Raw genomic sequence first — 115,343 nt, forward strand, 5'->3', positions numbered from 1 at the left:
GACCTGAAGAGGGTTGTGGCTTAAGTCCAAGCGACGCAGCGTAACCATCCCGGCCAGTTTGAGACGCGTGTACTCGCTAAGCTGCAGCTGGTTATGAGGCAGCGACAGGCTTTCCAGATCGGGCATCAGCGAGAAGACTTCCGGCAGCCGGGTGAGATTATTACGACCCAGTTCCAGGCGGCGCAGGCCCTTGAAGAGCTTCAGGTAATAAGCGACATCATCACCCAGGCGCATATTATTAAGTGACAGCTGGCGGACATGGTCGAAGCGTATATGAGCCGGCACTATCGGCAAGGTGCCGATACGCATGCCGTCCAGGGTCAGTCCGGCGACCGACGCTTGGCGCTCATCCAGCACGAAGCTTTGGCGCCGCCAACAGGCTTCGATGCGCCTGGCAACCTCCTGGCGGCTTTGACGAATATCACGCAGGTCGCCCGGCAGTTTGGTCATATCCTGAGTGTGGCTGCGCCAGCGCTTGAGAATCCCGCGCAGTTGAGCCCACTGTTCCTCCAGTCGTTTGACGGTCTTGGCACGCGCTAGATAATCAACGCCCGACTCGGTCAGAAAGACCGACGCTTGTGCATCGGTGAACGACGGGTAAATCCGCTTCAGCTTGCGCACCAAGGCCGCCGGATGAACCTCCAGCCCCACCGGTGAGTCTCCCATCACACACGCTTGTTCCACCACCAGCGGTTCGTGGGCAGTTGGGGCGAAAGCCTCGGCAGCCACCGCCCGCTCACCCTCGGCCAGGTCGGCCACCTTGCGACGCAACCGCCACTCGTTATCGGTCCTCAGCAGCAGTAAACCCAGGTCCGCTCGCTGCTTGTCATGCAACGCCCTTTCAATCGCACTGAAGAGTCCGTCGGGGCCAGACTGAACATCCGCCATGCTCAAGCCATTGGTATCAAATGGCTGGAAACCTGCCGCTGTTTTGACCACCACACGGCGTTGACTGGCGCCCTCAAGCGCACCCAGGGCCAGTAAGTCACCGGTGAGCGAATCCTGGCGCAGTTCCAGGTGCAGCGCCTTATCCCATCCGGGCAGACGAGGCAGTAGCCGCACAGCGACAGATTGGCTGTCGACGCCCGCAAGCTCCGGTAATTGGAAGCCCGCCAGAGCACGGTCCAAGCGCAGCTCCTCCAAGGCATTGCGCACAGACTCGGCCAAGGCCATAGGGATGCGCTGATGCGTACGCAAGATCTCAAGCTCCACCGTCGAGAGCTCGGCCACCAACTCTCGCATCAGCGTGCGCGGCAACTGCGGCCACGCCTTGGCAAGCGGCTCCGACACCTGCGGGATCGACCGGTCATAGGCCAGATAAGCTCGTTCGAACAGCGGCCTGCGATCCGCTTTCAGGTGTGCCAGTAATCGGCTCACCAGGACGGCATGTTCCTGATCGTGGGCCACACCGTCTCCCAGCAGTGCACGCTTTTGCGTGTCATCCATGGCTGACAACACCACATCAAATACCTGGCCCGCTTTAAGGTTATGCTCAGTCACCGTCAAGCGTTGAACCGCGTCAACGGACGTTGCTTCAGGATAGCGCGCCGTGACGTTACCCTCAGCATCCAGGCACTCGAAAAAACGTGCCCTGGGCCACTCGGGCAGCAACGGTAGTGCCTGCATTTGCAACGTGGCGGTTTCAGCATTCAGGTAGACACCCCGCTCCAACTGCCAGATCAAGTCTCGAATGGACTGATCCAGTTTGAAGCATTCGAACAAGTCGCGAAAACGCGCAGGCAATGGCAGGCACTCCTGAGCCAGGTAACTGCCCCAACCGTAAGGCTTGTCCATGATCGCGCTGACCATTTGCAACTTCCTGCTGTCCAGTACCGGTTGGTGGCTGCGCGGTTCCAGACGTGAGAACACATGTTGCGGATCTTCCCACTCTTCAGGGTGCTCAAGCGTAAAACGCCAGGCCCCCTCGCCATTGTGCAGCAGGGTTGGACGATAGGCCGCCTGGCGCGTTGGATGGACGGCGCGCCACTGGCCCAGTTTTGCGTCGTAAACGACGCGATGGACGAAACCGTTGATCTTGATGCAAGCGCCATCATTCACCGGATAGAACCCTTGGGCATCAGGCTCCACCCCCTCGACCAGCGTTTGATCATGACCATAGGAGGAAAAGTTCGGGCGCCACAAACGCGGGCTGCCATCACTTGACTCCACAGGTTCCAGTGCCCCGAAAAACTGGTCAAAACTCAACCGTGCTCGCCGCCACATCGGGCTGACGACCTTGACGCCTGCCGCAAACAGCGCCATTGAAGTGAGGCTTTGCGCAACCGCGCCTAACTGCATGAGGGCTTCCTCCCGATCATTGCGGCGCCAATCCTCAATGCCTTCGAATACTTGCGAGACGATCTGCCCTACGGCCACTCCAGTCATCAGTATGCCCAGCGCCGGCACGACAAAAGCGGCCAGGTTGAGTACCGTCAACCCGGCGTCCAGATACGCCAGCCTGCGCTGCGTTCGTTCTTGCTCATCAACATCCACCGTCGGTACTGCCAGGGTGCGTGCATCGATTTGCAGCTTGCCGACGCAGGTACTGAAAAAATGGCTGGCCAGACTCCCCCTAATGGGCATGCCTTCAATCGCACCCAGCGTGCGGTGCTGATCAAATGCACGGAAGAAGCTCAACCGGTCAACCTCCCCCAGGTAGCGCGTAAAAAACGTTCGGTACGTTGCTACTTCCAACTTCAAATCCAGGTACGTCACATAGTCTTTGAACGTCGGGTACTCGAAAAACGGTCGCACCGGCTCGTTCGGCATGTAGACCAGGCACGGTTCCATTGGATAGTCAGCAACCGGCCTGCCCGAAAACACCACTATCCCCCACAGACAACTGTCCCTGGCATTCAGGCCTTGCCACATCACCGGGCGCCCCTTGAACAGCACATCTCGGGCGTTGTCCGGCGCAAGGTTTCTGTCCAGCAGCGTACACACCACCCCATGGGCATCTGGCGTGATATCCGCGCGTATGAGCGCAATATGCGCGTCGATTTTCATGTCCAGTGTTTTCATCCGGCCGATATCGACTGCAGCCGTGTTGACACGAAACGTGTCATCGGTGCCCGGCGGCGGCAGGTTGAATACATCACTGATGTGCTGTTGATACAAACGGCCCAGGTCGAGGCTGCGGCAACCTTCGACGAACGTCTGGGGTGTGATCGCCAAGCGCCCCGTTACGGTCGAATGCAGCATCGACTCCGGCGAAAAATTGCCAACACGTGCCTCACTGAGGGAAAAGTTCTGCATGGCCCTCTGCAACAGGCTCTGGTGTTCCAGCGTGAAGGTTTTCACGTAACCCAACGGCATTTGCTCGGTGTGATAGTTAGGTATCGCCACGATGAAAGTGTCTTTTTTAGGACGCACGGTGATGTTCCAGTTCGTTTTGCAATACGCCGTCAAATGCGCCTCACAAAACGCGTCCAGAGGCTGCAAGCGCGCCAACAACCGCGCAAACTCGGCCTTGGGCACCTCCACTAGTGCCGCGTCGCGCTCCAGGGCTGCCAATACGCTGTCTGGCGCATTGATCATCCACCCAGGCATTTTCTTTTGCAGTACCTGAGCTTTGTCGAGATCTGCAGTCATCTCTAGGAGCGCGCTTTGCAATTGCTGCTGAGTCAATTGGGTAAATACGTGAGTCAAGTCATCCTGTGCCGACATCGGCGAAGTCCTTTGCTTACTGATTCAGTACGCAGTATTTGCGCCATCGCGGCCAGGTTGGCGTTACCGGGCTAACACCGTGACTTGGCCCGCCAACGCCCGGTGCGGCGACAGGTCCACACCGCCGGGTATGTGATCAGCTAGAATGGCCGCCCTGCCTTTGCCTGCTGTTAATTTTATGAGCCACCCATGACCCCCTTCATCCACGCCCAGCTTGACTGGGACGACCAAGGCCGCCCGCACTCGCGGGTGTTCGACGACGTGTACTTCTCCGATAAGTCCGGCCTTGAAGAAACCCGCTATGTGTTCCTGGAACAGAACCGCTTGCAGGAGCGTTTTGCCGCCTTGCCGGTGGGTGGTCGGTTGGTGATTGGCGAGACCGGCTTCGGTACGGGCCTGAATTTCCTTTGCGCCTGGCAGCTGTTCGAGCAACACGCCGTGGCCGGTGCACGGCTGCATTTTGTCAGTGTGGAAAAGTACCCGCTGAGCCACGCCGACCTGCAACGCGCCCTCGCCCTTTGGCCTGAACTACAACCCTTTGCCGAACAATTACTCAAGCAATACATCGCGATCCACCAAGGCTTCCAACGCCTGATCCTGGATAACGGCCGCGTGACCCTTACCCTGTTGATCGGCGATGCCCTGGAGCAACTGCCGCAACTGGATGCGCAAATCGACGCGTGGTTTCTCGACGGTTTTGCCCCGGCGAAAAACCCGGACATGTGGACCGCCGAACTGTTCGCCGAACTGGCGCGATTGGCAGCACCGGGCGCAACGATCAGCACGTTCACCAGCACTGGCTGGGTGCGCCGGCTGATCAATGCCGCTGGTTTCAAGATGAAACGTACACCGGGTATTGGGCACAAGTGGGAGATCCTGCGCGGAGAATTCCTTGGTTGGCCAACCGATGCGCCTGTGCCGCCTGCCGCCAAGCCGTGGTTCGCACGGCCGCCTGCCATTGATGGCGAACGCCACGCCCTGGTAATCGGCGGCGGCCTGGCCGGCTGCACCACGGCGGCCAGCCTGGCGGCGCGCGGCTGGCAGGTCAGCCTGCTGGAGCGCCATACGGCTCTGGCGCAGGAAGCCTCGGGAAACCCGCAAGGCGTGCTCTACCTCAAGCTGTCCGCCCACGGCACAGCCCTGTCGCAGTTGATACTCAGTGGTTTCGGCCACACCCGACGCCTGCTGGAGCACCTGCACCGAAGCGTCGACTGGGACGGTTGCGGCGTGCTGCAACTGGCCTTCAACGCCAAGGAGGCCGAGCGCCAGGCGCAGTTGGCCGCCGCCTTTTCGCCCGGCTTGCTGCACCTGCTGGACCCGGCCCAGGCCCAAGCGCGCGCAGGCGTGGCGCTGGAGCACGGCGGGTTGTTCTTTCCCGAGGGGGGTTGGGTGCATCCACCGGCGTTGTGCGAGTGGCAGGCACGCCATCCGCTGATCACGGTGCTGACACATCACGAAGCCCTTGAGCTGCAACGCGTTGACGGCCGGTGGCACGCCCTGGCCGGTGACACCCGGCTGGCCAGCGCGCCGGTGGTGGTGTTAGCCGGTGCGGCCGAGATCAAGCGTTTTCCGTTCAGCGCCGACCTGCCCCTCAAGCGTATTCGCGGGCAGATCACACGCCTGGCGCAAACCCCGCAGAGCGAAGCCTTGGCCACCGTGGTCTGCGCCGAAGGCTACGTGGCCCCGGCGCGCCTGGGCGAGCACACCCTGGGCGCCAGCTTCGACTTCAAGAGCGACGACCTGACGCCCACCGTCGCCGAACACGCCGGCAACCTGGAGATGCTGCGGGAGATTTCCGTCGACCTGGCGCAACGGTTGGGTGCCGACGCATTGGCCCCCGAACAGCTGGAAGGCCGTGCCGCCTTCCGCTGCACCAGCCCCGACTACCTGCCGATTGTGGGGCCGCTGGCCGAACGCACAGCCTTCGACCAGACCTACGCAGCGCTGCGCAAGGATGCCCGCCAGATCCCACAGACCGCCTGCCCGTGGCTTGACGGCCTGTACATCAACAGCGGCCACGGCTCGCGCGGCCTGATCACTGCGCCACTGTGCGCCGAACTGCTGGCGGCCTGGCTCAACGACGAGCCGTTGCCGGTGCCCGCCAGCGTGGCAGAGGCGTGCCACCCCAATCGGTTCGCCCTGCGGGCGTTGATTCGCGGCACGGGTGGGTGAAAGCTCGGCCACCCAGACCTTGTCAGCGGCAGCGACCAAATCCTTATTCGTCACCTCGGCCAATTGCCCAAAGCGCATATGCCTGGGTTGGCCGGGCAGGTCAACCGTTTCCAGGTAGGGCGGGCGTCGAAACCCCGCTGGCAACTCCTTCAGAGAACAACTGTTCAGGAACAAGCCGCGCAAGTCGAACATCCGATCGATCAGCGGCGCGTTTAGCAGCGGGTTGTGGTTGAGGTTCAACACCCGCAGTTCGGCGACGCACATGGCCAAAATCCACCTCGGCGGGCAACTGGGGCAAAGCACCGACGTTCAGGCCCTCCAGCTCCAGTCCGAACATCTCGATACCGTGCTCGTTGCGCAGCAGTGTTTTACGCGTCCAACTGCGCTCAATCGCCTTGGCACTGCTTTGCGTCCGTCACCCGACTCCCTCACTTTTTGCATACATCCCAGCGTTGTTTACCGCCATTGGATCCAACGTCACGGCACACGCAGACTGGTATTCAACCGATCAAGGCTCTTTGCCTTATAACCGATTGTTCTAAAACTCCCACGATAGGCGTGTGTCAGTTTCTGGGTACGCGCCCTTCTGGGCGTATTGAGTGTTTCCCCTCCCCAACGGAAAAACCGGTAAGGAATTTATGTGCGGATTAGCTGGAGAATTACGTTTCGATGCCCAACCTGCCGACCTGGCTGCGATTGAGCGCATCACCCATCATCTGGCCCCCCGTGGCCCCGACGCCTGGGGCTTCCACGCCCAAGGGCCGATTGCCCTGGGCCATCGACGCCTGAAAATCATGGACCTGTCGGACGGCTCGGCCCAACCGATGGTCGATGCGCACCTGGGCCTGTCCCTGGCCTTCAACGGCGCGATCTATAACTTCCCGGAACTGCGTGAAGAGCTGGAAGCCCTGGGCTACGCCTTCTATTCCGGCGGCGACACCGAAGTGCTGCTCAAGGGCTATCACGCCTGGGGCGAAGCGCTGCTGCCCAAGCTCAACGGCATGTTTGCCTTTGCGATCTGGGAGCGTGACGCCCAGCGCCTGTTTATTGCCCGTGACCGCCTGGGCGTGAAGCCGTTGTACCTATCGCGTACCGGCCAGCGCTTGCGCTTTGCTTCGGCACTGCCGGCGCTGCTTAAAGGCGGCGACATCAATCCGATCCTGGATCCGGTTGCGCTTAACCATTACCTGAACTTCCACGCCGTGGTGCCTGCACCGCGCACCTTGCTCGCCGGCATCGAAAAAATGCCGCCGGCCAGTTGGATGCGCATCGACGCCAGCGGCAAGACCGAGCAGAAAGTATGGTGGACCCTGCCCTACGGCCCACACGAGGATGAAAAAAACCTCACTCTCGAAGACTGGACCGACCGCGTGCTCGCCAGCACCCGCGAAGCCGTGGCCATTCGCCAACGTGCGGCTGTTGATGTGGGCGTGCTGCTTTCCGGTGGCGTCGATTCAAGCATGCTCGTCGGCCTGCTGCGCGAAGTGGGCGTACAGGATCTGTCGACGTTTTCCATCGGTTTTGAAGATGCCGGTGGCGAAGCGGGCAACGAGTTCCAGTACTCGGACCTGATCGCCAAGCACTACGGCACCCGTCACCACCAACTGCGCATCGCCGAAAGTGAGATCATCGAGCAACTGCCGGCCGCCTTCCGTGCCATGAGCGAGCCGATGGTCAGCCATGACTGCATCGCCTTCTACCTGCTGTCGCGGGAAGTGGCCAAGCATTGCAAGGTGGTGCAGAGCGGCCAGGGCGCCGACGAGTTGTTCGCCGGTTACCACTGGTATCCGCAGGTGGACGGCGCGAGCGATCCCTACGCGGCTTATCGCGAGGCTTTTTTCGACCGTAGCTACGACGACTACGCGGCCACTGTCGCGCCGAAATGGCTGACCGCCAACGACGCCGCCGGCGACTTTGTGCGCGAACATTTCGCCATGCCAGGCGCCGACGCCGCCGTGGACAAGGCCCTGCGCCTGGACAGCACGGTGATGCTGGTGGACGACCCGGTCAAACGTGTCGACAACATGACCATGGCCTGGGGCCTGGAAGCGCGTACGCCGTTTCTGGACTATCGCCTGGTGGAACTCTCGGCCCGTGTGCCTGGCAAGTTCAAGCTGCCTGACGGCGGCAAGCAGGTGTTGAAAGAAGCTGCGCGTCGCGTGATCCCGAGCGAAGTCATCGACCGCAAAAAAGGCTATTTCCCGGTGCCGGGCCTCAAGCACTTGCAGGGCGATACCCTGAACTGGGTACGCGAACTGCTACTCGACCCGAGCCAGGATCGTGGCCTGTTCAATCCCGCGATGCTCGACCGCTTGCTCACTGACCCGCAAGGCCAATTGACCCCGCTGCGCGGCTCCAAGTTGTGGCAGCTGGCGGCGCTGAACCTATGGCTCAGCGAACAAGGAATCTGATCGATGAAACCCCATGCAGCGGCTTACAGCCAACGCTTGCTCAAAGGCCAGGCGCCCACTTATGAGCGCCTGCAAGCGCGCCTGGCGGAAGATGGCAGCCCCTTGGCAGCCGAACCAATTGCCGTGCATTGCGGTTGGGGCCGGCTGTTGATCGGTCATACATTCCCAGACCCTGCCAGCCTCGCCCAAGAGTTGCTCAACGAGCAGCCGGGCGAACGGGATATCGCACTGTATGTGGCGGCGCCCCAGCAGATTCTGGGGATTGATCCGCAGCAGTTGTTCCTTGACCCCTCCGATACCTTGCGCCTGTGGTTCAGCGACTATCGCCCGGCCACTCGGGTGTTTCGCGGTTTCCGCATTCGTCGGGTCCAGACCGAGGCGGATTGGTTGGCGGTGAATCAGTTGTATCAAGGCCGCGGCATGTTGCCGGTCGACGCCGAACGTCTCACACCGCGCCATCAAGGTGGCCCGGTGTATTGGCTGGCGGAAGACGAAGACAGCGGCGCGGTGATCGGCAGCGTCATGGGCCTCAATCACCAAAAGGCCTTTCACGACCCGGAAAACGGTTGCAGCCTGTGGTGCCTGGCAGTCGACCCGCAATGCACGCGGCCCGGCGTGGGCGAAGTATTGGTGCGCCATTTGGTGGAGCACTTCATGAGCCGTGGCCTGAGCTATCTGGACTTGTCGGTGTTGCACGATAACCGCCAGGCCAAGAACCTTTACGCCAAGCTTGGCTTTCGCGCGCTGACCACTTTTGCGATCAAGCGCAAGAACGGCATCAACCAGCCGCTGTTTCTCGGCCCGGGCCCACAGGCGGGGTTCAATCCCTATGCGCGGATCATTGTCGAGGAAGCCCATCGGCGTGGCATCGACGTGCAAGTGGATGACGCCGATGCGGGCTTGTTCACCCTGAGCCATGGCGGGCGTCGCGTGCGTTGCCGTGAATCCTTGAGCGATTTGACCAGCGCCATCAGCATGACCCTGTGCCAGGACAAAAGCCTGACCCACAAAGTGCTGAAAGCCGCCGGTTTGAAACTGCCTTCACAGCAACTCGCGGGCAGCGCGGATGACAACCTGGAGTTTCTCGACGAACACCTGCGCATCGTGGTCAAGCCGTTGGATGGCGAACAAGGCCAGGGTGTGGCAGTGGATCTGCAAAGCATCGAAGAGGTGCAGCAGGCGATTGAAGCCGCGCGGCAGTTCGACAGCCGTGTGTTGCTGGAGAGCTTTCACGAAGGGTTGGACCTGCGCATCCTGGTGATTGGTTTCGAGGTGGTCGCCGCTGCGATCCGTCGCCCTGCCGAAGTGACCGGCGATGGCCACCATTCCATCGGCGCGTTGATCGAAGCCCAAAGCCGGCGCCGCCAGGCCGCCACCGACGGTGAAAGCAAAATCCCGTTGGATGCCGAAACCGAACGCACCTTGAAAGCCGCCGGCTTCGACTACAGCAGCATCCTGCCCCCTGGCCAGACGCTGGCCGTGCGCCGCACCGCCAACCTGCACACCGGCGGGTGCCTGGAAGATGTCACCGCAATCCTGCACCCAACACTGGTGGACGCCGCCGTGCGCGCCGCCCGCGCCTTGGACATCCCCATGGTGGGCCTGGACCTGATGGTGCCCGCCGCCGATCAACCCGAATACGTGTTTATCGAAGCCAATGAACGGGCCGGCCTGGCCAATCATGAACCGCAGCCTACCGCGGAGAAATTTGTGGATTTGCTGTTTCCCCATAGCTGAACGATCCGAACCCCAGGAGTCTTTATGAGCCGAACCATCCCCGAACCGGATCTGAATTACCTGCAAAAAGTCCTGCTGGAAATGCTCGCTATTCCCAGCCCCACCGGATTTACCGACACCATCGTGCGTTACGTCGCCGAGCGCCTGGAAGAACTGGGCATTCCCTTCGAAATGACCCGGCGCGGCACCATCCGCGCAACATTGAAAGGCCAAAAAAACAGCCCAGACCGCGCCGTGTCCGCGCACCTGGACACCATCGGCGCTGCCGTGCGTGCAATCAAGGACAATGGCCGCCTGAGCCTGGCACCGGTGGGCTGCTGGTCGAGCAGGTTCGCCGAGGGCAGCCGCGTCAGCCTGTTCACCGATAACGGTGTGATCCGTGGCAGCGTGTTGCCGCTGATGGCCTCCGGGCATGCGTTCAACACCGCCGTGGATGAAATGCCGGTGAGTTGGGACCACGTGGAATTGCGCCTCGACGCCTACTGCGCGACCCGCGCCGATTGCGATTCCTTGGGGATTGGCATCGGTGACTATGTGGCCTTCGACCCGTTGCCGGAATTCACCGAGAGCGGCCACATCAGCGCCCGTCACCTGGATGACAAGGCCGGTGTCGCCGCCCTGCTCGCCGCGCTCAAGGCCATCGTCGACAGTGGCGAACCCCTGCTGATCGACTGCCATCCGCTGTTCACCATCACCGAGGAAACCGGCAGCGGTGCGGCCGCTGCCTTGCCGTGGGACGTCAGTGAGTTTGTCGGCATCGATATCGCCCCGGTCGCCCCCGGCCAGCATTCAAGCGAGCACGCGGTGAGCGTGGCGATGCAGGATTCCGGCGGGCCGTATGACTATCACCTGTCGCGGCATTTGCTGCGCCTGGCGTCGGAGAATGAACTACCCGTGCGCCGCGACCTCTTCCGCTATTACTTCAGCGATGCACATTCAGCGGTCACCGCCGGCCACGATATCCGCACGGCCTTGCTGGCGTTCGGTTGCGATGCGACCCATGGCTACGAGCGTACCCACATCGATAGCCTCGCGGCCCTGAGTCGTTTGCTGGGTGCTTACATTCTCAGCCCGCCGGTGTTCGCCAGTGATGCGCAACCGGCCCAGGGCTCCCTTGATCGATTCAGCCATCAGATCGAGCACGAGACGCAGATGGAGAGCGACACCCGTGTGCCATCGGTGGACAGCCTGGTGGGCAACAAGTCCTGAGGCTGGCAACTATGATCCCGGCGCAGTAGCATCGCCGGGATCCATCACCCGAGGCTTGTATGCTGATTCCCTACGACGCACTTGAAGTCGACACCCTCACCCGCCTCATCGAAGACTTTGTCACCCGTGACGGCACCGACAATGGCGACGACACGCCCCTGGAAACCCGCGTGCTGCGCGTGCGCCAGGCATTGACCAAGGGCCAGGCACTGATCGTGTTCGACCCGGAGAGCGAGCAGTGCCAGTTGATGCTCAAGCACGACGTGCCCAAGCATCTGTTCGACTGACCGGGTTTCAAGGGTTGGGCACAGGCACCGGATACGTTCTGGCGTCTTGGCGTTCGAGGATTTTCTGGTACACCTCCGCTCGATGAACCGGCACCCCGGCCGGCGCGCCAACGCCGAATTTCACCTGGTTACCGTTCAACTCAAGGATGTGCACGGCGATGTCATCGCCGATGGAAATGACTTCGCCTACAGCGCGGCTTAGGACCAGCATGGCGGTTGTCCTTTTAACAATGAAAGGACCTCGACCATGCGCGCACGGGGTGGGCCGCAGCAATGGCTCGCGGCGAAAACAGGCACTGCCTACAAGAGCAGGTAAATTGCCTGACAGAGCACTGCCTGATCAGCCCTTGGCCGCCTGCGCTTTGGCGCGCATTTTGTCGGCCATGGTGGTCATCTCGTCATAGAGCAACTGCGGGTTCTCTTGCTTCAAGGCCCAGGCCATCCGCCCTTGTTCATGGGGCAGGATCATGAACTCGCCCTCTGCCACGCGCTGGTAGATGTAATCGGCAATCTGCGCCGCCGAAATCGGCGAGCTTTCCAGCAATTTGCCCACCTGGGCCTTCATCGCCGGGGTTGGCCCACGAAACGAATCGAGCAGGTTGGTCTGGAAGAACGATGGGCACACCACGTGCACGCCGACTTCCTGCTGCTTGAGTTCCACCAGCAGGCTTTCCGACAGCGCGACCACGCCGGCCTTGGCTACGTTGTAGTTGCTCATCGCCGGCCCCTGCATCAATGCCGCCATGGACGCGATGTTGATGATGCGACCCTTGCTCTTTTCCAGCAGCGGCAGGAACGCTTTGCAGCCCTTGACCACGCCCATCAGGTTGATTGCGATCTGCCAATCCCAGTCCTCCAGGGACAGTTCGGCAAAGAACCCACCGGAGGCCACGCCGGCATTGTTGACGATCACATCGATGCCACCCAACTTGACCTCGCAAGCCTGGGCAAACGCGGTGAGCTGGCTGTAGTCACGCACATCGCAACGCTGGATAAACCCGTCGCCGCCTGCCTCGCGTACCAGTTTAAGGGTTTCCTGCAGGCCCGGCTCGCTGACGTCCGACAAAGCCAGCTGCCACCCTTCACGGGCCCAACGCAAAGCGATTTCGCGGCCCAGGCCCGACCCGGCGCCAGTGATCATCATGCGATTTTGCATAAGAAGTAGCCTTGTGGTTCACGGAAGAAGTGACCGGCAGTGTAGCGAAGGTCTTTCCTGCCCCCATCCACCATCAGAATGATGAATGCCCCTGGCAAACCGGCAGCTGGGTCGGAGGCTCGCGTATAGCCTAAGTTCAATATTTTTCAACTAACCACGCGCATTCGCGAACGCACTAAAAGAAATAAGCAAGTTTGCGAAATGCTTTAAAAAAATACTGAATTTTCCGCAGTTGTCGACAGTCGGAGTTGTTAAGGCGTTCGTGAATCAACTAGCGGGCCTATCGTTAATAACCGGTCTTTGCAGAAGGCCAATAAGGAAAAAAACCATGAGCCTCATTCTGATCATTATCCTGATCCTCCTGCTGGTCGGTGGTCTGCCAGTATTCCCTCACTCGCGCAACTGGGGTTATGGCCCGTCGGGTATTCTGGGGGTCGTACTGGTGGTCCTGCTGGTACTGTTGTTGCTCGGCCGGATATAAAAGCCAGGCAAAAAAAGAGGCCTTTGAAGGCCTCTTTTTTATTGCCGGTTAATTAGTCCGGCTTACCGTCAACTACGCCAGCGGTGTTATCCAACAGGCTCTTGGTTGCCGTCTGCAGGAATGACTCCAGCTTCTGCCGTAATGCAGCTTCGTCCGGCGATTCAGCAATCACTTTGCCGGTCGGGTTGGCGCCCAGCTCATATTCCCACAGCTTGGGCGGCATTTCCTTCGGCAGTACCAGCACCCGGTCGCCGGTGAGCAACGCGACCGTCTGGTCGCTACCCGAAGGCTTGATCACGCCAAAGCCCTTGTCGCCTTCCGGCAGGTTCAGCAGGTCGCGACCCCAGCACTGGTGCAGGGTTTCGCCACCCAGGCGGCCCATGATGGTCGGCACGATGTCGATCTGGGTGCCGACGGTGTGGTCACGCTCGCCGAACTTCTCTTGGATGCCTGGTGCAATCATCAGCATCGGCACGTTGAAGCGGCCCAGATCCATTTCGGTGATTTGCTGCTCGTTACCGAAGCCGTGGTCGCCCACGATGACGAACAGGGTTTCCTTGAAGTACGGCTCCTTGCGGGCCTTTTCAAAGAACTGGCCCAAGGCCCAGTCGGAGTAGCGCATCGCCGTCAAATGCTCGTCGAGGCTGCCACGACCCGTGACCTTCTCCACCGGCAATGGCGTCGGCAAGGCATACGGCGTGTGGTTGGACAGGGTTTGCAGCAAGGCATAGAACGGCTTGCCGCCTTCGCGGGCTTTCAATTCTTCCAGGCCACGGTTGAACATATCCTGGTCGGACACGCCCCACGTCGGGTCGGAGAACACCGGGTCAACGAAGTCGTTACGACCGATGAAGTTGGTCATGCCCTGGTTGCTGAAGAAGCCCGACTGGTTGTCCCAGGCGAAATCGCCGTTGTAGACATACACATCGTCAAACTTGCGCGCACTGAGCAACTGCGGCAGGCCCGACAGCTTGTGGCTGCCTTCGGGGGTCTGCATCAGGTATTCGAACGCCGGCAGGTTCGGGAAGCACGCCATGGTGGCGAACATCCCCTGGTGGGTATGCGTGCCGTTGGAGAAGAATCGGTCGAACAGCAAGCCTTCCTTGGACAGTTTGTCGAAGTACGGCGTGATATTGCCCGGACGCCCCAGCGCGCCTACCGAGTGACCGGCGAAGCTTTCCATCAGGATCACGACGACGTTCTTGATCGGCAGGGTTTTCTCGGCCGGCGGAGTGAACTCACGGCGCACGGCGGCGGTGTCGGTATCCACCAGTTTTTCGGTCGGCAGCACCAGCATGTCACGCACGGTCTGGGTCGCCAGCGGCTGCTCCAGTGTGGCTTTCCAGGTGTTGTCACGGTGTTCGGAGAAACGTGCCTTGGCCGCACCGATCAACGACAGCGTGCCATTGAGGCCCAGCTGGTTGGCGAAGTTCGAGTCGGTGGTGTACACGTCCCCCCAACGCAGCGGCGGGCCCTGGCGCAGGGTGCCACGAATGGCGACCACGGCGATCAGCAGGCAGACCACAAACACGGCGATACGGGTGTACCACGGTGCCACTTGACGGGTGCCGATACTGCCACCGCTGAACGGGCCGCGTGGGCGCGTTGCGCGGTCGGCGCCTTTAAAGGCCATGCTCAGGATCAGCGTACCCAAGGCCCAGGCCAGCAGGTAGCGCACCACCGGGAAACCGTACCAGAGCATGCTCATCACGGTTTTCGGGTCTTCCTTAACGTACTGGAAGACCAGGCCGTTGAGGCGCTGGTGGAATTCACGGTAGAAGTCCATTTCCATCAGGCCCAGGAACAGGGCAATGCTGGACGCGACGGTCAGCCACAGACGGAAGAACCCACGCGCGGCCATGGCGCGGACGCTGAACAGCGCCAGCAGCAGCGGGACCAACGCGTACATCACAAAGCGGATGTCGAAGCGCGTGCCATTGACAAACGCTTCCAGGAAGGTCGAGGCCGGCGTGTCGAGGATCATTTCGCGGTTGTACACCAGAAGCGCCAGGCGCAGCAGGGAGAACATCACCATCATGACCAGTGCGCAGAGCAGCGTGTACGCCAGATGGGATTTGACGGTCGGTTGCAGCAAGCGATTTGAAGCTCGCTGCTGATTCAGGGCGTCCGGGTTTGCCATGTCGTTTTAGGACCCATTGGAAGTTTAAGTGACGAAGTAGTGCAGTGGCGCGAATGGTGCCCGATCAATGCGAGCAAGGCTATTAATTACTGAACGCGCACCGCAGCCCCGCCTTTAGTGGCGCTTGGAATAGAGCCCTGGCAGGGAAATAAAGCCGGCGAATTGTCTTGGATGGGATGTGAAAATTCTGTGCAGCGAATATTTCGATACACAAAATGAAATGAAGTGATAAGCCGTGGCCTGGCAGCTGTCGAGACAAGGCTCGAAGTTGCCAGGCTTGGCGTAAGCTCAGATGCGCACGTTGCCCCGCGGTCCGGCGATTGCCCAGATGATCAGCCCCAGCACCGGCAGCAGCAGGATCAACAGGATCCACAGCACCTTGGCGCCCGTGCTCGCGCCGCTTTTGAACACGTTGATGATCGCCCAGATATCCAGCGCCAGGATGATCAGCCCGATCAAGCCATTAAAAGTGGAACCCATGGTGTCGCTCCTAAGTGAGGGCATGCACTTGTAGGATAGTCAGCGCTGGCGGGGGTTCCGTTTTATTTCAGACGTGAACGGCGATCTTTAGCGCTTCCAGGGACGGCTCAGCCTTGATGCCGACTTCAGCGCACAGCGCCAGCACGCGTGGCAGATCGTTACCGTACACCAGCACGGCCTGAATCTCGTCATCCAACAGTTGACTGAAATTGAGCAGCACATAGCCACCGTCTTCCGGGCTCAGTGCACTCATCTGGATCTGGATGCGGTTCAGCGCGGTGAGGTCTTCGGTCTTCGCAAGCTGCTTAGGCTTGAGGTTGAATGCCACGCCCGGACCGAACGAGGCGACGATCTGCGCGAACAGGTCGCCGTAGGTGTCGGCCTGGAACAACACGGTTTCCGGCAGGCTGCCGACGACGACCCACTCCCCCAACGGAATCGGGAAGCTGTCGTCGTAGTTGATATCGGGGTTGGCCGCCAGAAACGCCACAGGGTCCGCGTAGGCCTGGGCCGCCTCATCGGCAATGCGCGCCACTTCGTCCTCGCTCATGACACCGGCGCTGATTTTGCTGATGAGTTCGACGAGGGCGGTTTTCATGGGTGTTGTCCTGTGGCGGGCGGGTTTTCGAGGGCGCGTAGCCTACACCAGTTTTTGCAACTTCGCCGCCGTATCCACTGCGCCCATGGTGTGTGCTGCCGCTAAAGCCGTTGCGCCTTGGGCATCAGTAGCCTTGGGGTTGGCGCCCTGGCCAAGCAGGTAGTCGAGCATTTCCACGCGGTTGAACATCGCCGCCATCATCAATGCGGTACGGCCATCGGTGGACGAGGCATCCACTGGCGCACCGCCTTCGATCAGTGCCTTGACCACCTCCAGGTTGCCCTTGAACGCCGCGCCAGCCATCGGCAACTGGTTCTTGTCGTTGGCAATCAGAGGGTCAGCCTTGAATTCCAGCAGCACTTTTACCGCATCGGCATGGCCGTGGTAGGCCGCCAACATCAACAGCGTGTCGCCATTGTGATTACGGAAGTTTGCCGGCAAGCCCTTGGCCAGTAGCGCGGCAAGCATAGCGGCGTCGCCTTTGCGGGCGACGTCGAATACCTGCTCGGCAAATTCTGCAGCTTCGTCATCGGTCATTTGTTTGGCTTGGTCTGACATGTGGGGCTCCTTGTCTGGTCCTTTATATGGCGCCCAGTGTCGCGAGGGAGTTCCCGCCTGTCATGGCTTTTTTGTCAAAAGGCGCCATAGCCAGAATCAATAACGCTGCTTTTAATAACGGAACTGGCCACCTTGGATCTGCGCCAACAATTGTCCCGTCACCGGCACATAGCAGTCCGAACCTGGCAACCAGGCGTAGACCGGGTCATTGCCCGCTTTTTCAGGGTCGAACGCCTCCTCCTTGAGCTTTACCTTCTGGTATTTGAACGTACCGGTGGTTTCCATCTTGACCTTGATACGCAGGAACAACGGCACCGCGTAGTGCGGCAACTGGCCGTGGGCGAATTGCAGCAACTCACGCATATCCAACGAGGCCAGGGATTCGCTCGGGGTGATGGCAACCATGCCGGCGCGGCCGTTGGTGTTTTCGATTTCCACACCGTAGGCCACCACTTCAGCGATCTGCGGGTGCTGCAGCAGCACGTTCTCGACTTCGGTCGTCGAGACGTTTTCGCCCTTCCAGCGATAGGTGTCGCCCAAGCGGTCGACAAATTGCGCATGACCGAAGCCGATGCTGCGCACCAGATCGCCGGTATTGAAGTAGCGGTCGCCCTTCTCGAATACGTCGGTGAGGATCACCTTGCGGTTCTTTTCCGGGTCGGTGTAACCGTCATAGGGCGACTTTTCATCGATCCTGGCCAGCAGCAGGCCTTGTCCACCCGTCTTCACTTTATGCATGAAGCCATCGCTGCCACGAATCGGCTCACCGCTGTCGTGGGCGTAGTCCACCAGCGCCCAGTGCTGAAGGCAAAAGCCGACGGTGTTATCGAAATTCAGAATGTTGGTGAACCCGATATTGCCGTCGCTGGCGGCATACAACTCGCAGACATGTTCAACACCGTACCGCGCCTTGAACTGCGCCCACACGCCAGGACGCAGGCCATTGCCGACCATCTTGGTCACACCGTGATCACGGTCGTTGAGGTTGGCGGGTTGGTCGAGCAGGTAACGGCACAATTCACCGACATAACCCAAGGTGGTCGCCTTGAACCGGCGGGCGTCATCCCAGAACTGGCTGGCGCTGAACTTGCGCCGGATGGCGAACCCTGAGGCCCCGACAATCGCCGAGCCCCAACACACGCAGAGGCCGGTGGCGTGGTACAGCGGCAAGGTGCAATAGAGGACATCGTCCGGGCCCATGTCCAAGGCGATGCTACCGAAGCTGACAGCGGTCTTGGTCCAGCGGCCATGTTTCATGATGCCGGCCTTGGGCAGGCCCGTGGTGCCGGAGGTGTAGATATAGAAGCAGGGATCGTTGAAGAAGATCTGCGCGGTGCTGGCCGGGTTGTCCACCGGGGCGTCGGCGCTGGTGGCCATCAGATCGCAGTACCCGTCAGGCAGCGAGCTGACCTGTTGGTCAGCGACAAACCAGGTGCGCTCGGCGGGAATTTCCACTTGATTGCGTACGGCCTCGTATGAAGCCACCAATTCCGCGCCCACCACAATCGCCGCCGGGCTCACCAGGTTCAGACTGTGCACCAGCGCCGCTTGGGTCTGCGCCGTATTGAGCATGGCGCAGATGCCGCCCAACTTGGCTACAGCCAGCACATTCAGCAGCAACTCGGGACGGTTTTCGATAAACATCGCTACCACATCGCCCTTGCGAATGCCCTGGGCCTGCAAGTGGTGGGCGATACGGTTGGCGGACTGGTTGGCTTGCGTGTAGGTGAGCACGCGGTCGGCGTACAACAAAGCGGCGCCCTGTGGATTGCGCAGGGTAGCTTGCTCGAAGTGCCAGCCCAGGCCGCAGGGCTGCTGAGGGTCGGTGACGTTGGCGGCACGCATGCCGCGCACCACCCGTGGCAGGGCGCGAACAATGGCAGGCACCTTACGCAGCATCATGCTCCAGGTGATCATGTCGTTTTGCGAATGGCTCATGGGAACGTCCTTTTTCTTATTCTTCGTAAACCTTGCAGGAAAGTACGTCAGCCTCTCTTCGGCTGTACACGCAGGATTTGAAAAGTTTTGTATCCCGATGAACGCCCGCTGAAAAAAGGAATTCAGCGACGCCGATGCAGTCTTTAGGAATAAGGGCGGGCCCGTTCGGCGCCGTCGAGCCACGCAAAATGCAGGATGCATGATGGCCATTCATGCAAATTGCACGAAACCGAAAATTTGTAATTTTTATATCTTATTGATTTATAACGATATTTTACAAAACCAATAGCTGGCACAATCACTGCACCTATCTCTCCATGCTTGCCAACTTGAGCCAATGGAGCTGATAGACATGAGCCTGATCCAAGATAAATTCGCTTCAGTATTCTCCAACTACGACGTCACCACCCAGCCACGTCCCGACGGCGGCATCCTCTTGACCCTGCGCAACAGCGAAGGCAAGCAGGTCAAGCGCTCCATCTCCTACCAGCAGCTGCACACGGCCGACCAATTGACCTGGGTGATCAGCGCCATCCGCCGCGACCTGGCTGAACAAGCCAGCGACCTGCCACAGATTTCGATGCTGCAAAGCCAGAACCGCTTTGCCCTGCCGACCTACCACTCGGCCTAAGCAGCAGATAAAGCAAAGGGCCGCGACACCCTAGGGTGTCGCGGCCCTTTTTCCATGTATTCAGCAAAGCCCCTTGCGCGCCGCTTCGTTCATTGCCTGGACACGGTTATTGACCTCCAACTTGCCGTAGATATTGCGCAAATGGAATTTCACCGTGGCTTCAGACGTGGCGCGTATCTGGCTGATCTCCCACACCGTCTTGCCTCCCGAGGCCCAGCGCAGTATTTCCAGTTCCGTGGGCGTCAGGCTCTTGCCCGCCAGATTAATGCGTCGCCTGACAGCGTTGGGCACCGAATACGGCGCCTGGAACGATTCCCGTGGGCCTCTCATTGGTTTCTCTCCATTTTTATTGACTGACGCCCTATCACCCTTCGGATTCCTCCTATTGACGGATGATATAAACGTTATTGCCGCAGAGAGTTACATAAGGCGTGGGATTAAAGCGTGCCCCCCACAATAAACAGCAAGACCCTACAGGAGCTTAAGCTTATTCCCACAACAACTTCCAACATGCAGGGGTTGAAGTTTCTGGTAGCTAGCGATTAATCATCCAAAGCGGGAAAACTGTGGGCAATATCGTCACCGGTGAATTCAGGAATCCACCCTTTCGCGGTATTGAATAAACGCAACGCCACGAAGTGCGGGTTATCACCCATGTCAAACCAGTGCGCCATACCGGCCGGGATCACCAGCAAGTCGTTTTTCTCGCAGCGTACGGCGTATACGTAATCGCCAATGTGCAGCGCGAACAGGCCCTGGCCGGCGAGGAAAAAACGCGCATCGTCTTCGCTGTAGCGGCGCTCATCAAGAAACTGCCCACGTAACTCGGCGTTCTGCGCGGGGTCTGCGGCATTCCTCAGCACCTCGGCGGCGCTGTAGCCGAGCTTATCGATCTGCGCCTGGCAGGCGGCGATCAGCTCGGCATCGCTGGCGCCCCGCTCGACCGAACCAGGCTGCCAGCGCTCAAAACGCACGCCCTGCTCGGCCAAGGTGGCGGCGATGTCCTCGAAATGGGTCAGGACCTTGTTCGGCGTATCCGGTGTAGCGACGGAGTAGACAGCGACATAGCTCATTGAAGGGTTCCTTGGTTCTGCTCTTGCAATCGAAAACCGATGATAACGGCGGCCACCAGGGCAGCGACGCTGGCGATGCTGAAGGTCAGGGCCGGCCCCAACAGGTTCCAACTGTAGCCTGAATACAGAGCGCCCAATGCGCCGCCAGTGCCGGCCAGCGCTGCATACAGCGCTTGGCCCTGGCCTTGTTGCCTGTCACCGAAACTGCGCTGCACAAAGGCAATCGCCGCCGCATGAAAACTGCCGAAGGTAGCGGCGTGCATCACCTGCGCCAGCAACAGCACCCAGAAAAATTCGGCAAACGAGCCCAGCAGCAGCCAGCGCAGTGCCGCCAGCAGGAAACTCGCCAGCAACACCCGGCGTACCGAAAAGCGCGAAAGGATGCGGCTCATGGCCAGGAACATCAGCACTTCCGCCACCACCCCCAGCGCCCATAACATCCCGATCACACCACGGCTGTAGCCCAAGTGTTCGAGGTGCAAAGTGAGAAAGGTGTAATACGGGCCATGGCTCATCTGCATCAGCGCCACGCAGGCATAAAACGCCAGGACGCCGGGGCTGCGCAGTTGCTTGAGAAAACCATCACCTGCCAGACGATTGCCGTGGCTGGCAGGCTGCGCATTCGGCACCCACAGGCTGGCACTGATGATGCCGGCCATGATCACCACGACCACCACCGGGTAGATGTCCAGGCTCAGCCAGTCGAACAGGCGGCCCATGATCACCACGGTGAGAATGAAGCCGATGGAGCCCCACAGGCGGATCTGGCTGTAGCGCGAGGTCTGTTTTTGCAGGTGCGCAAGGGTGATCACTTCAAACTGCGGCAGTACCGCATGCCAGAAGAACGCATGCAGCGCCATGACCAGCGCCAGCCAGGCGTAAGTGTGGCTGATAAATATCAGCGAAAAACTCGCCAGGGTGCACACCGCGCCGAACCGCACGATGGCCAGGCGGCGGCCGGTGTAGTCGCCCAGCCAGCCCCACAGGTTGGGCGCCAAGCAGCGCATCAGCATGGGGATGGCAACCAGCTCGCCGATGCGCGCGCTGGAGAACCCCAGGTGGTCGAAGTACAGCGCCAGGAACGGCGCCGTCGCCCCCAGGAGGGCGAAGTAGAAGAGGTAGAAGCTGGAGAGGCGCCAGTACGGAAGGGCTGTCACAGCCGAACCGTCACAGCTGGCCCAGCACCGGCGTACTAACGCGAACATCGGCATTCTGCCCACGGTTGCGCAGCAGGTGATCCATCAACACGATGGCCATCATTGCTTCAGCGATCGGTGTTGCACGGATGCCGACGCACGGATCGTGGCGCCCCTTGGTGATCACGTCCACCGGGTTGCCGTGCACATCAATCGAACGGCCCGGCGTGGTGATGCTCGACGTCGCCTTGAGCGCCAGGTGCGCCACAATCGGCTGACCGGAAGAAATGCCACCGAGGATGCCGCCCGCGTTGTTGCTGAGGAAACCTTCCGGGGTCAGCTCGTCGCGGTGCTCGGTGCCGCGCTGGGACACACAAGCGAAGCCGGCGCCGATTTCCACGCCTTTCACCGCGTTGATGCTCATCAGCGCATGGGCCAGCTCCGCGTCGAGGCGGTCGAAGATCGGTTCGCCCAGGCCGGGTTTCACGCCTTCGGCAACCACAGTGATCTTGGCACCGACGGAGTCCTGATCACGGCGCAACTGGTCCATATAGGCTTCCAGTTCCGGCACCTTGTCCGGGTCGGGGCTGAAGAAGGCGTTGTCTTCCACGCTGTCCCAGGTCTTGAACGGGATTTCAATCGGGCCCAACTGGCTCATGTAGCCACGGATCACAATGCCCTGGGTCGCCAGGTATTTCTTGGCGATGGCACCGGCCGCCACGCGCATCGCGGTTTCGCGCGCCGAGCTGCGGCCGCCGCCACGGTAGTCGCGCTCGCCATATTTGTGGTGGTACGTGTAGTCGGCGTGGGCCGGGCGGAACAGGTCCTTGATCGCCGAGTAGTCCTTGGACTTCTGGTCGGTATTGCGGATCAACAGGCCGATGGCGCAACCGGTAGTGCGGCCTTCGAACACGCCGGACAGGATCTCGACTTCGTCGGGCTCCTGGCGCTGGGTGGTGTGGCGGCTGGTGCCGGGCTTGCGGCGGTCGAGGTCACGCTGCAGGTCTTCCAGGGACAGCTCGAGGCCGGGCGGGCAGCCGTCGACAATGGCGACCAACGCCGGGCCATGGCTTTCGCCCGCGGTGGTGACAGTGAACAGCTTGCCGAAGGTATTGCCGGACATGCAGGGCGCTCCGTGAAATCAGTTGAATCAAGTCAACCGTAATAACTTAAGGCGGCCAGTATACGCAGGCTAACCGAGTAGTTCATCCTCGAAACCTTAGCGGTAGACCTTGGTCCAACCGGCACCTCTCTCTTGATGGCGCGATGATGCTGCGAGTTCTGCTTTTGACCCTCACCCTGTTTTCCAGCCTAGGCTTCGCCGCCTCCCCTGTGGTGCTGCAACGGCCTATCAGCCTGGACACCGGTAGCGGCGAGCTGTTTGGTTCGCTCTTGCTGCCCAAATCCGACAAGCCAGTACCGGTGGTGCTGATCATCGCCGGTTCCGGCCCGACCGACCGCAACGGCAACAGTGCCGACGGCGCGCGCAACGACAGCCTCAAACGCCTGGCCTGGGTGCTGGCGCGGCATAACATTGCCAGCGTGCGCTACGACAAGCGCGGCGTGGCGGCCAGCCTGGCGGCGACACCCGACGAGCGCAACCTGACCCTGGACGCCTACGTCGCCGACGCCGTGGCCTGGGGCAAATTGCTCAAGTCTGACAAGCGCCTGGGCCCGCTGATTGTGCTGGGCCACAGCGAAGGAGCGTTGGTGGCGGCCCTCGCCGCGCCGCAATTGGACCCGGCGGGCGTGGTCTCGCTGTCCGGCAGCGCGCGCCCGGTGGATCAAGTCATCCGCCAACAGTTGGCCGATCACCTGCCCCCTGCCCTGCTGCTGCGCAGCAACCAAATCCTCGATCATCTCAAGGCCGGCCAAGTGGATGCGGATGTGCCTGGCCCGCTGGAAGGCATTTTCCGACCCAGTGTGCAGCCGTATCTGATCAGCCTGTTCCGTGCCGATCCTTCGGCAGCCTTTGCCAAATTGAACATGCCGGCACTGATCATCCAGGGCACCAACGATATCCAGGTCGGTGTGGGCGATGCCCAGCAACTGAAAAAGGCCAAGCCCGACGCGCAGCTTGTGCTGATCGAGGGTATGAACCACGTGATGCGCATCGTGCCCAACGATGTGAAACAGCAATTGGCCTCCTACAACGACCCACAACTGCCCCTCGCCGCCGAGCTGGGCAACCGCCTGGTGCGCTTTATCGGCGGACTTCAACCCCGTTAAGCGACAATTTGCCTCCAGTCCTGGGGAAAACGGCCGATAAGCCCAAAGTCGACAGTAAAAAGACTGTCGACTCGCTGGGCTTGGACAGGATCGCGCCGCATGACAACCACAGAAGCAACACCGGAATCCACCGCCGACACCCCGGCTGACAAAACCGAGGCCGTCGACGCGGCGCCCCTGCCGTGGGCGGATGTCCAGGCTGAGCATTTCAAAATGCTGCGCCTGGCGCCCCTGGCCACCGACCGTGCCACCGGCGTGCGGCCGTTGCGCTTCGTGCAGTTCGGCTATGCCGAGCGCAACGACAAACACCACAGCCTGTTGCGCATGGTCATCCAGTTGCCCGGCCAGCGCGTGCGCCGTGAACAGAATCACCTGGATATCTGGGTTGATCACGATAAACATCGCGTGCACTTCGGGCCCGGTAATAGCCTGGAAATCGAACCAGCCAACCGTGGCATCGGTCGTTTCCTGGTGGCCCAGGGGGCCGCATGGGCGAAAAAGAAATGGTCGCACTATCGCCTCGACGGCGTTGACCTGGCCAACAAGGACGCACTGAACGAAGCCACCCGCCTGCGTCGCGATCACTTCTTGCGCATCCAGGGCTTTGATGTGGCTTATGCCGATGTGCAGCACCTCAAGGGTAATGTGCAGCCGGGCAAGGTCAGTGATGTGCTGGACAGTTGGAACACTGAAAAAGTGCAGTTCGTCGAGATTCTGGAAGCGGCGCAGATGCTGCAACAGGCCGAGCAGAACCTGTTGGAGCAGGAAGTGAAGCTGCGCAAGGAAGAGGAAAAGGTCACCAAGTTCAAGCGTGAGGACAGCGGGCTGCGCTTTACCATCACGTGCCTGGTGGCGTTTACAGTGTTTCAGGCGGGGTTGTTGATCTGGATTGCTACACACCGCTAATCCAAATGCATGATTAATTCTCCTGTAGGAGCCCGGCTTGCCGGCGATGGCGCCTGTAAGATCGCAATCGCCGGCAAGCCGGGCTCCTACAAGGTGTGCGTCACACTCGGGCAGCGAAGACAGCCTGATGCTGACGGCACTGCTCGGCCGTCAACATGAACACCCCGTGACCGCCGCGCTGGAAGTCCAGCCAGGCAAAGTCCACTTCCGGGTACAACGCCTCGACGTGCACCTGACTGTTACCCACTTCAACAATCAGCAAACCCTTCTCGGTGAGGTGGTCCGCCGCCTCGGCCAGCATGCGCCGCACCAGGTTCAGGCCATCATCGCCACACGCCAGGCCCAGTTCCGGTTCGTGCTGGTATTCGTCAGGCATATCGGCGAAGTCTTCGGCATCCACATACGGCGGGTTGGACACGATCAGGTCAAAGCGCTGGCCCGGCAGGCCGTCGAATCCGTCACCCTGCACGGTGTAGACACGTTCATCGACGCCATGGCGTTCGATGTTCTGGTTGGCCACTTCCAGGGCTTCGAAGGACAAGTCCCCCAGCACCACTTCGGCGTCCTGGAACTCATAGGCGCACGCGATACCGATGCAACCGGAACCGGTGCACAGGTCGAGGATGCGTGCCGGTGGCTGCGCCAACCAGGGTTCGAAGCGGTTTTCGATCAGTTCGCCGATCGGTGAACGCGGGATCAGCACGCGTTCATCGACAATAAACGACATGCCACAGAACCAGGCCTCGCCGATCAGGTAAGGTGTCGGCACGCGTTCGTGGATGCGGCGATGCAACAAGCGTTGCAGGTGGGCGACTTCCTCTTCTTCCAGGTTGCAATCAAGGTAGCTGTCGGCAATTTCCCACGGCAAGTGCAAGGCACCGAGCACCAGTTGCCGGGCATCGTCCCAGGCATTGTCGGTGCCATGGCCAAAAAACAGGTCTTCCCCATGGAAACGGCTGACAGCCCAACGGATATGGTCGCGCAAGGTGCGCAGGCGGGAAGTGGTCACGGGGGCAAGCTCCTGGAAAAAACGACTGGCGATTCTAACAGCCTTCACCTGTACCGACGATGTACGAAAACCCGTCGCCATCCGTCGGATTTCATCCAAATTGCCATCATTGTGTTAAACAGGCCCACCTCTTGACATGGCTGCACGTCAACAACGGCGTACCTTACGATGGTAGCGATTCACAGAACCGCTCAGCCAGTGGACAATGTCGCAAAAGCCCCCCTCACAGGAGCCCCAGAATGTCCGTTCCAAAGACGATGTTTCAACTCAGCGGTCGTGGTTACGCAGCAGCGAACCTCAGCCATGCGACCCTCGTGATCATCGACGCCCAGAAGGAATACCTCAACGGCCCGCTCGCCCTCTCGGGCATGGACGCGGCCGTCGGCAACATCAAGCAACTTGTGTCAGCCGCCCGCAACGCCGGGCGCCCGATCGTGCATGTACGTCACCTGGGCACCGTGGGTGGTCTGTTCGATCCACAGGGCGAGCGCGGCGAATTCATTCCGGGCCTTGAGCCTGAAGGCGACGAAACCATCATCGGCAAGCTGCTGCCCAGCGCCTTTCATGGCACCGGCCTGGAAAAACACTTGCAGGACCTCGGTTCCCTGGACCTGATCGTCTGCGGCTTCATGAGCCACTCCAGCGTCAGCACCACCGTGCGCGCCGCCAAGAACCTAGGCTTTCGCTGCACCCTCGTGGAAGACGCCTGCGCCACCCGCGACCTGCCTTACAAAGGTGGCATCCTCAGCGCCGAGCACGTGCAGCAAACCGAAATGGCCATCATGGCCGACAACTTCGCCACCCTGGCGTTGACCAAAGATCTGATCTGATCGACCTTCAGATGAGCGGCGCGGCCTGTTTACGGCCCCGCTCATCCGCAAAGCCCTTTCATTTGGCGCATTTAGCCCTCGCCCCGGAACAACCTGTGTATTGTCCGGTCGAAGGGCCGATACCCTGGAGGAAAGGTCGGAATGAAGATATCCGATGGTTTTGACGCTCGTCGCTTGCGCCCCAAGGGCCCGAGCAACTGGCGTCTGCGCCTGGTGGCCGGCATTGCCGCGTTGCTGGCGATAGTTGGTTTACTGTTGGCCGGCGCTGGTGGCGCCGGTTTGTTTGGTCACTCGCCGGCCCTTGGTGAATTGAATGCCAGCCCTGGCGGCTCGGCGATTCTGTTGGTGATCGGGCTGCTGGTGCTGTGGTTGGGCGTATGGTTATGGCGGCGCAGCCGTCGGAAAATGCGTCAGCCGTTGTCGCTGAACATCGCTTCACACCTGATGAAAAAGCACGACTGATGGCGCTTGGATAGCGTTTCCTGCGCCCTGGCCGCCGCGATTTAGGTAAACTGCCCGCCCTTCGCGGAGGCCAACATGCAAGACGACGACTTTTCCCTGTTCAAAAACGAGCTGCGCGGCGTCAAGCCGATCAAGCACGACCGCGCCGACACCGGCAAACCCAAGGCCGACCGGGCGCAGATCGCCAAGCTGCGTCAGGCCGCGACCGTGCGCACCGATGCCGCCACCGTGGATGGCCTGTCGGACCAGTTCGTGATCGACGTCGGCCCCGAAGACGAGCTGATGTGGGCCCGCGATGGCGTGCAGGAAAGCCAGATGCGCAAGCTCAAGGCCGGCCAGATCCCGTTCGAAGGCAGCCTTGACCTACATGGCATGAACGTCGAAAAAGCCCGGGAAACCCTGTGGGCCTTCCTGGCTGAAGCCACCAAGTTCGAAATCCGCTGCGTACGCGTCACCCACGGCAAGGCTGTGCGGCTGGACGGCAAGCGCCCGATGATCAAAAGCCACGTCAACACCTGGCTGCGCCAGCATGCCCAGGTGCTCGGCTTTACCTCATGCCAGGCCCGCCACGGCGGCGCGGGGGCGGTGTATGTGATGCTCAAGCGTACGATGATGGAAGGGCGCGATGAGTAGACATGAAAAAGCCCAGCGCTAAGGCTGGGCTCTTTGTTCGGGGAGCTGGATTTCTAGTTACTACTAAACTCCCTTGATTTTTTTTCTTTCGCTAAAGAAATCAAGGCTTTTTGCATCGTAATCGCCGTATTGGCGGCGCTCCGATACACCGCCCGTTTTTCCTCTACCGAACAGTTCCGGAAAAAATCTGACATAGTCGTCGCTGGATAGCTTTCTACTGCGTCCGTGATTTCGCCTTTCATAAGGCTGCTCCAGTCAAAATTTTCTCAAGTTGATCTGGATGGTGGGGCTGCCTGACCAACTCGTCAATTTCCTCGGCTGAAAGGTCAATGCCGATTTCTGCATCGCCACCGTCTGTGTCCTTGATCAACACGTCGACTTGAAGACGCCCCTGAAACTCGCGCTTTAACTGGCAAACCGTCGCCTTCGATGCTTAGAACTGACGAGCGAACTCATTGCAAGGGATATTCCGCCCTTCGATAGCCTCCCGTGCCAACACAAACTCCCATGCCAGCTCGGGCTTTTGATAAACGTAAATGACTTGAGCCGTTCGATTGCCTTTATCGAGCGCGCGTTGAATATTCTTTCTGGCCACATCAAGATTCGCGAGTGTCCCATCCAGAAGAAACGACTGGCGCTGTTGATAAACCAGATCGAGGGTCCGTTCAACGATAACGGTTACACCCCGCTGAAAAAGACTCGAGTTCCCACCTGTGTATTCCGGGAAATACGCCCTAAAGTCGTCAGGGTCGATCCGAAGAGCTGTGGCGCCACTCGCTTCCATCAAGCGAATAAAGGACTTCGAAACCTCTGTCTTACCTGCGCCTGGGGAGCCAGCCATGAATACTGATACCGGAAATTCGTCAGCCGGATACCTTTTCAAGCAGGCCAATTGCCGGGCTATTCGTGTCCGATTTTCCTTGGCAAAGAGCACTGCACGCTCAGAAATGCTTCGTTCCAATGGTGTCATCACGTCCCCCTCAACGGAGGCCGACTCTAACATCGGCATCGCCCAGGAATACAACTGTCGGCGCACCTACGCTACTATATGCGCCAATCACCGGCGCTCAATGCGGTATCCGCGCTGAAAAACGCTTCACATTGGTACAGGCATACACCGTACCGTTCTGAAACCCATACGGAAACAGTCCTGTGACATTGGAACAAAACTACACCGCGATCCTCGGCCAACTCGGCGAGGACGTTTCCCGCGAGGGCCTGCTCGACACGCCAAAGCGTGCCGCCAAGGCGATGCAGTACCTCTGCCGCGGCTATGAGCAGACTCTGGAAGAGGTCACCAACGGTGCCTTGTTCAGCTCCGACAACAGCGAAATGGTGCTGGTCAAGGACATCGAGTTGTACTCGCTGTGCGAACACCACCTGCTGCCGTTCATCGGCAAGGCGCACGTAGCCTATATCCCGAGCGGCAAAGTGCTGGGCCTGTCCAAGGTTGCGCGGATTGTCGACATGTACGCGCGCCGCCTGCAGATCCAGGAAAACCTCAGCCGCCAGATCGCCGATGCGGTGATGCAGGTGACGGGTGCCCTGGGCGTGGCCGTGGTGATCGAAGCCAAGCACATGTGCATGATGATGCGCGGTGTGGAGAAACAGAATTCGTCGATGATCACTTCGGTGATGCTGGGTGAGTTCCGCGAAAACGCGGCCACACGCAGCGAATTCCTCAGCCTGATCAAGTAACAGGCTGTGTACAAAAAAACCGGCGTTCATCGCCGGTTTTTTTTCGCCTGCAAAATTGAGGTAAGCTGCGGCCCCTTCTTCATGGGCAAGAGGTTTCAGCCATGTTCGTCAAAGCACTTCGAGTGGGCCTCGGCCACGTCATCATCGCGGGCGACTTTCTTACCCGCCCACGCAAAAAGCAGCGTTCCGCCGAGCAACAGGCACAGGTGAATGCAGCGGCCAAAGAGCTGACGCTGTATCAGTTCCACGCCTGCCCGTTCTGCGTGAAGACCCGCCGCACCCTGCACCGCCTGAATGTGCCCGTCGCGCTGAAAGATGCGAAGAATAACGACCAGGACCGCCAGACCCTGCTGGAGCAAGGCGGCAAGATCAAGGTGCCGTGCCTGCGTATCGAAGAGAATGGCCAGACCACCTGGATGTATGACTCCAAGGTGATCATTGATTACCTCGATAAGCGTTTCGCAGCAGTCTGACAGCCCCCCACCTGTAGGAGCCCGGCTTGCCGGCGATGGCGTCCGTAAAATCGCCGTCTGGCGTTGGGGCCTCATCGCCGGCAAGCCGGGCTCCTACAGGTCGTTGATATCCAGATCCAGCAGCGCCGACCCTAGGCATTTGCCATGCGCATCCAGCGCCAGCGAGCGGGTGACGCCGCCGCGCAGGATGCCCGGCAACACGAAGTTCAGCGCCTGCACATTCGGCAATTCATAGCGCCGTACAGGCGCCGCGCCCGGCTCACGCAACCCCGCGAAAAACTCGGCCACGCGCTCGGCCGTCAATTGTTCGCAGAGCAGTGGGTAGTCCTCGACACGATAAGCAATGATCGAAATGTTCGACGTGTCGCCCTTATCCCCTGTGCGGGAATGGGCCAGCATCTGCAGCTTCATGCTTCGATCCTCGGGTTGACCTTATCGCGCGGCAGCAACAACGACGCTACCGCCACCACCTGACGCACGCTTTTGCTGGCGCCGCCGCCGCCCGACGGGCCGTTGGTGTAGAGGGTTTCCACTTCATTGCCCACCCGAACCGCCTCACCGCGCTCCTCACAGCGAGCCGCCACGCGCAGGCGCACTTCCCAAGGCTCGACCGTGCTGCGCGGACCGTGGAGCGAGTCCATGCCGATCAACTCAGCACGCACGTCCTGCATCTTCACGCCCATCAGTTCAAGACGCTTGAGGACGACATCCCGAGCCAGCTGCGCCCGTGCGACAGCGCCGGGACCGCCGTAGGACATCTGCCCTTCCCCTATCCAACCGTCCAGATAACCGACACTGACCTTCAACTTTTCGGGGCGCGCAAGGCCGTCTGCACCTCGGGCACGCACGCGGTCGACGCTTTCCTCAACGAAGCTCACTTGAGAGAAATCGGCAGTCACGTCAGGCGTGAGGTACGCCGCCGGGTCGTGCACTTCATAGATCAGCTGTTCAGTGCAGGTCGCACGGCTGACCCGCCCGCCGGACCCACCCACCTTGGTAATCACCGCCTCACCGTCCTCAGCGATCTCGGCCAAGGGGAAACCCAGGCGCGCCAGCTCCTCCACATCCTTGAAGCCAGGATCTGCGAAATAGCCGCCGCTGACTTGCCCGGCGCATTCAAGCAAATGCCCCACCAACGTGCCGCGCCCCAGACGCTGCCAATCGTCCGCTGCCCAACCGAATGCAAACATCTGCGGTGCCAGGAACAGCGAGGGGTCAGCCACACGCCCGGTGATCACCACGTCCGCATCGGCCTTCAACGCCTGCAGAATGCCGTCGACGCCCAAATAGGCATTCGCGGAAATCAGTCGTGCGCCCAAGGAACCGACCGTCTGGCCGTTATCCAGCAAACACTCGGGCTGCAACACGCTCAACACATCATCGCCGACGACAGCGACCACCTTGAGATCAAGGCCCAATTCTTTGGCGATTCGCCGCACCTCACTGGCCGCTGCCACCGGATTGGCCGCGCCCATATTGGTAATCACCCGCAAGCGACGACGCCCGGCTTTCACGCCAACGAAAGGCAACACGCGGCGCATACGCTCACTCAACAGCGGGTCGTAACCGCCCTCTGGATCGCTGATTCGCGCCTGTTGCGCCAAAGCAATCGTGCGTTCGGCCAGGCATTCGAACACCAGGTAATCCAGGTCGCCCCGCTCGGCCAGTTCCACGGCAGGTTCGATACGGTCGCCGGAATAGCCGGCGCCGGAACCGATGCGCAAGGTTTTCATCTCAAATAACTCCCAGGAGCAACGCGGTCAGGGTCATCAACACCGACGCGGCAAACAGAAACGGAATGGTGAAGCGCTGGTGATCGGCCAGTTCGATCTTGCACAGGCCCACCAACAGGAAGGTCGCGGGGGTCAGCGGGCTGACCGGGAAGCCAGTGGTGTGCACACCCAGCAACGAGGCCTGGGCTACTTGCAGCGGGTCGACGCCCAGGGCCTTGCCGACTTCGGCGATTACCGGCATCACGCCGAAATAGTAGGAATCCGGGTCAAACAGCATGCTCAGTGGCATGGAAATGAAGCCCACCACCGCCGGGATCAACTTGCCGTGGCCGGCCGGAATCTGCGCCACCGCGACTTCGGCAATCGCCTTGAGCATGCCGGTGCCCTGCATGATGCCGGTGAACACCCCGGCGGCGAGCAGGATGCTGGCCATGGTCAGGGCGGTTTTGGCATGGGCGTCGATGCGGGCACGCTGGGCGTCGACGTTCGGGTAGTTGATGCACAGCGCCACCACCGTGCCGAGCATGAACATCACCACCGGATCGACCCAACCGGCAATCATCACCACCATCACCAACACGGTCAGGATCAGGTTGACCCAGAACAGGCGCGGGCGACGCAGCTTGATGTCATCGTCACTCAGTACCCGTTGCGGCACCGCATCCACGGTGGAGCCAGCGCCGAGGCCCAGGCGTTTCTCTTCGCGACGGCCGAGCCACCAGGCACAGGCGAATACAAAGATCAGGCCAACAATCTGCACGGGGATCAACGGTTGGAACAGGTCCGCCACCGGCACGTGCAGAGCCGCAGAGGAACGCAACACCGGACCGGTCCACGGCAGAAAGTTGACCCCGGCGGCCATCGCGCAAACACAAGCCAGGATGCGTTTATCGATGCCCAGCCGTGTATACAACGGCAGCATCGCCGGCACCGTCACCAGAAAGGTCACCGCGCCGGAGCCATCCAAATGCACCAGCAGCGCCAGGGTCGCGGTGCCTACGACAATGCGTGTAGGACGCGTGCCTACCGTGCGCAGGATGCGATCAATGATGGGGTCGAGCATGCCGGCATCGGTCATGATCCCGAAAAACAGGATCGCAAACACAAACATGCCCACCACGGGGGCGACGTTCTTGATGCCGGTGATGATGAAGGCGCTGGTTTGCAGGCCGAACCCGCCAAGCAGCGCGGCGATGATCGGCAGGGCGATCAGGGCCACCAGTGGCGAAAGGCGTTTGCTCATGACGGCAGCGAGCAGGCACAGGATGGTGATGACACCCAGGGTAGCGAGCATGGGTTACTCCAGAGCGGCCTTGGTGGCCGGTTATTGTTTTCCCTGGAGTATTGGAAGCGGGTTAATCTTTGTAAATTGGAATATTCACCCGCTAGTGTTCGGAAAAACAAAATGAAGCTGCGCTCATGAAAAACAGCATCCAACACATCCAGGCTTTCCTCGCCGTCGCTCGCACCGGCAGTTTCACCAAGGCCGCCAACGAGTTGCACCTGTCGCCCTCTGCGCTCACCGTACAGGTGCAACAGCTGGAAGACTGGCTCGGCGTCGCCCTGCTCGACCGCAGCCCGCGCCATGTCAGCATCACCGCTGCGGGCCAGGACGCGCGCGGCCCCATGGAAAAACTGCTGCTGGACCTGGACAACATCGTCACCGGCTCCCGCGACCTTGCCGCCCTGCGCCGAGGCGTGGTCACTATCGCTGCCCTGCCCTCCGTATGCGCCGGCACATTGCCGCCGGTTCTACGCGTGTTTCGCGAGCGCTTTGCCGGGATCGAAGTGCGCCTGCATGACCTGGTGGCCCATCGCATTCATGCCCAAGTGCGTTCCGGCGAGGTGGATTTCGGCATCGGCGTGCGCGCACGGCTCAGCCACGGCCTGGAATTCGTGCCGGTGTTGAATGATCGCTTGTGTGCGTTCGTGCCGGTGGACCATCCACTGACCCGCCATCGCACACTGACCCTGGAACAACTGGCAGACCAGCCGATCATCCTCACCGGTCGCGACAGCAGCGTGCGCGAACAAGTGGATGCGCTGTTCGATGAAACACGCCTGACAATGAACGCCGGCATGGAGGCCAACTACATGTCGACGGTGCTGGCACTGGTGCGTCAGGGGTTGGGGATCAGTCTGCTGCCAGAGTCGGCGGCGGACAGCCTGGAAGGATTGAAGCGTATCCACATCGATCATCCCGGCGTGAACCGGGAGATCGGGTTGATCAGTCGCAGCGGGATGGGCCTGAGCCCGGCGGCGCAGCGGTGTTTCGAGTTATTGAGCAACGAATTGCGCGGGTGATCAATCGAGCATCGGCACATGCTTGGGATGGCTGGCAACACGCTTCAACCACGCCTGCACCCCCGGATAAGCATCCAACTCAAAACCACCCTCATTCGCCACATGGGTGTAAGCATACAAGGCCACATCGGCGATGGAGAACTGATCGCCCACCAGGTACGGCGTCAGCTGCAATTGGCGCTCCATGACCTTGAGCGCTTTGTAACCGCCCTTGTGCAGCTTCTTGTATTCCTCCAGGCGATCCTCGGGCAACCCCAGGTAAAACTGGATAAACCGCGCCACAGCAATGTACGGCTCGTGGCTGTACTGCTCGAAGAACTGCCACTGCAGCACTTGCGTGCGCAGGCGCGGTTCGGACGGAAGGAATTCACTGCCATCGGCCAGGAAGTTGAGAATCGCGTTGGACTCCCACAGGCAGGTGCCGTCTTCCAGTTCCAGCACGGGGATCTTGCCGTTGGGGTTCTTCGCCAGGAATTCGGCGGTCTCGGTGTCACCCTTGAGGATGTCCACATCCACCCATTGGTATGGGATGCCCAACAGGCTGAGCATCAATTTGATCTTGTAGCAGTTGCCCGACTTGTAATCGCCATAAACCTTGTACATGGGGCTCCCCTTATGCCGCTTGCGCGTGCTGTGCTTGACGGACAACCGCGGCCAGGCGCTTGAGACCTTCGTCGAGGCGGGCCGGGTCGATATGGCTGAAATTGAGCCGCAGAGAACCATGATGTTGGTCCGGCTCGGAAAAGAACGGTTCACCGGGCATGAACGCGACATTCTGTTCCAGCGCTTGCGCCAACAAGGTGCGGGTGTCGAGTGGCTGTTTCAAGGTCAGCCAGAAGAATAATCCACCTTGGGGCACTTGCCAGTCGGCCAGATCGGCGAAGTGACACTTTAGCGCCGCCTGGAATGCATCGCGGCGCTGGCGGTAAAAACTACGCAGTTCCACCAGATGCCGTTGGTATTTTTCGCTGCCGATCCACTGCATCGCCTGCCATTGGCCAACACGATTGGTGTGCAGATCGGCCGATTGCTTGAGCTTGAGCAAGTGCGGGAACAGGTCCGGGCTGGCGATCAGGTAGCCGACGCGCAAACCCGGCAACAGGGTCTTGGACACGGTGCCGGTGTAGATCCAACTGGCTTTTTTCAGGCGCCCGACGATGGGTTTGGCGCTGCCGCCGTCGAAGGTCAGTTCGCGGTAGGGCTCGTCTTCAATCAGAGTGACGCCGAATTCATCGAGCAGCGCAGCGACGGCTTCGCGCTTGGCTTCGCTGTAGCGTACGGCGGACGGATTCTGGAAGGTCGGGATCAGGTAGATGAACGCCGGGCGATGGCGTTCGAGGTTGGCGCGCAACGCGGCCAGGTTAGGGCCATCGGCTTCCAGTTGCACGGTAAGACAATCGGCACCGAACAGTTGGAAGATCTGCAAGGCGGCCAGGTAAGTCGGGCCTTCCAACAGAATCTGCGTGCCTTTGTCGATGTACAGCTTGGCCGCCAGGTCCAGGGTTTGCTGGGAACCGCTGACCACCAGCACCTGGCTGGCCTGGCACGGCACGCCGAGTGCACGCGCTTCGGCGGCAAGCAATTCGCGCAACTGTGGCTCGCCTTCGCTCATGCCGTATTGGCCGATGTTGATGGGCATGTCGTCCCAGTTCAGCGCAGGCAGCATGGCTTCGGCCGGCAGGCCACCGGCGAACGACATCACTTCCGGGCGCTGGGCCGCCGCGAGGATTTCACGGATCAAGGAGCTTTTGAGGCGCGTAACACGTTCAGAGAAGGCCATAAGGTCACCGGTAGCGAAGCCTGTGGGAAATACGTCAAACTGGTTGACCGAAATTACGACGACTCACACGGATACGTCAATATGCTTGACCTTAAAAATCCCACCGCCCAGCAAACAGCCATGGAAGCGTTCTTCTTCGGCTACCAGGCGTTTACCGCCAAGGCCGATGAAATGCTGGAGCGCCGTGGCCTGAGCCGGGTGCACCAGCGCATTGTGTTTTTTATCGCGCGCTACCCGGCCTTGAGCGTAAAGGAACTGCTGGAGTTGCTCGGTGTGAGCAAGCAGGCGCTGAACATGCCGCTGCGCCAATTGCAGGAAATGCACCTGGTGAACAGCGTTGCATCCGAGACCGACAAACGTAAACGCCTGCTGGAATTGACCGACGAAGGCCTGCGTTTCGAGCAATCCCTGCGCCGTGAACAGGTGAAACTGTTGCAACGCGCGTTCAGTGAGGCGGGCGAAGAGGCAGTCACAGGATGGTTGGCCGTCAATCAGGCATTGAGCGCGAACTAGCCCTTCACACCGCTATTCGAAAACATTATTTGCTTTATTTGTATACAAAAGCATAATTCGCCTCGTGCGAGTTCCTGACCTATTGGTCAACAAAACCCGCCAGTACCTCAAAGCGCTGTTGCCCACACCCGTGACCGGCGCTGGAAATAACAATAAAACTCTTGAGGAGTACTCGCTGTGGATAGCCGCAAATCCGAAGCCCCGACGCTTGACCTTGCCCCCTCACAGAACGGCTGGCTGGAACGCCTGTTCAAACTGCGCTTGCATGGCACCACAGTGAAGACCGAGCTGATCGCCGGCCTTACCACCTTCATCACCATGGCGTACATCATCTTCGTCAACCCCAACATCATGGCCGACGCAGGCATTGACCACGGCGCGGCATTTGTTGCCACCTGTATTGCCGCCGCGCTGGGTTGCCTACTGATGGGCTTGTATGCCAACTGGCCGGTGGGCCTGGCGCCGGGCATGGGCCTGAACGCGTTTTTCACCTACACCGTGGTCGGCACCATGGGGTACACCTGGGAAACCGCGCTGGGGGCGGTGTTTATCTCCGGCGTGCTGTTCATGGGCCTGACGCTCTCGCGAGTGCGTGAATGGTTGCTCAACAGCATTCCCGTCAGCCTGCGTCATGCCATGGGCGCGGGCGTGGGCCTGTTCCTAGGGGTGATCGGCCTGAAAACCGCCGGCATCATCGTCGACAGCCCGGCCACGCTGATCAAGCTCGGTTCACTGCATGAACCCGCGCCACTGCTCGCGGCCGTGTGCTTTCTGCTGATCGCCATCCTCAGCTACCACCGTGTGTTCGGCGCGATCCTGATCAGCATTATCGCCGTGACGCTCGCTGGCTGGGGCCTGGGCTTGGTGCATTACAACGGCATGATCTCCACCCCGCCGAGCCTGGCGCCGACCTGGATGGCCATGGACATTAAAGGTGTATTCAATGTCAGCATGATAAGCGTTGTATTTGCATTTCTTTTTGTACACATGTTTGATACCGCAGGTACACTGATGGGCGTCGCGCAACGGGCCGGGTTGGTCAATGCCGAGGGCAAGATCGATAACCTCTCCCGTGCATTGAAGGCCGACAGTGCCTCCAGTGTGTTTGGTGCGATGGTCGGTGTGCCGCCTGTCACCAGCTATGTGGAAAGTGCTGCTGGCGTGGCCGCTGGCGGTCGCACCGGGCTCACCGCCGTGACCGTGGGCGTGCTGTTTGTGGCGGCGATGTTTTTTGCACCGCTGGCCGGCATGATCCCCGCATATGCCACCGCCGGTGCGCTGATTTACGTTGCGATGCTGATGATGGCGAGCATGGCCCATATCAATTGGGACGAAGCCACCGACAGCATTCCCGCGATCGTCACGGCAATCATGATGCCGCTGACGTTTTCGGTTGCTGACGGTATTGCCTTGGGCTTTATCACGTACGTGGCGCTCAAGGCCGGCACTGGCAAGTACCGTGAGATTTCCGTCAGCCTATGGGTGCTGTGCGCGATCTTTATCGCCAAATTCATATTTCTATAAAGGAGTAACGGATGAACCTGGAAACCTGGCTACTGTTCAGCGGCGCGGCATTGGTGGTGATCCTGATCCCGGGGCCCCTGTCATTGCTGATGATCAGCAACAGTCTCAACTTCGGCCTGTGCCGTTCGTATCCAGCGTTTCTCGGTGGGGTGTTTGCCTCGATCTGCCTGTTGAGCGCCTCGGCCCTGGGCCTGGGCGCTCTGCTACTGGCCTCCGAGCAGGTGTTCAGCGCCTTGAAAATTGTCGGCGCGCTCTACCTGTTTTACCTCGCCTGGCAGAGCTGGCAGCAATCGCGCCAGCCGGCGCAAGGTGCCGTAGTGCCCCAGGCCATCGCCACCCCACGCTTTCGCACGCTGTTTGGCCGAGCGTTTGTACTGGGCGCGAGCAACCCCAAGGACATCCTGTTTTTCGCCGCCTTCTTGCCCCAGTTTCTCAATGGCACGCAGCCCTTTCTCCCGCAATTGCTGATCATGATCGCCACCTGGACCGTACTCGACCTGTTGTGCAAGTTGACCTACGGCCTGAGCGCCCATGGCGCTGCGCGGTACTTGCGCAGCGGCAAAGGCCAGAACTGGTTCAACCGCGCCAGCGCCGCCTTGTTCGGCGGGGCTGGCGCGGCGTCGCTGCTCAGTCGCTGAAGCAGGCGCAGGCACTCAGATACCTTCAAGCTGGACGAAAAACACCGTGAACGTCCGCGAATGGGCATCGTGCTGGATACCCGCCAGCACGTTGACCAGGCGCCCCTGCGCGAGGGCTGCCCGCCTGGAACCAGGCATCCGACCGCTGCATGCCGTGCTCATGAATGCCTCCTAGGCATTGAAAACCAGAGGCTAGGTAAACGACGCACGGCGGGAGAGGTAGACAGTTAACCAGAGATCAAGACGAAAAAAAGCCCGCAGTGTGGGCGGGCGAAAAACCAACGAAGAGCTTTGGGGGTGTGAAGCGAAGTGACGCTAGCTACCGCGATAGGTGGAGTAGCTGTAGGGCGAAATCAGTAGCGGCACATGGTAGTGATCCTGTTCGGCGCTGATGCCGAAGCGCAGGACCACCACATCCAGGAAGGCCGGTTCGGGCAGTTGCACACCACGGGCGCGATAGTAGTCACCGGCGCTGAATTGCAGCTGGTACACACCACTGCGGTAATCATCGCCCTGCAACAAGGGCGCGTCGCAACGGCCGTCGCTGTTGGTGACGGCGGTGGCGACCAGTTCCAGCTGCGCGCCTTCGACGCGGTACAGCTCAACCTTGATCGCGCTGCCGGGGCAGCCGTGTGCAGCATCCAAAACGTGTGTGGTCAAACGTCCCATGGCGTCTACGCGCCTCCCATAGTCAGTAGAAGAGTGGTCCGCACTTTTTCAGGGCAGCGAAAAAGCCGGCGATGGCTGATTAAGACACTTTTTAAAAAAATTGTACACAATAAAAATCACAAACTTTTGGATCTACCTGCCTGCGTTGCTCAACGGCACAATCGATGAGTAATCCTTGCTTTTAAACGACCTTTTGTCCATTAGCTGACCAACCAGGCAAGTTTCTTGCTACACCATTCATCTAGAGCCCTGCAGAAAAAATGCAGAAATGTAGGCTTACAAAGTGCGCGATAAGTTGTATACAATCACTCATCGCTAACACGACGAACAAGAAGGAAGACTGCAGTGAGCGCTGACTACCCACGCGACCTGATCGGTTACGGCAGTAACCCTCCTCACCCCCACTGGCCGGGCAAGGCGCGCATTGCGCTGTCTTTCGTACTCAACTACGAAGAAGGTGGCGAGCGCAATATCCTGCACGGTGACAAAGAGTCCGAAGCCTTCCTCTCGGAAATGGTCTCGGCCCAGCCGCTGCAAGGCGCACGCAATATGAGCATGGAGTCGCTGTACGAATACGGCAGCCGTGCCGGCGTGTGGCGCATCCTCAAGTTATTCAAAGAATTCGATATCCCGCTGACCATCTTCGCCGTGGCGATGGCCGCTCAGCGCCATCCGGATGTGATCCGTGCGATGGTCGAGGCCGGCCATGAGATCTGCAGCCACGGCTACCGCTGGATCGACTACCAGTACATGGACGAGGCCCAGGAGCGTGAGCACATGCTCGAAGCCATCCGCATCCTCACCGAGCTGACCGGCGAGCGCCCACTGGGCTGGTACACCGGCCGCACCGGCCCCAACACCCGGCGGTTGGTGATGGAGGAAGGCGGCTTTCTCTATGACTGCGACACCTACGACGACGACCTGCCCTACTGGGAACCCAACAACCCCACCGGCAAGCCGCACCTGGTAATCCCTTACACCCTGGACACCAACGACATGCGCTTCACCCAGGTGCAGGGTTTCAACAAGGGCGATGACTTCTTCGAATACCTCAAGGACGCGTTCGACGTGCTCTACGCCGAAGGCGCCGAGGCACCGAAGATGCTTTCCATTGGCCTGCACTGCCGCCTGATCGGCCGCCCGGCGCGCTTGGCGTCGTTGAAGCGGTTCATTGAATACGTCAAAGGTCACGAACAGGTGTGGTTCACTCGTCGTGTGGACATTGCCCGTCACTGGCACGACACCCACCCTTTCAAGGGAGCGGCAAAATGACTGCGTTCCAGACCCTGAAGCCCTCGACCCTGAGCCGCGACGAGTTCGTCCAGGCCTTCGCCGATATCTACGAACATTCGCCATGGGTAGCCGAAAAGGCCTACGACCTGGGCCAGGACGCTTCGATCGACCAGATCGAAACCCTGCACCAGCGCATGAGCGACATCCTGTTGAGCGCCGATCATGCCAGCCAGTTGGCGCTGATCAACGCTCACCCGGACCTGGCCGGCAAAGCCGCCGTCCAGGGCCAACTCACCCAAGCCAGCACTGATGAACAGGCTGGCGCGGGGATTCACCAATGCACGGCCGAAGAGTTTTCTCGCTTCACCGAGCTGAACGATGCCTACAAGGCCAAGTTCAAGTTTCCCTTCATCATGGCGGTAAAAGGCAGCAACCGGCACCAGATCCTGGCCGCGTTCGAAACGCGCATTCACAACTCGGTCGAGGCCGAGTTCAAATGTGCACTGGCCGAGATCAACAAGATCGCGTTGTTCCGATTACTGACCCTCTAAACGACCATCCCCAGCCACTCTCTCTAAGGCAGACAAGAAGAATGAAAGCTTACGCCGTACCTTTCGAAAAGTTCGTCAACCTGGCCGACGCCCGCCTGGGCACCAAGATCATCTCTGTCACTGATGACTGGTTCGCCGACGCCAACCGCCTGTTCCAGCCGACCCCGGCCGTGTGGAAGGAGGGCGTTTTCGATGACAACGGCAAGTGGATGGACGGCTGGGAGTCGCGCCGCAAGCGCTTCGAAGGCTACGACAGCGCTGTGATCCGCCTGGGCGTACCGGGCAGCATCAAAGGCGTGGACATCGACACTTCATTCTTCACCGGCAACTTCCCGCCGTCGGCGTCCCTGGAAGCCTGCTTCCTGGCTTCGGGCGAGCCGGATGACAAGACCCAGTGGGTGGAAGTGCTGTCGGCCGTCGAGCTGCAAGGCAACAGCCACCACTACCACGAGATCAACAACGACCAGGCGTTCAGCCACCTGCGTTTCAACATCTACCCGGATGGCGGCGTGGCCCGTCTGCGTGTGTACGGCGTGCCGTTCCGCGACTGGTCCTCGGTGGGCGACAACGAACAGGTCGACCTGGCTGCCGCTCTTAACGGCGGTCGTGCCCTGGCCTGTTCCGATGAACACTTCGGCCGCATGAGCAACATCCTCAACCCAGGCCGTGGTATCAACATGGGCGACGGTTGGGAAACCGCACGTCGTCGCACGCCAGGCAATGACTGGGTGATTGTGGCGCTGGGCCATCCGGGCGAGATCGAGAAAATCATCGTCGACACCCTGCACTTCAAAGGCAACTACCCGGACACCTGCTCGATCCAGGGCGCCTTCGTGAAGGGCGGCACCGACAGCCAGATCGAAACCCAATCGCTGTTCTGGCGCGAACTGTTGCCGGCGCAGAAACTGGAAATGCACGCTGAACACACGTTTGCCGAGCAAATCAAGGCGCTGGGCCCGATTACTCACATCCGCCTGAATGTGTTCCCGGATGGTGGCGTGAGCCGCCTGCGAGTATTGGGCAAGGTAGCTAAGTAAGCGGTGAACCCATCGCAGGCAAGCCAGCTCCCACAGGGGAATGCATTCCAAGTGTGGGAGCGGGCTTGCCCGCGATGACAATAGATCAAACAACACAGCATTCGGATAAGAAGACAGCCATGCGCACACTGATGATCGAACCCCTGACCAAAGAAGCCTTCGCCCCTTTCGGAGACGTTATCGAAACCGACGGCAGCGATCACTTCATGATCAACAACGGGTCGACCATGCGCTTCCACAAACTGGCAACGGTGGAAACCGCCAAGCCAGAGGACAACGCGATCATCAGCATCTTCCGCGCCGACGCGCAGGACATGCCGCTGACCGTGTGCATGCTGGAACGACACCCGCTGGGCAGCCAGGCTTTCATTCCGCTGCTCGGCAACCCCTTTCTGATCGTGGTCGCGCCACTTGGCGATGAACCTGTATCGGGCTTGGTCCGCGCCTTCGTCACTAACGGCAGGCAGGGCATTAATTACCATCGCGGCGTCTGGCACCACCCGGTGCTGACGATCGAAAAGCGGGATGACTTCCTGGTGGTTGATCGCAGTGGCACAGGCAATAACTGCGATGAGCATTTTTTCAAAGAGGATGAGCGGTTGATCCTCGCCCCCCACCAATAAGAGAAGGTCTGATCACCCGACAACAAGGGTGACAGGCGAGAGGTAAAGACTGTGGAAGCACATTTGATGGAATGGCTGAACCTGAGCGTGCGCTGGGTTCACATGATCACGGGCGTCGCGTGGATCGGCGCTTCTTTCTACTTCGTCTGGCTGGAAAACAACCTCAATCGCGTCAACCCCAAGAGCGGCCTGGCCGGTGACTTGTGGGCGATCCACGGTGGCGGTATCTACCACCTGGAAAAATACAAACTGGCCCCGCCGACCATGCCGGACAACCTGCATTGGTTTAAATGGGAAGCCTATTTCACCTGGATGTCCGGTATTGCGCTGCTGTGCGTGGTGTTCTACTGGAACCCGACCTTGTACCTGCTGGCCCCGGGCAGCAGCCTCAGTGGTCCGGAAGGCGTATTGCTGGGCATTGGTTCACTGTTCGCCGGCTGGTTCATCTACTCCTTCCTGTGCGACTCGGCCCTGGGCAAGCGCCCTGCCCTGCTCGGTTTCATCCTGTTCGTGCTGTTGATTGCCGCCGCGTACGGCTTCAGCAAAGTGTTCAGTGGCCGTGGCGCCTACCTGCACGTGGGTGCGGTGATCGGCACCATTATGGTCGGTAACGTGTTCCGCATCATCATGCCGGCGCAACGCGCGTTGGTGGCGGCAATCGCGGAGAACCGCACGCCAGACCCGGCACTGCCGGCCAAAGGCTTGTTGCGTTCACGTCACAACAACTACTTCACCTTGCCGGTGCTGTTCATCATGATCAGCAACCACTTCCCGAGCACCTACGGCAGCCAATACAACTGGCTGATCCTGGCGGGTATCGCGGTAGCGGCGGTGTTGGTACGGCACTACTTCAACACCCGTCACAACAGCCAGAAGTATGCGTGGACCTTGCCGGTAGGCGCGTTGGCGATGATCAGCCTGGCGTACGTCACCGGACCAAAACCGGTGTCGACCGCACCGGAAGTGGCCAAGGCACCCGCCGCCATCGAGTACCAGCCATTGCCGGAAACGGCGTTGGGTGGTGGCTTGAAACCCGCTGCGCCGGCCGCACCCGCCGCTCCGGCGGCTGAACCGGCACCGGCCCAGGCCACCACGGATTTCGGCCAGGTCCACAGCGTGATCGAGCAGCGTTGCACCGTGTGCCATTCGGCCAAGCCCACCAGCCCGCTGTTCAGCACCGCGCCGGCTGGGGTGATGTTTGACACCGCGGCACAGATCCAGCAGCAGGCCGCGCGTATTCAAGCGCAGGCCGTGGCGAGCCAGATCATGCCGTTGGGCAACATCACCCAGATGACCCAGCAGGAACGGGACCTGATTGGCACCTGGATCAATCAGGGGGCCCGTACCAACTAGCTAACGATGTCGTGTAGTGAGCGGGCTTGCCCCGCGCTGGGTGGCGAAGCCGCCCTAAAACCAGCCCCCTGGATTCTGTCTGGAAGTGCACGGTGGCCGGATTGGGGCGGCTTCGCCACCCAGCGCGGGGCAAGCCCGCTCACTACAAAGCTCTCCGCTACACAATTGTTGAAACAACAAAAATAAAAAAGATCCGAGGTGTTGCATGACCGAGTTAGCCGAACCGCAGATTCCTGCCGCGCCCGCCATGGTGCGGCTGCCCCTCTTGCAACTGATTCTGGTAGGCCTGCAACACGTCTTACTGATGTACGGCGGCGCCGTCGCCGTGCCCCTGATCATTGGCCAGGCCGCCGGTTTGAGCCGTGAAGAAATCGCTTTTCTGATTAACGCCGACCTGCTGGTCGCCGGTATCGCCACCATGGTGCAGTCGTTCGGCATCGGTCCGGTGGGCATTCGCATGCCGGTGATGATGGGCGCCAGTTTTGCCGCCGTCGGCAGCATGGTCGCGATGGCCGGCATGCCCGGCATCGGCTTGCAGGGAATCTTCGGCGCGACCATCGCCGCCGGGTTCTTCGGCATGCTCATCGCGCCATTCATGTCCAAGGTCGTGCGCTTTTTCCCGCCACTGGTGACCGGCACAGTGATCACCGCGATTGGCCTGTCGCTGTTTCCGGTAGCCGTGAACTGGGCCGGTGGCGGCAGTGCTGCCGCCACATTTGGCTCGCCGATCTACCTGGCGATTGCCGCACTGGTACTGGCCACCATCCTGCTGATCAACCGCTTCATGCGCGGTTTCTGGGTGAATATCTCGGTGCTGATCGGCATGGGCCTGGGTTACGCCTTGTGCGGTGCGCTCGGCATGGTCGACCTCAGCGGCCTGGCGATGGCGCCGTGGGTGCAGGTGGTGACGCCGTTGCACTTCGGCATGCCCAAGTTCGAGTTGGCGCCGATCCTGTCAATGTGCCTGGTGGTGGTGATCATCTTTGTCGAATCCACCGGGATGTTTCTCGCGCTGGGCAAGATCACCGGCCAAGATGTCACGCCGAAGATGCTGCGCCGTGGCCTGTTGTGTGATGCCGGCGCGTCATTCTTTGCCGGCTTCTTCAACACCTTCACCCACTCGTCCTTCGCGCAGAACATCGGCCTGGTGCAGATGACCGGCGTGCGTTGCCGTTCGGTGACGATCATGGCCGGGGTCTTCCTGATTGTGCTGAGCCTGTTGCCCAAGGCCGCCTACCTTGTGGCGTCGATTCCACCGGCGGTGCTGGGCGGCGCGGCCATCGCCATGTTCGGCATGGTGGCGGCGACCGGGATCAAGATCCTGCAGGAAGCCGACATCGCCGACCGTCGCAACCAGTTGCTGGTGGCGGTGAGTATCGGCATGGGCCTGATCCCCGTGGTGCGCCCGGAGTTCTTCGCGCAGCTACCGCTGTGGATGAGCCCGATTACCCACAGTGGCATCGCCATGGCCACGCTCAGCGCGTTGTCGCTGAACATCCTGTTCAACATTCTCGGTGGCGCTGAACGCCCTGAAGTCGCTCATACGCATTGATTCCCCCTGTTACTAAAAAGCAAAGAATAAAAACAATAACGAAACAGGGAACACAAGCATGCACACCCTTCACCTGGGGCCGGCCACAAGCCGTGCCCCATTCTCGCCCCACGCGCGCTTTAACAGCGCACTTGAGCCACGGCCTGGGAGCCAGTATTCTCCGCGCCCGCTCGAATCGACTCAAAAAAAAACAGCGAATGTAAAAGCTGACTGCAAGGCCAACTTATCCCGGCCTTATGTCTGCGGCCAAAGTGCGCAAAAGTCCTCTGAATTCGACTGCATCCCATGCAGCCGACGGGGATTTTTTGGCTTTTTAAACACCTTGGCGCAGCTCTTGCTAAAAGCACTAAAGCTGACCGAACAGACGATTTTTGCAGCGAACCAAAAGGCGCCACACCAGAGCGCCTGCGTAGAAGAAAAACCATAAAACTTTAACTCGGGAGCAACCGAATGAAACCTATGTTCAAAGGCCTGATGCTGGCGGGATCCCTGCTGGCCGGTGGCCAAGCCGTGGCCGGTGACCTGTTGCAGTGGCAAAACAACAGCCTGACCTACCTGTGGGGCAAGAGCTTTACCGTCAACCCGCAAATCCAGCAAACCGTCACGTTCGAACATGCGGATGCGTGGAAGTACGGCGACAACTTTATCTTCGTCGACCGCATCTTTTACAACGGCAAGGAAGACGGCAACGTCGGCCCCAGTACTTACTACGGTGAAATAAGCCCGCGCCTGTCGTTCGGCAAGATCTTTGATAAAGACCTGTCGTTCGGCCCGATCAAAGACGTACTGCTGGCATTCACTTACGAGTTTGGCGAAGGCGATAACGAGTCGTACCTGCTCGGCCCGGGCTTCGACCTGAACATCCCCGGCTTCGACTACTTCCAGTTGAACTTCTACCAACGCCAGACCGAAGGCAATCGTCCGGGTGACGGCGTCTGGCAGATTACTCCGGTCTGGTCCTACACCATCCCCGTGGGTAACTCTGACGTGTTGATCGACGGCTTCATGGACTGGGTGACGGACAACGACAAGAACGCCCGTGGCACTTACCACGCCAACCTGCACTTCAACCCACAGGTCAAATATGACCTGGGTAAAGCGCTGCATTGGGGCGACAAGCAGTTGTATGTCGGTTTTGAATACGACTACTGGAAGAACAAGTACGGGATCGAAGATTCGGGTGCGTTCAAGACTAACCAGGACACCGCGAGCTTCCTGGTCAAATATCACTTCTGACCCTGGCTGATTTCCATGCCCCTACCCCTGTAGGAGCCCGGCTTGCCGGCGATAGCGGTCCTGAGGACGCCATCGCCGGCAAGCCGGGCTCCTACAGGTTCGGCGTGAGGCCTAGGAACCGCGACAACTCTTCACGCTTGGCCAGCGCGTCCCGCCGCCCCAGCTCGATCAATTCGCTGCAATACCCCGCCTCGAACAGCAAGTAACTCAATACCCCCGCCCCGCTCGTCTTGGTCGCCCCCGGCCCACGCAAGAACAAGCGCAGTGCCGCCGGCAATTCCTGACGGTGCCGTGCCGCGATTTCGTCGATTGGCTGACTCGGTGCAATCACCAGCACTTCCACCGCCGCCACGCCAGGCGCGGCGTGGCTGTACTGATTCAAGCGCTCCAGCAACTCGATATCGCTTTCCAGGCTGTCAATGAACGTGCTGTTGAGCATGTGCCCGCCAATCTGCGCCAGAGTCGGCTCCTGGCCGGTGTAGGTACGCTGCGCCGCCGGTTCATTGCCGCGCGGGTTGCCGCTGACGCCGACCACCAGCACACGACTGGCGCCCAGGTGCAACGCCGGGCTGATCGGCGCCGATTGCCGCACGGCGCCATCACCGAAATACTCCTGGTCAAGTTTGACCGGGGCGAACAACAAGGGAATCGCGGAGCTGGCCAGCAGGTGTTCAACCGTCAATTGAGTGGGCATGCCGATACGACGGTGGCGCAACCAGGCATCGATAGTGCCGCCGCCCTGATAGAAGGTCACTGCGTGGCCGGACTCGTAGCCGAAGGCGGTCACCGCCACCGCATGCAGATGTTTGGTGCGAATCGCTTCATCGATGCCAGGCAAGTGCAGCTTTTCCTTGAGCAGCGCTTTCAGCGGCGTGCTGTCGAGCAGCGCCACCGGCACCTGCGCGCCAAGACCGAGGAGGCTGTGGATAAAGAAGCGACTCGCTTGGCGAATCACTCCCGGCCAATCACTGCGCAGCACCAGATGACTGCGAAAACCCTGCCAGAACGCGGTAAGACGTTGGATCGCGGCCCTGAAGTCCGTAGCGCCACTGGCCAGGCTCACCGCGTTGATCGCGCCGGCCGACGTGCCGACGATCACTAAAAACGGGTTAGGCGCCCCCGGCGGCAACAGCTCGGCAATCGCCGCCAGTACCCCCACCTGATACGCCGCTCGCGCCCCGCCGCCGGAAAGAATCAAGCCTGTAACCGGTTCAGCTGGGCGCATTGCGTCACTCCATGTGGGGAAATGTCTGTCTTATCGGCGGCGTTTTTCGTACAGCTTAGGCTCACCCGGCGGCCGGCTCTTGAAGCGGCGATGGGTCCATAGGTATTGCTCAGGGCATTCACGCACCGAGGCTTCGACCCACTGGTTGATGCGCAGGCAGTCGACCTCATCGCTTTCGCCAGGGAAGTCAGTCAACGGCGGGTGGATCACCAGACGATAACCGCTGCCATCAGCCAGGCGTTGCTGGGTGAACGGCACCACCAGCGCCTTGCCCAGCTTGGCAAACTTGCTGGTGGCAGGCACGGTGGCGGCCTGGATGCCGAACAGCGGCACGAAAATGCTTTGCTTGGCGCCGTAGTCCTGGTCTGGTGCATACCAGATGGCACGCCCGGCGCGCAGCAGCTTGAGCATGCCGCGCACGTCTTCGCGCTCCACGGCCAGGGAGTCGAGGTTGTGGCGTTCGCGGCCACGGCGCTGGATGTAGTCGAACAACAGGTTGCCGTGCTCGCGGTACATGCCATCAATGGTGTGCTTCTGCCCCAGCAGCGCGGCGCCGATTTCCAGGGTGGTGAAGTGCAGAGCCATGAGGATCACGCCCTTGCCGTCCAGTTGGGCCTGCTTGAGGTGTTCCAGGCCTTCGACATGGGCCAGCCGCGCCAGGCGCTGGCGCGACCACCACCAGCTCATGGCCATTTCAAAGAAGGCGATGCCGGTGGAGGCAAAGTTTTCCTTGAGCAAGTGTTTGCGCTCTTGGGCGGATTTTTCCGGGAAGCACAGTTCCAGGTTGCGTGCGGCGATGCGGCGACGCTCGCCGGCCACGCGGTACATGCCGGCGCCCAGCAGCCGACCAATGGTCAGCAGCGCACGGTAGGGCAGTTGGGTGACCAGCCACAGCAGGCCGAGCCCCAGCCATAACAGCCAGAAACGCGGGTGAAAAAATACAGCTCGAAAACGCGGGCGATCCATTACAGATTCCGGTAAAGACAAGGGCCGCGCATTCTACAACGGTTCGACTCGGCTTGCGGCGGGTGAGTGTTCTCGTTATAAGTCTCGACACTTTTCGTGACAAGCCGCTTTTGCCGACCATGAGCCAAACCGAACCGCTAGACCAAGATCCCGTGTTCCAGCTGAAAGGCAGCATGCTCGCCATCACCGTGCTGGAACTCGCCCGTAACGACCTCGACGCCCTGGACCGCCAGCTCGCCGCCAAAGTCGCCCTGGCACCCAACTTTTTCAACAATGCCCCGCTGGTGCTGGCCTTGGACAAACTGCCCGCGGGGCAAGGCGTCATCGACCTGCCCGGCCTGATGCGTGTTTGCCGCTCCCACGGGCTGCGTACCCTGGCGATTCGTGCCAGTCGTATCGAAGACATTGCTGCAGCGATCGCCATTGAACTGCCAGTACTGCCACCGTCCGGCGCGCGCGAACGTCCGCTTGAACCACTGGTCGGTGAAGAGAAGAAAAAACCGGAGAAACCACCGGAGCCTGCGATCAAGCCTACAAAGATCATCACCTCGCCCGTAAGGGGCGGCCAGCAGATTTACGCCCAGGGCGGCGACCTGGTGGTGATCTCTTCGGTCAGCCCAGGGGCGGAACTTCTCGCCGATGGCAACATCCATGTATACGGCCCGATGCGCGGACGTGCCCTCGCCGGCATCAAGGGTGATACCAAGGCCCGTATTTTTTGCCAGCAGTTGACCGCTGAGCTAGTGTCCATCGCAGGCCAGTACAAGGTTTCAGAAGATTTGCGCCGTGATCCGCTGTGGGGGGCTTCGGTGCAGGTCAACCTGTCGGGCGATGTGTTGAACATCATCCGTCTTTAACGGATACTGCCGCATTTTCCAAGCATCTCTAGACTCTGATAGCACAGCGAAACCGGCATTACTTATGTAGGAATTATTTTTTCCTACAAGGCTGTCCGCCTGCAGCGAGTTCCAAGAGATGTTTTTCAGGGACCGAAACGTCCTTCTTCCTTAGGGGTGAAACACCTTGGCCAAGATTCTCGTGGTTACATCCGGCAAGGGTGGTGTGGGTAAGACCACCACCAGCGCCGCTATCGGTACCGGTCTCGCGCTGCGCGGCCACAAGACAGTTATCGTCGACTTCGACGTCGGCTTGCGTAATCTCGACCTGATCATGGGTTGCGAACGTCGCGTGGTGTATGACTTCGTCAACGTGGTCAACGGTGAAGCCAACCTGCAACAGGCCCTGATCAAGGACAAGCGCCTTGAGAACCTGTACGTGCTGGCCGCCAGCCAGACCCGTGACAAAGAAGCGCTGACCAAAGAAGGCGTAGGCAAAGTCCTGGCCGAGCTGAAGGAAACCTTCGAATACGTGGTCTGCGATTCGCCGGCCGGTATCGAAACCGGTGCTCACCTGGCCATGTACTTCGCCGATGAAGCCATCGTCGTGACCAACCCGGAAGTCTCCTCCGTACGTGACTCGGACCGCATGCTGGGCCTGCTGGCCAGCAAATCCAAGCGCGCCGAAGAAGGCCAGGACCCGATCAAGGAGCACTTGCTGCTCACCCGCTACAACCCGGAGCGCGTCAGCAACGGCGAAATGCTTGGCGTTGAAGACGTGAAGGACATCCTCGCCGTGACCCTGCTGGGCGTGATTCCAGAATCCCAGGCCGTCCTGAAGGCTTCCAACCAGGGTGTTCCGGTGATTCTTGACGACCAGAGCGACGCCGGCCAGGCGTACAGCGATGCCGTCGATCGCCTGCTGGGCAAGACCGTGGAACACCGCTTCCTCGATGTCAAGAAGAAGGGATTCTTCGAGCGTATCTTTGGAGGCAACTAAACAATGAAATTTCTCGACTTCTTTCGCGCCAACAAAAAGCCAAGTACCGCGTCGGTAGCGAAAGAGCGTCTACAGATCATCGTGGCGCACGAACGCGGCCAACGCAGTACACCGGACTACCTGCCAGCCTTGCAGAAGGAACTGGTCGAGGTGATCCGCAAGTACGTCAATATCGGCAACGATGACGTGCATGTCGCCCTGGAAAATGACGGCAGCTGCTCGATTCTGGAACTCAATATCACCCTGCCTGATCGTTGATCGAACAGGCGGCCGCCACGGCGGCTCGTTCACCCTGATCCCTTTTTGGGGGCCGGGTGGGCGAGCCGCCGTTGGCGTTTGTTACGAGGCTGTTTAATGCCGCTGTCCAACATTCATATCCTGCATCAGGACGACGCCGTCCTGGTGGTGAACAAGCCCACCCTGCTGCTTTCGGTGCCTGGCCGCGCCGACGACAACAAGGACTGCCTGATCACCCGCCTGCAGGAAAATGGCTACCCGGAAGCCCGTATCGTCCATCGCCTGGACTGGGAAACCTCAGGCATCATCCTGCTGGCCCGTGACGCCGACACCCACCGCGAACTGTCCCGCCAGTTTCACGACCGTGAAACCGAAAAGGCCTACACCGCCCTGGCCTGGGGCCAACCGGAACTGGACAGTGGCAGCATCGACCTGCCCCTGCGCTACGACCCGCCGACCAAGCCGCGCCACGTGGTGGACCACGAATTCGGCAAGCATGCGCTGACCTTCTGGAAAGTGCTGGAACGCTGTGGTGACTGGTGCCGCGTAGAGCTGACGCCGATCACCGGGCGTTCGCACCAACTGCGTGTGCACATGCTCTCCATCGGCCACCCGTTGCTGGGTGATGGCCTGTATGCCCATGAGCAAGCTCTGGCCGCCTGGCCGCGCCTGTGCCTGCACGCGAGCATGCTGAGCTTCACCCATCCGCAGAGTGGCGAGCGTTTGCGCTTCGAATGCCCTGCGCCGTTCTAACGCTGCAAATGCATTCAATGTGGGAGCTGGCTTGCCTGCGATAGCGGTCTATCTGTGCCAAATGTATTGGCTGATACACCGCTATCGCAGGCAAGCCAGCTCCCACAGTAGTTTGTGTGGTGCTCAAGAAGGTAGCTTCACGCCAAATCGCGAGCCAATACGGTAAACTCCGCGCACTGCTGTCTGGAGCTATTTATGCGCGAAGCGTTGAATCAAGGCCTGATCGACTTCCTCAAGGTCTCCCCTACTCCTTTTCATGCCACTGCCGCCCTGGCCCAGCGCCTGGAAGCGGCCGGTTACCAGCGTCTCGACGAGCGCGAGACCTGGACCACCGAGGCCAACGGTCGCTACTACGTGACCCGCAACGATTCCTCGATCATCGCCTTCAAGCTCGGCCGCCATTCGCCGTTGCAGGGCGGTATCCGCCTGGTCGGTGCCCACACCGACAGCCCGTGCCTGCGGGTCAAGCCCCAGCCTGAGCTGCAACGCCAGGGCTTCTGGCAACTGGGCGTGGAAGTCTACGGCGGCGCGCTGCTGGCGCCGTGGTTCGACCGCGACCTGTCCCTGGCTGGCCGCGTAACCTTCCGCCGCGACGGCAAGGTCGAAAGCCAGTTGATCGACTTCAAGCTGCCCATCGCCATCATCCCCAACCTGGCCATTCACCTGAACCGTGAAGCCAACCAGGGGTGGGCGATCAATGCCCAGACCGAACTGCCGCCGATCCTCGCGCAGTTTGCCGGTGACGAGCGCGTGGACTTCCGCGCCGTGCTCACCGAGCAGCTTGCACGGGAACATGGCTTGAACGCCGATGTGGTGCTCGACTACGAGCTGAGCTTCTACGACACGCAAAGCGCTGCGGTTATCGGCCTGAACGGCGACTTCATCGCCGGCGCACGCCTGGATAACCTGCTGTCGTGCTACGCGGGCCTGCAAGCCTTGCTCACCAGCGACAGCGAAGAAACCTGCGTACTGGTGTGCAACGACCACGAAGAAGTCGGCTCCTGCTCGGCGTGCGGTGCCGATGGCCCGATGCTGGAACAGACCCTGCGTCGCCTGTTGCCGGAAGGGGATGAGTTCGTACGCACCATTCAGAAATCCCTGCTGGTGTCTGCGGACAACGCCCACGGCGTGCACCCCAACTACGCCGAGAAGCATGACGCCAACCACGGCCCCAAGCTCAACGCCGGCCCGGTGATCAAGGTCAACAGCAACCAGCGCTACGCCACCAACAGCGAAACCGCCGGGTTCTTCCGCCACCTGTGCATGGCCCAGGAAGTACCGGTGCAGAGCTTCGTGGTGCGCAGCGACATGGGTTGCGGCTCTACCATCGGCCCGATCACCGCCAGCCATCTGGGCGTGCGCACCGTAGACATCGGCCTGCCGACGTTTGCCATGCACTCCATTCGTGAACTGTGCGGTAGCCATGATTTGGCGCATCTGGTGAAGGTGCTGGGCGCGTTCTACGCGAGCCGCGACTTGCCCTGATGTGGCATGGCGTTGATGTGTTTCTGATACACATCAACGCCACTTCCTGCAAACCGACCTAGACTTGTCAGTATTCCCACTCCGACAAGGCTGTCGCACTATGATCTCCATGTCCTCCTTCCACGCCATGCTTATCCCGATCCTGATCGGCATGATCATGCTCGCCGTGGGCTTCAACTTCCGTGACAAGCCCCTCGGTGTGTTTGGCATGTGGATTGGCATGCTGCTGATCCTGGGCACCGTGGTGTACAAGATCCTCGCAAAACTGGCTGAATGACGATTGCACTCGTACACTCGGTCAACTCGTCGTTTCCAAGGTTGACCGCCTCGTGCTTTCCCGTCTGTTTGCCCTGCCCTGCTACTGCCTGATCGCCCTGCTGACGCTGCTGCCGCTGACACCTGCCCACGCCGTGGGCTTGCCCGGCTTGCTCGGCAACACCAACAAGACCCAGCCCCAGGCCGAAGTGCCGCTGGGGCAGTCGTTGGACGAGGTGATCAAGACCTTGGAAAACGACCAGCAACGTACCCAGTTGCTGAGTGACCTGAAAAAGCTGCGCGAAGCCACGAAAAAAGCTCAACCGGCCGCGGAAGAAGGCGTGCTGGGGTTGATCGGCGGCACCCTGGCGAACCTGGAAGCGCAGTTCTCTGGGGCCGACAGCCCGCTGGGGCGCTGGTCCAATGAAATCGACCTGGCCAAAGAAGAACTCAGTGCGCTGATGCTGCCAGCCAACGAATGGCTGCCGATCATTTTCGGTTTTGCCCTGATCCTTGCCGTGTGGAGCCTACTCGCCGCCGCGCTGATCTGGCTCAGTCACCGCGTGCGCGAACGCTTCGGCCTGCCCGAAGAACTGCCGCAACACCCGCGTACCTGGGACATGGTGCGTTTTGCCCTGCGTAAACTCGGCCCATGGCTGATCGCGCTAGTGATCACCGTGTACCTGAGCTACGCCCTGCCCTCGTCCCTGGGCAAATCCCTGGCGATGGTGTTGGCCTACGCACTGGTGGTCGGCACCTGTTTCTCGGCGATCTGCGTGATTGCGTTTTCGGTACTCGACGGCCCGCATCGCCATCGAGCGCTGTATATCCTGCGTCACCAAGCTTTCCGCCCACTGTGGTGGATCGGCAGTTTTGCCGCCTTCGGTGAAGCCCTGAGCGACCCACGACTGGTCGCAGCACTTGGGCAACACTTGTCCCATACCGCCGCGACCGTCGCCAATGTGATGGCGGCGTTGTCCACTGGCGTGTTCATCCTGCGTTTCCGCCGGCCCATCGCCCACCTGATTCGCAACCAGCCGCTGTCACGCCGCCTCACACGCCGCGCCCTCAGCGACACCATCGAAATCATCGGCTCCTTCTGGTATATCCCCGCTTTGCTGCTGGTAGGCATTTCGCTATTCGCCACCTTTGTCTCTGCTGGCGATACCAGCACGGCATTGCGTCAGTCGCTGTTGTGTACGGTGCTGCTGGTGTTGTGCATGGTGATCAACGGCCTGGTACGGCGTCACTCCCTCAAGCCGCAACGCGGGCACAAGCGCCATGCGCTGTACTCCGAACGCCTGAAGAGCTTCGTCTACACCCTGGCCCACCTTATCGTATGGCTGGTGTTTATCGAGCTGGGCCTGCGGGTGTGGGGCCTGTCGCTGATCCGCTTTACCGAAGGCGACGGCCATGAAGTCAGCGTCAAGCTGTTCGGGCTGGCCGGGACCCTGCTGTTTGCCTGGTTGATCTGGATCCTCAGCGACACCGCGATTCATCACGCCCTCACCCGCTCGCGCAAAGGCCTGGCCAATGCCCGTGCACAGACCATGATGCCGCTGATCCGCAACGTGCTGTTCGTGACCATCTTCATCATCGCCGCCATCGTCGCCCTGGCGAACATGGGCATGAACGTCACGCCGCTGTTGGCGGGTGCTGGTGTGATCGGCCTGGCCATCGGTTTCGGCGCACAGTCCTTGGTGGCGGACTTGATCACCGGCCTGTTCATCATCATCGAAGACTCCCTGGCCATCGATGACTACGTGGATGTCGGTGGTCACCTCGGCACCGTCGAAGGCCTGACCATCCGCACCGTGCGCCTGCGTGACATCGACGGCATCGTGCACACCATCCCGTTCAGCGAGATCAAGAGCATCAAGAATTACTCGCGGGAGTTCGGCTACGCGATCTTCCGCGTGGCCATCCCCTACAACATGGAGATTGACGACGCCATCAAGCTGATGCGCGATGTCGGCCAGAAAATGCGCAACGATCCGCTGCAGCGCCGCAATATCTGGTCACCGCTGGAGATTCAAGGCGTGGAGAGCTTCGAGTCGGGCAGCGCGATCCTGCGCGCGCGATTCAAGACCGCACCGATCAAGCAGTGGGAAGTGTCGCGGGCGTTCAACCTGTCCCTCAAGCGTCATCTGGACGAGGCCGGGCTGGACCTGGCTACGCCGCGCCTGAGCGTGCAGGTAGTAACCGCTGGTACTGTGCAGGAGAAAGATCAACAACAATAAACTCAGGAGAGGTCCTTATGCGTTTAACCGGTCTGACACAACCGTGGGTTTTCGGCGCGCTGTGCGCCGTTGCCAGCAGTGCCGTGATTGCCGCCAGCAGCGGCCAGGACAGCGCCCGTGAGGAAATTGCCACCCAGGCAAAAGCCCTTGAGCCGGCGCTGCTGGAAACCCGACGCGACATCCACGCCCACCCGGAATTGGGCAACACCGAAATCCGCACGGCCGAACTGGTTGCGAAACAACTGCGCGACCTGGGCCTTGAGGTAAAAACCGGCGTCGCCCGCACGGGCGTCGTTGCAGTACTGAAAGGCGCCCTCCCCGGCCCCACCGTGGCCCTGCGCGCCGACATGGACGCGCTGCCGGTGAAGGAAGTCGCCGACCTGCCCTTCGCCTCCAAAGCCAAAGGGACCTATCTGGGCAAGGAAGTCGACGTGATGCACGCCTGCGGCCACGACGCCCACGTCGCCATCCTGCTGAGCACTGCGAAAATCCTGACCGGTATGCGCGAACGCCTGCCGGGCACTGTGGTGTTCTACTTCCAACCGGCCGAGGAAGGCCCGAGCGACTTCATCCCCGACGGCAAAAATACCTGGGGCGCCAAAATGATGGTGCAGGAAGGTGTGATGAAGGCGCCCAAACCGGACGCGGTGTTCGGCCTGCATGTATGGGCCGGCGTGCCCGCTGGCCAGATTGCCTACCGTCCTGGACCGACCCTGGCCAGCTCGGACGATTTGCGCATCAAGATCCTCGGCAAACAGACCCACGCCGGGCGCCCTTGGGACGGCATCGACCCGATCACCGTGGGCGCGCAGACCATTGTCGGCCTGCAGACCGTGGTCAGCCGCCGCACGGATATCTCGTCATTCCCGTCGGTGGTGAGCATCGGCACCATCAATGGCGGCACGCGTTACAACATCATTCCGGAGTCGGTGGATATGACTGGCACCATTCGCTCCTACGACTACGGTATCCGTCAGAAACTGCACGCGGACGTGCGCCAGACCGTGGAAAAAATCGCCGAAAGCGGCGGCGCCAAGGCCGAAGTCACCATCATTGAGAAGTATGATCCCACCATCAACAACCCGGCGCTGACCGAGAAGATGCTACCGAGCCTGCGTTGGGCGGCCAAGGATGATGTGGTGCAGGGCCCACTGGTGGGCGGTGCTGAGGACTTCTCGTTTTATGCCAAGGAGGCACCGGGGCTGTTTGTGTTCCTGGGGGTGACGCCGAGGGATCAGGACATGAGCAAGGCGGCGCCGAACCACAATCCGGGGTTCTTTGTGGATGAGTCGGCGTTGGTGGTGGGGGTGAGGACGTTGGCGTCGTTGGCGACAGATTATCTCTATACCAACTAACCGCCGAGATGGTTTCCTGTGGTGGGCAGGGTTGGTGGGCGAGCGGGCTTGACCTGTGGTGAGCGGGCTTGCCCCGCGCGGGGCTGCGCAGCAGCCCCTAAAAAGCCGGGAGCGCTTCGCACTCCAGCGCGAGCAAGCTCGCTCACCACAGAAACTCGCTCACCACAGTAAGCCCACCCGACTCAGCCCGCGAGCGCAGCCCCGTCCATCTTCTGGCGCAAGCTCAACGGACGCATATCCGTCCAGACTTCTTCAATGTAGGCCAGGCATTCTTTCTTCATGCCACTCTTGCCCACGGTGCGCCAGCCTTCCGGAACGGCCTTGTAGTCGGGCCAGATGGAATACTGTTCTTCGTGGTTGACCACTACCTGAAACAGGATGTCGTCGCGGTCAAATACTGAGGTCATTGCTGTTCTCCATCGCTAAAAGGCTGGCTGCGCACCGTGCGCAGCACTGATATCTGTAAAAACGTACCAAGCCTGCAAAAAATTAGAGGCTGGCGACCGCCGCCGCCAACGCACGTCCGAAGATGTCCGCCACTTGGTCGACTTCAGCCGCCGTGATCACCAGCGGCGGCAGGAAACGCACCACACTGCCGTGCCGACCACCAAGTTCCAGGATCAAGCCGCGCTTTAGGCATTCACGCTGTACCAACGGCGCCAGTTGGCGATGCACAGGCGGATGACCCTGAATGTCTAGTGGGCCATTTGGGTCCACCAGTTCGACACCCAGCATCAGCCCCCGACCGCGAATATCCCCCAGGTGTGGGAAGTCGCGTTGCAGAATGCGCAGGTGTTCGCCCAGGCGTTCGCCCATGGCCGCCGCGTGACTGGCCAGGTCGTGGTCCTTGAGGTAGCGCATCACCGCCGAGCCCGCCGCCATCGCCATCTGGTTACCACGGAAGGTCCCGGCATGGGCGCCCGGCAGCCAGGTGTCGAGCCAGTCGCGATACACCACCACCGCCAGTGGCAGGCTGCCGCCGATGGCCTTGGACATCACCACCACATCCGGGATGATGCCGGCGTGTTCGAAAGCAAACATCTTGCCGGTACGACCGAAACCACTCTGGATTTCATCGACGATCAATGCCACGCCCGCCTGCTCGGTGATACGGCGCAGGCCACGCAGCCAGTCGAGATCCGCCGGAATCACACCGCCCTCGCCCTGCACCACCTCGACAATCACCGCCGCCGGCAGTAGCACGCCCGCTTCCGGATCATTCAGCAGGTTTTCCAGGTAATGCAGGTTGACCCGCACGCCCTCCGCGCCACCCAGGCCAAACGGGCAACGGTAGTCGTAGGGGTATGGCAAAAACTGCACGCCATTGCCGAGCAAGGCACCCAAGGGTTTCTTCGGCCCCAGGCTGCCCATCAGGCTCAAAGCGCCTTGGCTCATGCCGTGGTAACCACCCTGGAAGGACAGCACCGTGCTACGGCCAGTGGCAGTGCGTACCAACTTCAATGCAGCTTCCACCGCATCGGTGCCGGTAGGTCCGCAGAACTGGATTTTCGCTTCCCGCGCTAAGGCGGGCGGCAACAAGCCGAACAGGTCCTGTACGAACTGATCCTTGACCGGCGTCGTCAGGTCCAGGGTGTGCAGGGGCAATTCATCGGCCAGCACTTGCTGGATCGCCTCGATCACCACCGGGTGGTTATGCCCCAGCGCCAAAGTGCCCGCACCGGCCAGACAGTCAATGAAGCGGCGGCCTTCCACGTCTTCCACGTAGAGGCCCTTGGCGCGCTTGAGCGCCAGGGGGATGCGTCGCGGGTAGCTGCGGGCATTGGATTCCTGCTGGCGCTGGCGGGCGAGCAGCGGGGTTTCGTCGAACTGGTAAAGCGTTTCCTGCACCGGGGCGTCTTCGATACGGCTGGTAGCGACTGACATTTCTCGATCCCTCAATACGCTGATGATGGTGACCAAACTGCCGATCCGCTGGCGTCTGGCCCAAGGGGCATGCGCACGGATTTCCTGTTCTGGAAACGCACCAGCATCAGGAGGATTTACTCCTCCGGTCGCGAAAAACCCTCAACCGCACAGCCCGTGGTACTTTTCATTCAACGCATAAAGAATCGCGCAGGTCTGCGCGTCCATAAGCCCAGAATAATCCCCCGGGCGAAAGTGCATCTGAAACGCTCGCGTGCGCTGTTCAAACCCCTGCCGATTCTTTGCAGGCGCATACCCATAGCGCTGAAACGCACGCTCCACCTCGACTTCCGACGGCAACCCCAGGCAGAAGCGGCGTTGATACATCGCCTGGGTCGCGTCATCAAACCAGGCCCCCACTCCGGCGTCATGCAAGCGCCGCCATGGCAGACGCGGCCCCGGATCACTCTTGCGGCTGAACGCCACGTCCGAATGCCCGAGAATGTCGGTAGGTCCAATCTGTGGATAACGCCCAAGGATGTCGCGCACCAGAGCAATCAACACCTGGATTTGTTCTTCACCATAGGCTGGAAAGGTGAACACCCCGTCGTCATCCAGTGCCAGGTTGACGATTTCGATGCCAATCGAGCGGCTGTTGAGATTGTCGCGACCTGCCCAGTGGCTCGCCCCGGCATGCCAGGCGCGCTTGTCCTCTTCCACCAACCGAAACACCCGCAACTCCTCATAGCCTGCGGCGCGGTAGCTGGGATCGCCTGGGTCGGGCAGCAGGTAGTGCGCACTCACACCGTCCTGGGTCAGGGTGCGCAGGGAGGAGCCAAAAGGCACCGCTGTGTAATGCACGATCACCTGCCGCACGGGTTCGCCGTTGCGCTCGTTGAAGCCTTTGGCAGGGAAGCTTGTATCGATGACCAACATAAGAACCGTCCTTTTCAATACAGGCCGAGTCGTTCAGCCCGCTCAAGCGCAAAAAATTACCGCCATCCTGAAGGCTTGATCCTCAGGAGGGCGGTAACTATGTGGCACTTGAAAGAAAAGTGATCAGCGCCGCAGCGGCATGCCCAATTCGACGCGCAGGCCATCCGGCTGGCTGTCGAACTTCAAGGAGCAGGAGCAGCGCTGCACGATCGCTTGCACGATCGCCAGGCCCAGCCCGCAGCCTTCGCTGTTGCCATTGCGCCAAAAGCGTTGGGTCAGGTATTGCAGGTCCTCCGGCGAAATCTGCTTGCCGTGGTCACGCACGCAGAACACCACGTTATCCGCCTCGATCAATACGCGCAGTTCCACCCGCGTGTCCGCCGGCGTGTGGCGCAAGGCGTTGTCCAGCAGGTTGCGCAGGGCCGCAACCGCCAGGCCCACCGGCATTTCCACCGGGGTAACCGAGAGGTTATCCGGCAGGATCAGGTCGATGCGCGAGTTATCACCGGCATTGGCATCCTGGATGGCCAGCCGTGCCACGTCCTCGGCACTGGAGTGCATGCCATCGTCAAATGACAGGTTGCCCTCCACCCGCGCCAGCAGCAGCAATTGCTCCAGGGTGCGATGCAGGCGGTCGGCGCCTTCCTCGGCGTGGGCCAGGGATTGGTCGCGGGCTGCGCCGTCGGTCATGCGCGCCACTTGCAGGTGGGTCTTGATCGCTGTCAACGGGCTGCGCAGTTCATGGGCGGCGTCGCCGGTCAGGCGGCGTTCGCGCTCGATGGTCTTGGCGATGCGTTGCAACAGTTGGTTCTGGGTGTCGAGCAGTGGCTTGAGTTCGCTGGGCAATGGGTGGATCTGCAGCGGTTCCAGGGAGTCCGCACTGCGCCGCATCAGAGCGTCACGCATGCGGTTGAGCGGCAGCAGGCTCTGACCGATGCCCAGCCACAACAGGCACAGACAGCCGAGCATTGCCACACCCACCGGCACCGAAGCGGCCAGCAGAATCGACAGGTTCAACGCCTCACGCTCCACCTGACGGTCGGCGGTGGTGATCAACAGGTCGCCACGGGATAGCGTGAAGCTGCGCCAATTCACCCCATCGATCACTTGATCACGAAAGCCACTCTGGCGCGATTCCAGGCCTTCATCCGGCGTGGCATGACTGCGCGCCAATACTTCGCCACGCAACGAACTGACCTGGCACGCCATGCCACCCGGCACGTTGAGTTGTGCCCCATGGAAATGCGCGCCGCCACTGACACTGGCCAGGCCCGGCATCTGCTCGGTCAGCCCCGCCACCATGCGCGCCGATGCCACCAGGCGTTGGTCGAGGGAGAACATCATCTGGTTGCGCAGATCGTTGAGCATCCAGGCTGCCGCCAGGGCCCAGATCAACACAAAAGCGGCGCCCAGCTTGAACGTCAGGCGCAGGCGCAGGCTTTTCACGATGCGTCCTCGCCCCCATCCGCAGGGCCCAGGCGATAGCCCAGTCCGCGCACGGTCTCGACAACACCATTGCCCAATTTGCGCCGCAGGTGGTGGATATGCACGTTGAGGGCGTTGCTTTCCAACTCGTCGTTGAAACCGTAGACGCTGTCCTTCAGTTGTTCACTGGACAGCACCCGGCCTTTATTGTGCAGCAGGGCTTGCAACAGCGCCTGTTCGCGGCGCGACAGGTCCACCGGCTCGCCGCCCAGGAAGGTCTCGCGGCTGCTGGGGTCGTAGGCCAGGCGGCCATGTTCGATCAGGTTGACGCTGCGTCCCGCCACACGGCGCAGCAGGGTTTGCAGGCGTGCGGCGAGTTCGCGCAGGTCGAAGGGTTTGAGCAGGTAGTCATCGGCGCCGGCTTGCAGGCCGTCGACACGGTTGGTCACCGAATCGCGCGCGGTGAGGATCAGCACCGGAATCTCCAGGCCCTGGCTGCGCTGTTGCTGCAGCAGCTTGAGGCCGTCTTCGTCCGGCAGGCCGAGGTCGAGCACCATGATGTCGAACGTCGCCGCCTTGAGCATCGCGCGCGCAGCACCCGCCGTGGCCACGTGTTCGACGGTGAAACCTTGGGCGGTGAGGCCGGCCACAATGCCGCTGGCGATCAGTTTGTCGTCTTCACAGACCAGTACGTGCATGGTGAACCCTTCATGAAAGATGGGGAGATTAAAGGGGCAGCGGATTAAGCGCAGATTATGCCGCTAAACACCCCACACTCAATCTAGAATAGCCGTGGTTAATCATCGGTTAATCAACGCCACACATTGTGTGCCTACTTGCATCGAACTAAGGCTTGACCATGCGGCATCTGTTTACCTTTCTGCTGGTGTTGTTCGCGGGATTCGCCCAGGCCGCGCCGGGCAATCCGTTTGAGACCAAACCCGACTTCCTGCCGGTGGGCAAAGCCTTCACCTTTACCTCCGAACGTCTTGAAAGTGGCGAGACCCAGCTGTACTGGCAGATTGCCGACGGTTATTACCTGTACAAGCAACGCATGAAATTCGATGGCCTGGCCGAGAAGCCCGCGTTGCCGCAAGGCGAGGCGCATAGCGATGAATTCTTCGGCGACCAGGAGGTGTATCGCCAGGGCCTGGAAGTGAAGATCCCGGCTGGCGCTACCGGCCAGGTCAAGCTCGGCTGGCAGGGCTGTGCCGATGCGGGCCTGTGCTATCCGCCGCAGTCGATCACCGTGGACCTGGGCGGCAACCCGGCCGTCGCTGCGACCGCCGAAGCTCAGGATCAGAGTCTGGCCAGTGGCCTGCAACAACGCAGCCTGGGTTGGAGCCTGCTGATTTTCTTTGGCTTGGGACTGCTGTTGGCCTTTGCCCCGTGTTCATTGCCGATGCTGCCGATTCTCGCCGGTTTGGTGGTAGGCAGTGGCGCCAGCCCGCGTCGCGGGTTTGCCTTGGCCAGCAGCTACGTCGTGTGCATGGCGCTGGTGTATGCCGCGCTCGGCGTATTGGCTGCGTTGCTTGGCGCCAACCTCGCCGCGCTCCTGCAAACCCCATGGATCCTCGGCAGTTTCGCTGCGCTGTTCGTGATCCTCGCCTTGCCGATGTTTGGCTTCTTTGAACTGCAACTGCCGGCCTTCCTGCGTGACCGCCTGGACAACGTCAGCCGCCAGCAAAGCGGCGGCAGCCTGGTCGGCGCGGGAGTTCTCGGCGCCTTGTCCGGCCTGCTGGTGGGCCCGTGCATGACCGCACCGCTCGCCGGCGCCCTGCTGTACATCGCCCAGAGCGGCAATGCGCTGCACGGTGGCCTGATCCTGTTCGCCATGGGCATCGGCATCGGCATTCCGCTGTTGCTGCTGGTGACCGTGGGCAATCGCTTCCTGCCCAAGCCAGGCACCTGGATGAATGTGCTCAAGGGCATCTTCGGCTTCCTGTTCCTCGGCACCGCCGTGCTGATGATCCGTCCAGTGCTCGATGAAAGCCTGTGGATCGGCCTGTGGGGCACGCTCGCGCTGGTGATGGCCTACTGCGGCTGGACCCTGGCCCGCGAATACGGCCTGGCCGCCAAAGTGTTTGGCGCCGGTTCCCTGGTGCTCGGCCTGTGGGGAGCGGTACTGGTGGTGGGCGCAGCCGGTGGCAGCGATGACCTGTGGCAACCGTTGAAGGTCTACAGCGGTTCGCGGACCGCCGCCGCGCCGAGCGCCCACGACGCCTTCATGACCATCAGCGACCCCGCCGTGCTGCAAAGCCAGCTCGACAGCGCCAAGGCCCAAGGCCAGTGGGTGCTGGTGGACTACTACGCTGACTGGTGCGTGTCGTGCAAGATCATGGAAAAACAGGTGTTCGGCAAACCCGAGGTGATGGCTGCCCTGAAAGACGTACGCCTGCTGCGCCTGGACGTCACCGCCGACAACGCCGCCAGCCGTGAGCTGCTCGGCCGCTACAAAGTCCCCGGCCCTCCGAGCTTCGTGTGGATCGGCCCGGACGGTGAAGAACGCCGTGCCCACCGCATCACCGGCGAAGTGGATGCCGCCGCCTTCCTGCAACGCTGGACGCAAACACGGGACGCCCTCTGAATGCTGACCCTGACCATCGGCACCTTCGCCATCGCCCTGAATCACATCCTACTGATCAGCGCGCTGATTCTCGCCACCCTGGTGGGCTGGCGCGTGGCCAAGCGTGGTGGTGAAAACCCGGAATCGGTGCTGTTCAGCCTGTTCCTGCTGGGTATGCTGGTGGCCCGCGTCAGCTTTGTGCTGATGTACTGGAGTGATTACAGCCACGCTCCGCTGCAGATGGTCGACCTGCGTGACGGCGGCTTCCTCGCTTGGCCGGGTGTGATCGCGCTGATCCTGGGTGCGCTGCTCTACGGCGGGCGCCGCCCGGCCCTGCGCAAGCCGCTGGGCGCCGGGGTGATCACCGGCCTGGTGTTCTGGGGCCTGACCAGTTTGTCCCTGAGCCTCTACGACAAAGGCTCGCAACTGCCGGACATCACCTTGCGCAACGCCAATGGCGACGTGGTGCAACTGGCCGATTACAAAGGCGGCCCGCTGGTGATCAACCTGTGGGCCACCTGGTGCCCGCCGTGCCGTCGCGAGATGCCGGTGCTGGAACGTGCCCAGCATCAACGCCCCGACGTGACCTTCCTGTTCGTCAACCAGGCCGAAAGCATGCAGAGCGTCAGCACCTTCCTCGCCACCCAAGGCCTGACCCTCGACAACGTGCTATTCGACGCCAGCGGCCGCCTCGGCCAGGCCGTTGGCTCGATGGCCTTACCGACCACCCTGTTCTACCAAGCCGATGGGCGCCTGATCAACAGCCACCTCGGTGAACTGTCCCAGGCCAGCCTGGCCCGTGCCATGGAACCCTTCGACGCCACAATAAGGAAACCGACATGCCAAGCCTCCGCCACCTGCTGATCTCGCTGCCGCTGACGCTTGCGGCCACCCTGGCCCAGGCCGAAGACTGGCCGGCGCCGATCAAACAGATCGAAGCCAAGGGCGCCAAGATCCTCGGCAAGTTCGAAGCCCCCAGCGGCCTCACCGGCTACGCCGCGCAATACCAGAACCGTGGCATGGCCCTGTACCTGACCGCCGACGGCAAAAGCGTGATCGCCGGCAACCTGTACGACGCCCAGGGCAACGACCTGAGCAGCGCGCCGCTGGAGAAACTGGTATACGCGCCGATGGCCAAGGAAGTCTGGGCCAAGATGGAAAAAAGCAGCTGGATCCAGGACGGCGACGTAAAAGCCCCACGCATCGTCTACCTGTTCAGCGACCCCAACTGCCCTTACTGCAACATGTTCTGGGAACAAGCTAGGCCGTGGGTAAAGGCCGGCAAAGTGCAGCTGCGCCACATCATGGTCGGCATCATCCGCGAAGACAGCCCAGGCAAATCCGCCGCGCTGTTCGCCGCCAAGGACCCGCAAAAGGCCTTGGAAGAACATGAAGCCGCTGGCAAAGGCAGCAAGTTGCAGGCGCTGGAGAAGATTCCGGTGAATATCGAGGCCAAGCTTGATGGGAATATGAAGTTGATGGATGAGCTGGAGTTGTCGGCGACGCCGGCGATTTTCTATCTGGATGACAAGGGTGGGTTGCAGCAACAGCAAGGGGCGCCTTCGCCGGAGAAGTTGGTGAAGATCATGGGCTCGAAGTAAACTCAGCCGAATCGGTTCACTTTAAAAAACGCCCATGCAACTCGCATGGGCGTTTTTTATGTAGTAGCTACAACCAGAAGGTGAAGAAATCCAGGTACATCCAATCTCCACTTCTGATATCTATGCGGCCAATAGTTGCATTTTCCGGAGCAGGAAAGTCTACCCAACCGTTTGTGGGGTTTCCGTTCAGGCTAACCGTGCTTAGGTAGTCACCTGTCGAGCTGTAGAAGGCAAATGATGTAGGGAAGTGATTCCATGTATAGGCGAACTTCACGCGCTTACAGGTGAAAGTCAGATCCATGCGAATATGTTGCGGCGAAGACGCCTGCCCCACGCCGTTGGATAAAACAAGTGCCTGCCCTTCAAGCATTCCAGGGGTTGTTGAAAAGCTGGAGATGCCCGCTTGCCCCGGGCCTGAAATAAAACTAATGAGCATCGTCGAAATACTAATGCTTTGCCCCGCCGAGATAAGGTTGGTCGGCTCTCCGGTGAAGTTCTCATAACGAATTTCAGGTGGCGCAACCACTTTAAGCACCCGCGATGGACATACCACATTCGCAATCAAGCTACCGTGAGTTGCTACGCTGAAAGTTAAGGTCAACTCGGTGCTGTCCTTGAACTTGTCCAACTCGGATCGCAACACAGGACCCGCCACCCCTTCGGACGCCTCTGCTGCCGTAATGGTTCTGGCCGAGTACACATAGAACGAGTAGGGGTTGCCGTCTTTGCCCGTCCCGGCCACGTGCAGCCAGCACTTCTGCCCTTCCCGCAAGAACCACATCGAATCTACGAGAGAATTGGCATTCCCAATAAATGTTCTCAGGTCCAGAACGGCGTTCTGAGTCCTGGGCGGCGTCGCCTCCAGCGCATTCGGAGTTTCTAGACGCACTGGAAGACTGATCGTCAAATTCAACGGAGGAGACGTCTGCACCTTACACGCGGTCGTAACGGTGTAAACGATTTCCACCGTTTTCCCCATACTCTCGATCACTGCTTCCGCAGGCAGTGCGAAGATGACAGCTCCCGAGGAGCTGCCCGGTTTCGATACCAACGGCCAGCAAGTGCCATTCGGTCTTTTCCAGCAGACACTGATGGAGTGCTTGGACTGGTTACCCACATAATCCACTTCGACGTGGACGCCGTGGCGCCCGTTGTAGGCCGTCAAGTTGGTGCCCACGGCCTCCGTTACCTTGGGCGGAGTCAGGACCAGAGGCTCCTGCTCGATTTTGAACGTCTGGGCAGGAAACTCGTGAGCGTTCTCCAGCCCGATCGCCTCACAAAAGCTCACTGCAAAATGCAGCTTAAACTCGCTGCAATCCGCCAGCTTTTTCAGGTCTGCTCTTAGGATAGGCGCATCAACTCCGCTCTCTTTCCACTCGTCTGTAACAGGCGCACCCACCAAAACATCGAATCGGTAGGCAGCACCGCCTTCATATTCACCAGTGATCCACATCCAGCAACATTTCGAACACTCTGCGTAATCCCATACCGGAACCAGAGCGGTTGCGTCCCCAGCAAACGTCCTGAGGTCCAGAACAGTGCCCGTTGCCTGCTCAATGCCAGAATGGGGAAACTCAGGCGCTGACACAGTAACGACCTGTTCGGGTGATGTCTGAGGCTCCTCACCATTCGGGAATTCAAGGGTGTAGGACAGTGTCATTTTTTTATTGAAGAAACACGCAATGTCACAGGCCGACAGTTCAACGGTCGCCATATCGCCGTCGTTGGCGATTGTCACACAGCCGAGCGGCTTGGCGTCGTGGCCCGCTCCGCTCAAGGTGAAACAGACATGGTCGCCTGCATAGGTGTCCAGGTTGGGTACATCGACCTCCCCACCGTTTTTAGTGAGTGCGGGGTTAAGGTGCCACTCGCGGTTGTACAGCACCGACTGGCGCAGATGTGGCGGCGGTTTATCGATCCCGGGATCCACAATCAAAGCGACAGAATCGCGATACTGGATTTCGAGAGCGTTAGCCGGTAGTTGCGTCTCCAGGTGGGCAGGAACATCAGCTGGGCCGTCGGCCGGTAATCCACTTGTGATCCAACCGGTTTGGATCGTGAGTACCCTCCAGGCTTTGCGCCGCGCCAACCAACCACGTCGAATGAAGAAGTGGAGTACACGGCCCCCAGACACATCTTCCTCCGTCAGCGTATAACCAGTTACCAAGTGGTAAAAAACGTGCCGAGCGGCGTCCTGCTCAGTGGCAATCGTGCAGTAAAGCTTGTCTCCCGCTTTGGCAAGGTAAGGGACTGGTACATTAACCTGCTCATCCCCCTCATGGTCCTTCATGTCGTAGGTAGGCGTGTTATGGACAATTTTCCTGTGATGCAACCTAGGGGCCAGGGCTTCACTTTCGTCTGCCGAGTAAAACGACACACCCGCTTCTTCGACAAGGGACTCCGCCGGTTTGCCTTGTGAGGTCCCTTTATACGAAACGAGGAGCGTGAACCCCATGGCCAACGTCAAGTAATTCTGTGGAATAGCAGTTTGTCTCGCCCCCGATTCACCGCTCGAATCAATAATGGGTTCAAACTGAGGTCCAGGCTTCTCTTTTGTTTCAAACGTAAAAGTGATGTCGCCGGCATCCATGCGTGCGTCGACCTTCATGGCCGAACCTGGAATTCGGGGCGGGGTAATCGTTCCGTCCACTTTGCTGGAAATCAGGGGGGCCGCCACTTCCAGTACGTTGGGTTTGACCGGTTTCGACGTCGTTACTTCGACGGAATCTGACGTAGTTTCAGGGGCTGCTTTCTCTTTAGCCATGACATGAGCTCCGTGTTCCAAGGGTTCTGCCCTCAGCCCATCCGAGGCTGAGGGACTCGCCTCAATAAGCTCTTTTTCCTTTCTTTTGCCTACTGTCAGAATTGACAGTTCTGACGCAAAACCAGGCATTGACCGACCAACAGCCCCCTCACAACCCCTCCAACTCCGCCATCAAATCACTCAACCGATCCACCTTCTCGGCACTGATCTCATTGGCCGCCAGCCCATCAATGTACTCAGCCAACTCCGCCACCGTGCTGCACTCGAACATCGCCCGCAGCGGCACATCCCGCTGCAAGGTCTTCTGCACCCGCGAGGCAATCTGCGTGGCCAGCAGCGAATGCCCGCCCAGTTCGAAGAAGTTGTCTTGCACCCCTACCCGCTCAACCTTCAGCACTTCGGCCCAGATCGCGGCCAAGGTGGTTTCCAACTCGTTGCGCGGCGCCAGGTAGTCCTGGCTTTGCAACTGGCCGATCTCCAGCGCAGGCAGCGCCTTGCGGTCGAGTTTGCCATTGGCGTTGAGCGGCAGGCGGTCGAGCCACAGCCAGTGCAGCGGCACCATGTATTCCGGCAGTTCAGCACGCAGGCGTTGCTTGATGCGGTCGAGGCGTTCGCTTGGGTTCAGTACCTCATCCGCCGCCACCAGGTAGCCGACCAGGTGCTTGCCGTTGACGCCTTCCTGCACGCCTACCGCCGCATCGCGCAATTCCGGTTGTTCGTGCAGGCGTGCTTCGATTTCACCCAGTTCGATGCGGTAGCCGCGAATCTTTACTTGGTGGTCGACACGCCCGACGTACTCCAGCACACCGTCACTGCGACGGCGCGCGAGGTCGCCGGTGCGGTAGAGGCGTTCGCCCGCTGCGCCGAACGGGTTGGGTACAAACACGGGAGCGGTGCGCAGCGGGTCGCTGACGTAACCGCGACCGACGCCCGTACCGGCAACGCATAGCTCACCCACAGCACCTTGCGGCACCAACTCCAGCGCGCCATCCAGCAGATACAAACGGTTGTTGTCGGTCGGCGTACCAATCGGCAAGTAGGTGCCACGGGTCGACGCCAGGTCGACGCGGTAGAACGCCACATCGTCCGAACATTCCGCCGGACCATAAGCGTTCACCAGCCCGATCTCGGGGTAACGCAACAACCACTGATGCGCCAGCTCCGGTGGCATCGCTTCGCCGGTTGGCAGCATCCAGCGCAGGCCATCCAGGCTGATGCGCTCCTGGGCCAACATGCCCTGGATCAGTGATGGCACGCTTTCCAGCACGGTGATCCCTTGGGTCTGAACGTGTTCGAGCAGGCCTTGGGGATCATGCGCGATGGTGTTCGGCACGATATCCACCCTTGCGCCAAACAGCGGCGCCGCCAGGAACTGCCATACGGAAATATCGAAGCTCTGCGACGCGGTCTGCGCGATCACATCGGCGTCGCTCAAGGTCAGGTATGGGACCTTGCTCAACTGGTTATTGAGCATGCCGCGCTGTTCCACCATCACGCCTTTGGGCAGGCCGGTGGAGCCCGAGGTGTAGATCACATAGGCGAGGTTGTCCGGGCGACTGTAGACGCCGGGGTTTTCGCCACGTGCCGGTATCTCTTCCCACACCAGCAACTGGCAGTCGAAACCCTCCAGCAATTCGATGGCCCGCTCGCGCGATGCTTCGGTGCAGACCAGCAACGGCGTACGACTCAGGTCGATGATGCTGCGCAGGCGCTGGCTGGGCAGGCCTGGGTCCAGCGGTAAGTAGCCTGCACCCGCCTTGAAGCTGCCGATGATCATGCCGAGCAGGTCGAGATTACGTTCGGCCAGCAATGCCACCGGCTGATCCAGACCGACACCCGCGGCTATCAGCGCATGGCCGAGGCCGTTGCTGCGGCGGTTCAGTTCGTCATAGCTCCATTGCTGATCAAGGCAACTGGCGGCAATGCGCTGTGGATGCGCGGCGACCTGTTCTTCGAACAGTTCGATGTAGCTGCGCTCCAGCGGGTAAACATGCTCACTCTGGTTGCAGCCCTCCACCAGGAACTCACGCTCCTGCTCGCCAATCAGCGGCAGGTCGGCCATGTCGCCATGGAAGCCTTGGACCAACGCCAGCAGCAGGCGCTTGAACTCGCCGAGCATGCCTTGCACGGTGGTTTCGTCGAAGTAGCGCTGGTCGTAAGACAGGTGCAGGCCCAGGTCATCGCCCGGATAACACACGGCCGTCAGCGGGAAGTTGGTGTGGGTGCGGCCGGAGTCCGAGGTGGCATTCAGGCTTTGTGCGCGGTCCAGCACCGAGACTTCCACCGGGGCGTTTTCGAACACGAACAGGCTGTCGAACAGCGGTTGGCCCTTGGGCAGTTCGCTGTGTTCCTGGATCGTCACCAGCGGCAGGTATTCGTACTCGCGCAGCTGCATATTGCTGTCGAGCAAACCACTCAGCCACTGGCGCACGCTGCAACGCTGGTCATCCTCGGGCAGTTTCACTCGCAGGGCGATGCTGTTGATGAACAGGCCGACGGTGCGTTGCATCTCCGGCATTTCCACCGGGCGGCCGGCCACGGTCACACCGAACAACACGTCGCGATCGCCGCTCAGGCGACGCAGCACCAGCGCCCATGCCGCCTGGGCAAAAGTGTTGACGGTCAGTTGGTGAGCCTGGGCCAGTTCACGCAGTTGCGCACCGTCGCGGGCATCGAGGCGGGTGTAGCAGTCGCCCACCACCATGCCGCCGCTGTGGCCCGCGTGCTCACGCAGGAACGGCCGGTCGCTCGGGATCGGCGTGGTGCGTTCGAAGCCTTGCAGGTTCTGCTGCCACCATTGGCGTGCCTCATTCAGGTTCTGGCGTTGCAGCCAGGCGATGTAGTCGCGATAACGCGGCGGTGTGGCCAGTTGCGGGTCGCGGCCTTCACCGAGGGCCATGTAGAGCTCGAAGAAGTCATTCATCAGCAACGAACGGCACCAGGCATCGATAAGGATGTGGTGGTTGCTCATCATGAACCAGTAGCGCTCGGCGCCGACGCGGATCAGGCGCAGGTGGAACGGTGCCTGGTTGAGCAGATCGAAACCGGCTTCGCGCTCTTGCTTGAGCAGCGCTTGCAGGCGCGGCTCCTGTTCGCTTTGCGGGTCGTTGCTCCAGTCCAGGTACTCAATCGGCGTGCTGCCCGGTTTGTGGATCACTTGCAGCATGTCTTCGCCGACGTTCCAGCAGAACGAGGCGCGCAGGGCTTCGTGACGGGCGATCACCGCCTGCCAGGCCTGGGCGAAACGCTCGGGGTCGAGGGCGCTGTTGATGCGGTAGCGGTCCTGCATGTAGTAGAGGCCGGTGCCGGGCTCCAACAGGGTGTGCAGCAGCAGGCCTTCCTGCATGGGGGTCAGCGGGTAGACGTCTTCGATGGCGCTGGCGGCAATCGGCAAGCTGTCGAGTTGCGATTGGGTCAGGTGCGCCAGCGGGAAGTCGGACGGCGTGAGGCCACCGGCATCGTCTTGCAGGCAATGCGCGACCAGGCTTTGCAGCTCAGCGAGATAGGCATCTGCCAGTTCATGGATGCTCTGTTGATCATGGCGTTCGCGGCTGAAGGTCCAGCGCAGCACCAATTCACCGCCGTACACCTGGCTGTCGACGCTCAACTCGTTGGGCAGCGGCGCGTCCGGGTCATGGGCCAGGCCGGCGGGCTCGTCCAGCGGATGGAACAGCGCATCGGCGCCGAAACTCTGGTCGAACTGACCGAGGTAGTTGAAGGTGATCTGTGCGCTCGGCAGCGCAGCCATGCTCTGTTTGCACAGGTCATCGGCCAGGTAGCGCAGCACGCCATAGCCCAGCCCTTTATGAGGCACGCCGCGCAGTTGTTCCTTGATCGCCTTGATCGAATCGCCCTGCCCGGCGTGCGGGGTCAGGCGCAGCGGATAGGCACTGGTGAACCAGCCGACGCTGCGGGTCAGGTCGATTTCATCGAACAGGGTTTCACGGCCGTGGCCTTCCAGTTGGATCAACGCCGAAGGGTGGCCGCTCCAGCGGCACAACACGCGGGCCAAGGCGGTCAGCAACAGGTCGTTGACCTGGGTGCGGTAGGCACTTGGCGCCTGTTGCAGCAACTGGCGGGTGTGTTCGGCATCCAGGCGCACGCTGACGGTGTCGGCATCGCGATTACGCAGCGAGCCTTGCGGACGGGCCACCGGCAATACGGTTTCCGGCCCAGCCAATTGGTCTTGCCAGACGCTCAATTCTTCACGCAGGGATTCGCTGCCGGCATAGGCCTGTAAACGCGCGGCCCAGTCACGCAAGGCGCTGGTCTTGGCCGGTAGGCTGACGGACTGACCGTCGCTGAGTTGACGGTAGACGTTTTGCAGGTCTTCCAACAACACGCGCCACGACACACCGTCCACCACCAGATGATGGATCGCGATCAGCAACCGTTGCTGCCCCTCGGGACCGTCCACCAGCAAAGCACGCAACAGCGGGCCGTGTTGCAGGTCGAGGCTGCGCTGGGTGTCGGTGAACAGCGCGGTGCAGTGCGCCATGTCGCGCACTTGCGCCTGCATCAACACGCCGCCTTCCGGCACGGCCAAATGCTCGGCGTGCCATTGCGCGTCGCGCTGGCAGAAGCTCAGGCGCAGGGCGTCGTGATGTTCCAGCACTGCCAGCAGCGCTTGCTCCAGGCGATGGGGATCGAGCAGTTGCAGCGGCTTGAGGACCAGCGACTGGTTCCAGTGCTGACGGTTCGGGATCTCGGTGTCGAAGAACCAATGCTGAATTGGCGTCAGCCCCGAAGGGCCGGTAAGCACGCCTTGCTCTGCGGTGATTTGCTCGGAACGCGTGGCTACGGCGGCCAGGGTCTGCACGGTCTGGTGCTGGAACAGATCACGCGGGCTGAAATGAATCCCGGCCTGCCGCGCACGGCTGACCACCTGGATCGACAGGATCGAGTCGCCACCCAGCTCAAAGAAGTTATCGTCCAGCCCGACTTGCTGCACGTTCAGTACCGCACACCAGATCGCAGCCAGGGTGCTTTCAAGTTCATTGCGTGGCGCCACATATGTTTGGCGGTTTGCCTCAGGATCTGGTTGCGGCAGGGCACGGCGGTCGAGCTTGCCATTGGCGGTCAGCGGCATGCTGTCCAGCACGATCAGGTGCGCGGGCACCATGTAGTCCGGCAGTTGCGCCTTGAGATGGGCCTTCAGCGCGTCACGCAGCGCGCCGTGCTCGGCATCGCTGACCAGATACGCCACCAGCTGTTTGCCGCTCGGCGAATCCAACGCCAGCACCACCGCTTCGCGCACGGCTGCATGTTCCAGCAGACGGGTTTCGATCTCGCCCAGCTCGATACGGAAACCACGGACTTTCACCTGATGGTCGATCCGCCCCAGGTACTCCACCAGGCCATCGGCGCGTTGGCGCACCAGGTCACCGGTGCGGTACAGGCGCCCGCCGTTGCGCGCAAACGGGTCCGCGACAAAACGTTCGGCGGTCATGCCCGGACGCTGGTGATACCCCTGGGCCAGGCCCGCCCCGCCGACGTACAACTCGCCGGTCGCGCCTTGCGGCACCAGGGCCAGGTCGGCGTCGAGAATGTAAGCCACGCGGTCACCGATGATGCTGCCGATCGGCACGCTGGCGGCGCCCTCCTCCAACTGCTCCGGTGCAAGGCTGGCCAGCGGCATCACCACGGTTTCAGTCGGGCCATAGGCGTTGAAGAACACCTGTGGCTGGAACGCGGCACGGATGCGCTGCAAGTGTTCGCCGGTCAGGGCTTCGCCACCGGTGATGCACATGCGCACCGGCAAGGTCTGCTGCTGAGTCGCCAACCACTGCGCCAACTGGCTGCCGTAGCTCGGGGTGAAGCCCAGGATGTTGATGCCATGGGTGCGGATCAATCCGCAGATTTCCTCGGCATCCCACTGACCCTGGGCACGCAACACCACCTGCGCGCCGCTGAGCAGCGGCACCAACAGGCGCTCAGTGGCGGCGTCAAAGTTGATCGAATAGAAGTGCAGCTCGCAGTCATCCGCGCGCATGCCAAACCGCTCGATCACCGCCGCGCAATGCATGGCGATTTCCCCGTGGGACACCACCACGCCTTTCGGCTTGCCGGTGGAGCCGGAGGTGTAGATCAAGTACGCCTGGTGTTGCGGCAGGCTGATAAGCGGCAGCGCATCGGCCGGGTAGTTGGTCAGCACCGGCAAATCATCCTCCAGACACCAGCAGGCCACGGCGGCCGGCAACTCGCCGAGGGCTTCGAACATCGCCGCATCGCTGAGCAGCAGGCCGATGCCGCTGTCTTCGATCATGTAGTGCAGGCGATCCAGCGGATATTCCGGGTCCAGCGGCACGTAGGCGCCGCCCGCCTTGAGGATCGCCAGCAGGCCGATGACCATTTCCAGGGAGCGCGGCAACGCCAGGCCGACACGCACCTGCGGGCCGACGCCACGCTCGCGCAGCATCCAGGCCAGGCGGTTGGCGCGGGCGTCGAGTTCACGGTAGCTGAGCGTCACGCCAGCAAAGGTCAGCGCTGGCGCATCGCCACGGGTTGCCGCCTGCTGGCTGAACAGTGGGTGGATGCACTGATCGAGACGGTGCTCACCTTTCTCGATGCCCAGGCTGTCTTGCAACACACGCTGTTCATCCACGCCCAGCAACGGCAGTTCGCTGAGGCGTTGTTGCGGATCCGCGATCAAGGCTTCCAGCAGGTTGCGCCAATGTTCGGCCATGCGCGCAATGCGCGGTTCGTCGAACAGGTCGGTGCTGTAGGTCAGGCAGCAACCCAGGCGATGGTCGAGGTCGGTGACTTCCAGGTTGAGGTCGAACTTGGTCGCACGGGCATCGTTGGCCAGGTATTCGACGGTCATGCCAGCCAGTTGGCGGCTTTGCTGGAACTCCCAGCGCTGCACGTTGCACATCACCTGGAACAGCGGGTTGTACGCTGCGCTGCGCGGGGGTTGCAGGGCTTCCACCAGATGATCAAACGGCAAATCCTGATGGGACTGGCCCTCGATCACGGTGTGGCGCACTTGCTCGAACAACTCAGCGACATTCATCTGCCCATTGAGCTGGCAACGCAGCACCTGGGTATTGAGGAACGCGCCGATCAGGCCTTCGCTTTCCGGGCGAATGCGGTTGGCGACCGGAGCGCCGATACGCAGGTCGGTCTGGCCGCTGTAGCGGTAGAGCAACACAGCCAGGGTGGCGGTCATGGTCATGAACAGGGTAAGGCCGCGTTCGGCATTGAAGGCACGTACGCGGGCCGCAAGGGCGTCGCTGAGGTCGAAGCGATACAACTCGCCCTGGTGGCTTTGCACAGACGGACGCGGACGGTCGCCGGGCAGTTCCAGCAGCGGGTGTTCATTGCCCAGTTGCGCAGTCCAGTAATCCAATTGGCGTTGACGCTCGCCGGATTCCAGCCACTGGCGCTGCCACACGCTGTAGTCGAGGTATTGCACGGGCAGCGGCGCCAGCGGCGAGTCGCGCTCGTCGATAAAGGCTTCGTACAACGCGCTGAGTTCACGGGCAAATATGTCCATGGCCCAGCCTTCGGTGACGATATGGTGCAGGGTCAGGACCAGGTAGTGTTCCTGCTCGCCGGCCTTGACCAGGCACGCACGCAGCAACGGCCCGGTTTCCAGATTGAATGGCGTGTGCGCCTCGTGATCGGCCAGTTGTTGCAGGCGCGGTTGGCGTTCGGTTTCGCTCAGCGCGGAAAAATCCTGCCAGTCCATGCGCAGTCCCGTTTGCGGCGAAACCTTCTGATAGGCCACACCGTCGACGCTCGGGAACGTCGTGCGCAGCGTTTCGTGGCGCATGATCAGCGCTTGCAACGCCGCCTCGAAACGTCCCACATCCAGCACGCCGCGCAGGCGCGCCATGCCGCCGACGTTATAGGCCGGGCTGTCCGGTTCCATCTGCCACAGGAACCACATGCGCTGTTGGGAATAGGACAACGGCACCGGTTGGCTGCGGTCGACCTTGGCGATGGCAGTCTGTTGGTTGCGCTGGCCCGACGCTTGGATCAGGCCGACTTGCTCGGCAAACGCCCCCAACTCACTGGCTTCGAACAGGGTGCGCAACGGCAGCTCGACGTCACACGCGTGGCGGGTGCGAGAGATGATCTGCGTGGCCAGCAACGAATGGCCGCCAAGGGCGAAGAAGTCATCGCGCAGGCCGATGCTTGGCAGGCCGAGGACTTCGCGCCAGATGGCGGCGATCTGCTGTTGCAGCGCGGTTTCGGGTTCGACATGTTCACGCACTTGCCACACCGGTTCCGGCAATGCACGGCGGTCCAGCTTGCCGCTGGGGCTCAGCGGCATGGCGTCCAGACGCATCAGCAGCGCGGGCACCATGTACTCCGGCAGCTCGGCGGCCAGGGCGGTTTTTACATCCTCCTCATCCAGTTCGCCCTGGGCGGTGAAGTAACCGATCAACTGCCCGTCACGCACCCTCACCACGGCTTGGGCGATACCCTCCAGGGCGAGCATGCGCGCTTCGATTTCTTCCGGCTCCACACGAAAGCCGCGTAGCTTGACCTGCTGATCGAGGCGACCGAGGTACTCGATCACGCCGTCGGCATTCCAACGGGCGCGGTCACCGGTGCGATACAAGCGTGCGCCTGCTTCACCATAGGGATCGGCAACAAAACGCTCCGCCGTCAACCCGGCACGTCCGAGGTAACCGCGGGCCAGGCCGATTCCGCCGATGCACAGCTCACCCGGCACGCCCAACGGCACAGGGTTGAGCTGTTCATCCAGCACACGGCAGATCACATTGCCCAGCGGCCGGCCAATCGGCGAGCGCTCGCCGTCTTCGGCGCGGCAGTGCCAGTGAGTCACGTTGATCGCGGTTTCGGTCGGGCCATAACGGTTGTGCAATTGCACCGCTGGCAACTGTGCCAACACACGGTTGCGCAACTCGGCGGGCAAGGCTTCGCCGCCGGAGAACAGGCGACGCAGGCTGGTACATTCAGCCACCAACGGCTCGTCGATAAACAACTGCAACAGCGGCGGCACAAAGTGCAGCGTGGTCACGCCGTGTTCCTGCACCAGCTGCGCGATGCGGTGCGGGTCGCGATGCTCACCGGGGCCAGCCAGCACCAGACGGCATCCGGTAATCAGTGGCCAGAAGCATTCCCACACCGACACGTCAAAACTGATCGGCGCCTTTTGCATCAGCACGTCGGTTTCATTGAGTTGATAAGTGGCCTGCATCCACTGCAAGCGCTCGGCCAAAGACGCATGCGTATTGCCCACGCCTTTGGGCTGGCCGGTGGAACCGGAGGTGTAGATCACGTAGGCGAGGTTATCGCCGTGCAGGTGCAGGCCGGGCGGCTGGGTTGGCCAGCTATCGAGGTGCAGGCTGTCCATGGCGATCACGCAAACGCCCTCGGCACTCGGCACCTGTTCCAGCAGCGCAGTCTGGGTCAGCAGCAGGTGTACGCCACTGTCCTTGAGCATGTAGGCCACGCGCTCGGCGGGGTAATCCGGGTCCAGCGGCACGTAGGCGCCACCGGCCTTGATGATCGCCAGCAAGCCGACCAGCAATTGCGGCGAACGCTCGGCGGCGATGGCCACGCACACGTCCGGGCCGACGCCTTTGTCGCGCAGGTAATGGGCCAGGCGGTTGGCCTGGGTGTGCAGTTGGGCGAAGGTCAGGCTGCCGCCGTCCCAGACCAGCGCGGTGGCGTCCGAGGTCTGCTGGTTAAGCAGCTCCGGCAGCCACTGCTGGGCTGGCGCGCAGGGTGCTTCGCTGTAAAGCGCCTGTTCGTCGTGTTGCATCAGCGCAAGGTCGCCGATGGCTTGCTGGGGCTGCTCGCAGACGGCGTGCAACAGGTTGATGTAGTGCTCGGCCAGGCGCTGGATGGTCGCGTTTTCGAACAGTTCATCAGCGTAGTCGAACGACAGGCTCAGGCGCCCGTTGCGGTCTTCTTCGGTGTGCAGTTGCAGGTCGAACTTGGCTTCGCGACTGTGCCACGGCAACTCGTCGGCGAGCATGCCCGGCAGGCGACGCAAAGCGCTGAGGTCGCGTTGCTGATGGTTGAACATGACCTGGAACAGGCCCTGCTCGCGGGCCTGCGGGAAGGCTTCCAGCAGTTGTTCGAACGGCAGGTCCTGATGGGCTTGGGCACCCAGCGCCGCCTGGCGTGTCGCGGCCAATAGCTCGTTGAACGGCAGGCGTCCATCCAGCTCGGCACGCAACACGAGGGTGTTGATGAAGAAGCCGACCAGGCCTTGGGTTTCCTGGCGCGGGCGGTTGGCGTTGGGCACGCCGATGCGAATGTCGCGCTGGCCGCTGTAGCGATGCAGCAGGCTTTGGAATGCCGCCAACAGCAGCATGAATGGGGTGGACTCGTTGGCCTGGGCTGTCTGGCGAATCGCTTCGCTGAGGCTCGCGCCAAGCCGCACGGTGTGGCGTGAGGCACTGTGACAGTGGTGTGCCGAGCGCGAGTGGTCGGTCGCCAGGCTGAGGGTGGGATGCTCTTCACCCAACTGCGCTTTCCAGTACGCCAGTTGACGCAGGCCTTCACCTTCGGCCAACCATTGACGCTGCCAACTGCCGTAGTCGGCGTATTGCAGGGCCAGGGGCGGCAGTTCCAGGGTTTGGCCCTGGGCTGCGGCGGCGTAGAGGCGTGAGAATTCGTCGATCAAAATGTTGAGCGACCAGCCGTCGGCGATGATGTGGTGCAGCGTCACCAGCAGTTGGTGATCTTCATCGTCCAGGCGCACCAGGGTCACCCACAGCAGCGGGCCTTTTTCCAGGTCGAACTGGGTGCGCGCTTCGTCTTCGCGGATCTGTTGCGCACGGGCTTCGCGCTCGGCAACGGGCAGGTCGCTGAGGTCGATGACTTGCAGCTCGAAATCCGCTTTGGCGTCGACACGCTGGAAAGCCTGGCCGTCGCGCTCATAGAAGCGCGTACGCAGGGCTTCGTGGCGCTGGATCAATTGCTGGAAGCTGGCGCGCACGGCGTCTTCATCCAGCTCACCGCGCAGGCGCAGGGCGCCGGGGATGGTGTAGGCGCTGCTGCGGGGGTCCAGTTGCCAGGTGATCCACAGGCGGTTCTGTGCCAGGGATTGGGGCAGTTCCTCCTGGCGCGACAAGCTGTGAATCGCGCCTTCGGCGACGCCACCGTCTTGCTGCAACTGCGCAACGTTGGCGGCGAAGCCTTCCAGGGTCGGCGCTTCGAACAGCATGCGCAGGTTCAGTTCCAGGCCGAGGGTTTCGCGCAGGCGTGCGACCACCTGGGTGGCGGTGATGGAGTTGCCGCCGAGCAGGAAGAAATGATCATCGGCGGCAACGCTTGCGATGTTCAGTTGCTCACACCAGATCGCCGCAATCTGGTTGTGCAACTCGGATTCCAGCGCCCCATCGCTCGCCTGCGTTTGCAGGTCGGGGAACTGGGCATAACTGTCGAGGCTGCCGTCCTTGTGACGAAGCGCACAGGCTGCGCGCTGCACTTTGCCGCTGGAGGTCTTCGGCAAGGCGCCGGGGTTGAGCAGCACCACCACGCTTGGCGCCTCTTGATACGCCTCGGCGACAGCCTGGCGGATCGCCTTGATCAGCGCTTCAGGCGGTAGGATTTTCTGCACGCTGCGGCTGATTTCGGCGGCAATGCCGATACCTTCCAGGCCCTGTTCATTCACCGCAAATGCCGCAACCCGCCCTTTGCGCACCACTTCCACTTCGCGCTCGATGGTCTGCTCGATGTCCTGGGGATACAGGTTGTGGCCGCGTACGATCAGTAAATCCTTGAGGCGACCGGTGATATACACCTCGCCGTCACGGATGAAGCCCAGGTCGCCCGTGCGCAGCCAGGTACGACCAGCGTGCTCTACGAAGGTCTTGGCGGTGGCTTCGGGGTTGCGCCAGTAGCCGTGGGCGATGCTCGGGCCGGTGGCCCAGAGTTCGCCGACGCTGTTGTCGCCCAGCTCGGTGAGGGTGTAGGGGTCCGCGATCAGCACCGCGTGTTCCGGCTGGCTGGTGCCGCAGCTCATGATCGCACTGCCCTGCCCCGGTTCGGCGCGGTTGGCGGCCAGGGCCTGCTCGTCGACACGCAGCGCTGGGATGCCATGGCCACGGCTGCCGCCTGCGACAAACAGGGTCGCCTCGGCCAGGCCGTAGGAGGCAAAGAAATTGTTCGAGGTAAAACCGCAGGTGGCGAACTTCTCGGCGAAACGTTCCAGGGTGTCGAGGCGGATCGGTTCGGAACCGGAATAGGCCACGCGCCATTGGCTCAGATCCAGGCGTTCCAGGGCCGTCTCGCTGACCCGTTCGCTGCACAGGCGATAGGCGAAATCCGGACCGCCGCTGATGGTACCGCCGTATTCGCTGATCGCTTCCAGCCAGCGCAAGGGGCGACCGAGGAAGTAAGCCGGCGACATCAGCACGCAGGGCACGCCACTGAAGATCGGTTGCAGCAGGCCGCCGATCAGGCCCATGTCGTGGTACAGCGGCAGCCAGCTGACGATCACGTCATCCGGGTTCAGGTCGATGCCAAAACCGCGACGGATCAACACTTCGTTGGCGACCAGGTTGCCGTGGCTGACTTGTACGCCCTTGGGAAGCGCGGTGGAGCCAGAGGTGTATTGCAGGAACGCGATGTCGTCCGGATGCAGGTCAGGGGCGACCCAATGGCCGAGGTTTTCCAAGCTATCGACGCTCAATACCGGCGGCGCGTTTTCGATCTGCGACAAGCCATCGGCGAGGCTGGCGATGGTCAGCAACAGGCGCGGCTCGGCATCGCTGATGATCGACAGCAGGCGCTCCTGATGGTGACGACGGGTGGACTCCGGTGGATAGGCCGGCACTGCAATCACACCCGCGTAGAGGCAACCAAAGAACGCCGCAACGTAATCCGGGCCGCTGGGAAACAACAGCACGGCACGGTCACCCTGGTCCGCATTGGCTTGCAAGGCGGCGGCGATGGTGCGGGCGCGCTGGTCCAGGTCGCGGTAACTGAGCACAACGCTGTGCTCGGCGGACTCGGCGAGGAAGCGCAGGGCGACCTGGTCCGGGGTCTGCGCGGCGCGACGTTGAAGGGACTGGACCAGGGTGCGGGGAAGTTCGAAGGCGTCCATCATGGGGTTCCTGCCTGAAATCGGCTTACGGGAAATTCAAGAATTCGGGGGGGGGGGCTTGTTCAGCCGACGGCGAGTGACCGTGCCGCGCCATTGCGCCAGCGGGCCAGGTGTTCGTCGGCGTAGCGCCGCATGCAGCGCAGCACGGCGCTTTCGTGTTGCATGAGGAAGAAGTGGTGGCCGTCGAACATGTCCAGGGAAAAGCCGCTGGCGGCGTCGAGCTGCCAGTCGAGCAACTGGTCGGCGCGCACGCTGTCCTGCTTGCCGCCAAACACGTGGATCGGCATGCCCAGCGGTGTGCGCTCGCCGTAGGTGAAGCTGCCGCACAACAGGAAATCGGCGCGCAGGATCGGCAGCATCAACTGCATCAACTCGGGGTTGGCCAAGGCCTCTTCGGCGGTGCCTTGCAGTTCGCGCAGACGGGCGATCAGTTGTTCATCGGTCTTTTCGATGGCGTACTCGCTGACGTCGCGACGCGCCGGTCCGGCCGTTCCGGAAGCGAAGAGGGCAAGCGGCGGCGGCACGTTGCGCGCACGCAACGCATGCGCCAGTTCGAAGGCGAGCAGGCCCCCAAGGCTGTGACCGAACAAGGCGTAGGGGCCGCTCAAGTCGTGGCTGATTTCGTCCGCGAGCTGGGCCGCCAAGGCCTTGATATCGCGCTGCAACGGCTCGTCCATGCGCATGCCACGCCCGGGCAACTCCAGCGGACACACCTGCAACCATTCAGGCAGGGCCCGGCGCCAGCGCGCATAAACCATGGCGCTGGCGCCCGAATAGGGCAGGCAGAACAGGCGCAGTCGGGTCGGCGTACTCATCGAGTGACGACTCCAAACTGAAACACGCTGTATGCACGATAGAAACCCATTTCGTCCTCCTGCGGGTGCTGATCCTTGGCCGTATTGCTAACGGACCTGTCACCCAGAAGAACGGACGGCACCGGCAAATAATTAGTCGCCGGGTACGAGAGAGACGTGGTTCACACCTAACAAGAAAGCATAAGATTAGTTCGCCTTCTCATTTGACAATCATTATCATTCAGCATAATTTGTTGCCCGATGTGTAGGAGGCCTCAGCAAGGACGCCCTCCCCTAACCTCTTTTGCGACAAGGTGATTTCCATGACGGAACAAGTATCCACAGGCAGGTGCGACTCACCGCTTCTCCAGGCATTCGTCGATAATCGGCTGATTCTGGTGAAGATCGCGGCGCGCATTACCGGCTGCCGCTCCCGTGCAGAAGACGTAGTGCAGGACGCCTACTTCCGGCTGCAGTCGGCACCGACGATCACGTCATCGTTCAAGGCTCAATTGAGTTATCTGTTCCAGATCGTGCGCAACCTGGCCATCGATCACTACCGCAAGCAGGCCCTGGAGCTCAAATACTCCGGGACGGAAGAGGAAGGCTTGAATGTGGTTATTCACGGCGCTTCACCGGAAACCTCGCACATCAACTTCAACACCCTGGAAAACATCGCCGACGCCCTGACGGAGCTGCCGCAACGCACGCGCTACGCGTTCGAGATGTACCGTTTGCACGGCGTCCCGCAAAAGGACATCGCCAAGGAACTCGGCGTGTCGCCGACCCTGGTGAACTTCATGATCCGGGATGCGCTGGTGCACTGCCGCAAGGTGTCGGGGAGCCATAGCGATACGTTTGCACGTCGGGTTTGACGCTCAGCAGAGTGATCTGACACTCAGCAAATTAAATGTGGGAGCTGGCTTGCCTGCTCCCACATGAGCCTATGTCCACCAGGACGATCTGTATCGTGCCTGTCAGGGCACCGGCATCACATCGATACGATACGGCTCGAAAATCTTCAGCATCTCGCCATCATCGCGCAAACGCTTGAGCAACGCGGCAAACGCTTCCCCCGTAATCGGCGCTTTCGGGCGCAACAAGGCGTAGTGGTGATAGACCTGGTCAATGCGTTCCGACACCAGGAACTGCCCGGCCATATCCGCGTTGCGCACCATGAAGTCACTCAAGTACGAACGCGTCACCAGGGCGATGTCGGCTCGCCCGCGCGCGACCATCAACAGGTTGCTGTCATGGGAGTAGGTCAACGTGGCATTGAAGTGCTCGGCCATGTACTTGGGGTCGGGGTTGAAGTTGGCGAAGGCGTAGTGATAACCGCTGAATACCGCCAGGCGCTTGCCGTTCAAGTCAGCGAAGTAAGCCTGATCACGGCCGGGCTCTCGCTGGGCGACGAAAATTTCCGCGTCTTCCAGACCCATGTCGACTGTCGTGTGGGAAATCTTCTGCCAGCCCCAGGCGGGGTTTTCGAAGATCGCCATATCGACTCGGCCCTGCTCGAAATCGCGGAAGCGTCGAGGGATAGAGGTGGGCACCAACACAAACTGGTAATCGGTTTGCGCGGCGTTCAAGGCCTCGACCAGTTGCGGCAGCAACCCCGTATCGGCGCCCTGCTCCGGGCGCACGGTGTAGGGTGGAAAGTGCGCCGCACCGATGCGCACCAACTGCGCAGCCGAGGCTGGCATCCACCACGCGGTGCCCAGTGCCCAAAAGGTAAGTCCTGCAGCCAGCCGCCATGGCGAAAACATCAAGGCACACACCGTTCAAAAACACTAATGGCAATAAGCTAGGCGTTTTTGTCTGGCGAGACAACTTTCTACCGGCAAATTAATAGCTTGCACTTCAATCGGCCTTCAAAACCATCAACAGGGCTTCTTCAGCCAGTTGTTCGAGGGTCATGCTGCCTTCTGCGCGGAACCAGGTGGTCGTCCACGACAACGCCCCGGTCAGAAAACGTCGGGTGATAAATACATCGCCCCTGATGTAACCGGCGTCCTTGGCCTCGCCCAGCACCTGCAGCCACAGTGCCTCATACACGTCACGCAGGGCCAGCACCTGGGCCTGGCCGTCGGCCGACAAGGAGCGCCATTCGTACACCAGCACCGCCATCGCCTCGCCGCTGCCGCCCATGATCGACTGCAATTCGCAGCGGATCAGCGCCAGCACCCGCTCGCGTACGTTGGTGGCTTCCTCAAGGGACGCGCGCATCATCGCGGTGTTGTAGTGGATGGTTTCTTCCATCACCGCACGCAGGATCTCGTCCTTGCTCTTGAAGTGGTGAAAGATACTGCCGGACTGAATGCCCACAGCACTGGCCAGGTCACGCACGGTCGTGCGCTCGAAGCCTTTGTTGCGAAACAAGTGGGCGGCCGTCTGCAGCAGCTTGCCCCGGGCGCTGTCGGGGTCGGTCAATTGGCCGCCGTCGACCATGGTGCGCATCACCCGCTGGGCTTTATGCTCATCCATGCCTCTCTCCTCTACTTCCACGGACGTCTTGGCCGGCAATTTAGGCCGTGGCGGCCACCCAAGCAAGCGCTTGGCTAAAACTTGTGACTGGAGTTTACAAACCAAGCGCTTGCTTGGTAGTCTCGCCCACAGCCATTCGAGGAAGGATTTCTCATGAGCAAGACGGTTCGTATCGGCTGTGCCAGCGCCTTCTGGGGCGACACCTGCACCGCCGCCGCCCAACTAGTGAACGGCGGCACGCTGGATTACTTGGTGTTCGACTACTTGGCGGAAGTCACGATGTCGATCCTCGCTGGCGCGCGCATGAAGGATCCCCAGGCGGGCTACGCCACGGATTTTGTCGACGTGCTCACGCCGTTGTTGGCGGATATCCAACGCCAGGGCATTCGCGTGATCAGCAATGCTGGCGGCATCCATCCACAAGCCTGTGCCGCCGCCCTGCAAGCGGCGTGCGACAAAGCCGGTGTCGAACTCAAAATCGCCGTACTGTTGGGCGATGACCTGCTTCCCCAGCTCAAGCCACTGCACGGCATCACGGACATGTTCAACGGCACCCCCTTGCCGCCCGTGTGCGTGTCCGCCAATGCTTATCTCGGCGCACCGGGCATCACCCAGGCACTGGCCCTGGGCGCGGATATCGTCATCACCGGCCGCGTGGTCGACAGCGCCGTGGTCAGCGCGGCGCTGGTGCATGAGTTCGATTGGTCCTGGCAGGACTACGACCGCCTCGCCCAGGCCGCATTGGCCGGGCATATCATCGAATGCGGCGCGCAGTGCACCGGCGGTAATTTCACTGATTGGCGCGACGTGCCGGACTACGCACACATCGGTTTTCCCATCGTTGAAGTCAGCGCCGACGGCCAATTCACCGTCAGTAAGGTCGACGGTACCGGTGGGTTGATCAGCGAACTCAGCGTCGCCGAACAATTGCTGTATGAAATCGGCGACCCGCGCGCCTATCTGCTGCCGGATGTGATCTGCGACTTCAGCCAGGTCAAATTGCAGCAGCAGGGCAAAAACTGCGTGCGCCTGCACGGCGCCAAGGGTTTGCCGCCCACCGATCAGTACAAGGTCAGCGCGACCTACCCGGACGGTTTCCGCTGCACCGCCAGTTGCCTGATCGCCGGAATCGACGCAGTGGCCAAGGCCGAGCGGGTCAGCCAGGCAATCATCGACAAGACCTCGGAGCTGTTCAGCCAACGCGGCTGGGCGCCTTACACCGAGGTGAATATCGAACTGCTCGGCAGTGAAGCGACCTATGGCACTCACGCAAGGCGCCAGGACTGCCGTGAAGTGGTGGTGAAACTGGCGGTGCGTCACCCGAATAAACAGGCGCTGGTGCTGTTCGCCCGTGAGATTGCCCAAGCCGCCACTGGCATGGCGCCGGGCCTGACCGGCATCGTCGGCGGACGACCGACCGTGTACCCGTTGATCCGGCTGTTTTCATTCCTGATCGATAAATCCGCCTGCGAGCTGCTGATCGACTTTCAAGGGGAACGCCACGCCTGCACCCTGCCGGTTGCCGACGCCCCCGCCCTGCCCGAAGCACCGATTGACCCTCCCAAGCCACAAGGCCGCGCCGACGCCAGCGTACCGCTGGTGAAACTGGCCGTGGCGCGCTCCGGCGACAAGGGCAACCACAGCAATATCGGCGTGATCGCACGCGATCCCGAGTACTTGCCGTGGATCGCCGAAGCGCTGACCCCGGAAGTGATCGTCGACTGGATGGGCCACGTGTTGGACCCCGTGCACGGTCGCGTCGAGCGCTGGTATTTGCCCGGCAGCCACAGCCTCAACTTCCTGCTGGAAAACGCCCTGGGCGGCGGCGGTATCGCCAGCCTGCGCATCGATCCGCAGGGCAAGGCCTTCGCCCAGCAACTGCTGGAAATCCCTATCGCCGTGCCGCAACAGATCGCAGATTTACTCAAATAACAGGAGCGTTGCCGTGGCCTTCGACTCGATCTTCAAAACCGACCTGTTCCAGGGTCACACCGTGATTGTTACCGGCGGCGGCAGTGGTATTGGCCGCTGTACCGCCCATGAACTGGCGGCCCTGGGTGCCCAGGTGATCCTGGTGGGGCGCAAGCCGGAAAAGTTGGAGAGGGTCGCGGCAGAAATTGCCGAAGATGGCGGCGTTGCGCAGTGGGGCGCTTGCGATATTCGCGACGAAATCAGCGTCACCACACTGGTCAGCCACCTCATTCAACAATACGGCCCGATCCACGGCCTGGTTAACAACGCCGGAGGGCAATACCCGTCACCGCTGGCTTCAATCAACCAGAAAGGCTTTGAAACCGTAGTCCGCACCAATCTCGTCGGCGGCTTCCTGATGGCCCGCGAAGTGTTCAACCAATCCATGAGCAAACACGGCGGCGCCATCGTCAACATGCTCGCGGACATGTGGGGTGGCATGCCCGGCATGGGTCACTCGGGTGCCGCGCGCGCCGGCATGGACAACTTCACCAAGACCGCCGCCTTCGAATGGGGCTACGCCGGGGTAAGGGTCAACGCCGTTGCGCCGGGCTGGATCGCCTCCAGCGGCATGGACACCTATGAAGGCGCGTTCAAGGCGGTGATCCCGACGTTGCGCGAACACGTGCCGCTCAAGCGTATCGGCACCGAATCCGAAGTCAGCGCGGCCATCGTGTTCCTGCTCAGCCCCGCCGCCGCGTTTATTAGCGGCAGCACCTTGCGCATCGACGGCGCGGCCAGCCTGGGCAGCCGCGCCTGGCCGTTGCACAAGGCGCAGGCACCGAGCGAGTCCTTCAATGGCTTTCATCGTGCTTACCTGCCGGATGTGCTCAAGGCGGAGAAATAAACCATGCCGGTGATTGAATCCCTGATCGACGCCCACAGCGCCCAGTTCGCACAAAACCGCGCGGCCATGCTCGCGACCATCGCCCAACTTCATCAGTTGGAATCCAACCTGCTCGCCAAGGCTCAGGAGGCCAAGCCCAAGTTCGACAAACGCGGCCAACTACTGCCCCGCGAGCGCCTCAACCTGCTGCTGGACCCCGGCGCGCCGTTCCTGGAACTTGCCAGCCTGGCCGGCTACAAGCTGCACGATGACAAGGACGGCAGCGCCGCCGGCGGTGGGTTGATCGCCGGCATCGGCTACGTCAGCGGCGTGCGCATGCTGGTGGTGGCCAATAACAGCGCGATCAAGGGCGGCACCATTTCCCCCACCGGCCTTAAGAAGTCCCTGCGCCTGCAACAGATCGCCATGGAGAACAAACTGCCGGTGGTGACCCTGGCCGAAAGCGGCGGCGCCAACCTCAACTACGCCGCAGAGATTTTCGTGGAGGGCGCGCGCAGCTTTGCCAACCAGGCACGCATGTCGGCCATGGGCTTGCCGCAGATCACTGTGGTACACGGCTCGGCCACGGCCGGCGGCGCCTATCAGCCGGGGCTGTCGGATTACGCGGTGGTTGTGCGCGGGCGGGCCAAGCTGTTCCTCGCCGGACCGCCGCTGCTCAAAGCCGCAACGGGTGAAGTGGCGACGGATGAAGAACTCGGGGGCGCCGAGATGCACGCGCAAATCGCCGGCACCGCCGAATACCTGGCGGAAAACGACGCTGATGGCGTGCGCATCGCGCGGGAGATCGTCGGCCTGCTGCCCTGGAATGATCGCCTGCCCGCAGTGCCCAGACGTCCCTATAAAGAACCGCTGTACCCCATTGAAGAACTGCTGGGCCTGATCCCCGACGACCCGAAAAAACCCTACGACGTCCGCGAAATCCTCGCGCGCCTGGCCGACGGCTCGCACTTCCTCGAATTCAAAGGCGAGTTCGATGCCCACACCGTCTGCGGCCACCTGCACATCCAGGGTCGCGCCGTCGGTGTGATCGGCAACAATGGCCCGATCACACCCAAGGGCGCGAGCAAGGCCGCGCAATTTATCCAGCTCTGCGACCAGAGCCGCACGCCGTTGCTGTTCCTGCACAACACCACCGGTTTCATGGTCGGCACCGAGTCGGAGCAGCAAGGCGTGATCAAGCACGGCGCGAAGATGATCCAGGCAGTGGCCAATGCACGGGTGCCTAAACTGACGATAGTGGTGGGCGGTTCTTATGGCGCCGGCAACTATGCGATGTGCGGCCGTGGGCTCGACCCTCGCTTCATTTTCGCCTGGCCCAACAGCCGCACGGCGGTGATGGGCGGCGCACAGGCGGGCAAGGTGCTGCGCATTGTCACCGAGGCCAAGCAACTGAAAGATGGCCTGGTGCCGGACCCCAAGGTGCTGGACATGCTGGAACAGGTCACCGCGCAGAAGCTCGACAGCCAGTCCACTGCGCTCTACGGCAGCGCGAACCTATGGGATGACGGACTGATTGATCCACGGGATACGCGAACCTTGCTGGGCTTTCTGCTGGATATCTGCCATGAGGCCGAGGTGCGTGAGTTGCAAGCCAATACCTTCGGTGTAGCACGCCTCTAAATTTCGCCCGAGACGCTCCGCGTCGCGATAAGGAGCACAATAAAAATGATCTTTACCCAGGAACACCGGGAATTGCGCCGCACCGTCCGCGCCTTCGTCGACCGCGAGATCAACCCCCATGTGGACGAATGGGAAAAAGCTGGGCGCTTTCCCATCCACGAGATCTTCCGCAAGGCCGGCGACCTCGGCCTGCTGGGCATTTCCAAGCCGGAGCAATTCGGTGGAATGGGCCTGGACTACAGCTACTCCATCGTCGCCGCCGAAGAGTTCGGCACCATCCGCTGTGGCGGCATCCCCATGTCCATCGGCGTGCAGACCGACATGTGCACCCCCGCCCTCGCCCGCTTTGGCAGCGATGAACTGCGCGACGAATTCCTGCGCCCGGCGATCAGCGGCGAGCAGGTCGGCTGCATCGGCGTCTCGGAAACCGGCGCCGGCTCCGACGTGGCCGGGCTCAAGACCCACGCGCGCAAAGACGGTGACGACTACGTGATCAACGGCAGCAAAATGTGGATCACCAACTCGCCGAGCGCCGACTTCATCTGCCTGCTGGCCAACACCTCCGACGACAAACCGCACATCAATAAGTCGCTGATCATGGTGCCGATGAACACCCCCGGCATCAGCGTCAGCCCGCCCCTGGAAAAGCTCGGCATGCACAGCTCCGAGACTGCCCAGGTGTTCTTCGACGGCGTGCGCGTGCCCCAACGTAACCGCATCGGCCACGAAGGCGCGGGGTTCATGATGCAGATGCTGCAGTTCCAGGAAGAACGCCTGTTTGGCGCGGCCAACATGATCAAGGGCCTGGAGTACTGCATCGACAGCACCATCGAATACTGCAAAGAGCGCCAGACCTTCGGCAAGGCGCTGATCGACAACCAAGTGATCCACTTTCGCCTGGCCGAACTCGCCACCGAAATCGAATGCCTGCGCGCGTTGGTCTACCAGGCCACCGAGCAATACATCAAAGGCCAGGACGTGACCCGCCTGGCCTCCATGGCCAAGCTCAAGGCCGGGCGCCTGGGCCGCGAAGTCAGCGACAGTTGTCTGCAATACTGGGGCGGCATGGGCTTCATGTGGGACAACCCCGTGGCCCGCGCCTATCGCGATGTGCGCCTGGTGTCGATCGGCGGCGGCGCCGACGAAATCATGCTGGGCATCATCTGCAAACTGATGGGCACCTTGCCGGGGAAAAAATCATGAACACCCTGCTGCTCGAACCGCACAACGGTGTGCTGCACATCACCCTAAACCGCCCGGAATGCCGCAATGCGATGAGCCTGGAAATGGTCAATGAACTGCGCAACGTGCTGGCGCAGCTGGATAGCCAGACGCGGGCCGTGGTGATCAGCGGCGCAGGCGGGCACTTTTGCGCCGGGGCGGACGTGAAAGACCTGGTCACGGCGGGCAATCAACTCCAGGCGCTGAACCGGGCGTTTGGCACCTTGCTGCTGGCAGTGGAAGCCGTGCCGCAAGTGGTGATCGTGGTGCTGCAAGGCGCGGTGCTGGGCGGCGGTTTTGGCCTGGCGTGCGTGAGCGATATCGCCATCGCCGATCACCAAGCGCAATTCGGCCTGCCGGAAACCAGCCTGGGCTTGTTGCCGGCACAGATTGCACCCTTTGTGGTGAAGCGGATTGGCCTGACCCAGGCACGCCGCTTGGCACTCACCGCCGCGCGCTTTGATGGCGTAGAGGCCGAGCGACTGGGGGTCGTGCACTTTACCGAGCGCGATCCGCAGGCGCTGGCAGAACGATTGGATGAAGTGTTGAGCCAGGTACTGAAGTGTGCGCCAGGCGCCAATGCACGGACCAAAGCGCTGCTGCTCGCGAGTGTGGATGAACCGATTGAGGCAGTACTGGATCGAGGAGCGCAGTGGTTTGCCGAGGCCGTGAGGAGTGAGGAAGGGATTGAGGGGACGCAGGCGTTTGTGCAGAAGCGGAAACCGAAGTGGTGCAGATGACGCCATCGCGGGCAAGCCCGCTCCCACATTTTTGACCTCGTACGACGCACAAAAAAGGTCGGCTTTCAGGCCGCCTCGCTTTTGATCTGGAGCGCCCCGTCAAACACGCTGGCCGAACGCAGGCTTGAATCCGTGGGTAACCCGGCAGGACGCCGGGTTAGCCGCACTGGGCCATGGATGGCCCATTGCGGCGGCCCACGGATTCAAGCCGGAGTGAGGGCATGCCGAGCCTAGGCGAGGCACCGAGTGTTGGGGCAAGAGCGTTTTGCTTACTTTTGCGCTCTTCAAAAGTGAGCCGCCGTAAGGGCGGAACCCATAGCAGCCGTTACCCAAACAACGGATATGTACCCGGAGCCCAAAAATGCCGCAGCTAACAAAAATCCTAATCGCCAACCGCGGCGAAATCGCCTGCCGCATCCAACGCACCGCCCAATCCCTAGGCTATCGCACTGTGGCCATCTACAGCGAAGCCGACGCCCAAGCCCTGCACGTCCAGATGGCCGACGAAGCCGTCCACATCGGCCCCGCCCCCGTCCAACAGTCGTACCTGAATATAGAAAGCATCATAAACGCCGCCAAACGAGCAGGCGCCGATGCCATCCACCCCGGCTACGGCTTCCTCTCCGAAAACCCCGACTTCGCCCGCGCCTGCCAACACGCCGGCCTCACCTTCATCGGCCCCAGCGTTGAGGCCATCGAACTGATGGGCAGCAAACGCCTATCCAAACTCGCCATGCTCGAAGCCGGCGTCCCCTGCATCGCCGGCTACCAAGGCAGCGCCCAGGACGACACCACCCTGCAACAGGAAGCCGACCGCATCGGCTACCCCCTGATGATCAAGGCCAGCGCCGGCGGCGGCGGTCGCGGCATGCGCCTCGTACACCAATCGAAAGACCTGCTGGACAACCTGCACACCGCCCGCTCGGAAGCCAAAAACGCCTTCGGCAGCGACGAACTGATCCTCGAACACGCCCTGATCGACCCGCGCCACGTCGAAATCCAGCTGTTCGGCGACAGCCACGGCCACCTCATTTACCTCGGTGAGCGCGACTGCTCGATCCAGCGCCGCCACCAGAAAGTCATCGAAGAAGCCCCCTGCCCTGTCATGACGCCCGAGTTGCGCCAAGCCATGGGCGAAGCCGCTTTGAAGGCCGGACGTGCGGTGAACTACGTCGGCGCCGGCACCGTGGAGTTCCTGCTCGACCGCCACGGTCGGTTCTACTTCCTGGAAATGAACACGCGCCTGCAAGTGGAACACCCGGTGACCGAACTGATCACCGGCCTCGACCTGGTGGACTGGCAACTGCAGATCGCCGCCGGCCAACCGCTGCCGTTGACGCAGGCCGACGTCACCCTCAGCGGCCACGCCATGGAAGTGCGCTTGTACGCGGAAGACCCGACCCAAGGCTTCCTGCCGCAAACCGGCGATGTGTTGCGCTGGGACCCAGCCACTGGCGCGCGTATCGACCATGGCGTGATGGAAGGCCAACGCATCAGCCCGTTCTACGACCCGATGCTGGGCAAGATCATCGCCCATGGCGCCACTCGCGAAGAGGCGCGACGCAAATTGCTCCGGGCAGTGGAAGACACGGTGCTGCTAGGGGTCGCGACCAACCAGCCACTGCTGGTGGATTTGCTCAAGCATCCGGACTTTGTCGGCGGCGATTTCAGTACCGGGTTTATCGCTGAGCACTTCCGCGAAATCCCGCCCCTGACGCCATCAACAGAACAGCTGGCCCTGGCCGCCGCGCTGTTTTACCAGCACAGTGCCAACCAGCACCCCCAAGGCCTGGCGGGATGGCGCAACAACGCCAGCGCGCCTTGCACCTATCGCCTGGAGGTCAACGGGAACATCCATACCGTCAGTGCTGAGCCACTGCAACTCACCACCGACGGTCGCCATGCCACCCTGGTCTTCAATGGCATCCGGCGCCGCACCGCCTATCACCTCGACGCCAATCAGTTGTGGCTGCCCGGCCTCAAGGTGATCAACCGCACCCAGCAAGTCGCCAGCCGCCAGGCCGACGCCAGCAGCGGCACGGTCAAGGCGCCGATGGACGGTGCAATCGTCGATGTGCGGGTCAGCGCCGGCGACAGCGTGACCAAAGGCCAGTTGCTGCTGGTGCTCGAAGCCATGAAAATGGAGCATCCGCTGACGGCCGGTATCGACGGCGTGATCAAGGGCGTGCAAGTGATTGCCGGTGATCAGGTGCGCAATCGTCAGGTTCTGCTGGAGATCGTCTAGCCCCTAGGCGGAACTACAGGGCCGGGCTACGCTCTATCCCCAACAGAAAGGGAAGAGTACGGGAACCTGCACGATGCCTCATTGGCTGATTATTGACCTTGAAGCCACAACGGATGAAGGCGGCTGGCCCGTGACGGAGATGGAAGTCATCGAGATCGGCGCGAGCCTGGTCAACCGCCAGGGCCGCGAGCTGGACCACTTCCAGCGCTTTGTGCGGCCGCTGCGCCGGCCATTGCTGACGCCCTTTTGCCGCCAACTGACCCACATCACCCAGGCCAACATCGATAGCGCGGCGCCGATTACCGAGGTGTGGCCGCTGTTCGAGCGCTGGCTGGGCCAGCATCAGCCGCGCCTGGAAGGCTGGGCCAGCTGGGGCGATTACGATCGCAAGCAACTGGAACTGGAATGGCAACGCCATGGCCTGGCCAGCGCACTCGCCACCACGCCCCATGTGAACCTCAAGCAACGCTTCGCCAAGGCCCGCCGCCTGGACAAGCCCCTGGGGCTCAATGGCGCCCTGCAATTGGCGGGGATGCAGTTTCATGGCCAGCAACATCGGGCGCTGGAGGATGCACGCAATACGGCGCGCCTGCTGCCGCTGATTTTGCCGGTCTAGGCAGCTCCTCTGCCCTTGGGCATACTGGCCGACCTTTCCAGACCCTTTTCCGAGGAATCGCCCATGTTTAAAGTCAACGAGTACTTCGACGGCACCGTCAAGTCGATCGCTTTCGGCACCGCAGAAGGTCCGGCGACCATCGGCGTCATGGCCCCCGGCGAATACGAATTCGGCACCGCCCAACGTGAAATCATGCACGTGGTGTCCGGCGCGCTGACCGTCAAACTGCCAGATGCCAGCGAGTGGGAAACCTTCGCCGCCGGCAGCCAGTTCAACGTGCCGGCCAACAGCAAGTTCCAGCTGAAAGTCGCCGTGGACACTGCTTACCTGTGCGAATACCGCGGCTAAGGCTTTCCCGGAAGCAAAAAAATGCCCGTCTCACAAGAGACGGGCATTTTTTATACGTGAGGAAAACTACTCCAGGATCGTCACCGGCATCCCGACTTCCAACCGCCCAATGCCATCGTTGACCAGGTTCTGGCCGAAAATCGCACCGTCTTCGGTCTTGCGGTAAGCCTCCAGCGTGGCGAAGGGTTCGCGGTCGGCGCTGCGCTCGCCGGTGTGCGGGTCGATGGTGGTGAGGATGCAGCGCGAGCACGGCTTGACCGCACGGAACTCCACGTCGCCGATGCGCAGGCGTTTCCAGCCGTCTTCGGCGAAGGCTGCGCTGCCCTCGATGACGAGGTTGGGACGAAAGCGCAGCATGTCCATGGAGCGGCCGATGCGTTGGGAAAGATCGTCCAGCGACGCCTGACCGATCACCAGCAGCGGGTAACCGTCGGCAAACGCGACCTGATCGTCGTCCTTGCCGTAACCGGCCTGGGTGGTGCGGGCGCGTTCAACGGGGATTTGCACCAGGCGCGTTGGCTTGCCGATGAAGTCGCTGACCCAAGCGGCCGCCGCGTCTCCCGCGTCCGGTACGCGCAGAGTGTCACGCCAGATCGTCACCCCCCGCAATTCGGCGTCGCTACCCGGCAGCGCCACGTCCAGCGCGGCGTAGCCCGGAGAACTCAATGTGAGGCCGCCGCTGCTGTTCCACAGCGCCGACAACTGACTCATCTTAGCCACAGCGCGCTGCGTGAGGAAACGCCCGCTGGCTTCATCCACCAGCATCCAGCGTCGGTCCCCGTCCACCCCGAGCTTATCCAGGCCGACCTGCTGCAGGATTTCGGCCTTGCCGGACTTCAAGGGGTAACGGTACAACGCGCTGAGACGAAGCATGGGCCTGCATTCCTGAGGGGCAAAGCCATCACCCTAAGGTCAAGCGGGCGCTTCGTCCAGCATCAGACGCTGACGCACCACATCGACCAGCTTGTCGGGCTGGAATTTGGACAGGAAGTTGTCACAGCCGACCTTCTTCACCATCGAGTCGTTGAAGCTGCCGGACAACGAGGTGTGCAGCACTACATACAGGCCACGCAGGCGCGGGTCGTTGCGGATTTCGGTGGTGAGGCGGTAACCGTCCATCTCGGGCATTTCGGCGTCGGTGAAGATCATCAGCAGCTTATCGGTCATTACGTGGCCGGCGTCGGCCCAGGCCTTGAGCATGTTCAGCGCCTTGAGGCCGTCACTGGCGATGTGCATCTTCACGCCCAGTTGGCCGAGGGTGTCGCGCAGTTGCGAGAGGGCCACATTGGAGTCGTCCACCAGCAGCACCTCGCGGCCACGGGCGCGCTCCAGCACCGGGTCTTCGAGTTTTTCACGGGAGACCTTGGCGTTGTACGGCACGATCTCGGCCAAGACTTTTTCCACGTCGATGATTTCCACCAACTGGTCGTCGACCTTGCTGATGGCCGTGAGGTAATGCTGGCGACCGGCGCTGGTCGGCGGCGGCAGGATAGCTTCCCAGTTCATGTTGACGATGCGGTCCACACCGCCCACCAGGAACGCCTGCACCGAGCGGTTGTACTCGGTGACGATAATGGTGCTGTTAGGGCCCGGTACCAACGGGCGCATGCCGATCGCCTGGGACAGGTCGATCACCGGCAGGGTCTGGCCCCGCAGGTTGACCACGCCGCAGACGAAAGGATGGCGCTGCGGCATCAAGGTCAGCTTGGGCAGTTGCAGGACTTCCTGCACCTTGAACACGTTGATCGCGAACAGCTGGCGCCCGAACAGGCGGAACATGAGGATCTCCAGGCGATTCTCACCCACCAGCTGCGTGCGTTGATCTACCGTGTCGAGAATGCCAGCCATTAAAAGCTCCTGATGCGCAAAGGGATTGTGCTGCTCACTTAAGGCTTGTTATCGGCGGCAAGCGCCAGACCTTGACCCTTGTAAAATGCCACGTAAATTCATTGATGTCACACTGACATCATGGTTTACTGCGCTGGCCTCTCCACAGAGCGGCACAGCGACGTTGCACGACATTCAATTCGATGCAAGGTTCCGCTATGTAAGGGATTCCCCTATGCACAATCAGGCCCAACCTGATATTCGCAATATCTAATAGCCATTAATGTGACGCCATTCTCAATGCATGAATGGAGTCAGGCTTTTGTTTGCCATCCCAAGCCCTCGGCCCACGGCCCTTCCAGACCTCCAGATGTCGGCAATTGAAGGTGCGCAATTGACCCCGCCTACGAGGGCCGCGCAGAGCCGTCGCCGTCACTCTAATAAACGCCCTACTAAAAACTCGGAAGCAACCTACAGATTCCAGTCATATTTGATCGCTACTTTTAAGCCATTCACCCGGTGCGACATCTCATCACCCGACCTTATGTTGTGGAGACTTGCATGATGAACGACGGTAAGGAGTGGCAACTTGCTCTTCCCGAATTCCTGCATGAAGCTGAAAAGCTGCTGGTCAAGTCGGAAGAGTGCCTGAGCCACCTGCACTTAATCCGAAACGACAGTGACGCCATCGACTGCATGAAGATCAGCCTGATCAAGCTCGCTGAAAAGGCCGACTGCCTTGCCCTGCAAGCGATCAGCGAATTTTCACGGCACATCCAGTACCTGATCGCCAATGCCGAAAGCCCCCTGCAATTGCATGATCAAGCCTTGGACGCCCTGGAGGAGTGCCTCAAGTTGCTGGCCTGGCAGTTGGAGTTGATTGATGTAAAGACAGGTCAGTTGGCACTGGATGAAGCGGAGCAGACCACGCTGATTGCTACGGTAACGCTGCATATTCCACAAAAGGATTTCAGCTTTAAACCACAGCAACGCACGCATCACGCGTCCTGAATAGATCGCAGGTCGTATTTAAACCTGAAGTTGTCTGAAAACGACATAAGCCGTTAATCCAACCGAGTTGAACTGAGCAGAAAAAGATATCAATTAGCCATTAACGGTAATATCGATACAACCAAACAAAAATAATATAACCCCCCCACTCCATGAACTCTGGGAATACCGCCCGGAGCATTTGCGCAGTTAATACCCCTTGCCAGGCACGGCACCAGGCGACCAACGGTAACAGTGGTGGTACTATGCCCGACTCGAAGTGACTCAACTTCATCATGCATAAAAACGATTCGATAACGCATTCCAAACAGAGTCCTGTCAGCCGCCGTGACCGGACTTCCCGCAGCGAACCTTCATTGGCTCCATCCGCTATGTACGCCAACCTCAAGACACTCATCGCAAGGTCCGCGTCCCGCAGCAATGCACGCCGTCTGATCCTCGCCCTGTGCCTTGGCTCGCTGCTGCTGAGCCTGTGGGCCTACAGCTTCTCCGCCGCCTTGCCGCTGCTGGTGGTACTTAACCTGGCCACGCTGGTGGTGGTCGGCCTGCAACAGTGGCACTCGCGTAAATCCATCAAGTTCCAGCCCCAGGAACTGGCCGATCGCCTGCTGCAAGTGCAGGAAAACGAACGCCACCGCCTCAGCCGCGAATTGCATGACGATATTGGCCAACTGCTCACCGCCGCCAAGCTGCAAAGCGAATGGCTCAAGCGCCGCCTGCCCGAAGACCTGCAAAGCCAATGCACGGTGCTATGCAACACCCTGAATGAAACCCTGGCCAAGGTGCGTGACGTCTCCGCCATCCTCAACCCTCGCCAATTGGCCAGCCTGGGTTTGGAAGCCAGCCTGCGCGCGCACCTGCTCAAGACCCTGGAAAACACCCCAATTCACTGGAGCCTGGAATGCCAGCAGCGGTTGACCGGCATCCCGGAAGAAATGGCCGTGGCGGCCTTTCGCATCACCCAGGAAGCGGTGACCAACATGCTACGCCACGCCCAGGCGCGCAATCTGCTGGTACGCCTGCAACGTCTCCCCGAGGGCCTGTCGCTGAGCATCTGCGATGACGGCCAGGGTTTTTCGCCGGCCATCAACCCGGGCCTGGAAGGCCAACGAGGCATGGCCGGCATGTCCGAGCGGATTGATCAGCTTGGCGGTTCGTTATCCGTCAACAGCCAGCCAGGCAAAGGGACACGGATCGACGCGCTTTTCCCATGGGCGCCCCGCGCCCTCGAACGGGCCAGTTCCCCTAAGGTTATCGAGTGACCTGCACATTACTCCTGGTGGATGACCATGCTCTGATCCGGGCCGGCGTACGCGCGCTGGTCCAGGACATTCCCGGCTACACGGTGGTCGGTGAGGCCAGCGATGGCGTACAGTTGCTGGAGCAGTTCAGCGCCCTGCTACCCGATATCGTGCTGTTGGACCTGTCGATGAAGCACACCGGTGGGCTGGATGCCCTGCAGCAACTCAAGCGCGCCTACCCCAAGAGCCGCGTGCTGATCCTGTCGATGCACACCGACCCGGAACTGATCATGTGCGCGCTGGAATCCGGCGCCCACGGCTACCTGCTCAAGGACACCACCGCCAACGAGCTGGAACACGCGTTGCTGGCCCTGCGCAACAACGAGCGCTACCTGAGCCCGGCGATTGCCCACACGGTGATCAACCAGGCGCTGGTGCGCAGCCAGGGCCCCACCACCCCGGCCGGCCATAGCCATAACCTTACCGCGCGGCAGCTGGAGATTCTGCGGTTGATTGTGCGCGGCAAGTCCACCCGGGAAATCGCCCACGGCCTGGGCCTGAGCATCAAGACCGTGGAAGCGCACCGCTCGCAGATCATGAAGCGTTTGCAGATTTTCGACGTGGCGGGCCTGGTGTTATTTGCGGTGCGCGAGCAGATCATCAGCCTGGACGACTAACGGCGAATCCACCGGCAGGTGCACGCGCAGGGCCTTGGGCAGGGCCTCGAAATGCAGGTCATCGCCCTCCAGAGGTTCGCCATCCAGGTTGATATACAGGCCTTGTGCGACCTTGATATTCACCCATGGCAGGCGCGCCCGCACAAACATGGTGTCCAGGCCCCAGCCATTGTTCATCAGCTCGCGCAGAGTGCCGACCACTTCCTGGGGTGCGGGCAGGATGCTGATATCCAGCAAACCATCATCGGCCATGGCGCCTGGGCATAGCTCATGCCCTCCGCCCGCCTGGCGACCGTTGCCGATACCCAGCGCGAGCAACTCGCCTTTCCAATGGAAATCCGGGCCATCCAGCTCGGCGTAGGCGGCCTTCAATTCGCTGAACCGCGTCAAGCCCGTGAACAGGTAGGCGGCGCCGCCCAGGACTTTCTTCAAGTCCTCGGAAGTGTTGGCGGTGACTTGGCTGCCGAAGCCGCCGGTGGCCATGTTGAGGAAGATCTGCCCGCCGACCTGGCCGAGGTCGATCGCCTTGGCCGGTACGTCCAGCAGCGCCAGCGCCGGACCCGGCTCCAACGGCACACCGGCAGCCTTGGCGAAGTCGTTGGCGGTCCCGAGGGGCATCAGCACCAGGCTGGCGTCGGTCTTGGCCTGGGTCATGGCTTCGGCGACGTCACGCAAGGTGCCGTCGCCGCCGCCGGCGATGATGTGGGTGTAGCCATCGGCTAGGGCTTCGTTGACCAGGCGTTGGGCGTCGCCGCCTTCCCATGTGACCCGTACTGCCAACTCCCAGCCTTGTTCACGGCGAGCCTTGACCGCTGCGCGTACGTCCTCGTTGAGGGCTTGCTTGCCGTGGAGGATCAACAGGGCTTTGGGGGTGGTCATGGGTGGGTTACTCCTGGATTCAAAGGTGCTTGGAAGATGTGGACCTTTGGGGAGGGGGTTTGGTTTAGCGGGTGTATATCCATTTTTTTGGTAACGGCCACTATTGGTTCCGCCCTTACGGCGGCTCACTTTGGAAAAACCGGAGCCAGCGCCAGAGCAGATTGATATGTGCCTGATACAAGAGATCTAAATTGTGGGAGCGGGCTTGCTCGCGAAGGCGATGGATCAGTTAAATCAACTGTGACTGACACACGGAAGTGCGCACCAACATTTGATCCAGGAGAACGCCTTTCGTCGCCACTGTCATTTCTGACAGTAGAGCGTTTACATCTATAGCGTTTTACTGACTCCCGCACCTACACACTAAATGTAAAGGAGCTTCAAATGGAAAACGCCTCTGATCCGAAAAAGACCACAAACCCCGGCCACTCTACGCTGGCAATCACTAAAGTAACTAATCACCTAGGCGAGGTGGTTCCTCCTGGTGGAACCTTAATCACTCGCCAGTTCGCAACCTTCAGCGGCACCTGCCCTCCTCACCCTAAGACCAGGATGCTTATATTCACCCGCCTAGACACCCCCGGTGCCTATGAGTTTCCAGTGGTGGCGAACGCCACCACTTGGGAGACAAAAGCGAATTTCCGAAACCCGGGGAGTTGGGAGCATGTCATCAAGGATTCGGATTTTGACGAAAGTTCTCCCCCAGTCACGTATGTATGGATGGATGTAACGAACCCGCTCGTTGAGTGAGATTGCGTGCGCCAGCAGTCAACGGCGAGACCGCTTTTAAAACGATGGCCGGGCCAGCGATCCGTCGCAGGTTCGATTTTCAAGCGGCTCTCGCCAACGCTTATTCAGCCTTTGTGCAACTTGCTCATCAACTGCGCTTCAGCCTGGGTCAGTCCGCAGGATTGGGTCAACTCATCCACCGTAGCCCCCATCCCCACCAGCTTCGCCGCCTGCGCAAACGAAAGACTCGAAGGATCCCGCTGCTCAATCTGCGCCAGTTTGTCAGGCAACGGCGCAAGAATCGCGCGCAACTCATGCACCTCGTCCCCGACTTTCACCGCACTCTGCTGAAAGTGATCAACCCGCTTCACCAACTCCAGCACCCGCCGATCACGCAGAGCATCACGCTCAGCCTGCTGCAACAACAGTTCACGCTGCTGACGCACATAGCGCAACAGAAATGCCAAAGTCCCGGCCCACAACAGGGCCAGGACAATCACTGCGGCCTCAAGGAACAATCAGATGCTCTCCAGTTCCGACCATTCTTCTTCGCTCATCATCTTGTCCAGCTCAACCAGAATCAGCAGCTCGCCGTTCTTGTTGCACACGCCCTGGATAAACTTGGCGGACTCCTCGTTACCCACGTTCGGCGCAGTTTCCACTTCCGACTGGCGCAGGTAAACCACCTCGGCCACGCTGTCGACCATGATCCCGACCACTTGCTTGTCGGCCTCGATGATGACGATACGCGTGTTGTCGTTAACCTCAGTCGGCACCAGGCCGAAACGCTGGCGGGTGTCGATCACTGTCACCACGTTGCCGCGCAGGTTGATGATGCCCAGCACGTAGCTTGGCGCACCCGGTACCGGAGCGATCTCGGTGTAGCGCAGCACTTCCTGCACGCGCATCACGTTAATGCCATAGGACTCGTTGTCCAGTTTGAAGGTCACCCATTGCAGGATCGGATCATCCAAACCTTGTGCGGACGCTGACTTGTTCATACCCCTGACCCCTTCAAATGCCGTTGAGTACGGCGTGTGTGCTTCGCTGACCGCATTCGCATGCGGCCCTTATTGTTCAATCAACTGTGTTTGTTCAGTGGCATCGATTTGACGGCACCGCTGGCGATCAACTCAGCCAGTTCGGCGACGTCGAGCAACGCGCACATGTGTTCGATCACGGTGCCCGCCAGCCAAGGCCGTTGGCCCCGGTGGCTGCGCCATTTGATTTCGTTCGGGTCCAGGCGCAACGAGCGGCTGACTTGATGCACCGCCAGCCCCCACTCGTAGCCCTGCACCGAGATCACGTATTGCAGGCCCTGACGGAAGTCGTCGCGGTAGCGGTCGGGCATGACCCAGCGCGCGGTATCCAGGACTTTGAGGTTGCCGGCCTGGCTGGGCAGAATGCCGAGGAACCACTCCGGTTGCCCGAACAACGGCGTCAGCTCCTGGCCCTCCAGCGAATAGATCGAGCCCAGGCACACCAGCGGCACCGCCAGGGTCAACCCGGCGACGTCGAACAGCAGGCATTCGAACGGTTCGGCAGCCCAGCTCGGGCGGCCATCACCGGTCACCGGCGGCGGTGTGATGCTCGGCGGCAGGTGCACTTGCACCACCGGCTCGACCACAACAGGAGCAACCACCACAGGCGCCACCACTATCGGTGTGATCGGCACTACGACCTGCGCATCGCGGGCTTGTTCTTCCAGCACCGCCAACTGGAATTCATCCAGCGCGGCTTCGGGTTCAACAGCCGGTTCCAACACCAGGATCGGTTCCGGCAGTTCTTCGGCGGTCGCATCCTGCAGCAGGGCATCCAGATAGGATTCCAGCGCCAGTTGCGGCCGAGTCTTGAGTTCGACAGGACGGTTCATCACGCCACCTGCGCCACAAGCTGCTGCGACAGCAGGTGCTTGAGCAACGCGCGGTAGGCGAGTACGCCACGGCTCTTACCGTCGAACTGCGATGGCGCGAGACCTGCGCGGCTGGCGTCACGCAGGCGCGTGTCCACTGGAATGTAGCCATTCCAAATGGTGTCCGGATAGGCATCGCGCAACACGCGCAGGGTGCCGAGGGACGCCTGGGTGCGGCGGTCGAACAAGGTCGGCACGATGCTGAACGGCAGCGCTTGTTTGCGCGAACGGTTGATCATCGCCAGGGTGCTGACCATGCGCTCCAGGCCTTTGACGGCCAAGTGCTCGGTCTGCACCGGAATCACCAGTTGCTGGCTCGCCGCCAACGCGTTGACCATCAACACGCCGAGCAACGGCGGGCTGTCGATGATTGCGTAGTCGAAATCCTGCCAGAGTTGCGCCAGGGTCTTGGCGATCACCAGGCCCAACCCGCTCTGCCCCGGCGACTGGCGCTCAAGGGTGGCCAGGGCGGTGCTGGACGGCAGCAGGGAAATACTTTCGTTGCTGGTGGGCAGCAGCAGTTGCCCCGGCAGATCGGCCGGCACGCTGCCCTTGTGCAGGAACAGGTCGTAGTTGCTGTGTTCCAGCGCATCCGGGTCGTAGCCGAAATAGCTGGTCATGGAGCCGTGAGGGTCCAGGTCCACCACGACCACGCGCTTGCCCGCCTCGGCCAGCAAGCCGGCTAGGGCGATGGACGTGGTGGTCTTGCCGACCCCACCTTTTTGATTGGCAACTGCCCAGACTCTCATTCGGTTGGTTCCTCCCGGCAGGCACAGGCGCGACCGAGACATTGCATAAGGTTATTGAGCCGGCGACGGAGAATTGACGGCGCTCTGACGAACCGGCGGTTTTACAGGGGGCGGTGCAGTTTGTGTGCCAGCCCGCTTCAAGGCGGCATCCGGTGTTGCATTGGCGGTACCGGTGCCGGTCAGGCTGCGGCGCACATCCAGGTTGCGCGACACTACCAACACCACCCGGCGGTTCTTCGCGCGGCCCTCTACCGTAGCGTTATTGGCCACCGGCTGGAACTCACCATAACCCACCGAGGCCAGGCGCCCAGGGTTCACGCCCTGCATCGCCAGCATGCGCACGATGCTTGACGCACGGGCCGAGGACAGCTCCCAGTTGGTCGGGTACTGCGCGGTGCTGATCGGGAAATTGTCGGTGAAGCCTTCGACATGGATCGGATTTTCAAACGGCTTGAGAATCGCCGCCACCTTGTCGATGATGGTAAACGCCTGGTCGCTCGGCAACGCGTCGGCGCTGGCAAACAACAGGCTGGAATTAAGCTCGATTTCCACCCACAACTCGTTGCCGCGCACGGTCATCTGGTTGGAGCTGATCAGGTCGCCAAACGCTGCGCTGATGTCATCGGCGATGCTTTTCAGCGGATCGCTGGTGCCACCCACGCCGGCAGCGGTTTCATCGCTGTCGTTGACCAGCGGCTTGGCCGGGGTCACGGTCTTGGGCCGTTCTTCACCGATCGGGATCGGCTTGAGGGCGCGGTCGGCGTCGTTGAACACGCCAATCAGCGCCTGGGAAATAACTTTGTACTTGCCTTCGTTGATCGACGAGATCGAGTACATCACCACGAAAAACGCGAACAGCAAAGTGATGAAGTCCGCGTAGGACACCAGCCACCGTTCGTGGTTGACGTGTTCTTCGGGCTCGCGACGGCGACGGCTCATAATCGATATCTCCCATCAATCCATGAAGCCCTGGAGCTTCAATTCGATGGAGCGCGGGTTCTCACCCTCGGCAATCGACAAAATACCTTCGAGCAACATCTCGCGGTAACGCGACTGGCGCAGGGCAATCGACTTGAGCTTGCTCGCCACCGGCAACAACACCAGGTTGGCACTGGCCACGCCGTAGATGGTGGCGACAAATGCCACGGCAATGCCGCTGCCCAGTTGTGAAGGGTCGGCCAAGTTGCCCATCACATGGATCAGGCCCATCACCGCACCGATGATGCCGATGGTCGGCGCGTAGCCGCCCATGCTTTCGTAGACTTTGGCGGCGTTGATGTCGCGGCTTTCCTGGGTGTAGAAATCCACTTCCAAAATGCTGCGGATCGCTTCCGGTTCGGCGCCATCTACCAGCAATTGCAGGCCTTTGCGCGCGTAGCTGTCGGGCTCGGCATCGGCCACGCCTTCCAGGCCCAGCAGGCCTTCCTTGCGGGCGGTGAGGCTCCAGTTGACCACGCGGTCGATACCGCCAGGCAAGTCGACACGTGGCGGAAAAATGATCCAGATAAGGATCTGCATGGCGCGCTTGAAGGAGCTCATGGGCGACTGCAGCAACGCCGCGCCCACGGTGCCGCCGATCACGATCAGGGCGGCCGGGCCGTTGGCCAGGGCGCCGAGGTGACCGCCTTCGAGGTAGTTGCCGCCGATGATCGCGACAAACGCCATGATGATACCGATCAGGCTCAAGACATCCATCAGAGGCAAGCCTCCACCAGATGCTTGCCGATGTCGTCCAGGCTGTAGACGGCGTCAGCCAAGTCGGCCTTGACGATGGCCATGGGCATGCCATAGATCACGCAGCTGGCCTCGTCCTGGGCCCAGATGGCGCTGCCGCCCTGCTTGAGCAGGCGCGCGCCCTCACGGCCGTCGGCGCCCATGCCGGTGAGCACCACCGCCAGAACTTTGTCGCCGTAGGACTTGGCCGCCGAACCAAAGGTGATGTCCACGCACGGCTTGTAGTTCAGGCGCTCATCGCCCGGCAGGATTTTGATCGCGCCACGGCCGTCCACCATCATTTGCTTGCCACCCGGCGCCAGCAACGCCAGGCCAGGACGCAGGATGTCGCCATCCTCGGCTTCCTTGACGCTGATGCGGCACAGCTTGTCCAGGCGCTCGGCGAAGGCCTTGGTGAAGGCGGCAGGCATGTGCTGGATCAACACGATTGGCGCCGGGAAGTTGGCCGGCAGTTGGGTCAACACGCGTTGCAGGGCCACCGGGCCGCCCGTGGACGTGCCGATAGCCACAAGTTTGTAGGCCTTGCGCTTCGGCGCAGGCGAATGGGCAGTCGCAGGCGCAGCAGCGCGAACCGGCGCCACGGCTGGCCGTGCAACCGGCGCTGGCGCTGGGCGAGCAAACGATGACGTCGGTGCAGGCGGCGCTGCAACCGGTGCAGGCGTCGGCGCTGGCGCGCTGAACAGGCTGCGACGGTTACTGCGGGAAATACTGTGCACCTTCTCGCACAGCATCTGCTTGACCTTCTCGGGGTTGCGCGAGATGTCTTCGAAATTCTTCGGCAGGAAGTCCACCGCGCCGGCGTCCAGCGCATCCAGGGTGACCCGGGCGCCTTCGTGGGTCAGCGAGGAGAACATCAATACCGGGGTGGGGCAGCGTTGCATGATGTGCCGGACCGCGGTGATGCCATCCATCATCGGCATCTCGTAGTCCATGGTGATCACGTCCGGTTTCAACGCAATGGCTTGATCAATAGCCTCTTTGCCGTTGGTGGCCGTGCCGACCACCTGGATCGTTGGATCGGCGGAAAGAATTTCCGAGACGCGGCGGCGGAAGAAACCCGAATCGTCCACCACCAGGACCTTGACTGCCATAAACACTCCGTTAGGCGGGGCGGGCACTACCGCCCTGCCCCACCAGAATCAAATACGCCGAGCGGCGTAACGCTTGAGCATGCTCGGAACATCGAGAATCAGCGCGATCCGACCGTCACCCGTGATGGTCGCACCCGACATGCCCGGGGTTCCCTGCAGCATTTTGCCCAAAGGCTTGATGACCACTTCTTCCTGGCCCACCAGTTGATCGACCACAAAACCGATGCGCTGGGTGCCCACGGAGAGAATCACCACATGGCCTTCGCGCTGCTCTTCATGCTTGGCCGATGCCACCAGCCAGCGCTTGAGATAGAACAGGGGCAACGCCTTGTCGCGCACGATCACCACTTCCTGGCCGTCCACCACGTTGGTACGCGACAGGTCGAGGTGGAAGATCTCGTTGACGTTGACCAGCGGGAAGGCGAACGCCTGGTTGCCCAGCATCACCATCAGGGTCGGCATGATCGCCAAGGTCAAAGGCACCTTGATCACGATCTTCGAGCCCTGGCCCTTGGTCGAGTAGATGTTGATCGAGCCATTGAGCTGGCTGATCTTGGTCTTCACCACGTCCATGCCGACGCCACGGCCGGACACGTCGGAAATTTCGGTCTTGGTCGAGAAGCCCGGGGCGAAGATCAGGTTGTAGCACTCGGTGTCGGTCAGGCGGTCGGCGGCGTCCTTGTCCATCACGCCGCGCTTGACCGCGATATTGCGCAATATGGCCGGGTCCATGCCCTTGCCGTCATCAGTGATCGACAGCAGGATATGGTCGCCCTCTTGCTCCGCCGCCAAGATCACTTTGCCGTTGCGGGACTTGCCCGAGGCTTCGCGTTCTTCAGGGGTTTCCACGCCGTGGTCGACGGCGTTGCGCACCAAGTGGACCAGTGGATCGGCCAGGGCCTCGACGAGGTTCTTGTCGAGGTCGGTTTCTTCACCCACCAGTTCCAGGTTGATCTCTTTCTTGAGCTGACGCGCCAAGTCGCGAACCAGGCGTGGGAAGCGGCCGAAGACTTTCTTGATCGGCTGCATCCGGGTTTTCATCACCGCGGTTTGCAGGTCGGCGGTGACCACGTCGAGGTTCGACACGGCCTTTTGCATGGCTTCATCGCCGCTGCTCAGGCCCAGGCGCACCAGACGGTTACGTACCAGCACCAGTTCGCCGACCATGTTCATGATGTCGTCCAGGCGCGCGGTATCAACCCGCACGGTGGTTTCGGCTTCACTGGCAGGCTTCTCGGCAACCGGTGCTGCGGCGGCACGCGCCGGAGCAGGAGCCGCTACAGGCGCAGGCTTGGCGGCCGGAGCCGGCGCGGCGGCCTTGGCAGCAACCGGTGCAGCCGTGGCAACAGCAGCAGCGGCCGGGGCCACTTCGCTGAACTTGCCCTTGCCGTGCAACTCGTCCAGCAGCGATTCAAACTCGTGATCGGAGATCAGGCCGTCGCCGGCCGGTGCTGCACTGGCTGCGGCAGGCGCCGCAGCCGTGGCGGCGACTTCCGGCAGGGCGTCGGCCGCGAAGGTGCCCTTGCCATGCAGTTGGTCGAGCAACGCTTCGAATTCGTCGTCGGTAATGTCGGTGTTGGCATTAGCAGCAGGCGCCTCGGGCGCAGCGGCAGGTGCCACGGCGTCCGCTGCAAACTGGCCTTTGCCATGCAACTGGTCGAGCAGGGATTCGAACTCAGCGTCAGTGATGTCTTCGCTGGTTGGCGCAGCGACGGGCGCCTTGGGTGCCTCAGCCTCGGCCTTCACGGCACTGAGGGAGTTGAGCAGCTGTTCGAACTCGCTGTCGGTCACATCCGGCTCAGCTTCGGCCACAGGCTCGGGAGCCGCCTCAACCACAGGCGCAGCCGAGGTGTCGGCCGGTTCCGCCAGGCGCGCCAGGGCGGCCAGCAGCTCCGGGGTGGCAGCGGTGATCGGTGCACGGTCGCGCACCTCGCTGAACATGCCGTTGACCGCATCCAGTGCTTCGAGAATCACGTCCATCAATTCCGAATCAACGTGACGCTCACCCTTGCGCAGGATGTCGAACACGTTCTCGGCGATGTGGCAGCACTCCACCAGCTCATGGAGCTGGAGGAAGCCGGCGCCCCCTTTTACAGTGTGAAAACCGCGAAAAATTGCATTGAGCAGGTTCGCATCATCCGGGCGGCTTTCCAGCTCGACCAGTTGTTCGGACAGTTGCTCTAAAATTTCGCCGGCCTCTACAAGGAAATCCTGAAGGATTTCTTCATCGGCGCCGAAGCTCATGTGGGTGCTCCTTAGAAGCCTAAACTGGATAACAGGTCATCGACATCATCTTGACCCGATACAACGTCTTCACGTTTATCGGCATGAATCTGCGGACCTTCACCCTTGGCGAGATGTTTTTTTGGATCTTTTTCCGAGAGGATCGCTTCGCGGTCATGTTCAATACCGGCAAAACGGTCAACCTGGCCTGCCATAAGCACCAATTTGAGCAAGTTGCTTTCCACTTCGGTGACCAACTGGGTCACACGCTTGATCACCTGACCGGTGAGGTCCTGGTAATCCTGGGCGAGCAGAATGTCGTTGAGGTTGCTGGAAACCGTGCGGTTTTCCTGCTCGCTGCGTGACAAGAACCCTTCGACACGACGCGCCAATTCACGAAACTCTTCTGCGCCCACTTCGCGGCGCATGAAACGGCCCCAATCGTTGCTCAGGGCCTGGGCTTCGTTGGCCATGCCGTTGACCAGGGGCGTGGCGTTTTCCACCAGGTCCATGGTGCGGTTGGCCGCCGCCTCAGTCAGCCTGACCACGTAGGACAGGCGTTCGGTGGCATCGGTGATCTGCGAGATTTCCTCGGCCTGGGGCATATGCGGGTCAATCTGGAAATTGACGATCGCACTGTGCAGCTCGCGTGTGAGCTTGCCCACTTCCTGGTACAGGCCGCGGTCACGGGTCTGGTTGAGCTCATGGATCAACTGCACCGCGTCGCCGAATTGGCCTTTTTCAAGGCTGTCGACCAACTGGTGAGCATGCTTTTTCAGGGTCGACTCGAAGTCTCCCTGTGACGTTTCTTTATGCTCCATAGCTCCCCCGCGATGGCATTAGCCGTGGATGCGTTCGAAGATTTTTTCGATCTTCTCTTTCAAGGCCAATGCAGTGAATGGCTTGACCACGTAACCGTTGACCCCGGCTTGGGCGGCTTCGATGATCTGCTCACGCTTGGCTTCGGCGGTCACCATCAGCACAGGCAGGCTGCGCAGCTTTTCGTCAGCGCGCACGTGGCGCAGCAAGTCGATACCGGTCATGCCCGGCATGTTCCAGTCCGTTACCAGAAAGTCGATGCTGCCGCTGTTGAGGATCGGAATCGCCGTAATGCCGTCATCCGCCTCGACCGTGTTAGTGAACCCAAGGTCACGCAACAGGTTTTTTATGATCCGCCGCATCGTTGAGAAGTCATCAACGATGAGGATTTTCATGTTCTTGTCCAATTCGACCTCCAAGCAGTCTTAAACGCGCCCAGCACCTGGACACGCCATTTCAATCAACAGGCATTACACAAAAAGGACTGCCGGGGCACCACGGGTCGAACCCGCAAAGGTTTGTGGCCTTCACGGTATCGTCTGCAGTGTCCCCACACTGCCTGTCAGCGCGCTCGCCACTCTCCCAAACGCCCCCGCAAGCGGGCAGCGCACTGGCTGTGCAACTGGCTGACCCGCGACTCGCTGACCCCCAGGACCTCACCGATTTCCTTGAGATTCAGCTCTTCGTCGTAGTACAGCGCCAACACCAGTCGCTCACGCTCCGGCAAATTGGCAATCGCGTCCGCCAACGCCCCCTGGAAACGCTCATCTTCCAGGTCACGCGATGGCTCCATATGAGCGCTCGCGCCGTCCTCGTGCAGCCCTTCGTGTTCGCCGTCCTGCAACAGGTCGTCGAAACTGAACAGGCGGCTGCCCAAGGTATCGTTCAAAATCCCGTAGTAATCGTCGAGACTCAATTGGAGTTCGGCCGCAACTTCGTGATCTTTAGCGTCGCGACCGGTTTTTGCTTCAATTGCGCGAATTGCATCACTGACCATGCGCGTATTGCGATGCACCGAACGCGGCGCCCAGTCACCTTTGCGTACTTCATCGAGCATCGCGCCACGGATACGGATACCCGCGTACGTCTCGAAACTCGCACCCTTGCTCGCGTCGTATTTGGTCGACACTTCGAGCAGGCCGATCATGCCCGCCTGGATCAGGTCTTCGACCTGGACGCTGGCGGGCAGGCGTGCCAGCAAGTGATAGGCAATGCGCTTGACCAAGGGCGCGTAGCGCTCGATCAACTCGCCCTGACTGTCACGGGCAGACTTCTTGTACGCGTTGTAGCCAGTCGCTGTCATAGCACGGGTCCTGCGCTCGTCTGATGCACCAATCGCTCGACGAAAAACTCCAGATGCCCCCGAGGGTTGGCAGGCAACGGCCAGGTATCGACCTTCTGAGCAATAGCCTTGAACGCCAATGCGCATTTGGAACGAGGGAACGCTTCGTAGACTGCACGCTGCTTTTGCACAGCCTTGCGCACACACTCGTCGTAGGGAACTGCGCCGACGTATTGTAAAGCGACATCGAGGAAGCGATCCGTGACCTTGGTCAACTTGGCGAAGAGGTTGCGCCCTTCCTGCGGGCTCTGGGCCATGTTGGCCAGGACGCGGAAGCGGTTCATGCCGTAGTCACGGTTAAGCAGTTTGATCAGGGCATAGGCGTCGGTGATCGAGGTGGGTTCATCGCAAACCACCAGCAACACTTCCTGCGCGGCGCGCACGAAGCTGACCACGGACTCGCCGATCCCGGCGGCGGTGTCGATCACCAGCACGTCGAGGTTGTCGCCGATATCACTGAAGGCCTGGATCAGGCCGGCATGCTGCGCCGGGCTCAGGTGCACCATGCTCTGGGTGCCGGAGGCGGCCGGCACGATGCGGATGCCACCGGGACCCTGCAGCAGCACATCGCGCAGCTCACAGCGGCCCTCGATCACATCGGCAAGGGTGTGTTTGGGTGTCAGCCCCAGCAGAACGTCCACGTTCGCCAAGCCCAGGTCAGCATCCAGCAGCATGACGCGACGGCCAAGCTCTGCCAGGGCCAGGGACAAATTCACTGACACGTTAGTTTTCCCGACGCCACCTTTGCCGCCGGTCACCGCGATCACCTGTACGGGATGCATGCTGCCCATTTTATTTCTTTACCTTGTCTTGCTTAGACGCAGGCTACATGGCTTGGCCGCGTGAATCGCTTGCAGACCATCGATGTAGATACATTTCACGGTGTTCATCCTGCCTCAACCGACCCGTTTTGCCGGGCTGTGGTAGAGGTCGGCGAACATATCGGCCATCGCTTCCTCGCTAGGCTCTTCTTGCATTTGCACGCTGACTGCACGGCTGACCAACTGATGACGGCGCGGCAGATGCAGATCATCCGGGATCCGCGGCCCGTCGGTCAGGTAGGCGACCGGCAATTCATGACTGATGGCCAGGCTTAGCACCTCGCCCAGGCTCGCGGTTTCATCGAGCTTGGTGAGGATGCAACCGGCCAGGCCACAACGCTTGTAACTATGATACGCAGCGGTAAGAACCTGTTTCTGGCTGGTGGTTGCAAGCACCAGGTAATTTTTCGACTTGATGCCACGCCCCGCCAGGCTTTCCAACTGCATGCGCAATGCCGGGTCGCTGGCTTGCAGGCCGGCAGTATCGATCAATACCACGCGCTTGCGCAGCAGCGGGTCGAGGGCGTTGGCCAGGGACTGGCCCGGGTCGACATGGGTCACCGACACATTGAGGATCCGGCCCAGGGTCTTGAGCTGCTCCTGGGCACCAATACGGTAGCTGTCCATGCTCACCAGCGCGATATTCTGCGCGCCGTATTTGAGGACGTACCGGGCAGCCAGCTTGGCCAGGGTGGTGGTCTTGCCCATGCCGGCAGGGCCGACCATGGCAATCACACCGCCTTCTTCCAGAGGCTCGATTTCCGGGGTAACGATCATCCGCGCCAGGTGGGCCAGCAACATGCGCCAGGCCTGGCGAGGCTCTTCGATTTCGGTGGTCAGCGCCAGCAGGTCGCGGGACAACGGGCCGGACAGGCCGATGCGTTGCAGGCGACGCCACAGGTTGGCTTGTTGCGGCTTGCTGCCTTGCAGCTGGTTCCACGCCAGCGAGCCCAACTGCACTTCCAGCAGTTCACGCAGGCCGTTGAGTTCAAAACGCATCGAATCGAACACCCGCTGGTCAACCGCAGGCGCCGGGGCCGGCGCAGCAGGACGCGGTGGCTCTTTGAACGTCGGCTCGACCAACGGCTCGGCAGCGGTCAGTGGCAAGCCGGCGAACAACTGGCGATTGGTGGTGGCATCGCTGTCGCCGCGCATGCTCAGTTCAGCCTGGGCCGAAACGATGCGCGAGGCGGTTTTGCGCAGCTCGTCTTCGAGTTCCATGTTCGGTACACGCGGCGCCAGCGCCGAGGGGGTGTAATCCAGGGCAGCCGTCAGCTCGACACCGCCGGCAATACGACGGTTTCCGATAATCGCGGCGTCGGCGCCCAGCTCATCACGCACCAGTTTCATGGCCTGACGCATATCGGCGGCGAAAAAACGCTTCACTTGCATAACCCACTACCCTCAGCCGTTGGGCCCTACTGTCGCGACGATAGTCACTTGCTTGTTGTCAGGAATTTCCTGATAAGCCAAAACGTGCAAATTCGGTACTGCCAAACGCCCAAACCGCGACAACATCGCCCGGACGGGGCCTGCCACCAGCAGAATCACCGGTTGGCCCTGCATTTCCTGGCGCTGTGCGGCGTCGATCAACGAGCGCTGCAGCTTCTCAGCCATGCTTGGCTCCAGCAGAACGCCCTCTTCCTGGCCTTGTCCTGCCTTCTGAATACTATTGAGCAATATTTGTTCCAACCTTGGTTCCAAGGTGATCACAGGCAGCTCGGAGTCAAGCCCTACAATGCTTTGGACGATTGCACGCGACAATCCGACGCGCACCGCAGCCACCAGGGCGGCAGTATCTTGACTCTTGGCGGCGTTGTTGGCGATGGCCTCGGCAATGCTGCGGATATCGCGTACTGGCACCTGTTCGGCCAACAGCGCCTGCAACACCTTGAGCAACTGCGACAGCGACAGAATGCCCGGTACCAGTTCTTCGGCGAGTTTTGGCGATGCTTTGCCCAGCAAACCCATCAATTGCTGGACTTCCTCGTGGCCAATCAGCTCGTGGGAGTGTTTGTACAGGATCTGGTTGAGGTGAGTCGCGACCACAGTGCTGGCGTCCACCACGGTGTAACCGAGGGATTGCGCCTGGCTGCGCTGGCTGATTTCGATCCAGACCGCGTCCAGGCCAAAAGCCGGATCTTTGGCGGTAATGCCGTTGAGGCTGCCGAACACCTGCCCGGGGTTGATCGCCAGTTCGCGGTCCGGGTAGATCTCGGCTTCGGCCAGGATCACGCCCATCAGGGTCAGGCGATAGGCACTCGGGGCCAGGTCGAGGTTGTCGCGGATGTGCACGGTGGGCATCAAAAAGCCCAGGTCCTGCGACAGTTTCTTGCGCACGCCCTTGATCCGCGCGAGCAATTGGCCACCCTGGTTGCGGTCCACCAGCGGGATCAAGCGGTAGCCGACTTCCAGGCCGATCATGTCGATCGGGGTTACGTCATCCCAGCCAAGCTCCTTGGTTTCCTGGGCTCGGGCCGGGGATGGCAGCAGTTCCTGCTGGCGGGCGATCTCTTGCTGGGCGATGACTTTGACCTGGTTCTGCTTTTTCCAGAACAGATACGCAGCGCCGCCAGCCAGGGCCGCCATGCTCAGGAATGACACGTGCGGCATGCCCGGCACGATCCCCATGATCGCCATGATGCCCGCCGCCACGGCCAGGGCCTTGGGCGAAGCGAACATCTGCCGGCTGATCTGCTTGCCCATGTCTTCGGAGCCCGAAGCACGGGTCACCATGATGGCCGCCGCTGTTGATAACAACAGTGATGGCAATTGCGCCACTAAACCGTCACCGATGGTCAGCAACGCGTACACCTTGCCCGCATCGCCGAAGGTCATGCCGTGCTGGAAGATACCCACGGCCATGCCGCCGATGAGGTTGATGAACAGGATCAGCAAGCCGGCAATGGCGTCACCGCGCACAAATTTGCTGGCACCGTCCATGGAACCGTAGAACTCAGCCTCCTGGGCGACTTCCAGGCGACGGGATTTGGCTTGGTTCTGGTCGATCAGGCCGGCGTTGAGGTCGGCGTCGATGGCCATCTGTTTGCCGGGCATCGCGTCGAGGGTAAAACGCGCGCTCACTTCGGAGATGCGCCCGGCGCCTTTGGTGACCACCACGAAGTTGATGATCATCAGGATCGCGAACACCACGATACCGACCACGTAGTTACCGCCGATCACCACCTCACCGAAGGCCTGGATCACCTTACCGGCAGCGGCATGGCCGTCCTGGCCGTGCAGCATGACCACACGGGTCGACGCCACGTTCAGCGCCAGGCGCAGCAGGGTCGCCACCAGCAGAATGGTCGGGAATACCGCAAAATCCAACGGCCGTAGGGCGTAGACGCACACCAGCAGGACGACGACGGACAGCGCAATGTTAAAGGTAAAGAACACGTCGAGCAGGAACGGCGGCATCGGCAACATCATCATTGCCAGCATCACCAGCAACAACAACGGCACACCCAGATTGCCTCGCGAGAGGTCAGTCAGGGTGCTGCGGGCGTTGCCGAGCATTTGAGAGCGATCCACCACCGGTATTCCTCGTGTCCTTTGAAGCAAAGTTTTGACGCGGTTGGGCGTCTTGCAGGCGGTATTGCAAGAAGCCTTCCAACTTTTGCTCTAAGGGTCAGATCGCTCTCAGGCATTGCCTTGAAACCATCGGCGAGGACGAAACTACAAGGGTTTGACGTTATCGGCCTGTAGGCCTTTTGGGCCTTGAACGATGCCGTATTCGACTTTTTTGCCTTCTTCGAGGGTTCTGAAGCCATCGATTTTTATCGCGGAATGGTGGACAAATACATCTGCGCTTCCATCGTCCGGCGAAATAAAACCAAACCCCTTCTCCGCGTTAAACCATTTCACCGTACCTGTTGCCATTGCCGTTCTCCTGACTTACGGGATAACGCAAACGTCGGATGCATAGACCGCATCGCGCCCATGAACTCTCTTGACCTCAACCCGCAGGCCCACGGCAAGCCGAATACCTCGCGAACCGATGAAATCCACTCGCACGTCGTCTTCACCGTTTTCCAGGGCAATCAAGCCCATCCCGGATTTCTGGTCGTAATATTTGACAGCGCCTCTGACCGCCTTCAAAACCACTCTCCCTGCATCTCATCTACAGCTTTCGCGCAGTGCTTTAAGCAATGGAACCGCGAGAACGAGCTTCTGGCTACTGTCAAAGTTGACAGGTAG

Annotated in this window: 103 protein-coding genes (1 of these 103 only partly in view); 50 read left to right on the plus strand and 53 right to left on the minus strand. The window is 60.9% G+C overall.

Features of this window, described 5'->3' with window-relative positions; all coding sequences use genetic code 11:
• A protein-coding gene (locus EJ576_RS20575; protein ID WP_126570978.1) for an NEL-type E3 ubiquitin ligase domain-containing protein crosses the window boundary here: on the minus strand, positions 1-3,666 show its 5' portion. 1,167 nt of this gene lie to the left of the window's left edge; only the first 3,666 of its 4,833 coding nucleotides appear in the window; it begins with the start codon at positions 3,664-3,666; its stop codon lies beyond the left edge, outside the window.
• A gap of 189 nt (positions 3,667-3,855) precedes the next feature.
• On the opposite strand from EJ576_RS20575, the gene mnmC reads away from it, so the two are divergent.
• The 5 genes from mnmC (at position 3,856) to EJ576_RS20600 (ending at position 11,482) form a co-directional block, all read left to right on the plus strand.
• Complete coding sequence (gene mnmC, locus EJ576_RS20580; protein ID WP_122725763.1) at positions 3,856-5,838, plus strand: bifunctional tRNA (5-methylaminomethyl-2-thiouridine)(34)-methyltransferase MnmD/FAD-dependent 5-carboxymethylaminomethyl-2-thiouridine(34) oxidoreductase MnmC; 1,983 nt, start codon at positions 3,856-3,858, stop codon at positions 5,836-5,838.
• 638 nt (positions 5,839-6,476) lie between these two features.
• Positions 6,477-8,249: an N-acetylglutaminylglutamine amidotransferase gene (locus tag EJ576_RS20585; RefSeq protein ID WP_122725761.1), complete on the plus strand. Its 1,773-nt coding sequence runs from the start codon at positions 6,477-6,479 to the stop codon at positions 8,247-8,249.
• A gap of 3 nt (positions 8,250-8,252) precedes the next feature.
• Positions 8,253-9,986: an N-acetylglutaminylglutamine synthetase gene (gene ngg / locus EJ576_RS20590; protein WP_123474413.1), complete on the plus strand. Its 1,734-nt coding sequence runs from the start codon at positions 8,253-8,255 to the stop codon at positions 9,984-9,986.
• A gap of 24 nt (positions 9,987-10,010) precedes the next feature.
• Complete coding sequence (locus EJ576_RS20595; protein WP_016976388.1) at positions 10,011-11,195, plus strand: osmoprotectant NAGGN system M42 family peptidase; 1,185 nt, start codon at positions 10,011-10,013, stop codon at positions 11,193-11,195.
• Between the two features lie 59 nt (positions 11,196-11,254).
• Positions 11,255-11,482, plus strand: a complete 228-nt coding sequence (locus EJ576_RS20600) for a YheU family protein (protein WP_003192759.1) — start codon at positions 11,255-11,257, stop codon at positions 11,480-11,482.
• Positions 11,483-11,489: 7 nt separating this feature from the next.
• Here EJ576_RS20600 and csrA read toward each other — a convergent pair whose 3' ends face one another.
• Complete coding sequence (gene csrA / locus EJ576_RS20605) at positions 11,490-11,693, minus strand: carbon storage regulator CsrA (RefSeq protein ID WP_122725756.1); 204 nt, start codon at positions 11,691-11,693, stop codon at positions 11,490-11,492.
• Between the two features lie 129 nt (positions 11,694-11,822).
• Positions 11,823-12,638 (minus strand): SDR family oxidoreductase, encoded by an 816-nt coding sequence (locus EJ576_RS20610; RefSeq protein ID WP_122725754.1) that lies wholly within the window; start codon positions 12,636-12,638, stop codon positions 11,823-11,825.
• Between the two features lie 328 nt (positions 12,639-12,966).
• Here EJ576_RS20610 and EJ576_RS20615 point away from each other — a divergent pair, with 328 nt between their 5' ends.
• Complete coding sequence (locus EJ576_RS20615) at positions 12,967-13,119, plus strand: DUF3309 family protein (RefSeq protein WP_015885095.1); 153 nt, start codon at positions 12,967-12,969, stop codon at positions 13,117-13,119.
• A 52-nt stretch (positions 13,120-13,171) separates the two neighbouring features.
• Here the strand turns inward: EJ576_RS20615 and EJ576_RS20620 are convergent, their stop codons facing one another.
• The 5 genes from EJ576_RS20620 to EJ576_RS20640 form a co-directional block, all read right to left on the minus strand.
• Positions 13,172-15,259: an LTA synthase family protein gene (locus tag EJ576_RS20620; RefSeq protein ID WP_122725752.1), complete on the minus strand. Its 2,088-nt coding sequence runs from the start codon at positions 15,257-15,259 to the stop codon at positions 13,172-13,174.
• 288 nt (positions 15,260-15,547) lie between these two features.
• Positions 15,548-15,739 (minus strand): PLDc N-terminal domain-containing protein, encoded by a 192-nt coding sequence (locus tag EJ576_RS20625; protein WP_003172956.1) that lies wholly within the window; start codon positions 15,737-15,739, stop codon positions 15,548-15,550.
• 67 nt (positions 15,740-15,806) lie between these two features.
• A complete protein-coding gene (locus EJ576_RS20630; protein WP_122725749.1) occupies positions 15,807-16,337 on the minus strand; it encodes a hypothetical protein in 531 nt (176 codons plus the stop codon).
• Positions 16,338-16,379: 42 nt separating this feature from the next.
• The gene (locus EJ576_RS20635; protein ID WP_122725746.1) at positions 16,380-16,895 is read right to left on the minus strand and encodes an ankyrin repeat domain-containing protein; all 516 of its coding nucleotides are present in this window, start codon (positions 16,893-16,895) and stop codon (positions 16,380-16,382) included.
• 111 nt (positions 16,896-17,006) lie between these two features.
• Positions 17,007-18,833: a long-chain-acyl-CoA synthetase gene (locus tag EJ576_RS20640; RefSeq protein ID WP_126570979.1), complete on the minus strand. Its 1,827-nt coding sequence runs from the start codon at positions 18,831-18,833 to the stop codon at positions 17,007-17,009.
• Positions 18,834-19,185: 352 nt separating this feature from the next.
• Here EJ576_RS20640 and EJ576_RS20645 point away from each other — a divergent pair, with 352 nt between their 5' ends.
• Positions 19,186-19,464 (plus strand): DUF3509 domain-containing protein, encoded by a 279-nt coding sequence (locus EJ576_RS20645; protein WP_010208870.1) that lies wholly within the window; start codon positions 19,186-19,188, stop codon positions 19,462-19,464.
• Between the two features lie 60 nt (positions 19,465-19,524).
• On the opposite strand, the gene EJ576_RS20650 is transcribed toward EJ576_RS20645, so the two are convergent.
• The 4 genes from EJ576_RS20650 to aroC all read right to left on the minus strand — a co-directional run bounded on the left by EJ576_RS20650 (position 19,525) and on the right by aroC (position 22,796).
• Positions 19,525-19,794, minus strand: coding sequence for a response regulator transcription factor (locus EJ576_RS20650; RefSeq protein WP_095017060.1), 270 nt, complete (start codon positions 19,792-19,794; stop codon positions 19,525-19,527).
• A 212-nt stretch (positions 19,795-20,006) separates the two neighbouring features.
• On the minus strand, positions 20,007-20,537 hold the full coding sequence (locus EJ576_RS20655; RefSeq protein WP_122725740.1) for an acireductone dioxygenase: 531 nt from the start codon (positions 20,535-20,537) through the stop codon (positions 20,007-20,009).
• Positions 20,534-21,694: an MFS transporter gene (locus EJ576_RS20660; protein WP_256656629.1), complete on the minus strand. Its 1,161-nt coding sequence runs from the start codon at positions 21,692-21,694 to the stop codon at positions 20,534-20,536. Before EJ576_RS20660 ends, EJ576_RS20655 begins: the two co-directional genes overlap by 4 nt.
• Before the next feature lie 10 nt (positions 21,695-21,704).
• Positions 21,705-22,796, minus strand: a complete 1,092-nt coding sequence (gene aroC / locus EJ576_RS20665; protein ID WP_016976377.1) for a chorismate synthase — start codon at positions 22,794-22,796, stop codon at positions 21,705-21,707.
• A 143-nt stretch (positions 22,797-22,939) separates the two neighbouring features.
• Here aroC and EJ576_RS20670 point away from each other — a divergent pair, with 143 nt between their 5' ends.
• Both EJ576_RS20670 and EJ576_RS20675 read left to right on the plus strand, forming a co-directional pair.
• Positions 22,940-23,902 carry an alpha/beta hydrolase gene (locus EJ576_RS20670; RefSeq protein WP_123474419.1) on the plus strand — a complete coding sequence of 321 codons (963 nt, stop codon included), beginning with the start codon at positions 22,940-22,942 and terminating at the stop codon, positions 23,900-23,902.
• 99 nt (positions 23,903-24,001) lie between these two features.
• The gene (locus EJ576_RS20675) at positions 24,002-24,808 is read left to right on the plus strand and encodes a hypothetical protein (protein WP_028617256.1); all 807 of its coding nucleotides are present in this window, start codon (positions 24,002-24,004) and stop codon (positions 24,806-24,808) included.
• A 100-nt stretch (positions 24,809-24,908) separates the two neighbouring features.
• Here the strand turns inward: EJ576_RS20675 and prmB are convergent, their stop codons facing one another.
• On the minus strand, positions 24,909-25,817 hold the full coding sequence (gene prmB, locus EJ576_RS20680; protein WP_016976374.1) for a 50S ribosomal protein L3 N(5)-glutamine methyltransferase: 909 nt from the start codon (positions 25,815-25,817) through the stop codon (positions 24,909-24,911).
• A gap of 239 nt (positions 25,818-26,056) precedes the next feature.
• On the opposite strand from prmB, the gene EJ576_RS20685 reads away from it, so the two are divergent.
• The 3 genes from EJ576_RS20685 (at position 26,057) to EJ576_RS20695 (ending at position 27,742) form a co-directional block, all read left to right on the plus strand.
• A complete protein-coding gene (locus tag EJ576_RS20685; RefSeq protein WP_016976373.1) occupies positions 26,057-26,647 on the plus strand; it encodes a cysteine hydrolase family protein in 591 nt (196 codons plus the stop codon).
• A 141-nt stretch (positions 26,648-26,788) separates the two neighbouring features.
• Entirely contained in the window at positions 26,789-27,109 is a 321-nt protein-coding gene (locus EJ576_RS20690) for a hypothetical protein (RefSeq protein WP_028617257.1), read from the plus strand.
• Between the two features lie 75 nt (positions 27,110-27,184).
• Positions 27,185-27,742: a Smr/MutS family protein gene (locus EJ576_RS20695; RefSeq protein WP_122725735.1), complete on the plus strand. Its 558-nt coding sequence runs from the start codon at positions 27,185-27,187 to the stop codon at positions 27,740-27,742.
• 53 nt (positions 27,743-27,795) lie between these two features.
• Here EJ576_RS20695 and EJ576_RS20700 read toward each other — a convergent pair whose 3' ends face one another.
• A complete protein-coding gene (locus tag EJ576_RS20700) occupies positions 27,796-27,984 on the minus strand; it encodes a hypothetical protein (protein WP_126570981.1) in 189 nt (62 codons plus the stop codon).
• Positions 27,985-28,175: 191 nt separating this feature from the next.
• Positions 28,176-28,712: a zeta toxin family protein gene (locus EJ576_RS20705; protein ID WP_256656630.1), complete on the minus strand. Its 537-nt coding sequence runs from the start codon at positions 28,710-28,712 to the stop codon at positions 28,176-28,178.
• Positions 28,713-28,894: 182 nt separating this feature from the next.
• Here EJ576_RS20705 and folE point away from each other — a divergent pair, with 182 nt between their 5' ends.
• Together folE and EJ576_RS20715 are read left to right on the plus strand one after the other, a co-directional pair.
• Complete coding sequence (folE, locus tag EJ576_RS20710; protein ID WP_019826593.1) at positions 28,895-29,440, plus strand: GTP cyclohydrolase I FolE; 546 nt, start codon at positions 28,895-28,897, stop codon at positions 29,438-29,440.
• Positions 29,441-29,541: 101 nt separating this feature from the next.
• The gene (locus EJ576_RS20715; protein ID WP_028617259.1) at positions 29,542-29,913 is read left to right on the plus strand and encodes a glutathione S-transferase N-terminal domain-containing protein; all 372 of its coding nucleotides are present in this window, start codon (positions 29,542-29,544) and stop codon (positions 29,911-29,913) included.
• A gap of 93 nt (positions 29,914-30,006) precedes the next feature.
• Here the strand turns inward: EJ576_RS20715 and EJ576_RS20720 are convergent, their stop codons facing one another.
• The 3 genes from EJ576_RS20720 to EJ576_RS20730 are packed head-to-tail and all read right to left on the minus strand — an operon-like array spanning position 30,007 to position 32,940.
• On the minus strand, positions 30,007-30,324 hold the full coding sequence (locus EJ576_RS20720; protein WP_028617260.1) for a hypothetical protein: 318 nt from the start codon (positions 30,322-30,324) through the stop codon (positions 30,007-30,009).
• Positions 30,321-31,646, minus strand: a complete 1,326-nt coding sequence (locus EJ576_RS20725) for an acyclic terpene utilization AtuA family protein (RefSeq protein WP_122725731.1) — start codon at positions 31,644-31,646, stop codon at positions 30,321-30,323. Before EJ576_RS20725 ends, EJ576_RS20720 begins: the two co-directional genes overlap by 4 nt.
• A gap of 1 nt (position 31,647) precedes the next feature.
• Complete coding sequence (locus EJ576_RS20730; RefSeq protein WP_016976366.1) at positions 31,648-32,940, minus strand: CitMHS family transporter; 1,293 nt, start codon at positions 32,938-32,940, stop codon at positions 31,648-31,650.
• A gap of 125 nt (positions 32,941-33,065) precedes the next feature.
• Between EJ576_RS20730 and EJ576_RS20735 the strand changes: the two genes are divergently transcribed.
• The gene (locus EJ576_RS20735; RefSeq protein ID WP_122725727.1) at positions 33,066-33,950 is read left to right on the plus strand and encodes a LysR family transcriptional regulator; all 885 of its coding nucleotides are present in this window, start codon (positions 33,066-33,068) and stop codon (positions 33,948-33,950) included.
• On the opposite strand, the gene EJ576_RS20740 is transcribed toward EJ576_RS20735, so the two are convergent.
• Complete coding sequence (locus tag EJ576_RS20740) at positions 33,951-34,553, minus strand: glutathione S-transferase family protein (RefSeq protein WP_123474424.1); 603 nt, start codon at positions 34,551-34,553, stop codon at positions 33,951-33,953. It lies immediately after the preceding gene.
• A 10-nt stretch (positions 34,554-34,563) separates the two neighbouring features.
• The gene (locus tag EJ576_RS20745; protein WP_126570982.1) at positions 34,564-35,730 is read right to left on the minus strand and encodes a PLP-dependent aminotransferase family protein; all 1,167 of its coding nucleotides are present in this window, start codon (positions 35,728-35,730) and stop codon (positions 34,564-34,566) included.
• An 81-nt stretch (positions 35,731-35,811) separates the two neighbouring features.
• On the opposite strand from EJ576_RS20745, the gene EJ576_RS20750 reads away from it, so the two are divergent.
• From EJ576_RS20750 to EJ576_RS20760, 3 genes are all read left to right on the plus strand, one after another.
• Positions 35,812-36,243, plus strand: coding sequence for a MarR family winged helix-turn-helix transcriptional regulator (locus EJ576_RS20750; protein WP_028617265.1), 432 nt, complete (start codon positions 35,812-35,814; stop codon positions 36,241-36,243).
• Between the two features lie 177 nt (positions 36,244-36,420).
• A complete protein-coding gene (locus tag EJ576_RS20755; protein ID WP_028617266.1) occupies positions 36,421-37,767 on the plus strand; it encodes an NCS2 family permease in 1,347 nt (448 codons plus the stop codon).
• An 11-nt stretch (positions 37,768-37,778) separates the two neighbouring features.
• Positions 37,779-38,405 carry a LysE family translocator gene (locus EJ576_RS20760; RefSeq protein ID WP_126570983.1) on the plus strand — a complete coding sequence of 209 codons (627 nt, stop codon included), beginning with the start codon at positions 37,779-37,781 and terminating at the stop codon, positions 38,403-38,405.
• A gap of 15 nt (positions 38,406-38,420) precedes the next feature.
• On the opposite strand, the gene EJ576_RS29690 is transcribed toward EJ576_RS20760, so the two are convergent.
• Together EJ576_RS29690 and uraH are read right to left on the minus strand one after the other, a co-directional pair.
• Entirely contained in the window at positions 38,421-38,567 is a 147-nt protein-coding gene (locus EJ576_RS29690) for a hypothetical protein (RefSeq protein WP_158628952.1), read from the minus strand.
• 153 nt (positions 38,568-38,720) lie between these two features.
• Positions 38,721-39,074, minus strand: a complete 354-nt coding sequence (uraH, locus tag EJ576_RS20765) for a hydroxyisourate hydrolase (protein ID WP_028617268.1) — start codon at positions 39,072-39,074, stop codon at positions 38,721-38,723.
• A 345-nt stretch (positions 39,075-39,419) separates the two neighbouring features.
• Here uraH and puuE point away from each other — a divergent pair, with 345 nt between their 5' ends.
• The 8 genes from puuE (at position 39,420) to EJ576_RS20805 (ending at position 46,659) form a co-directional block, all read left to right on the plus strand.
• A complete protein-coding gene (gene puuE, locus EJ576_RS20770; protein WP_016976357.1) occupies positions 39,420-40,346 on the plus strand; it encodes an allantoinase PuuE in 927 nt (308 codons plus the stop codon).
• Positions 40,343-40,858: a 2-oxo-4-hydroxy-4-carboxy-5-ureidoimidazoline decarboxylase gene (gene uraD / locus EJ576_RS20775; RefSeq protein WP_123474427.1), complete on the plus strand. Its 516-nt coding sequence runs from the start codon at positions 40,343-40,345 to the stop codon at positions 40,856-40,858. The genes puuE and uraD overlap by 4 nt, the downstream gene beginning before the upstream one ends.
• Positions 40,859-40,899: 41 nt before the next feature.
• Entirely contained in the window at positions 40,900-41,895 is a 996-nt protein-coding gene (alc, locus tag EJ576_RS20780; RefSeq protein ID WP_028617271.1) for an allantoicase, read from the plus strand.
• Positions 41,896-42,014: 119 nt separating this feature from the next.
• The gene (locus tag EJ576_RS20785; protein ID WP_028617272.1) at positions 42,015-42,518 is read left to right on the plus strand and encodes an ureidoglycolate lyase; all 504 of its coding nucleotides are present in this window, start codon (positions 42,015-42,017) and stop codon (positions 42,516-42,518) included.
• A 51-nt stretch (positions 42,519-42,569) separates the two neighbouring features.
• Complete coding sequence (locus EJ576_RS20790; protein WP_028617273.1) at positions 42,570-43,871, plus strand: urate hydroxylase PuuD; 1,302 nt, start codon at positions 42,570-42,572, stop codon at positions 43,869-43,871.
• A 205-nt stretch (positions 43,872-44,076) separates the two neighbouring features.
• Positions 44,077-45,423 carry a nucleobase:cation symporter-2 family protein gene (locus EJ576_RS20795; protein ID WP_016976352.1) on the plus strand — a complete coding sequence of 449 codons (1,347 nt, stop codon included), beginning with the start codon at positions 44,077-44,079 and terminating at the stop codon, positions 45,421-45,423.
• A 58-nt stretch (positions 45,424-45,481) separates the two neighbouring features.
• Positions 45,482-45,850: a hypothetical protein gene (locus EJ576_RS20800; RefSeq protein ID WP_126570984.1), complete on the plus strand. Its 369-nt coding sequence runs from the start codon at positions 45,482-45,484 to the stop codon at positions 45,848-45,850.
• 23 nt (positions 45,851-45,873) lie between these two features.
• Positions 45,874-46,659 carry an outer membrane protein OmpK gene (locus EJ576_RS20805; RefSeq protein WP_028617274.1) on the plus strand — a complete coding sequence of 262 codons (786 nt, stop codon included), beginning with the start codon at positions 45,874-45,876 and terminating at the stop codon, positions 46,657-46,659.
• 91 nt (positions 46,660-46,750) lie between these two features.
• Here EJ576_RS20805 and EJ576_RS20810 read toward each other — a convergent pair whose 3' ends face one another.
• Both EJ576_RS20810 and EJ576_RS20815 read right to left on the minus strand, forming a co-directional pair.
• The gene (locus EJ576_RS20810; RefSeq protein ID WP_122725717.1) at positions 46,751-47,884 is read right to left on the minus strand and encodes a patatin-like phospholipase family protein; all 1,134 of its coding nucleotides are present in this window, start codon (positions 47,882-47,884) and stop codon (positions 46,751-46,753) included.
• 30 nt (positions 47,885-47,914) lie between these two features.
• A complete protein-coding gene (locus EJ576_RS20815; RefSeq protein ID WP_068937430.1) occupies positions 47,915-48,850 on the minus strand; it encodes a lipid A biosynthesis lauroyl acyltransferase in 936 nt (311 codons plus the stop codon).
• A gap of 119 nt (positions 48,851-48,969) precedes the next feature.
• Between EJ576_RS20815 and minC the strand changes: the two genes are divergently transcribed.
• The 8 genes from minC to EJ576_RS20850 all read left to right on the plus strand — a co-directional run bounded on the left by minC (position 48,970) and on the right by EJ576_RS20850 (position 57,011).
• Positions 48,970-49,707, plus strand: coding sequence for a septum site-determining protein MinC (gene minC, locus EJ576_RS20820; RefSeq protein WP_028617277.1), 738 nt, complete (start codon positions 48,970-48,972; stop codon positions 49,705-49,707).
• 166 nt (positions 49,708-49,873) lie between these two features.
• Positions 49,874-50,686: a septum site-determining protein MinD gene (gene minD, locus EJ576_RS20825; RefSeq protein ID WP_122725715.1), complete on the plus strand. Its 813-nt coding sequence runs from the start codon at positions 49,874-49,876 to the stop codon at positions 50,684-50,686.
• 3 nt (positions 50,687-50,689) lie between these two features.
• Positions 50,690-50,944 (plus strand): cell division topological specificity factor MinE, encoded by a 255-nt coding sequence (minE, locus tag EJ576_RS20830; protein WP_003175252.1) that lies wholly within the window; start codon positions 50,690-50,692, stop codon positions 50,942-50,944.
• A gap of 96 nt (positions 50,945-51,040) precedes the next feature.
• Positions 51,041-51,676, plus strand: a complete 636-nt coding sequence (locus EJ576_RS20835) for an RluA family pseudouridine synthase (RefSeq protein WP_005789965.1) — start codon at positions 51,041-51,043, stop codon at positions 51,674-51,676.
• A 195-nt stretch (positions 51,677-51,871) separates the two neighbouring features.
• The gene (locus tag EJ576_RS20840) at positions 51,872-53,161 is read left to right on the plus strand and encodes a M18 family aminopeptidase (protein WP_028617280.1); all 1,290 of its coding nucleotides are present in this window, start codon (positions 51,872-51,874) and stop codon (positions 53,159-53,161) included.
• Positions 53,162-53,261: 100 nt separating this feature from the next.
• Complete coding sequence (locus EJ576_RS29830; protein ID WP_010208820.1) at positions 53,262-53,438, plus strand: hypothetical protein; 177 nt, start codon at positions 53,262-53,264, stop codon at positions 53,436-53,438.
• Between the two features lie 52 nt (positions 53,439-53,490).
• Complete coding sequence (locus tag EJ576_RS20845) at positions 53,491-55,656, plus strand: mechanosensitive ion channel family protein (protein ID WP_123474432.1); 2,166 nt, start codon at positions 53,491-53,493, stop codon at positions 55,654-55,656.
• 17 nt (positions 55,657-55,673) lie between these two features.
• Entirely contained in the window at positions 55,674-57,011 is a 1,338-nt protein-coding gene (locus EJ576_RS20850; RefSeq protein WP_126570985.1) for an amidohydrolase, read from the plus strand.
• Between the two features lie 182 nt (positions 57,012-57,193).
• On the opposite strand, the gene EJ576_RS20855 is transcribed toward EJ576_RS20850, so the two are convergent.
• From EJ576_RS20855 to EJ576_RS20875, 5 genes are all read right to left on the minus strand, one after another.
• The gene (locus EJ576_RS20855; RefSeq protein WP_028617283.1) at positions 57,194-57,418 is read right to left on the minus strand and encodes an MbtH family protein; all 225 of its coding nucleotides are present in this window, start codon (positions 57,416-57,418) and stop codon (positions 57,194-57,196) included.
• 82 nt (positions 57,419-57,500) lie between these two features.
• On the minus strand, positions 57,501-58,895 hold the full coding sequence (locus tag EJ576_RS20860) for an aspartate aminotransferase family protein (protein ID WP_126570986.1): 1,395 nt from the start codon (positions 58,893-58,895) through the stop codon (positions 57,501-57,503).
• A 141-nt stretch (positions 58,896-59,036) separates the two neighbouring features.
• A complete protein-coding gene (locus EJ576_RS20865) occupies positions 59,037-59,810 on the minus strand; it encodes an N-acetylmuramoyl-L-alanine amidase (protein WP_126570987.1) in 774 nt (257 codons plus the stop codon).
• A 123-nt stretch (positions 59,811-59,933) separates the two neighbouring features.
• On the minus strand, positions 59,934-61,256 hold the full coding sequence (locus tag EJ576_RS20870; protein WP_028617286.1) for an ATP-binding protein: 1,323 nt from the start codon (positions 61,254-61,256) through the stop codon (positions 59,934-59,936).
• Entirely contained in the window at positions 61,253-61,933 is a 681-nt protein-coding gene (locus EJ576_RS20875) for a response regulator (protein WP_126570988.1), read from the minus strand. The genes EJ576_RS20870 and EJ576_RS20875 overlap by 4 nt, the downstream gene beginning before the upstream one ends.
• 161 nt (positions 61,934-62,094) lie before the next feature.
• On the opposite strand from EJ576_RS20875, the gene dsbD reads away from it, so the two are divergent.
• Genes dsbD through dsbG form a run of 3 tightly spaced genes read left to right on the plus strand, consistent with a single transcriptional unit; the run spans position 62,095 to position 65,402 of the window.
• Complete coding sequence (gene dsbD / locus EJ576_RS20880) at positions 62,095-63,822, plus strand: protein-disulfide reductase DsbD (protein ID WP_126570989.1); 1,728 nt, start codon at positions 62,095-62,097, stop codon at positions 63,820-63,822.
• On the plus strand, positions 63,823-64,665 hold the full coding sequence (locus EJ576_RS20885) for a TlpA disulfide reductase family protein (protein ID WP_126570990.1): 843 nt from the start codon (positions 63,823-63,825) through the stop codon (positions 64,663-64,665).
• Positions 64,641-65,402, plus strand: coding sequence for a thiol:disulfide interchange protein DsbG (dsbG, locus tag EJ576_RS20890; protein ID WP_126570991.1), 762 nt, complete (start codon positions 64,641-64,643; stop codon positions 65,400-65,402). Before EJ576_RS20885 ends, dsbG begins: the two co-directional genes overlap by 25 nt.
• 67 nt (positions 65,403-65,469) lie before the next feature.
• Here dsbG and EJ576_RS20895 read toward each other — a convergent pair whose 3' ends face one another.
• The 3 genes from EJ576_RS20895 to EJ576_RS20905 form a co-directional block, all read right to left on the minus strand.
• On the minus strand, positions 65,470-68,166 hold the full coding sequence (locus EJ576_RS20895) for a hypothetical protein (protein WP_126570992.1): 2,697 nt from the start codon (positions 68,164-68,166) through the stop codon (positions 65,470-65,472).
• A gap of 148 nt (positions 68,167-68,314) precedes the next feature.
• Positions 68,315-81,205 carry a non-ribosomal peptide synthetase gene (locus EJ576_RS20900; RefSeq protein ID WP_126570993.1) on the minus strand — a complete coding sequence of 4,297 codons (12,891 nt, stop codon included), beginning with the start codon at positions 81,203-81,205 and terminating at the stop codon, positions 68,315-68,317.
• 59 nt (positions 81,206-81,264) lie between these two features.
• Positions 81,265-82,017 (minus strand): thioesterase II family protein, encoded by a 753-nt coding sequence (locus EJ576_RS20905; protein ID WP_126570994.1) that lies wholly within the window; start codon positions 82,015-82,017, stop codon positions 81,265-81,267.
• Between the two features lie 302 nt (positions 82,018-82,319).
• On the opposite strand from EJ576_RS20905, the gene EJ576_RS20910 reads away from it, so the two are divergent.
• Positions 82,320-82,871: an RNA polymerase factor sigma-70 gene (locus tag EJ576_RS20910; RefSeq protein ID WP_005789991.1), complete on the plus strand. Its 552-nt coding sequence runs from the start codon at positions 82,320-82,322 to the stop codon at positions 82,869-82,871.
• Positions 82,872-82,973: 102 nt separating this feature from the next.
• On the opposite strand, the gene EJ576_RS20915 is transcribed toward EJ576_RS20910, so the two are convergent.
• A complete protein-coding gene (locus EJ576_RS20915) occupies positions 82,974-83,762 on the minus strand; it encodes an ABC transporter substrate-binding protein (RefSeq protein ID WP_122725699.1) in 789 nt (262 codons plus the stop codon).
• Positions 83,763-83,856: 94 nt separating this feature from the next.
• Positions 83,857-84,480, minus strand: a complete 624-nt coding sequence (locus tag EJ576_RS20920) for a TetR/AcrR family transcriptional regulator (protein ID WP_122725697.1) — start codon at positions 84,478-84,480, stop codon at positions 83,857-83,859.
• A gap of 153 nt (positions 84,481-84,633) precedes the next feature.
• Here EJ576_RS20920 and EJ576_RS20925 point away from each other — a divergent pair, with 153 nt between their 5' ends.
• The 8 genes from EJ576_RS20925 to EJ576_RS20960 all read left to right on the plus strand — a co-directional run bounded on the left by EJ576_RS20925 (position 84,634) and on the right by EJ576_RS20960 (position 94,088).
• Entirely contained in the window at positions 84,634-86,412 is a 1,779-nt protein-coding gene (locus EJ576_RS20925) for an acyclic terpene utilization AtuA family protein (RefSeq protein ID WP_126570995.1), read from the plus strand.
• A gap of 13 nt (positions 86,413-86,425) precedes the next feature.
• A complete protein-coding gene (locus tag EJ576_RS20930) occupies positions 86,426-87,298 on the plus strand; it encodes an SDR family oxidoreductase (RefSeq protein WP_122725693.1) in 873 nt (290 codons plus the stop codon).
• A gap of 3 nt (positions 87,299-87,301) precedes the next feature.
• Positions 87,302-88,918 carry a geranyl-CoA carboxylase subunit beta gene (gene atuC, locus EJ576_RS20935; RefSeq protein WP_126570996.1) on the plus strand — a complete coding sequence of 539 codons (1,617 nt, stop codon included), beginning with the start codon at positions 87,302-87,304 and terminating at the stop codon, positions 88,916-88,918.
• A gap of 45 nt (positions 88,919-88,963) precedes the next feature.
• Complete coding sequence (gene atuD / locus EJ576_RS20940) at positions 88,964-90,121, plus strand: citronellyl-CoA dehydrogenase (RefSeq protein WP_126570997.1); 1,158 nt, start codon at positions 88,964-88,966, stop codon at positions 90,119-90,121.
• Positions 90,118-90,879, plus strand: coding sequence for an enoyl-CoA hydratase/isomerase family protein (locus EJ576_RS20945; RefSeq protein ID WP_126570998.1), 762 nt, complete (start codon positions 90,118-90,120; stop codon positions 90,877-90,879). The genes atuD and EJ576_RS20945 overlap by 4 nt, the downstream gene beginning before the upstream one ends.
• Positions 90,880-91,240: 361 nt before the next feature.
• The gene (locus EJ576_RS20950) at positions 91,241-93,124 is read left to right on the plus strand and encodes an acetyl/propionyl/methylcrotonyl-CoA carboxylase subunit alpha (protein ID WP_126570999.1); all 1,884 of its coding nucleotides are present in this window, start codon (positions 91,241-91,243) and stop codon (positions 93,122-93,124) included.
• 73 nt (positions 93,125-93,197) lie between these two features.
• Positions 93,198-93,740: an exonuclease domain-containing protein gene (locus EJ576_RS20955; protein WP_028617301.1), complete on the plus strand. Its 543-nt coding sequence runs from the start codon at positions 93,198-93,200 to the stop codon at positions 93,738-93,740.
• A 63-nt stretch (positions 93,741-93,803) separates the two neighbouring features.
• Complete coding sequence (locus EJ576_RS20960; RefSeq protein WP_010208796.1) at positions 93,804-94,088, plus strand: pyrimidine/purine nucleoside phosphorylase; 285 nt, start codon at positions 93,804-93,806, stop codon at positions 94,086-94,088.
• Between the two features lie 66 nt (positions 94,089-94,154).
• Here the strand turns inward: EJ576_RS20960 and EJ576_RS20965 are convergent, their stop codons facing one another.
• Positions 94,155-94,961, minus strand: a complete 807-nt coding sequence (locus tag EJ576_RS20965) for an MOSC domain-containing protein (protein ID WP_123474450.1) — start codon at positions 94,959-94,961, stop codon at positions 94,155-94,157.
• A gap of 39 nt (positions 94,962-95,000) precedes the next feature.
• Positions 95,001-95,936, minus strand: a complete 936-nt coding sequence (locus EJ576_RS20970) for a chemotaxis protein CheV (protein WP_028617303.1) — start codon at positions 95,934-95,936, stop codon at positions 95,001-95,003.
• Between the two features lie 540 nt (positions 95,937-96,476).
• Here EJ576_RS20970 and EJ576_RS20975 point away from each other — a divergent pair.
• The 3 genes from EJ576_RS20975 to EJ576_RS20985 all read left to right on the plus strand — a co-directional run bounded on the left by EJ576_RS20975 (position 96,477) and on the right by EJ576_RS20985 (position 98,844).
• A complete protein-coding gene (locus tag EJ576_RS20975) occupies positions 96,477-96,926 on the plus strand; it encodes a hypothetical protein (RefSeq protein WP_178083562.1) in 450 nt (149 codons plus the stop codon).
• Positions 96,927-97,297: 371 nt separating this feature from the next.
• Positions 97,298-98,188, plus strand: coding sequence for a sensor histidine kinase (locus EJ576_RS20980; protein ID WP_122725683.1), 891 nt, complete (start codon positions 97,298-97,300; stop codon positions 98,186-98,188).
• A complete protein-coding gene (locus EJ576_RS20985; protein WP_122725681.1) occupies positions 98,185-98,844 on the plus strand; it encodes a response regulator transcription factor in 660 nt (219 codons plus the stop codon). Before EJ576_RS20980 ends, EJ576_RS20985 begins: the two co-directional genes overlap by 4 nt.
• Here the strand turns inward: EJ576_RS20985 and yegS are convergent.
• Positions 98,803-99,723, minus strand: coding sequence for a lipid kinase YegS (gene yegS, locus EJ576_RS20990; protein WP_126571000.1), 921 nt, complete (start codon positions 99,721-99,723; stop codon positions 98,803-98,805). The genes EJ576_RS20985 and yegS overlap by 42 nt on opposite strands.
• A 384-nt stretch (positions 99,724-100,107) precedes the next feature.
• On the opposite strand from yegS, the gene EJ576_RS20995 reads away from it, so the two are divergent.
• Complete coding sequence (locus tag EJ576_RS20995) at positions 100,108-100,473, plus strand: hypothetical protein (RefSeq protein WP_122725677.1); 366 nt, start codon at positions 100,108-100,110, stop codon at positions 100,471-100,473.
• A 104-nt stretch (positions 100,474-100,577) separates the two neighbouring features.
• On the opposite strand, the gene EJ576_RS21000 is transcribed toward EJ576_RS20995, so the two are convergent.
• From EJ576_RS21000 to EJ576_RS21075, 16 genes are all read right to left on the minus strand, one after another.
• Entirely contained in the window at positions 100,578-100,970 is a 393-nt protein-coding gene (locus tag EJ576_RS21000; protein ID WP_122725674.1) for a DUF2802 domain-containing protein, read from the minus strand.
• Positions 100,971-101,453 carry a chemotaxis protein CheW gene (locus tag EJ576_RS21005; RefSeq protein WP_010564003.1) on the minus strand — a complete coding sequence of 161 codons (483 nt, stop codon included), beginning with the start codon at positions 101,451-101,453 and terminating at the stop codon, positions 100,971-100,973.
• Between the two features lie 80 nt (positions 101,454-101,533).
• Positions 101,534-102,325 (minus strand): CheW domain-containing protein, encoded by a 792-nt coding sequence (locus EJ576_RS21010; protein ID WP_028617309.1) that lies wholly within the window; start codon positions 102,323-102,325, stop codon positions 101,534-101,536.
• The gene (locus tag EJ576_RS21015; RefSeq protein ID WP_028617310.1) at positions 102,325-103,113 is read right to left on the minus strand and encodes a ParA family protein; all 789 of its coding nucleotides are present in this window, start codon (positions 103,111-103,113) and stop codon (positions 102,325-102,327) included. The genes EJ576_RS21010 and EJ576_RS21015 overlap by 1 nt, the downstream gene beginning before the upstream one ends.
• A 51-nt stretch (positions 103,114-103,164) precedes the next feature.
• Positions 103,165-104,052 (minus strand): flagellar motor protein MotD, encoded by an 888-nt coding sequence (motD, locus tag EJ576_RS21020; RefSeq protein WP_028617311.1) that lies wholly within the window; start codon positions 104,050-104,052, stop codon positions 103,165-103,167.
• Between the two features lie 15 nt (positions 104,053-104,067).
• Positions 104,068-104,808 (minus strand): flagellar motor protein, encoded by a 741-nt coding sequence (locus EJ576_RS21025; protein ID WP_016976609.1) that lies wholly within the window; start codon positions 104,806-104,808, stop codon positions 104,068-104,070.
• The gene (locus EJ576_RS21030) at positions 104,808-105,938 is read right to left on the minus strand and encodes a chemotaxis response regulator protein-glutamate methylesterase (protein WP_126571001.1); all 1,131 of its coding nucleotides are present in this window, start codon (positions 105,936-105,938) and stop codon (positions 104,808-104,810) included. Before EJ576_RS21030 ends, EJ576_RS21025 begins: the two co-directional genes overlap by 1 nt.
• Before the next feature lie 48 nt (positions 105,939-105,986).
• Positions 105,987-108,182: a chemotaxis protein CheA gene (locus tag EJ576_RS21035; RefSeq protein WP_122554742.1), complete on the minus strand. Its 2,196-nt coding sequence runs from the start codon at positions 108,180-108,182 to the stop codon at positions 105,987-105,989.
• A gap of 11 nt (positions 108,183-108,193) precedes the next feature.
• The gene (locus EJ576_RS21040; RefSeq protein WP_028617314.1) at positions 108,194-108,982 is read right to left on the minus strand and encodes a protein phosphatase CheZ; all 789 of its coding nucleotides are present in this window, start codon (positions 108,980-108,982) and stop codon (positions 108,194-108,196) included.
• 18 nt (positions 108,983-109,000) lie between these two features.
• Positions 109,001-109,375: a chemotaxis response regulator CheY gene (locus EJ576_RS21045; RefSeq protein ID WP_015885173.1), complete on the minus strand. Its 375-nt coding sequence runs from the start codon at positions 109,373-109,375 to the stop codon at positions 109,001-109,003.
• A 167-nt stretch (positions 109,376-109,542) separates the two neighbouring features.
• On the minus strand, positions 109,543-110,283 hold the full coding sequence (fliA, locus tag EJ576_RS21050; RefSeq protein ID WP_016976604.1) for an RNA polymerase sigma factor FliA: 741 nt from the start codon (positions 110,281-110,283) through the stop codon (positions 109,543-109,545).
• Entirely contained in the window at positions 110,280-111,113 is an 834-nt protein-coding gene (gene fleN / locus EJ576_RS21055) for a flagellar synthesis regulator FleN (RefSeq protein ID WP_003192912.1), read from the minus strand. The genes fliA and fleN overlap by 4 nt, the downstream gene beginning before the upstream one ends.
• A 105-nt stretch (positions 111,114-111,218) precedes the next feature.
• Complete coding sequence (gene flhF, locus EJ576_RS21060) at positions 111,219-112,535, minus strand: flagellar biosynthesis protein FlhF (RefSeq protein ID WP_028617315.1); 1,317 nt, start codon at positions 112,533-112,535, stop codon at positions 111,219-111,221.
• A gap of 12 nt (positions 112,536-112,547) precedes the next feature.
• Positions 112,548-114,662, minus strand: coding sequence for a flagellar biosynthesis protein FlhA (gene flhA, locus EJ576_RS21065; RefSeq protein WP_218168778.1), 2,115 nt, complete (start codon positions 114,660-114,662; stop codon positions 112,548-112,550).
• Between the two features lie 159 nt (positions 114,663-114,821).
• Complete coding sequence (locus tag EJ576_RS21070; protein ID WP_123474456.1) at positions 114,822-115,025, minus strand: cold-shock protein; 204 nt, start codon at positions 115,023-115,025, stop codon at positions 114,822-114,824.
• A gap of 15 nt (positions 115,026-115,040) precedes the next feature.
• A complete protein-coding gene (locus EJ576_RS21075) occupies positions 115,041-115,250 on the minus strand; it encodes a cold shock domain-containing protein (protein WP_126571002.1) in 210 nt (69 codons plus the stop codon).
• Between the last annotated feature and the right edge of the window lie 93 nt (positions 115,251-115,343).

The sequence above is a fragment of the Pseudomonas sp. C 49-2 genome (genome assembly GCF_003970195.1).
Classification (GTDB): domain Bacteria; phylum Pseudomonadota; class Gammaproteobacteria; order Pseudomonadales; family Pseudomonadaceae; genus Aquipseudomonas; species Aquipseudomonas canadensis.

What these genes read in the sequence shown, in the direction of transcription:
- mnmC (WP_122725763.1), top strand. Translation starts at nt 3,856, where the DNA reads ATGACCCCCTTCATCCACGCCCAGCTTGACTGGGACGACCAAGGCCGC.
- EJ576_RS20585 (WP_122725761.1), top strand. Translation starts at nt 6,477, where the DNA reads ATGTGCGGATTAGCTGGAGAATTACGTTTCGATGCCCAACCTGCCGAC.
- ngg (WP_123474413.1), top strand. Translation starts at nt 8,253, where the DNA reads ATGAAACCCCATGCAGCGGCTTACAGCCAACGCTTGCTCAAAGGCCAG.
- EJ576_RS20595 (WP_016976388.1), top strand. Translation starts at nt 10,011, where the DNA reads ATGAGCCGAACCATCCCCGAACCGGATCTGAATTACCTGCAAAAAGTC.
- EJ576_RS20600 (WP_003192759.1), top strand. Translation starts at nt 11,255, where the DNA reads ATGCTGATTCCCTACGACGCACTTGAAGTCGACACCCTCACCCGCCTC.
- csrA (WP_122725756.1), bottom strand. Translation starts at nt 11,693, where the DNA reads ATGCTGGTCCTAAGCCGCGCTGTAGGCGAAGTCATTTCCATCGGCGAT.
- EJ576_RS20610 (WP_122725754.1), bottom strand. Translation starts at nt 12,638, where the DNA reads ATGCAAAATCGCATGATGATCACTGGCGCCGGGTCGGGCCTGGGCCGC.
- EJ576_RS20615 (WP_015885095.1), top strand. Translation starts at nt 12,967, where the DNA reads ATGAGCCTCATTCTGATCATTATCCTGATCCTCCTGCTGGTCGGTGGT.
- EJ576_RS20620 (WP_122725752.1), bottom strand. Translation starts at nt 15,259, where the DNA reads ATGGCAAACCCGGACGCCCTGAATCAGCAGCGAGCTTCAAATCGCTTG.
- EJ576_RS20625 (WP_003172956.1), bottom strand. Translation starts at nt 15,739, where the DNA reads ATGGGTTCCACTTTTAATGGCTTGATCGGGCTGATCATCCTGGCGCTG.
- EJ576_RS20630 (WP_122725749.1), bottom strand. Translation starts at nt 16,337, where the DNA reads ATGAAAACCGCCCTCGTCGAACTCATCAGCAAAATCAGCGCCGGTGTC.
- EJ576_RS20635 (WP_122725746.1), bottom strand. Translation starts at nt 16,895, where the DNA reads ATGTCAGACCAAGCCAAACAAATGACCGATGACGAAGCTGCAGAATTT.
- EJ576_RS20640 (WP_126570979.1), bottom strand. Translation starts at nt 18,833, where the DNA reads ATGAGCCATTCGCAAAACGACATGATCACCTGGAGCATGATGCTGCGT.
- EJ576_RS20645 (WP_010208870.1), top strand. Translation starts at nt 19,186, where the DNA reads ATGAGCCTGATCCAAGATAAATTCGCTTCAGTATTCTCCAACTACGAC.
- EJ576_RS20650 (WP_095017060.1), bottom strand. Translation starts at nt 19,794, where the DNA reads ATGAGAGGCCCACGGGAATCGTTCCAGGCGCCGTATTCGGTGCCCAAC.
- EJ576_RS20655 (WP_122725740.1), bottom strand. Translation starts at nt 20,537, where the DNA reads ATGAGCTATGTCGCTGTCTACTCCGTCGCTACACCGGATACGCCGAAC.
- aroC (WP_016976377.1), bottom strand. Translation starts at nt 22,796, where the DNA reads ATGTCCGGCAATACCTTCGGCAAGCTGTTCACTGTCACCACCGCGGGC.
- EJ576_RS20670 (WP_123474419.1), top strand. Translation starts at nt 22,940, where the DNA reads ATGATGCTGCGAGTTCTGCTTTTGACCCTCACCCTGTTTTCCAGCCTA.
- EJ576_RS20675 (WP_028617256.1), top strand. Translation starts at nt 24,002, where the DNA reads ATGACAACCACAGAAGCAACACCGGAATCCACCGCCGACACCCCGGCT.
- EJ576_RS20685 (WP_016976373.1), top strand. Translation starts at nt 26,057, where the DNA reads ATGTCCGTTCCAAAGACGATGTTTCAACTCAGCGGTCGTGGTTACGCA.
- EJ576_RS20690 (WP_028617257.1), top strand. Translation starts at nt 26,789, where the DNA reads ATGAAGATATCCGATGGTTTTGACGCTCGTCGCTTGCGCCCCAAGGGC.
- EJ576_RS20695 (WP_122725735.1), top strand. Translation starts at nt 27,185, where the DNA reads ATGCAAGACGACGACTTTTCCCTGTTCAAAAACGAGCTGCGCGGCGTC.
- EJ576_RS20700 (WP_126570981.1), bottom strand. Translation starts at nt 27,984, where the DNA reads ATGAAAGGCGAAATCACGGACGCAGTAGAAAGCTATCCAGCGACGACT.
- EJ576_RS20705 (WP_256656630.1), bottom strand. Translation starts at nt 28,712, where the DNA reads ATGACACCATTGGAACGAAGCATTTCTGAGCGTGCAGTGCTCTTTGCC.
- EJ576_RS20715 (WP_028617259.1), top strand. Translation starts at nt 29,542, where the DNA reads ATGTTCGTCAAAGCACTTCGAGTGGGCCTCGGCCACGTCATCATCGCG.
- EJ576_RS20720 (WP_028617260.1), bottom strand. Translation starts at nt 30,324, where the DNA reads ATGAAGCTGCAGATGCTGGCCCATTCCCGCACAGGGGATAAGGGCGAC.
- EJ576_RS20725 (WP_122725731.1), bottom strand. Translation starts at nt 31,646, where the DNA reads ATGAAAACCTTGCGCATCGGTTCCGGCGCCGGCTATTCCGGCGACCGT.
- EJ576_RS20730 (WP_016976366.1), bottom strand. Translation starts at nt 32,940, where the DNA reads ATGCTCGCTACCCTGGGTGTCATCACCATCCTGTGCCTGCTCGCTGCC.
- EJ576_RS20735 (WP_122725727.1), top strand. Translation starts at nt 33,066, where the DNA reads ATGAAAAACAGCATCCAACACATCCAGGCTTTCCTCGCCGTCGCTCGC.
- EJ576_RS20740 (WP_123474424.1), bottom strand. Translation starts at nt 34,553, where the DNA reads ATGTACAAGGTTTATGGCGATTACAAGTCGGGCAACTGCTACAAGATC.
- EJ576_RS20745 (WP_126570982.1), bottom strand. Translation starts at nt 35,730, where the DNA reads ATGGCCTTCTCTGAACGTGTTACGCGCCTCAAAAGCTCCTTGATCCGT.
- EJ576_RS20750 (WP_028617265.1), top strand. Translation starts at nt 35,812, where the DNA reads ATGCTTGACCTTAAAAATCCCACCGCCCAGCAAACAGCCATGGAAGCG.
- EJ576_RS20760 (WP_126570983.1), top strand. Translation starts at nt 37,779, where the DNA reads ATGAACCTGGAAACCTGGCTACTGTTCAGCGGCGCGGCATTGGTGGTG.
- EJ576_RS29690 (WP_158628952.1), bottom strand. Translation starts at nt 38,567, where the DNA reads ATGAGCACGGCATGCAGCGGTCGGATGCCTGGTTCCAGGCGGGCAGCC.
- uraH (WP_028617268.1), bottom strand. Translation starts at nt 39,074, where the DNA reads ATGGGACGTTTGACCACACACGTTTTGGATGCTGCACACGGCTGCCCC.
- uraD (WP_123474427.1), top strand. Translation starts at nt 40,343, where the DNA reads ATGACTGCGTTCCAGACCCTGAAGCCCTCGACCCTGAGCCGCGACGAG.
- alc (WP_028617271.1), top strand. Translation starts at nt 40,900, where the DNA reads ATGAAAGCTTACGCCGTACCTTTCGAAAAGTTCGTCAACCTGGCCGAC.
- EJ576_RS20785 (WP_028617272.1), top strand. Translation starts at nt 42,015, where the DNA reads ATGCGCACACTGATGATCGAACCCCTGACCAAAGAAGCCTTCGCCCCT.
- EJ576_RS20795 (WP_016976352.1), top strand. Translation starts at nt 44,077, where the DNA reads ATGACCGAGTTAGCCGAACCGCAGATTCCTGCCGCGCCCGCCATGGTG.
- EJ576_RS20800 (WP_126570984.1), top strand. Translation starts at nt 45,482, where the DNA reads ATGCACACCCTTCACCTGGGGCCGGCCACAAGCCGTGCCCCATTCTCG.
- EJ576_RS20805 (WP_028617274.1), top strand. Translation starts at nt 45,874, where the DNA reads ATGAAACCTATGTTCAAAGGCCTGATGCTGGCGGGATCCCTGCTGGCC.
- EJ576_RS20810 (WP_122725717.1), bottom strand. Translation starts at nt 47,884, where the DNA reads ATGCGCCCAGCTGAACCGGTTACAGGCTTGATTCTTTCCGGCGGCGGG.
- EJ576_RS20815 (WP_068937430.1), bottom strand. Translation starts at nt 48,850, where the DNA reads ATGGATCGCCCGCGTTTTCGAGCTGTATTTTTTCACCCGCGTTTCTGG.
- minC (WP_028617277.1), top strand. Translation starts at nt 48,970, where the DNA reads ATGAGCCAAACCGAACCGCTAGACCAAGATCCCGTGTTCCAGCTGAAA.
- minE (WP_003175252.1), top strand. Translation starts at nt 50,690, where the DNA reads ATGAAATTTCTCGACTTCTTTCGCGCCAACAAAAAGCCAAGTACCGCG.
- EJ576_RS20835 (WP_005789965.1), top strand. Translation starts at nt 51,041, where the DNA reads ATGCCGCTGTCCAACATTCATATCCTGCATCAGGACGACGCCGTCCTG.
- EJ576_RS20840 (WP_028617280.1), top strand. Translation starts at nt 51,872, where the DNA reads ATGCGCGAAGCGTTGAATCAAGGCCTGATCGACTTCCTCAAGGTCTCC.
- EJ576_RS29830 (WP_010208820.1), top strand. Translation starts at nt 53,262, where the DNA reads ATGATCTCCATGTCCTCCTTCCACGCCATGCTTATCCCGATCCTGATC.
- EJ576_RS20850 (WP_126570985.1), top strand. Translation starts at nt 55,674, where the DNA reads ATGCGTTTAACCGGTCTGACACAACCGTGGGTTTTCGGCGCGCTGTGC.
- EJ576_RS20855 (WP_028617283.1), bottom strand. Translation starts at nt 57,418, where the DNA reads ATGACCTCAGTATTTGACCGCGACGACATCCTGTTTCAGGTAGTGGTC.
- EJ576_RS20860 (WP_126570986.1), bottom strand. Translation starts at nt 58,895, where the DNA reads ATGTCAGTCGCTACCAGCCGTATCGAAGACGCCCCGGTGCAGGAAACG.
- EJ576_RS20865 (WP_126570987.1), bottom strand. Translation starts at nt 59,810, where the DNA reads ATGTTGGTCATCGATACAAGCTTCCCTGCCAAAGGCTTCAACGAGCGC.
- EJ576_RS20875 (WP_126570988.1), bottom strand. Translation starts at nt 61,933, where the DNA reads ATGCACGTACTGGTCTGTGAAGACGACAAACTGATCGCCAGCGGCATT.
- dsbD (WP_126570989.1), top strand. Translation starts at nt 62,095, where the DNA reads ATGCGGCATCTGTTTACCTTTCTGCTGGTGTTGTTCGCGGGATTCGCC.
- EJ576_RS20885 (WP_126570990.1), top strand. Translation starts at nt 63,823, where the DNA reads ATGCTGACCCTGACCATCGGCACCTTCGCCATCGCCCTGAATCACATC.
- dsbG (WP_126570991.1), top strand. Translation starts at nt 64,641, where the DNA reads ATGCCAAGCCTCCGCCACCTGCTGATCTCGCTGCCGCTGACGCTTGCG.
- EJ576_RS20895 (WP_126570992.1), bottom strand. Translation starts at nt 68,166, where the DNA reads ATGGCTAAAGAGAAAGCAGCCCCTGAAACTACGTCAGATTCCGTCGAA.
- EJ576_RS20900 (WP_126570993.1), bottom strand. Translation starts at nt 81,205, where the DNA reads ATGATGGACGCCTTCGAACTTCCCCGCACCCTGGTCCAGTCCCTTCAA.
- EJ576_RS20905 (WP_126570994.1), bottom strand. Translation starts at nt 82,017, where the DNA reads ATGAGTACGCCGACCCGACTGCGCCTGTTCTGCCTGCCCTATTCGGGC.
- EJ576_RS20910 (WP_005789991.1), top strand. Translation starts at nt 82,320, where the DNA reads ATGACGGAACAAGTATCCACAGGCAGGTGCGACTCACCGCTTCTCCAG.
- EJ576_RS20915 (WP_122725699.1), bottom strand. Translation starts at nt 83,762, where the DNA reads ATGTTTTCGCCATGGCGGCTGGCTGCAGGACTTACCTTTTGGGCACTG.
- EJ576_RS20920 (WP_122725697.1), bottom strand. Translation starts at nt 84,480, where the DNA reads ATGGATGAGCATAAAGCCCAGCGGGTGATGCGCACCATGGTCGACGGC.
- EJ576_RS20925 (WP_126570995.1), top strand. Translation starts at nt 84,634, where the DNA reads ATGAGCAAGACGGTTCGTATCGGCTGTGCCAGCGCCTTCTGGGGCGAC.
- atuC (WP_126570996.1), top strand. Translation starts at nt 87,302, where the DNA reads ATGCCGGTGATTGAATCCCTGATCGACGCCCACAGCGCCCAGTTCGCA.
- atuD (WP_126570997.1), top strand. Translation starts at nt 88,964, where the DNA reads ATGATCTTTACCCAGGAACACCGGGAATTGCGCCGCACCGTCCGCGCC.
- EJ576_RS20945 (WP_126570998.1), top strand. Translation starts at nt 90,118, where the DNA reads ATGAACACCCTGCTGCTCGAACCGCACAACGGTGTGCTGCACATCACC.
- EJ576_RS20950 (WP_126570999.1), top strand. Translation starts at nt 91,241, where the DNA reads ATGCCGCAGCTAACAAAAATCCTAATCGCCAACCGCGGCGAAATCGCC.
- EJ576_RS20955 (WP_028617301.1), top strand. Translation starts at nt 93,198, where the DNA reads ATGCCTCATTGGCTGATTATTGACCTTGAAGCCACAACGGATGAAGGC.
- EJ576_RS20960 (WP_010208796.1), top strand. Translation starts at nt 93,804, where the DNA reads ATGTTTAAAGTCAACGAGTACTTCGACGGCACCGTCAAGTCGATCGCT.
- EJ576_RS20965 (WP_123474450.1), bottom strand. Translation starts at nt 94,961, where the DNA reads ATGCTTCGTCTCAGCGCGTTGTACCGTTACCCCTTGAAGTCCGGCAAG.
- EJ576_RS20970 (WP_028617303.1), bottom strand. Translation starts at nt 95,936, where the DNA reads ATGGCTGGCATTCTCGACACGGTAGATCAACGCACGCAGCTGGTGGGT.
- EJ576_RS20975 (WP_178083562.1), top strand. Translation starts at nt 96,477, where the DNA reads ATGATGAACGACGGTAAGGAGTGGCAACTTGCTCTTCCCGAATTCCTG.
- EJ576_RS20980 (WP_122725683.1), top strand. Translation starts at nt 97,298, where the DNA reads ATGTACGCCAACCTCAAGACACTCATCGCAAGGTCCGCGTCCCGCAGC.
- yegS (WP_126571000.1), bottom strand. Translation starts at nt 99,723, where the DNA reads ATGACCACCCCCAAAGCCCTGTTGATCCTCCACGGCAAGCAAGCCCTC.
- EJ576_RS20995 (WP_122725677.1), top strand. Translation starts at nt 100,108, where the DNA reads ATGGAAAACGCCTCTGATCCGAAAAAGACCACAAACCCCGGCCACTCT.
- EJ576_RS21005 (WP_010564003.1), bottom strand. Translation starts at nt 101,453, where the DNA reads ATGAACAAGTCAGCGTCCGCACAAGGTTTGGATGATCCGATCCTGCAA.
- EJ576_RS21010 (WP_028617309.1), bottom strand. Translation starts at nt 102,325, where the DNA reads ATGAACCGTCCTGTCGAACTCAAGACTCGGCCGCAACTGGCGCTGGAA.
- EJ576_RS21015 (WP_028617310.1), bottom strand. Translation starts at nt 103,113, where the DNA reads ATGAGAGTCTGGGCAGTTGCCAATCAAAAAGGTGGGGTCGGCAAGACC.
- motD (WP_028617311.1), bottom strand. Translation starts at nt 104,052, where the DNA reads ATGAGCCGTCGCCGTCGCGAGCCCGAAGAACACGTCAACCACGAACGG.
- EJ576_RS21025 (WP_016976609.1), bottom strand. Translation starts at nt 104,808, where the DNA reads ATGGATGTCTTGAGCCTGATCGGTATCATCATGGCGTTTGTCGCGATC.
- EJ576_RS21030 (WP_126571001.1), bottom strand. Translation starts at nt 105,938, where the DNA reads ATGGCAGTCAAGGTCCTGGTGGTGGACGATTCGGGTTTCTTCCGCCGC.
- EJ576_RS21035 (WP_122554742.1), bottom strand. Translation starts at nt 108,182, where the DNA reads ATGAGCTTCGGCGCCGATGAAGAAATCCTTCAGGATTTCCTTGTAGAG.
- EJ576_RS21040 (WP_028617314.1), bottom strand. Translation starts at nt 108,982, where the DNA reads ATGGAGCATAAAGAAACGTCACAGGGAGACTTCGAGTCGACCCTGAAA.
- EJ576_RS21045 (WP_015885173.1), bottom strand. Translation starts at nt 109,375, where the DNA reads ATGAAAATCCTCATCGTTGATGACTTCTCAACGATGCGGCGGATCATA.
- fliA (WP_016976604.1), bottom strand. Translation starts at nt 110,283, where the DNA reads ATGACAGCGACTGGCTACAACGCGTACAAGAAGTCTGCCCGTGACAGT.
- fleN (WP_003192912.1), bottom strand. Translation starts at nt 111,113, where the DNA reads ATGGGCAGCATGCATCCCGTACAGGTGATCGCGGTGACCGGCGGCAAA.
- flhF (WP_028617315.1), bottom strand. Translation starts at nt 112,535, where the DNA reads ATGCAAGTGAAGCGTTTTTTCGCCGCCGATATGCGTCAGGCCATGAAA.
- flhA (WP_218168778.1), bottom strand. Translation starts at nt 114,662, where the DNA reads ATGCTCGGCAACGCCCGCAGCACCCTGACTGACCTCTCGCGAGGCAAT.
- EJ576_RS21070 (WP_123474456.1), bottom strand. Translation starts at nt 115,025, where the DNA reads ATGGCAACAGGTACGGTGAAATGGTTTAACGCGGAGAAGGGGTTTGGT.